Source organism: Bordetella sp. BOR01, from assembly GCF_019218885.1.
Taxonomy (GTDB): Bacteria; Pseudomonadota; Gammaproteobacteria; order Burkholderiales; family Burkholderiaceae_B; genus Bordetella_A.
In genome coordinates this window covers 112,693-226,869 of record NZ_JAHUWT010000002.1, presented here as the reverse complement: position 1 = coordinate 226,869, position 114,177 = coordinate 112,693, and the positions used below count along the sequence as shown (strand labels likewise).

The window sequence follows — 114,177 nt, the reverse complement described above, 5'->3', positions numbered from 1 at the left end:
ACCCCGAACTCTGTCTTGAGCGTGTTCTTGAGGTACTGGATTTCTGGAAGCACTCCACCTTGATAGTAGTCGTAGACCTTCTGGAATAGAGATATATTTCTGAAAGCGGTATTCAATGCTTCCGATTGCATAGCAGGGGATTTCGGGTAGGCCAGATTGCGACCAAGATCAGTCAACTCAATTTTCGCCGTATCGCGTGTTCCCACAGTTAGGCCGTAGTCGCGGCAAGCTGCTGTCAGATAGAAGTACTTGTTGCCCATTCCAACGCCAAGCACCTTCGCGATCTCCCCCGGTGCCCAAGGATTGCCTGCGTTGAATTCTTTGATGGCGTTGACGAGCTTCACACACTCTTCAAGATCTGACTGCGGAAAGCTTCGTTTGGCCTTCGCTACAGCGGGCGCCTTTTTGGGTTTAGCGCTTTTCGTTACCGCTTTTTTAGTCGCAGCAGACTTTGCCTTAGGCTTCTTAGCCGCTGCTGTCTTGGTCGCAGCTCCCTTCTTCGGCGTGGTCACAGAAGCAGAAGTCGCCCGCGCCTTTCCTAGATCGATATCGGAAACATTTGCTTGGGACTCAGAAAGTATCTTCTCTTCTTGCATATGTCATCTCCTGCCACTAATTTGCAGAAATTATACTAGATGTGTCTAAAGTTTAGGCTGAGGGATTGGTGCATGAGCAAGTTGCAGGTTCCATGCAACGGCGCTGAGTTCGCGGCACGCCGCAGGAGAGGCGTCTTTCTAAAGATGCGAATCGGCTGGGAATTGAGGCTCTAGTGCCGGCCAGCGCCTCGGAGTAGGTACCCAGATAACATCCGGGCGCCGTCAGCCTTCAACATTCCGGGACTGAGCGATCCTCCTTCCTCGAGAGCCGGCATTTGAAGCTGCTGCTGCAAGGTGCTATTGACCGTGGAGGCCATTGGCCGAGACAATATGCTACCAAAGAAATATTTAAAAACTGATATCTCTAGCAATATGTTAACTTTTAGTTACTTCGGGAAGAAACCATGGGTGCGCGATCATGGGTTACCGGAATAAAACATACGTCATTTTTGACGGCGACAAGGACATGTGGGCGTACGGCTTCATGCTCGGCTGGAACAAGAACGAGCACATGGAGTTCAGCTTCTATAACGCGCACGACCTGAGGCCGATGGAAGGCACCGCTAGCGAAGCGTACGTTAAAAGCGTCCTCAGGCAACGCCTTCAAAACACCAAGCAGGCCATCGTCATAGTTGGAGACAGCACCAGATATCTGTACAGGTTCGTGCGGTGGGAAATCGAGACGTGCATCGCGATGGGCATCCCGATTGTCGTCGTGAACCTGAACGGCTTGAAGGCAATAGACATGGATTTGTGCCCTCCAATCCTACACGGTACATGCACGATTCACGTGCCGTTCAAGGCAAAGGCTATCCTGTTCGCGCTGGACGACTTCTGCGATGGATTCGCCAGCTACAAGACGCAGGGCCTTACCGACTTGTATCTGAAGCCTCACGTCTATTCGTCGCTTGGCCTATGACGGAGAATGATTTTCCCCCGCTGTATCAGGCGGCTGATGACGCCTCGAAGAAGGCACAGACGAAGTTTCTCTGGGCGTTGGGTGGAAACCTGACGCTCCTTGTGGTCGCCGCCACAATGTCTGTGGCGAACGTCCAAACGAGTTATTTTGCGCTCCTCCAAATGGGTCCCCTTGTCGGAACGCTACTGCTGATCTTGTACCTTGCCGTCATGCGACCGCAGCGCATTTGGTATGGCACGCGTGCGTTAGCGGAATCGGTGAAGACAGTCTCGTGGAGATACATGATGCGCGCTGAGCCATTCAACCGGGATGAGGCTTCTGACCGCGACCACTTCAAGGACTCGCTCACCGACATCTTCACTACGAACACCAACATCTCCGCTCACGCCGTGACAATGGCATCTGGCTCGCAAATTACGCAAGAGATGACGCGCGTTCGGAATCTGCCACTTCAGAAACGCATCGACTTGTACGAAGCGGAAAGGGTTGAAGATCAGCAAGGTTGGTACAGCCGTAAAGCGAGACTCAATCAACGGTCATCTACGCTATGGTTCGGCGGTTTGATCCTGATGAACCTGCTGGCACTGGGGTTCGCCGCAGCAAAGATCGCTCACCCGACCGTCAACTATTGGCCGACAGACATTCTCGTAGCCTTCTCGGCTTCTGTCATGGCGTGGATACAGACGAAACGCTATCAAGAGCTGGCAGCCTCATACACGCTTACGGCACACGAGATCGGGTTACTGCGGATAGCTTTGCCAAATCCACCGACGGCTGACAAGTTCTCCAAGTACGTGGGCGATGCTGAGAATGCCTTCTCACGAGAGCATACCCAGTGGCAGGCGCGACGGGATGTTGACTAGTGGCGTGCCTTCCGGGCCCGTCAGCCTGCTGACGGTGCAGAACCCTCCGATTAGGACCAGTTGTGCCCTATTACGAGCATGTAATTTCCGACGCCTCAGTCTTGTAACATTTGAGAAAATCGTCAGCCAACACAATCGACAGCGGCAAGGAGATTGGTTTGTTTAATCTATTGGTACAGTTCAACCCTTGGGGCGCAGGGCGCGACACAGTTCCGATTGGTCGGTTGTTTGAATACACCAACGACGACGTCGCTGCATCCTTTCGCAACGGTGATCGGATCGCCCTCGACCGCCTTATCCGCCTGCCGTGCATTTTCATGCAAGAAGGTACAGGCGATCAGTTGGCCCGGGTCGGGACAATTACGCACGCTCGGCTTTCCGGGCGGGAAATTGCCATCGAATACACCTTCGATATGGATATCCCGCCCCTCCTGAATAGCGCGATTTTCGCGAACAGGATCGATTTCGATATGCCTCATGACTTCGAGTTCTCTCGGAGCCATTGGGCCGTAAAGGAGGTCGACCTTTACAGGGTTCTTATCCGAAATACGCAATCACGCCGGCAGCGTCCTACCGTATTCAATATCACGGAGCACGAACGGATCGAACCCACGTTGCTTTCGGCCATGATGCCGTTTGATGCACCCTTCACGCCCGTTTTTGAAACCCTCCGACAGACTGCAGAAAACATTGGGCTTCGTTGCCGTCGCGCTGACGATATCTGGGAAAATCCCGCGATCATTCAAGATATCGTCTCCCTAATCGACCGCTCGCGCGTAGTCATCTGCGATTGCACAAACCGCAATCCGAACGTCTTCTATGAAATCGGCATAGCCCATACTTTGGGCCGCGAAGTAATTCTCATCACTCAGAACACCAACGACATACCGTTTGATCTCCGCCACCTTCGCTATGTCCCGTACCTAAATAATGCAGAAGGTCGCCAGGTCTTAGGCCAAGCGCTCCAACGACGCTTCGAGGCCATCATTGAGGGCTAGTAAACGCCTCACGTCTTCGAAGACGCGCTCTTGGTCTGTTGGTCCTGTTCTTCCAGTCAAAAGGTGAAATAGCTGCGCGCGATGTTGCAGTAAAGAGGTGCCTCGTGTGGCTGAATCTGCCGAATTCCGCATGAGACCCAGCAGTGCCCGGCTGCTAACCTCTGGTCAATGACCGCCTCCGAGGAACAACGCTCGACTGAACGTCCAAATTTCATTGCGTCCGGATGACCGTTGATGGCCGAAAGCCGTCTTTCTCGGCCAGCAGTTTACCGCCCGCAACATGCACAACAACAGCCCCGCGAAACCAACCACCCAACAACGACATAGCACCTACCTCCTCCGAAGAAATAATGCCCCCGGGCTCTTGTGGGCGTGGAACCGGGTCATTGTCTCGACCGCCGAATAGACATACGCAGTAGCCGCTTGTTGCTCCGATCCAGAAGGCGGCCCCTTTGCCGATGAAGATACGGGTCAGCGACGATGCGCCACTGAACAAGAGAAAGCCCTCCTCCTCTGAATCTCACACCATAGTGCCCGTGTTAGAGTCAACCATCTCTTCCATCGCGCACGCTTTATGCAGCAGATTCCAACGCTCATTCCAGCGCAAACCGCTCTGCTGGTCATGCACTACCAGACCGACATCATGGGGCTATTTCCCTCCGCAGCCCCCACGTTGCTCGCAAAAACCCGCAAGCTGTGCGACGCTGCGCGGCAAAAAGGCGTCGGCATTTATTTCGCCAAGATCCAGTTCAGCCCCGGCTATCCTGAAGTCAGCGCATTCAACAAGAACGGGCAAGGGATCAAGCAACTTGGTCTTTTCGTCGACGACAGTATCTCGCCGGAACTCGGCCGGCAAGCTGACGAACCCCTCATCGTCGCGCATCGTGCCAGCGTATTCTTCGGCACCGACCTGCAGGCACGGCTTTCCGCGCGCGGCGTCGATACGCTGCTGATGGTGGGCATAGCGTCAACCGGTGTCGTCCTGTCGTCGGTTGCGTATGCAAGCGACGCGGACTTCCGCCTGTTTACAGTCAAGGATTGCTGCTATGACCCGGATCAGGTCGTGCACGATCATCTTTTTTCGACAGCGTTCGAGTCACGCACCACGGTGCTCGCTCTGGCCGACGCCTTGTCGTTGCTTGCCTAGACTACGAACGCCGGGAACCTATCCGGCAGGCTACGCCGAGTTGCGAAGCACTGATGCGCGCCGCGCGTAGCGGTACGCCATATAAAGCGCCACCGCCGCCACCGCCGCGATCAACGCCTGCCAGCCCATGGCGGACAGCGCAGCCAGCAGGTCCTGGACTTGGGCCGCGAATGTTGCGCCCAGGGCCAGCCCCACCGAGGCCCATAGCGCCACTCCCGCGCAGTCGTGCCAGATGACGGACCGCAGCCGGACCCCCATCGCACCGCAAAGCGGCACGGCAACCAGCGACAGGCCGGGCACGAACCGCGCCACGATCAGCAAGCGAACTCCCCAGCGCTCGAAGAACTTCTCGGTCTTGCTGACGCATGCCTCGCGCGACAGCGTCAGGCTGCATACCTTGTTCAACGTACGGGGGCCATAGCGCATGCCGCCCACGAACCAGACAAGATCTGCCATCACGCCCGCCAGCACGGCCGCGCCCAGTATGAAGGAAAGCGACAAGGCGATCGTCCAGGAATCGGTCGTGCCCAGGGCGTGGCAAGCCCCCACGGCAATCAGCGTCGGCATGACGGGCAACGGAAGGCCCAGCGATGAGCCCAGCACGTTAAGGAAGACCAGCAGCACGCCGTACTGCGCGATCCATTCATGCGGCGGCATGGGAAGCCCTGGTCCAGGTTTCGCAATTATCTTTCTTCACGATTCTTCGCCCGTCAGGTGATGTGTGGATTGAGACGCGCCGCGACAGGCTGGCTGTCGCTGTATGCGGCATGCGCCGTCGGAACAAATGCTAGAGATGCCGCCTGAAGGGCGGTAGGGGCAGGAAAGGACGCACGGTGTTGTACGGACGGCACCAATCCCTATGGACGCCCCCAACGAGGTGCGGACACTCACCGTGCCGAAGCGCGACTCGGGCCTGCCGGGGCGTTGTAGCGACATGCCACTGAACGCGATTGCGCACGGATGCGTATTGGTGCGTGCCGGACAACAGCGCGCTTCCCGACGAGGATCTACCGCCCTCCCTAGGCCAGACCTACGATGCGTTCGTCATCACTTCCTGACACGGAGACCTTCATGAACGATTCGCACAACCCGACCCGCCGCACCCTACTTGCGGGTAGCGCTGTCTTGGCGACCGGTACCTTCGCCATTCGCGCAGAAGCAGGCACGCAACGCAATTCCCAACCCATCCGGAGCACACCCATGACCAACAACACCATCACTACCAAGGACGGCACGCAGATCTATTACAAGGATTGGGGCGACGGCCCGGTCGTCACCTTCTCGCATGGCTGGCCGCTTAACTCGGACGCCTGGGACGGACAAATGCACTTCCTGGCGCGTAACGGTTTTCGCGTTATCGCGCACGACCGCCGCGGACACGGCCGTTCGTCGCAGCCCTCGTCCGGCAATGACATGAACGGCTACGCCGATGACCTGGCGCAGCTGATCGAAGCGCTCGACTTGAAGAACATCGCGATGGTCGGCCACTCCACTGGCGGCGGCGAAGTGGCACGCTACATCGGCCGCCACGGTACCAAGCGCGTGGCCAAGGCGGTGCTTATCGGCGCGGTGCCGCCGGTGATGCTCAAGTCGGCCAGCAACCCCGAAGGCCTGCCGATCGAGGTCTTCGACAGCATTCGCGACGGCGTGGCCGGCGATCGTTCGCAGTTCTACAAAGAGCTGGCCATCCCCTTCTATGGCGCCAACCGCGACGGCGCCAAGGTCTCGCAGGGCCTGCTGGACCAGTTCTGGCTGTGGAGCATGCAAAGCGGCCAGAAGAACGCGTATGAATGCGTCAAGGCCTTTTCCGAGACTGACTTCACAGCAGACCTGAAGAAGATCGACGTGCCGACACTGTTCATGCACGGAGAGGACGACCAGATCGTGCCGGTGCACGATTCGGCGAAGAAAGCCGCACGGCTGGTGAAGAACGCCAAGGAAATCTACTACCCCGGCGCGCCGCACGGCCTTACCGCCACCATGCAGGACCGCGTCAACGCCGATCTGCTCGCCTTCCTGCGCGCCTGATTGCTTCAGCGTTGAACTGGAACAGCAATTTGCTGCCAGTCGCCTGGCAGATTCCTGGCTGGCCAGTCCGGCCACCTTTTAGCCTTTAGGAGATTCGATATGTTTACCGCCGACAATGCCTTGCACCCCAGCAGTCACAGCCCCGTCGATCTGGTTCCGTCCCGCTACGCGCTACGAGTGGGCGAGATCGAGGCGATGGTGGTCAGCGACGGCGTACTGCCGCTGCCCACCGCAACCATGGCCACCAATGTCGACTCGGCAGACCTGGCGGGTTGGCTGGACCACATGTTCATGCCGCCGGACGCGTTCGATTGGCCGTTGAACGTGATGGTGGCCCGCAGCGGAAACCAGACCATCCTTATCGATGCCGGGCTGGGAGGACAGTTTCCGGGCTTCCCGCGCGCCGGGCAGTTTCCCCAGCGGCTGGAGTCCGCCGGCATCGCGCTGGAGTCCGTGACGGATGTGATCATTACCCATATGCACATGGACCACGTGGGCGGACTACTCGTCGACGAGGTGAAGCAGCGTTTGCGCCCGGACGTGCGCATCCACGTGTCCGCGCCCGAGGTCGAGTTCTGGACTTCTCCTGATTTCTCCCACACCGTCATGCCCAAGCCGGTTCCCGCTGTGCTTCGCACAACCGCCACGAGCTTCTACAACGAATACCGCGACCGGCTGCAGATTTTCGAAGACACGCATGAAGTTGCGCCGGGGGTGATCGTCCGTGTCACCGGCGGCCATACGCCAGGGCACAGCGTGGTCGACCTGGTGTCGGGTGGCGAACGCTTGACCTTTGCCGGCGACGCCATGTTTCCGGTCGGGTTCGACCACCCAGACTGGCACAACGGCTTCGAACATGACCCCGAAGAGTCGGTCCGTGTTCGTGTCGGCCTGTTCCAGGAACTGGCGCAGAACGGCGGACTGCTGGTGGCCGCTCACTTGCCGTTCCCATCCCTTGGCCGGGTAGCGGTCGACGGCAACGCCTTTCGTTGGGTTCCGGTCATCTGGGATTACTGATGGCTGTGCGGCCTGCATGGCCGCGGGGTGCTGAAGAACGCGGCATCGCCCGGGATGCATGGCCCCTGGATGCCGCGTCCGACTATCCATGCCAATCAAGGAACGCACATGAAAAAACTTTCAGGAAAGACCGCCGTGATCACTGGCGGCAACAGCGGCATCGGCTTCGCCGCGGCCCAGGCCTTTGTTGCCGAGGGTGCGCGCGTCGCGATCCTGGGCAGGCGGCAGCAGGCCGTCGATGATGCGGTGGCGCAACTCGGCACATCTGCTTTCGGCGTGGTGGGCGACGTGGGCGATCTGTCGACTCACGATCGCATGATGGCGGAAGTCCATGAACGGTTCGGCGCCATCGACATCTACATGGCCAACGCCGGCATGAATAACATCGAGCCTTCATCGGCCGTAAGCGTCGACAGCTACGACATCCAGTTCGACACCAACACGCGTGCCGTGTTCTTCGGCGTTACCAAGGCCTTGCCGCTGATGCGCGACGGTGGCTCCATCATCCTTACCAGCTCCATCGCCAGCACGAAGGTGCTGGAAAATCACGCGGTCTACGCGGGCTCCAAGGCGGCCGTGGAAGCCTTTGCGCGTGCCTGGGCGCTGGAGTTCAAAGCCAGGAAGATCCGGGTCAATGTACTGAGCCCCGGCCCGACGGACACCCCCATCCTGGAAAAGCTGGGCGTGGCCGAATCGGACCGGGCGGCGTTCGAACAGAGCATGGCCCTGGCGATTCCGCTCGGACGGCTGGCGCAACCGGGGGAGCTCGCCCGCGCCGCATTGTTCCTGGCCTCGGACGAAAGCACGTTCATTACCGGCGTGGTCCTGCGTGTCGATGGCGGCATGGCGCTGACTTGAAAGGGCTGGCCGGCGCCTTACCCAGACTTGCGCTTAAACGGCGGTTCTCCAGCAGCCACACTTCAGCTTGTCTCAGATCAACTCGACAGACTTATAGTTTTTAGAAGGGCTACCGCCTGTTGGAAACTACCGAGTCCTGTTCAACTGGGATGGCGCAATCAGGGTTGTAGAGATCGAAGAAGTGAGGAAACGCGATGAACGCACCTACTAACATCCAAATCATCAACGGGCCGGGCGGCCAGCCCGCCTTTGTGGTGATCCCCTACGCCGATTACGTTGCCTCGCAAGGCAAGGAACGCGGCCTTATTCCCCATGACGTGATCAGCCGCACCGTCGATGGCGCTACCCCTGTTCGGGCTTGGCGCGAACACCTGGGATTCACTCAGGCGGAAATTGCTACCCGCCTGGGGATCACCCAGCCCGCCTATGCCCAGCAAGAAAGCAGCGAACGCTTGCGCAAATTGTCACGTGACAAGATCGCGGCCGTCCTGGGCATCAAGTCCGAACAATTGGACTTCTAACGCGCTCGAGACCAGCAAGTACTGGACCGCGATCTTAAGTGCTTGAATCCGTACCGGTCGATAGCCGCCAGACTCCCCTTTACCTAACCCCCCAAAACCACCCCTGCCCCCGACGCCGACCTGGTCCCTTCCACCGCCCGACAGCTCTGCGGGTGATACGTATGCACCAGCGAAAACTTCACCCGATCCGTGCCATTCTGCCGTGCCGCATGCAGCGTCCGGCAATGAAAAAACACCACATCCCCAGGTTCTAACTCAGGGCAGACCGCCTTCTCGATCCAGGCCTGGTTTTCTGCCAGATCCTCTCGGAAGAATTTCTTCTGATCAAACTGCGACGCCGCGAACGACGCCGCATGCGAACCGGGAATGAAGAACAGCCCGCCGTTCTCGGCGGTTTCAGGCCCCAGCGCCAGCCAGGTCGACACCAGATCGGTATCGGTGAACGACCAATAGCGGATGTCCTGGTGCCAGCCGGTCAGGCTGCCATAGGCGGGATGCTTGGTCATCACGCAGTTGTGGTGCACGGTGGACAGCACCGGCGTTGCGCCGAAGTAGGTTCGCAGCCATTCGCCCACCGCCGGCAAGGTGGACCAGGCCTGGAACAACGGCCCGCGCCCGTAGGCACCCAGCAGCCGCCGCGCCGTCGAGCCGCCCTGCGCCTGGCGCGATGGTGGCGCGCCGGGGTACTGCAGGTCGGCCTCGTATTCGATCGGCCCGACTTCCTGGGCCAGTTGGCGTTCAGCCTGGTCGCGCAGCGCGGCCACGGTTTCCGGCGTGGCGAACTGCCGGGCCACCACGAAGCCCTGCTGGCGCAATGTGGCCACTTGCTCGGCCACGGATGATGCAGACATTCTCAACCTCGGGAAAATGAAAGCCTGTAAGTAGTAGTGAAACCATCCGCGAGCCCTAATCGCCGCGCGGTTCGGCGGCGGCCTTCAGCCGCGACACATCGCGTTCGCGTTCGACGTTGCGTACCCATTCGCGCCACACGGCCACCAACAGGGCCATCAACACCGGGCCGACGAACAGGCCCACGATGCCCATGGTCTTGACGCCGCCGATCAGGCCGAAGAAGGTCGGCAGGAACGGCAGCTTGACCGGGCCGCCCACCAGGCGCGGGCGCAAGGTCTTGTCGACGATGAACAATTCTATGGTGCCCCAGGCAAACAGCGCGATGCCCGCCACCATGTGGCCCGACCCCACCAGGTACAGCGACACCAGGGTGAACGACAGCGGCGCGCCGCCCGGGATCAGCGCCATGAAGCCGGTGACCACGCCCAGCAGCACCGGCGAAGGCACGCCGGCCAGCCAGTACGCCAGGCCCAGCACGACCCCTTCGCCCACGGCGATCAGGCTCATGCCCGTGACGGTAGAGCCCACCGTGGCCGGCACCACGCGCGAAAAGCGCTGCCAGCGCGTGGGCAGGATCCGTTCGCCCAGCACGTCAAGCTGGGCAATCATGCGGTCGCCGTCTTTATAGACAAAGAACAGCGTGATCAGCATGAACACCACGTTCAGCACCAGCTGGAAAGCGTTGCCGGTGGCCGAGAGCACCATGCGGTAGATGTTGCCCAGGTGCTCGCCGCTGACCATCTCGACCATCGCGCCCAGGGCATGAGGCTCGCCCAGGTAGGTTTCCCAGTACACAGACAGGCGCTGCCCGACGACCGGCAGCGAGGAAATCCAGCCCGGCACCGCCACGCCGTGGCGGTTGGCAGCCAGGGCCCAGGCGAAAAAGTTGCTGGCCTCTTGCACCGCATACGTCAGCGCCAGCGTCAGCGGCACGATCAATACCAGGATGACGCCGACCAGGGCCAGGGTGGCGGCGGGGATGGTGCGGCCGCCGCACCAGTCGACGATGCGCCGGAACACCGGCCAGGTGGCCAGGCCGATGATCAGTGCCGCCAGGGCGGGCACCAGGAATCCACTAAGGAAATACGCGCCCGCCAGCAACACCAGCAGAAGTAGCCAGCGGGCGATCAGGTACGCAGGTAGGACGGGCTGCTGCATAGGGCAAGGCACGGGTGCATAAAGGCGAGGCCCAAATATACAGTACGAGAATCCCCGCCCAGCCCGGCGGCAAGCCGGGCCGGCGCCCCCACCGCCGTACTACAGCACGTATTCGGCCTCGACGGCAACGCCGCGCCGGGTGGCGCGTTCGGCCGCGGGAGTGAGTTCGGCCTTGCCGACGTCGTGGCAGTTCTCGGAGCCGTCGCCGCCGCTAAGCAGCGGGCAGCGCGCGAACAGTTCGGCCACCCAGTCGGAAAACACCCGCACTTTGGGCGACAGTTGCCGGCTTTGCGGGTACAGCAGCGAAATCGGCACCGGGCGCGGCTTCCATTGCGGCAGCACCTCGATCAGCTCGCCGGCCTGCAGGTGCGGCAGCGCCATGAAGCGGGCGGTTTGCACCAGGCCGAAGCCTTGCAGGGCGCAGGCCAGGTGCGCGCTCCAGTCATTGACCGATACGCAGCCCGGCACGTCGACTTCGCGGGTCTTGCCGTCGATGACGAAATCCCAGTTGCAGTTGCGCCCCGAGCGGCTGGAAAAGTAGTGCACGGCGTGGTGGCTGTTCAGGTCTTCCAGCGTGTGCGGCATGCCCTGGCGTTCCAGGTACGACGGCGCCGCGCAGGTCAGGCTCTGGAACGTGCCGATACGGCGCGCCACCAGGCTGGAATCTTCCAGCTCGCCGCCGCGAATGACGCAATCGACGGCTTCCTGCACCATGTCGACCCGCCGGTCGCCCATGCCGATCACCAGCTCGACATCGGGGTAGCGCGTGTGGAACTCGCACAACGACGGAATCAGGATCAGGCGGCCGATGCTGGCCGGCACGTCGATGCGCAGCTTGCCCTTGGGCCGCAGCGCCGCTTCCTGGAAGCAGGCTTCGGTTTCCTCGACTTCGGAAAGGATGCGCGTGCTGTGTTCGTAATAAGCGGCGCCGTCGGGGGTCAGGCTGATGCGCCGCGTGGTGCGATTGAGCAGGCGCACGCCCAGGCGGCGCTCAAGGCTCTGGACGGCGGTGGTGACGGTGGTGCGGGGTAACGCGAGGCTGTCGGCAGCCCGGGTGAAGCTGTTGGCGTCGACAACGCGCACGAAGACCTGCATAGCTTGAAAGCGGTCCATGGTCGTGTCCTGGATGGCAATGAATAAACGAAGTGTGCTCAGCATAACGCGGTTTGAGCCGCCATTGTTCATCGAGATCGAACAGTGTTGACGACCTAACCGTGTTTATCCCCTGACGCAAAACATTCAAAATGCAATCGTCCTGAATCGACCGATAGCCTTAGACCACCGCGCTGCGGTGGTCCCAGCCCCCGCGGGATGCCTGCTTCCCCGCTGCCTTCGGTCATTCGTCCCCATATATGTTCAAGGAAACACCATGACTGTTTCGCGCCAACGCATTGTATTGCTGGCGGTTTTCGCGGCCCTGATCGCCGCCGGCGGCGGCTATACCCTGCTGCGCGGCCCGGCCGGTACGGGCACGGCCCAGGCCCAGGCGGCTCCCGCCGCCGCGGCCGTGGACGTGGCCCCGGCCCTGGGCAAGACCATCGTCGACTGGCAGGATTATTCCGGCCGGCTGGAAGCCATAGACCGGGTCGATATCCGCCCGCTGGTGTCGGGCACCCTGACCGCCGTGCATTTCCAGGACGGCAGCCTGGTCAACAAGGGCGATCCGCTGTTCACCATCGACCCCCGCCCGTACAAGGCCGAAGTCGACCGCGCGGCCGCCCAATTGGCGGCCGCCCGCGCCCGGGTGGGCTTCACGGCCTCGGAACTGGCGCGCGGCAAGCGCCTGCTGGCCGAGAACGCCATCGCCCGGCGCGACTTCGAATCCAAGCGCAATGACGCGCGCGAAGCCGCCGCCAACCTGCAGGCGGCCGAGGCCGCCCTGGACACCGCCAAGCTGAACCTGGGCTACACGGAAATCCTGGCCCCGGTGGCCGGCCGCGTGTCGCGCGCCGAGGTCACCGAGGGCAATGTGGTCGCCGCCGGCGCCGGATCGGTGGCGCTGACCACCCTGGTCTCGGTGTCGCAGATGTACGCGTCGTTCGACGTGGACGAGCAGGCCTACCTGAAGTATGTCAGCCCGGCACGCGTGGCGGGCGCTTCGGTGCCGGTGCAACTGGGCCTGGCCAACGAGACGGGCTATTCGCGCGAAGGCGCGGTGCGTTCGGTGGACAACCGCATCGACACCTCGTCGGGCACGATCCGCGTGCGCGCCATGTTCAACAACCCCGACGGCCTGCTGGTGCCGGGCATGTATGCCCGCATCCGGCTGGGCGGCACCGAGCCGCGCCCGGCGGTGCTGGTAGAAGAACGCGCCATCGGCACCGACCAGGACAAGCGCTTCGTGCTGGTGGTCGACGACGCGAACAAGACCGTCTATCGCCAGGTATCGCTGGGTGCCAGCCAGGGCAACCTGCGCATCATCACCGCCGGCCTGAAGCCGGGCGAGCGCATTGTCGTCAACGGCCTGCAGCGCGTGCGGCCGGGCGACACCGTGGCCCCCAACCTGGTGTCGATGGATACGCCGCCGGCCGGTGGACAAACCGCCACGGCCAGCCTGAACTAAGCCATCGGAAGCAACATGAATATCTCTAAATTCTTCATCGATCGGCCGATCTTCGCGGGCGTGCTGTCGGTGATAGTGCTGCTGGCGGGCCTGTTGGCCATGTTCCAGCTGCCTATCTCCGAGTACCCCGAAGTGGTGCCGCCTTCGGTGGTGGTGCGGGCGCAGTATCCCGGCGCCAACCCCAAGGTCATTGCCGCCACGGTCGCCTCGCCGCTGGAAGAGTCCATCAACGGCGTGGAAGACATGCTGTACATGCAGTCGCAGGCCAACAGCGACGGCAACCTGACGACGACGGTGTACTTCAAGCTGGGCGTGGACCCCGACAAGGCGCAGCAACTGGTGCAGAACCGCGTGTCACAGGCCTTGCCGCGCCTGCCGCCCGACGTGCAGCGCCTGGGCGTGACCACCACCAAGAGCTCGCCCACCCTGACGCTGGTGGTGCACCTGATCTCGCCCGACGACCGCTACGACATCACCTACCTGCGCAACTATGCGGTGCTGAACATCAAGGACCGCCTGTCGCGCATCAGCGGCGTGGGCGAAGTGCAGATCTGGGGCTCGGGCAGCTACTCGATGCGCGTGTGGCTGGATCCGCAGAAAGTGGCCCAGCGCGGCCTGACCGCCACCGACGTGGTCAACGCCATCCGCGAGCAGAACGTGCAGGTGGCGGCGGGCGTGATCGGCGCCTCGCCGACGCAGGGCGACGTGCCCATGCAGTTCTCGGTGAACGCGCAGGGCCGCCTGCAGGACGAGACCGAGTTCGGCAACATCATCCTGAAGTCTTCGTCCGACGGCGCCGTGACGCGGCTGTCGGACGTGGCGCGCATCGAGCTGGGCGCGCAGGAATACGGCCTGCGCTCGCTGCTGAACAACAAGCCGGCCATCGGCATGGGCATCATGCAGTCGCCCGGGGCCAATGCGCTGGACGTGTCGTCCCAGGTGCGCGAAACCATGGAGGAACTGTCGGCCGATTTTCCGCCTGGGGTGGAATACCGCATTGAATACGACCCCACGCAGTTCGTGCGGTCGAGCATCAAGGCGGTGATCACGACGTTGCTGGAAGCCATCGCGCTGGTGGTGCTGGTGGTGATCGTGTTCCTGCAGACCTGGCGCGCGTCCATCATTCCGCTGCTGGCGGTGCCGGTGTCCATCGTGGGCACGTTCTCGCTGCTGCTGATGTTCGGCTATTCGATCAACGCGCTGTCGCTGTTCGGCATGGTGCTGGCCATCGGCATCGTGGTGGACGATGCCATCGTGGTGGTGGAAAACGTCGAACGCAACATCGCGGCCGGGCTGACGCCGCGCGACGCCACCTACCGTGCCATGCGCGAAGTCAGCGGGCCCATCATCGCCATTGCCCTGACGCTGTGCGCGGTGTTCGTGCCGCTGGCCTTCATGACGGGGCTGTCGGGCCAGTTCTACAAGCAGTTCGCCATGACCATCGCCATCTCGACGGTGATCTCGGCCTTCAATTCGCTGACCTTGTCGCCGGCGCTGTCGGCCCTGCTGCTCAAGGGCCATCACGACAAGCCCGACTGGCTGACGCGCGGCATGAACCGGGTGTTCGGCGGGTTCTTCAACTGGTTCAACCGCTTCTTCGGGCGGGCCTCCGATTCGTACGCCACCGGCGTTACCGGCGTGATCCGCCGCAAGGGCGGCGCGATGGCCGTGTACGCGGTGCTGCTGGCGGCCACCGTGGGTATCTCGTACATCGTGCCCGGCGGCTTCGTGCCGGCGCAGGACAAGCAATACCTGATCGGTTTTGCCCAACTGCCCAACGGCGCCTCGCTGGACCGCACCGAAGACGTGATCCGCCGCATGTCGGACATCGCCCTGAAAGAACCGGGCGTGGAAAGCGCCATCGCCTTCCCCGGCCTGTCGATCAACGGGTTCACCAATAGTTCCAGCGCCGGCATCGTGTTCGTGACGCTCAAGCCGTTCAACGAGCGCCATGACGCGGCCCTGTCGGGCGATGCGATCACGGGCAACCTGAACGCCAAGTTCGCCGGCATCAAGGACGCCTTCATTGCGGTGTTCCCGCCGCCGCCGGTGATGGGGCTGGGCACCATGGGCGGCTTCAAGCTGCAGATCGAAGACCGTACGGCCATGGGCTATGCCGAGCTGGACAAGGCCACGCAGGCCTTCCTGGCCAAGGCGCGCCAAACGCCCGAACTGGGCCCCACCTTCTCGAACTACCAGATCAACGTGCCGCAGCTGGACGTCGACCTGGACCGGGTCAAGGCCAAGCAGCTGGGCGTGCCGGTTACCGACGTCTTCGACACCCTGCAGATCTACCTGGGCTCGATGTACGTGAACGACTTCAACCGTTTCGGCCGCGTGTTCCAGGTGCGGGCCCAGGCCGACGCACCGTTCCGCGCGCGCCCCGACGACATCCTGCAACTGAAGACCCGCAGCGATACGGGCCAGATGGTGCCGCTGTCGGCGCTGGTGGACGTGAAGCAGACCTTCGGGCCGGAAATGGTGGTTCGCTACAACGGCTTCACCTCGGCCGACATCAACGGCGGCCCGGCGCCGGGCTATTCGTCGGACCAGGCGCAGGACGCGGCCGAGCGTATCGCCGCCGAGACGCTGCCGCGCGGCATCAAGTTCGAATGGACCGACCTGACCTACCAGCAGATTCTGGCGGGCAACGCCGGCGTCTGGGTGTTTCCCATCAGCGTGCTGCTGGTGTTCCTGGTGCTGGCCGCGCTGTACGAAAGCCTGACGCTGCCGCTGGCGGTGATCCTGATCGTGCCGATGAGCATCCTGGCGGCGCTGACCGGCGTTTGGCTGACGGGCGGCGACAACAACATCTTCACGCAGATCGGCTTGATGGTGCTGGTGGGCTTGTCGGCCAAGAACGCGATCTTGATCGTGGAGTTCGCACGCGAGCTGGAAATCCAGGGCAGCACACCGCTGTCGGCGGCCATCGAAGCCAGCCGGCTGCGCCTGCGCCCGATCCTGATGACCTCGATCGCATTCATCATGGGGGTGGTGCCGCTGGTGCTGTCCTCGGGCGCCGGTTCTGAAATGCGGCATGCCATGGGCGTGGCGGTGTTCTTCGGCATGCTGGGCGTGACGTTGTTCGGCCTGTTCCTGACGCCGGTGTTCTACGTACTGCTGCGGTCCCTGGGCGCGCGCAAGCTGCATTCGGCTGCGCCGCACCAGGCCCCGGTCACCGCGCCGCATACCGGCCATTGAAGAGAAGCATTGATCATGAAGCACTTATTGACACGTGCCCCCGCCCTGCTGGCTGCGCTACTGGTGCTGGCCGGCTGCGCGGTGGGCCCCGAATACCAGCGGCCCGAAGTGACCACGCCGGCGGCCTTCAAGGAAGCCTTGCCCGCGCACGAAGCCGGCAACTGGCAAACGGCCCAGCCCGCCGAGCAGGCGCTGCGCGGCGAATGGTGGAAGCTGTTCGGCGACGACACGCTCAACGCGCTGGAAGACGAGGCGCAGCAAGCCAACCACAACCTGCAGGCCGCCGCGGCCCGCCTGAAGCAGGCGCGCGCGCTGCTGGGCAACGCGCGCTCGGAACGGTTTCCCACCGTGGATGCCGGCTTCGGCCCCACGCGCCAGCGCCCTTCGCCGGCCTCGCAAGGCTTGTCGGCCGGGGACTCGACCGACCCCTCGACGCTCTGGCGCGCCCAGGTGGGCGTGGCCTACGAGGTCGACCTGTTCGGCCGCGTGGCCTCGACCGTGGACGCCGCCACCGCCGACGCGCAGCAAAGCGAGGCCTTGTACCGCTCGGTGCTGCTGGCCCTGCAGGCCGACGTGGCGCAAGCCTACTTCCAGGTGCGCGAACTGGATTCGGGACTGCAACTGTATCGGCGAACGGTCGACCTGCGTGCCGAGACCCTGCAGTTGATCCAGCGCCGCTACGACGCGGGCGACATCAGCGAACTGGATCTGGCGCGCGCCCGATCGGAACTGGAATCGGCGCGTTCCGAGGCCCTGGGCTTCGAACGCCGCCGTGCCAATGCCGAACACGCGCTGGCCGTGCTGCTGGGCAAGGCGCCGTCGGACTTCAGCCTGCCTTCGCTGCCGTTGACGCGCGTCTCGGTCAATGTACCGGCCGGCCTGCCGTCCACCTTGCTGGAGCGTCGCCCCGACATCGCCGCGGCCGAACGCGCCATGGCTGCGGCCAATGCGCGCATCGGCGTGGCGAAATCGGCTTTCTTTCCCAGCCTGAACATCACGGGCGCGGCGGGCGTCGAATCCGCGGAACTGGGTGACCTGTTCGAATGGTCCAGCCGCACTTTCCTGCTGGGGCCGCTGGTGGGGGCCGCGCTGTCGCTGCCGATTTTCGACGGCGGCCGCCGGCAGTCCGGCCTGGATCGCGCCCGCGCGGTCTATGAAGAAGACGTGGCCAATTACCGGCAAACGGTATTGACGGCCTTCCGCGAAGTGGAAGACAACCTGGCCAACCTGCGCATCCTGTCCACCCAGACCACGGTGCACGATGCGGCGCTGCAGTCTTCGCAGCGCGCGGCGCACATTTCGCTGACGCAATACCGCGAAGGCTCGATCAGCTACCTGGACGTGATCGAAGCCGATCGCACGGTGCTGGCGCAGCAGCGCGTGGCGGTACAGCTGGACGGCGAACGCGCGCGTTCGGCCGTGAACCTGGTGCGGGCATTGGGCGGCGGTTGGGACACGCCTCTGCCGGCATCGCTGGCACAGCGCTGATGCGCAACCGGGCGGGGCCGCGAGGCCCTGGCCTGCTATTACTGGAGTGGGCCATAATGTGGCGTCATGCCCGCCTCTTCCCGTTCCGCTGCGCCTGTCGCTGCGGGCGCCCCGGTCCGCGCCAGGCTGTTCTTCGCGTTATGGCCTGGGCCCGCACTGGCCGCCACGCTGGCAAACTGGGCCGCACAAGCCCAGGCCGCCTGCGGCGGGCGCGTCATGCAACCCGCCACCTTGCACCTGACTTTGGCATTTTTGGGCGCCGTCGACACTGAACGGGTGGCCGCGCTGGTGGCGGCCACCGCCCGGCAGCGCGCCGCGCCGGGCGGCATCACCCTGGACCGCTACGGCGTGTTCGAGCGCCAGGGCATCGTCTGGGCCGGCCCGGCCCAGGCGGCGCCGGCGCTGCAACAAACGCACGACGAACTCTGGAACTGGCTGGAACCGCTGGGCTGGCAACGGCCCCCGCAAGCGTTCACGCCGCATGTCACCCTGCTGCGGCGGGCCGCCCGCCTGGACAACCAGCCGCCCGCGCCCGCGCCCGAACAGTGGCGCTACAACCGCTATGTGCTGGTGCAGTCGCGCCCCCAGGACGGTACCGCCCGCTATCAGGTACTGGCCCGTTCAGGCGGCTGACCGCGCACGGTGCGCCACGTGCCGTCCGCGTGGCACAATCGGGGCCCGCCCCTGCCCTGTGCACATCATGGTGATCCTGCTCGATCAAGACGGTGTCCTGGCCGACTTCGAACACGCGTTCCTGCAAGCATGGCGGGCACGGCACCCCGACATCGCCCCGGTGCCTTACGAAAGCCGCCGCTCATTCCGCATTCTGGACGACTACCCGCCCGAACTGCGCGCCCGCGCCGAAGCCATCTATACCGCCCCCGGTTTCATCCGCGACCTGCCGCCGGTGGCGGGCGCGGTCGAGGCGTACCAGGAACTGCTGGCGCTGGGCCTGGACGTACGCATCTGCACGTCGCCCCTGCTGCAATTCGAAAACTGCGTGGCCGAGAAGTACCTGTGGGTCGAACGCCACCTGGGCCGCGCGGCCACCGAGCGGCTGGTGCTGACCCGCGACAAGACCCTGGTGCGCGGCGAGCTGCTCATCGACGACAAGCCGCATATCCAGGGCGCGGTGCGGCCCAGTTGGCGCCACATCGTCTACGACGCCCCCTATAACCGCCAGGCCACCGATCGGCCGCGGCTGACCTGGGCGAACTGGCGCGGCGTGCTGGCGGGCGAGCTGTACACGGCAGACCGCTAGCAGGTCAGCGGCATTGCGGCACTGCAGCGTGACACCGCCGTGGATTTCTGTATTCTGAATACAGAAATCCACGGACGCCCGCCATGCTTAAACCCTTGCCCGCCGCCAGCGACCTGGCCCACACCGTTTACGCGCAATTGCGGGAAGCCGTCATCGGGGGGCAACTGGCACCCGGCTTGAGGCTGGGCCAGGAAGAGCTGGCCGCGCGCTTCGGGATTTCGCGCCAGCCGGTGCTGCAGGCCCTGGCCCACCTGGAGCGCGATGGGCTTGCCATCCGCGCCGACGGGCGCGGCACGCTGCAGGTGGCGCCGCTCGATCCGCAACTGGTGGCCGAGTTCTATCAGTTACGCGCCGAGGTCGATGCGCTGGCGGCCCGGCTTGCCGCCCGGCGCGTGGCTGCCGGCACCACCCCGCCGCTGCCCGCCGCGCTGATCGAGCGTGGGTTGGCGGCCCTGCGGCGCGGCCGCATGCCGGCCCTGATCGCCGCCGATACGCAACTGCACCATGCCATCTACGACGCGTCGGCCAACCGGCTGCTGGCTTCGGTAATGACACCGCAATGGGGCCACCTGGAACGCGTGATGTGCGCCGTATCCGCGCCTGCCGGGGTCCGGGCGGGCCTGTGGGACGAACACATTGCGATCGTGGCCGCGATCAATGCCGGCGACGACGAGCGCGCGGCCACGTTGTCCCGCGAACACGCCGAACGGGCTGCGGCGGGGCTTATTCCCCGCCTTCAGGCAACCCAGCGCGCCTGAACCGCGCGACTTTCCACCACACCGGCGCGCGACGCCGGAACCACCAGAGCCGGCCCCAGCCGGCCCCTACCCGGAGACGACGATGCAACTTACCCAAGCGCAACGCCAGCAATTCGACCGGAACGGGTATCTGTTCTTTCCCGCCCTGTTTTCCCCGCAGGAAATCGCCAGGCTCACCGACGAGGTGCCGCACCTGTATGCGCAGGACCGGCCCGAGAACGTGCGCGAAAAGCATGGCGGCGCGGTGCGGACCAATTTCGCGGCCCACTTGTACAGCGCGCCGTTCGCGCGGCTGGCGCGGCACCCCCGCATGGTGAGCCCCGTCGAGCAGTTGTTCGATGAACCGGTGTACATGCACCAGTTCAAGATCAACGGCAAGAACGCCTTCGACGGCGACGTGTGGCAGTGGCACCAGGACTACGGCACCTGGCTCAACGACGACCTGATGCCCACCCCGCGGGCCATGAACGTGGCCATCTTCCTGGACGAGGTCAACGAGCACAACGGTCCGCTGATGTTCATTCCGGGCAGCCACCGCCTGGGCGTACTCGAGGCGGGGCACGACCTTACGACCACCAGCTACCCGCTATGGACCATCAACAACGACAACATCCGCACCATGGTGGAAAAGGCCGGTGGCCGCGACGGCGGCATCGTCGCGCCGAAAGGGCCGGCCGGATCGATGCTGTTGTTCCATTCGTGCCTGGTGCATGCGTCATCGTCCAACCTCAGCCCCTGGAACCGCGTCAGCGTCTACCTGAGCCTATGCGCCGTGTCGAACCATATCCGGCGCTTCAAGCGCGTGGAATGGATCGCGCACAGGAACTTCGCCCCCATCGAATGCCTGCCCGACGACTGCCTGCAAAAGGACTATGCTGTAGAACTGCCATGGAAAAATGGCACGCCGGCCGAGGCGGCACGGACCTCGCTCGAGCGCCTTGAGGAGACTGCCCAATGAATCTGCACCGCATGCTCAAGCAGCGCGACGTGGACGGCAAGCCGCTGCGCGTGGCGCTGATCGGCGCCGGCAAGTTCGGTTCGATGTTCCTCAGCCAGGCCCGGCGCACGCCGGGCATCCAGCTGGTGGCCGTGGCCGACCTGCAGCCCGACCGGGCGCGCGCCGCCCTGACCCGCGTGGGTTGGCCGGCCGATGCACTGCGGGCCGACAGCCCGCAAGACGCGGCGCGTTCGGGCCGGGTGTATTTCAGCGACGATGCGGCAGCGGTCATTGCCAGCCCCGAGATCGAGATCGTGATCGACGCCACCGGCCAGGCGGCGGCGGGCATCGCGCATGTGCTGGCCTGCTGCGAGCATGGCAAGCATATCGTCATGGTCAACGTCGAGGCCGATGCCCTGGCCGGACCCTTGCTGGCGCGGCGGGCGCGCGAAGCCGGCATTGTCTATTCGCTGGCCTACGGCGACCAGCCCGCGCTGATCTGCGAAATGGTCGACTGGGCCCGCGCCAGCGGCTTCGAAGTCATTGCCGCCGGCAAGGGCACCAAGTACCTGCCCGAGTTCCACACATCGACGCCGGACACCGTATGGCCCTATTACGGCTTCACCGATGAAATGGTGGCCGCGGGCGACTTCAACGCGCAGATGTTCAACAGTTTCCTGGACGGCACCAAGAGCGCCATCGAGATGGCGGCGGTGGCCAATGCCACTGGCCTGCTGCCGGCGCCGTCGGGACTGCATTTCCCGCCCTGCGGCGTCGACGACCTGGCCCGCGTGCTGCGCCCGCGTGAAGATGGCGGCATGCTGCACCATCGCGGCCAGGTCGAAGTGATTTCATCGCTGGAACGCGACGGGCGGCCGGTGTTCCGCGACTTGCGCTGGGGCGTCTACGTGACGCTGGCGGCCGACAGCGACTACGTGCGGCGCTGCTTCAAGGAATATGGCCTGATCACCGACCCCAGCGGCAACTACGCCGCCATGTACAAGCCCTATCACCTGATTGGCCTGGAACTGGGCATCAGCGTGGCCAGCGTGGGCCTGCGGCACGAACCTACCGGCTCGGCCTCGGGCTGGCACGGCGATGTGGTGGCCACCGCCAAGCGCGACCTGCCGGCGGGGCAGGAACTCGACGGCGAAGGCGGCTACACCGTATACGGCAAGCTGATGCCGGCGCGCGAATCAGTGGCCGACGGTTATCTGCCGCTGGGCCTGGCCCACAAAGTGAAGCTGAAGAACGCGGTGCGACAGTCGCAGGCCATACGCTGGCACGACGTCGAATTCGACGAGCGGGCACCCGCCGTGCAGTTCCGCCGCGAGATGGAGCAGTCGTTCGCGTGAGTGCCTGATCGGCGGGCGCCAGGCCCGCCGAAGGCGTCCGGCAGCGCCGGGCACCCAAGAAGTTCAAATGGTGAAACTCCCCTGCCGCACGCTATGGGCAGGGCGCAGGCGCGCCGATATGCTGGTCTCGGAGACAACCGGCCCGCGTTCGATACGAAAAACACAAAGAACGCTTTTCTGCCGGCCCCACCCAAAGGAGACCAAGATGAAACGCATCTATACGCTTGCCGTCTGTCTGGGCGCGGCATTGCTGGCCGGGCTTGTGCCCGCGGCGGCGCGGGCCGGCGGCTATCCCGACCGTCCGCTGAAGATCGTAGTGGCCTACCCCCCGGGCCAGAGCACCGATATCGCCACCCGCTATTTCGCCAACAAGCTGTCTATTGCGCTGGGCCAGCCAGTGGTCGTCGAGAACCGTGCCGGGGCCTTCGGCAACATCGGCACCACCTACGTCGCGCGGGCTGAACCGGACGGCTATACCTTGATCATGGGCGCCTCTGGTACGCACGCGCTGAATCCCGCGCTATACGACAACCTGGGCTACGACCCCGAGAAGGACTTCGATCCCATTGCCGCCACCGCGCTGATCCCCATGGTGATCTCGGTCAACCCCCAGTTGGGCGTGAATTCACTGGCCGAACTGATCAAGCAGGCGCGCGCCCGGCCGGACAAGATCGACGTGGCCCTGCCCAGCGTCACCGCGCAACTGGTGTTCGAAATGCTGAAGCTGCGCGATGTGCCGCTGTATCCCATCAAGTACAAGGGTTCGGGCGAAGCGATGGCCGCGCTGATCGGCAACCAGGTGCCGGTATCGATCGACACCGTTGCGGCCTCGCGCGCGCAGTTCGGCAAGATTCGCCCGCTGGCGGTGACCTCGCAGCGCGCCATGAGTGCCCTGCCCGACCTGCGGCCGGTAGCCGAGCAGGGCATCGAAGGCTTCGATGTCGTGGCCTGGAACGCCTTGATGGCGCCGCACGGCACCCCCGTGGCGGTGCGCGAGCGCCTGGCCCGCGAAATGCACAAGATACTGGCGCTGCCCGAAACCGCCAAGACGCTGCACGACCTGGGCTTCGAGCCCGCGCCCGAAATGAACCACGACCAACTGCTGGCCTGGTTGCACAAAGAACGCCAGTCCAACGCCGAAGTCGTGCGCACCGCCGGCATGAAGCCGGAATAGGCACGGCCTTCGGCATTTCCGTATCCTGATCAGGAAGAACCCCGCCATGGCACACACTGGTATCAGCCTGGGCCACCAGGTATTGCACGACGGTTTCGTCGTGCAAGTGCACGAGAAGATCGAGAAACTGTTGGAAGATGCCGCCGCCATCGAGCAGCTGCGCCTGCTGTGGCAGCAGGCGCCCGTGATGGTATTCCGGCGCCAGTCGATCGAAGAACACGAGCAGGTGCAATTCAGCCAGCAATTCGGCCCCTGCGAAGTCATCAGCCGCAAAGACATCTTGTCGCCCTACCAGGACGAGATCATTTACTTCAGCACGCTGCGCTATGCCGACGGCAAGGGCGTGGGCGGCTTCGCGGGCGGCGATGATGTGGCCTGGCATTCCGACCAGACCTTCATGCGCCAACCGGCCACCGGCGCCATGCTGTACGGCGTGGAAGTGCCCAAGGGCGGCGGCGATATCTATTGGGCCAACCAGTACGGCGCGTGGAACAGCCTGCCGGCCGAGATCCAATCACTGATCGATGGCCGCACCGGCACCTATCGCTACGCCAAGCGCATGGCCATCATGAACCCGCTGGAACTCAAGCAGGACACGACCCAGGCCAAGGCCATGCTGAGCCTGCCCGATGCCACGCATCCGCTGGTGCTGACGCACCCCGTCACCGGACGCAAGGCGCTGTACGCCGACCCGACCACGCTGGTGGCGATCGACGGGCTGAGCCAGGCCGACAACGAGCGCGTATTGCCCCTGCTGTTCGAGGCGGGCAGCCGCCCCGAACTGGTGTACCGTCACAAAGTGCACAACGGCGACCTGGTCATGTGGGACAACGGCTGCACCATGCACCGGCGCGACGAGATGCGGCTGGACCAGCCGCGCCTGATGAAGCGCACCACCTTCCGGCTGCCGCCCCAGGCCTATTGCGTTCCGCACTGACCCCCGCCGCCCCGACAGGAAAGCAAGCCATGAATCGATCCCTGGTCTACCTGCGCGTGAACCGCGTCGATGCCGCCGTCTGCGCCCAGGCGCAAGAGACAACCGTATCCGACCTGCACGAAGCCGAGTTCGCCGCGGGCCGGCGCGGCCTGATGTCCAGCCGCATGCGCCCCGTGGTGGAAGGCAAGCGCATCGCCGGGCCGGCGGTCACGGCCTATTGCGCCCCCGGCGACAACCTGATGATGCACCGGGCCCTTTACCTGGCGCAGCCGGGCGACGTGCTGGTGGTGGTGTGCGAGCCCGCCATCTCGGGCGCGCAATGGGGCGACATGGCGGCCCGCTACGCGCTGAAGAAAGGCCTGGCCGGCGTCGTGGTGCAGGGCTGCGTGCGCGACACGGATATGCTGCGCGACCTGGGTAGCCCTGCCTGGGCCACCCACGTGCTGTCGTCGCACCCCGATAAGTCGGGGCATGGCCGCGTCAACGCACCGCTGGTCTGCGACGGCGTATCGGTATCGCCGGGCGACCTGATCGTGGCCGACGGCGACGGCGTCATCTGCGTGCCGCGCAAGCAGGCGGCGCAATCGGTAGAACGCGCATTGGCCCGCATGCGGGCCGAAGACGCCATGGCGATAGAAGTGGCCAAGGGCGGCGCGGTCTGGGACTTGAGCGGGGCGGCGGCGCGCTACGCCGAGATGGATATCGAGGAAATCGACGCGGCCTTCGACGACGCCGCGCGCTGACAGCGCGCCTGGCGCGCCGCGCTAGATCCGCTCGGCGAAGAAATCCAGGAAGCACGCGATGCGTCGCGCCAGTTGCGTATTGCGGTAGTACACCGCATGCATGGGCTGCAGGTAATCGGTGTACGCGTCTTCCAGCAGCTTCACCAGCCGCCCCGCCGCCAGGTCGTCTTTCAGCATGAATTCCGACAGGCAGGCGATGCCCACGCCATCGATCGCCAGCAGCCGCTGGGTTTCCCCGCTGGAGGTCGCCAGCGTGGGCACGACAGCGAATTCCGTGCCGCCCGCATGGTGCAGCGGCCATACGTTCAGGGTCTCGGGCAGCGTGAAGCCCAGCACCTCGTGCTGGCGCAAGGCCTCGGCCGTGGCTGGCGCGCCGCGGCGCGCCAGGTAAGCCGGGCTGGCCACCACCAAGCGCCGCGACGGCCGCAATGCCCGCGCGTGCAGGCTGGAATCCGATAGCGGCCCGGCACGCAGCGCGATGTCGGTGCGATGCTCGACCAGGTCGACGATACGGTCATTGCTGGTCAGTTCCAGCGAAATCTCGGGGTAGCTGGCCCGGAACGCGGCAATATGCGGCACCACGCAATGCAGCATCACGGGCGCCGAAGCATCCACCCGCAGCTTGCCGGCGGGCTGCTGGCGGCGGATGCGCATGCATTCTTCGGCATCGTCCAGCTTGCCCACGATGTCGCGCGCACGCGACAGAAACAACTGCCCTTCTTCGGTCAGCTCCATGCGCCGCGTGGTGCGCGTCAACAGGGTCACGCCCAACTGCGTTTCCAGCCGCGACAGGCTGCGGCTGACGCCCGAGGCGGTCTGCCCCAGGAATTCGGCCGCCGCGCTCATGCTGCCCGTATCGACCACCGCCAGGAAGACGCGCAACGCATCGGAACTCAGGGCCATTTTTGATTCCTACGCACAAGTCTAGTGATTGTAGGCCTATTTTTCTCACAGATAGCGGGGCGCACAATGCCACACCTAGGGTAAACCCCGTTATTTCAGGAGAGATTGAAATGCCTATCGCGCTATGGGCGCTGGCCGTGGGAGCCTTCGGCATCGGCACCACGGAATTCGTCATCATGGGCCTGCTGCCCGAAGTGGGTGCGGACCTGGGGGTCTCGCTGTCCAGCGCCGGGCTGCTGGTCACCGGCTACGCCCTGGGCGTGGTGGTCGGCGCCCCCCCGGTCGCCATCCTGACCACCCGGCTGCCGCGCAAGACATTGCTGCTGGGCCTGATGCTGGTTTTCACGCTGGGCAACCTGGCCTGTGCCCTGGCGCCCGGCTATGGCACGCTGATGGCCGCGCGGGTGCTGACCTCGCTGGCCCACGGCGCGTTCTTTGGCGTGGGCTCGGTGGTGGCCACCAGCCTGGTCAAACCCGAAAAGCAAGCCTCGGCCATCGCCCTGATGTTCACCGGCCTGACGCTGGCCAACGTGCTGGGCGTGCCGTTCGGCACTTGGCTGGGCCAGGCCTGGGGCTGGCGCGCCACATTCTGGGCCGTGACCGGCGTGGGCCTCGTGGCCATGCTGGCCATCGCCACCTGGGTGCCGCGCAGCCGCGGCGACCACGGCAGCGACCTGATGGGCGAACTGCGCGCATTGAGCCGCCCGCAAGTGCTGCTGGGTTTTGCGATGACGGTGCTGGGTTTCGGTGGCGTGTTCACGGCGTTCACCTACATTGCCCCGCTGCTGACCGAGCTGGCCGGCTTCAGCCCGGGCGCGGTATCGCCCATTCTGCTGCTGTTCGGCGTGGGCCTGGTGGCCGGCAACATGTATGGCGGCAAGCTGGCCGATCGCCGGCTGATGCCTACCCTGGTGGGCAGCCTGGCCTTGCTGGCCGTGGTGCTGGCGGTGTTCAGCCTGACGGTGCATGGCAAGTTCGCCGCCGTCGCGACGGTGGCCGTGCTGGGCGGCCTGACCATCGACCACGGCCCCGGACTGGCCGCCACCCCGCTGGTGGCGGCGGCGCTTACCGCCAGCGGCCTGGCGGTTGCCCTGTACAGCTGGAAGCTGGACCGCCGGCCGCGCACGCTGGCACCGGCCTGAACGCCGGGCCGGGCAGGACAGGAGTTGATGGAGTATCGTTGACCGCTCTCGTCCTCTCGGAGCGCAAGGTGAATCTGAAACTGAATGGCAAGGTGACAGTGGTAACGGGCGGCAGCAAGGGCATCGGCCTTGCGGTGGCGAATGCCTTTGCTGCCGAAGGCGCATATGTGGCCATCATCGCGCGCAACCCCGAAGGGCTGGAGCAGGCGCGCGCCCAGTTGCAGGCCAGCGGCCACAACGTGGCGGTCTTCTCGGCCGACCTGTCCGACCCGCAGGCGGCCGCGCAAGTGATCGAACGCATCGAAGCCGAGGTCGGCCCCATCGACATCCTGGTCAACAGCGCGGGCGCGGCTCGCCGCCATCAGGCCGAAGACCTGGATGCCGCCAAGTGGCACGCCGCCATGGACGCGAAGTTCTTCCCCTATATCCACGTACAGGACGCCGTGCTGCCGCGCATGCGCGCCCGGGCGGCCACGCGGCCGGCAGGCGCCACCAATGGCATCGTGGTGAATATCATCGGCAACGGCGGCAAGCGCCCGACCAGCACCCACCTGGCGGGCGGATCGGCCAATGCGGCGCTGATGCTGTCCACCATCGGCCTGGCGGCGCATTATGCCCAGTACGGCATACGCATCAATGGCATCAACCCGGGGCCCACGTTTACGCAGCGGGTGGAACAGTCGCTGGACCTGGACGCCCAGCGGCGCGGCATCACGCGCGAGGAAGCCCTGGCGGCAAACCAGGCCAGCATCCCCATGGGTCGCTACGGCAAGGCCGAAGAAGTGGCCGACGTGGCGCTGTTCCTGGCCAGCGCGCGCGCATCGTATGTGGTGGGCGCGATCATTCCCATGGATGGCGGCGCGTCCGTGGTGATGTAGGCCACCCCCGAAGCGCTCGCGCGCTTCCCCCTGCTGATTCAGGTGCCTGACTCCCGCCCCATCCGGCAGTAGCGCTGCGGCCTAGCGCTTGAGCTGCGAGACGTCGCGCACCGCACCGCGGTCGGCCGAGGTGGCCAGGGCGGCATAAGCCAGCAAGGCCTGCGAGACCACGCGCTGGCGATCCACCGGCTTCCAGGCCTGCTCGCCGCGGGCTTGCATGGCGGCACGCCGCGTGGCCAGTTCTTCGTCGGACACGGCCAGGTTGATCTTGCGGTTGGGGATGTCGATCTCGATGGTATCGCCATCTTCGACCAGGCCCACGTTGCCGCCCTCGGCCGCTTCCGGCGAGGCATGGCCGATCACCAGGCCCGACGAGCCGCCCGAGAAGCGCCCGTCGGTGAACAGCGCGCAGGTCTTGCCCAGGCCCTTGGACTTCAGGTACGAGGTGGGATACAGCATTTCCTGCATGCCCGGCCCGCCCTTCGGACCTTCGTAGCGAATGACGACCACGTCGCCCGCCACCACCTTGTCGCCCAGGATTCCCTCGACGGCGTCATCCTGGCTTTCGAACACGCGCGCGCGGCCGGTAAAGAGCCATTGCGATTCGTCCACGCCCGCCGTCTTCACGATGCAGCCCTTGGGTGCCAGGTTGCCGTACAGCACGGCCAGGCCGCCGTCTTTGGAGTACGCATGCTCCTTGCTGCGGATGCAGCCGCCCTGGCGGTCGAGATCCAGCGTCAGGAAGGTGGCGTCCTGGCTGAAGGCCACGGTGGTGGGAATGCCGCCGGGCGCCGCGCGGAAGAATTTCTGCGCGGCGTCGCCCGCACCGCCGTTGATGTCCCACTGCTCGATAGCCGAGCCCAGCGTGCCGCTGTGCACGTTGCCGCAGCTCAGGTCCAGCAGGTCGGCACGCGCCAGTTCGCCCAGGATGCCCAGGATGCCGCCCGCGCGGTGCACGTCTTCGATGTGGTACTTGTCGGTGGCGGGCGCGGCCTTGCACAGGCAAGGCACCCCGCGCGAAATGCGGTCGATGTCGGACATGGTGAAATCCACGCCCGCTTCTTGCGCCGCGGCCAGCAAGTGCAGCACGGTATTGGTGGAACCGCCCATGGCCACATCCAGCGTCATGGCATTCTGGAACGCGCTCTTGGTGGCGATATTGCGCGGCAGTACCGACGCGTCGTCTTGTTCGTAGTAGCGGCGGCACAGGTCGACGACCAGGCGGCCGGCCTGCTCGAACAAGCCCTTGCGCCAGGCGTGCGTGGCCACGATGGTGCCGTTGCCCGGCAGCGCCAGGCCGATGGCCTCGGTCAGGCAATTCATGGAATTGGCCGTGAACATGCCCGAGCAAGAGCCGCAGGTGGGACAGGCGCTGCGCTCGAACTGCTCGGCCTCGGCGTCGGTGATGTTGGGGTCGGCGGCCTTGATCATGGCGTCGATCAGGTCGATCTTGGCAATGACCTTGCCGTCGGTGGGCGACTTGATCTTGCCGGCTTCCATGGGGCCGCCCGAGACGAACACCACGGGAATGTTCAGCCGCATCGCGGCCATCAGCATGCCCGGGGTGATCTTGTCGCAGTTCGAGATGCACACCATGGCGTCGGCGCAGTGCGCATTGACCATGTATTCGACCGAATCGGCGATCAGTTCGCGCGACGGCAGCGAATACAGCATGCCGCCGTGGCCCATGGCAATGCCGTCGTCGACGGCGATGGTGTTGAATTCCTTGGCCACGCCGCCGGCGGCTTCGATTTCGCTGGCCACCAGGGCGCCCAGGTCGCGCAGGTGCACATGGCCCGGCACGAATTGCGTGAACGAGTTGACGACCGCGATGATGGGCTTGCCGAAATCGCCGTCCTGCATGCCGGTGGCACGCCACAGGGCGCGGGCACCGGCCATGTTGCGGCCGTGGGTGGACGTGCGGGAACGGTAATGCGGCATGGTCTTTCTCGGGCGGGTAGGGTTCGCAAAGTGCTAAATAATACGCCGGATTGCCAAGGGTCGCCCCCGGGCCGGCCGGGCGCGTCAGGCCGGGGGGCCGCCCAGGGCCAGCAGGGCCGCATGCAATTGGCCCAGCCCGCGGTGCAGCGGCTTGTCGCCGCGCAGCACCACCGCCAGGCTGCGCGACAGGCGCGGAGCCAGCGGCATGACGCGCAGGCCGTGCCGGCCGCGGCCCGCCGGTACTGCCATACTCGGCAAGATGGCGCAGCCCAGGCCGGCCGCCACGATCTCTTTCATGGCTTCGGTGCTGCCCAGTTCCATGGCGGGCCGCGGGCGCAACCCGGCCGCCTCGAACCATAGTTCCACCAGTTCGCGGGTACGCGCCCCCGGCTCGAACAGCACCAGGGGCCGCTCGGCCAGCGCCTGCGGCGTGACGCGAGCCGGCAGCTTGCCGCTGGCGGGAAAGATGGCCACGAACTCATCGTCGAGCACCGGGCTTACCTGGAACATGCGGCCGGGCGCAGGCAAGGTGACCAGGCCGATGTCCAGGGTGTTGGCCTCGATGCCGCGCAGCACGTCGGCGGTGTTGCCGGTGCTGGCCACGATCTCCAGGGCGGGAAAGCGCCGCCGCAGGTCGGCCAGCAAGGGCGGCAGCAAATAAGTGCAGGCGGTGGCGCCGGTGCCCAGGCGCACCCTGCCCACCACTTGGGCGGTGTGCGCCTGCATGCTGCGTTCGGCTTGTTCGACCGCGGCGTCGATGGCCCGGATGTGCGCCAGCAGGTCGGTGCCGGCAGCCGTGGCGGCCACCCGGCGCCCCACCCGTTCGGCCAGGCGCAGGCCATAGCGGCGTTCCAGTTGGCGCACCTGCAGGCTGACCGCCGGTTGGGTCAGGCCATGCTTGTCGGCCGCGGCCGAGAAGCTGCCCAGTTCGATCACATCCAGGAAGATGCGCAAGTGATCCAGATTGAGGCCGCGCATGGGGGTCGCCATAACCAAAGAATTTCTTATACATCGCATAATAAACCAAAGCTTTATTAATACAGAGGCTGGGTGCACACTGCGGATAGCGGTGGGCCACCCCCACCTTCCCCCTGTCCGGCCAGCCACTTCCATGCCCTTATCCGCTTCTGCTTCGTTGATCGTGCGCGACAGCACCGCCGCCGATATGCCAGCCATCCAGGCCATCTACGCCCATCACGTCCTGCATGGCACCGCCTCGTTCGAACTCGACCCGCCATCGCCCGACGACATGCGCGCGCGGCGCGAAGCCGTACTGGCGCAGCACATGCCCTACCTGGTGGCCGAGCTGGACGGCGAACTGGTCGGCTATGCCTACTGCACACCGTACCGGCCACGGCCGGCCTATCGCCATACAGTGGAAGACTCGGTGTACGTGAAGCCGGGCAAGGCCGGCCACGGCATCGGCGGGCGCCTGCTGGCGGCGCTGATCGAACGCTGTACCGCCGGCGGCTGGCGACAGATGCTGGCCGTGGTGGGCGACAGCCGCAACGCGGCCTCGCTGGCCTTGCATGCCAGCCAGGGCTTCCATCCCGCCGGCACGCTGCGTTCAGTGGGCTACAAGTTCGGCCAATGGCGCGACACCGTGTTGATGCAGCGCGCGCTGGGCGACGGCGACCACTGCCCGCCCAACGAGCGCCGCTGAGCTTCCTGCGTGCCTGCCGTCATTCCCGCGCGCGCGGTCGTTTGCCTGGGCATCACCCAGCTCGTGAGCTGGGGCGTGTCGTTCTACCTGATCAGCAATTTCGGGCCCGCCATGCAGGCCGAGCTGGGCTGGAGCGTGGCGCAGATCTACGGCGGTTTCTCGCTGGCCATCGTGGTGATGGCCGTGGTCTCGCCGATGGCGGGCCGCGCCATCGACCAATGGGGCGGCCAGCGCGTCATGCCGGCCGGATCGGTACTGGTGGCCCTGGGCTGCGCGCTGCTGGCCGCCGCGCACGCAACAGTACCGTACTACGCAGCCTGGGTAGTGCTGGGCATCGGCATGCGGCTGACGCTGTACGACGCCGCCTTCGCCACGCTGGCCCGCATCGGCGGCCCCCAGGCACGACGCGCCATGTCGCAGATCACCTTGTTCGGCGGGCTGGCATCGACGGTGATGTGGCCGGTGGGGCAATTGCTGGCGCAATGGCTGGGCTGGCGCGGCGCGGTGCTGGCGTATGCCGTGCTATCGCTGCTGACCCTGCCCCTGTACCTGGCGTTGCCGCGCGCTCGTTATGCGGCCAGCACGCACCAGGCCGCCGCAGGCCCGGGGCTGGCCCGCACCCCGACCGACCAGCGGCTGGCGCAAGGCCTGTACGCGCTGATCGCCATGCTGACCAACTTCCTGACCGCGGCCAACGCCACGCATTTGATCGCCATGCTGACCGGCCTGGGCCTGGTGGCCTCGACCGCGGTGGGCATCTCGGCGCTGTGGGGTATCGGGCAGGTCAGCGCGCGCTTGCTGGAACTGCTGTTCGGCGCACGCTTGCATCCGCTGATGCTGAACCTGGCCGCCACCGCGGTGATGCCGCTGTGTTTCCTGGCTGGCGCGCTGGCCGGCCACCCCGTCGCGGCCGCGCTGTATGCCTGCCTGTATGGCGCCTGCAACGGCCTGCTGACCATCACCCGCGGCACGCTGCCGCTGACGCTGTTCGACTATCGAGTCTATGGCGCGCTGGTGGGCCGCCTGCTGGTGCCGGGCTTTCTGCTGACGGCGGCCGCGCCGGTGGCTTATGCGGAATTGATTGCGTGGCAGGGGCCGCGCGCGGCGATGGTGACATCGATGATTCTGGCGGCAGTGATCCTGGCAGCCTCGGCGTGGCTTTATGTCCGGTTCGGGCGTCCGGGGCATGCCGCGACGCGCGAAGCTTGAGGTCAGGGCAGGTGCCAACGTTCCCAACCCGCCTTGCGCAAGGCGCAGGCGGGACACTGCCCGCACCCGTATCCCCAATCATTCCGCGCCCCGCGCTCGCCCAGGTAGCAGGTGTGGCTGTGCTCGACCACGATATCGACCAAAGCCTGGCCCCCCAGTTGCTGCGCCAGCGCCCAGGTGTCGGCCTTGTCGATCCACATCAGCGGCGTCTCGATCGTGACGCGCGCCCCCAGCCCCAGGCCCAGCGCCACCTGCTGGGCCTTGATGGTGTCGTCGCGGCAATCGGGGTAGCCCGAGAAATCGGTTTCGCACATGCCGCCCACCAGCACGTCGAGCTGGCGACGGTAGCCCAGGGCTGCCGCCAGGGTCAGGAACAGCAGGTTGCGGCCCGGCACGAAAGTATTGGGCAGGCCGTTGGCCTGCATCTCGATGGCGCGGTCGCTGGTCATGGCGGTATCGCCCACCTGGCCCAGCACCCGCAGGTCGAGCAGGTGGTCTTCGCCCAGCCGCGCGGCCCATTGCGGAAAGCCGGCGCGCAGCTCGCGCAGCACGTTCAGGCGCGCGTCGAGTTCGATGCGATGGCGCTGGCCGTAATCGAATGCCACGGTCTCGACATGGGCATAGCGGTCGAGCGCCCAGGCCAGGCAAGTGGTGGAATCCTGGCCGCCTGAAAACAGGACCAGCGCGCGGCGGGAATGATTCTGCATGAACGTACTCGGGCAAGAAAGCAGGCAAGGCGCCATGACGAAACTGTACCCCAAGGGCGGCCGTAAGAATGCCTGCGTAAAATGACCCGCGTCGCTGTATTCGCCGTTTTCCGTATCGCCCACCATCCCCTTCCAACACTTCTTCCGACGGATTCCTTACCCGATGAAAGCCATCCGCCCGCAGTCCGCGACTGCCGAACCTTTGCGTCACGATATCCGGCTGCTGGGCCGGTTATTGGGGGAAGTCATCCAGGCCTGCGAAGGCGAACGGGTATTCGACACCATCGAGACACTACGCCGCACCGCGGTACGCTTCCGGCGCGAGGGCAATGAAGCCGACGGCAAGCTGCTGGAACAGCGCGTCAAGCGCCTGCGCGACAACGACCCGAATTCGGTAGCGCGCGCGTTCAGCTACTTTCTGCACCTGTCGAACATCGCCGAAGACCGCGACCAGAATCGCGCCCAGCGCACCCGCGCCCGGGCCGACGACACGCCGGCGCGCGGCAGCCTGCGCGAAGCCTTTGCCCTGCTCAAAGAACAGGGCGTGGGCGCTGCGCGCATCCGCCGCCTGCTGGCCGAGGCCCGCGTCGTGCCGGTGCTGACCGCGCACCCCACCGAAGTGCAGCGCAAGAGCACGCTGGACGTGCACCGCGAAATCGCCGCCGTGCTGCTGCAACGCGAAGGCCCCCTGACCGCCGAGGAAATCGCCGACCTGGACCTGGCCTTGCTGGGCCGCGTCGCCACGCTGTGGCAGACGCGCATGCTGCGCTACACGCGCCTGACGGTGGCCGACGAAATCGAGAACGCGCTGTCCTATTACCGCAGCACGTTTCTTAACGTCATCCCGCGCGTCTACGCAGAACTGTCGCGCCTGCTGGGGCGCGATTCCGCCAAGCCCTTTGCCGCGCCGCCCGCGCCGCTGGAACCTTTCCTGCGCATGGGCAGCTGGATCGGCGGCGACCGCGATGGCAATCCCAATGTCGATACCGGCACGCTGGAACTGGCCCTGCTGCGCCAGGCCACGGTACTGTTCGAGCATTACCTGCAAGAAGTGCACGCCCTGGGTGCCGAACTGTCGATCACGACCCTGCTGATCGATGCCGACCCGGCCCTGCAGGCATTGGCCGATGCGGGCGGCGACGAGTCCCCGCACCGGCGCGACGAGCCCTACCGCCGCGCGCTGGTCGGCATCTACGCGCGCCTGGCCGCCACCGCGCAGCAACTGACCGGCCGCGACCTGGCGCGCCGCGTCACCCATCCTGCACCCGCCTATGGCGCGCCACGCGAATTGGCTGACGACCTGGCCATCATCGCCGCGTCGCTGTCCGCGCACCACGCCGCGCCCATCGCGCGGCTGCGCCTGTCGGGCCTGCAGCAGGCCATAGAAGTATTCGGCTTTCACCTGGCCACGGTCGACCTGCGGCAAAGTTCCGACGTGCATGAGCGCGTGCTGGGCGAACTGTTCACGCGCGCGGGCGCGCAGATCGGCGGCAAGCCGGTGGTCTACGCCCGGCTCGACGAAGACGCGCGCGTGGCCTTGCTGCGCGCCGAGTTGGCGCTGGCGCGCCCGCTGGCCTCGCCCTGGATCACCTACAGCGAAGAAACCACGCGCGAACTGGCCGTGCTGCGCGCCGCGGCCGCGGGCCGCGCCCGCTACGGCAAATTGGCCGTGCAGCAAACCGTCGTGTCGCACACCGAAACCCTGAGCGACTTGCTCGAGGTGCTGGTACTGCAAAAAGAAACCGGCCTGATCGTCGATCCCGACCCCGGCACCGACATCGCCAGCGGGGACGGCTTGATGGTGGTGCCCCTGTTCGAGACCATTCCCGACTTGCAGCGGGGCCCGGAAATCATGGCCGCCTGGCTTGATCTTCCCGAGGTGCGCCAACGCGTCAAGCTGGCCCAGGACGGCACCCAGGAAGTCATGCTGGGCTATTCCGACAGCAACAAAGACGGCGGCTTCCTCACGTCGAACTGGTCGCTGTACCAGGCCGAACGCGCACTGGTGGATGTGTTCAGCGCGCGGGGGGTACGCCTGCGCCTGTTCCATGGCCGCGGCGGCTCGGTGGGCCGCGGCGGCGGTTCCAGCTTCGACGCCATCCTGGCGCAGCCGCCGGGCACCGTGGCCGGGCAGTTGCGCCTGACCGAGCAAGGCGAAGTCATCCAGAGCAAGTACAAAGACGCCGAGGTCGGCCGCTGGCACCTGGAACTGCTGGTGGCGGCCACGCTGGAATCGACCCTGGCGCCGCGCGCGGCAGCCACCAGCGCCGAAGACGCGCACATGGCGCATTACGGCCCGGCCATGTCGTTCATGTCCGACACCGCGCAGCGCTGCTATCGCGGCTTGGTGTACGACACGCCCGGCTTTGCCGAGTACTTCTTCGCCGCCACGCCCATTACCGAAATCGCCGGCCTGAACATCGGCTCGCGCCCGGCCTCGCGCAAGCAGGGCCAGCACATCGACGACCTGCGCGCGATCCCATGGGGGTTCTCGTGGGCGCAGTGCCGCCTGATGCTGACCGGCTGGTACGGCGTGGGCTCGGCCATCGAAGCCTACCTGGAAACCGGCGCCCCCGACGCCCCTCGCTCGCGCCGCGCACGCCTGGCCCAGTTGCGTGAAATGGCACGCGAATGGCCCGCCTTCCGCACGCTGCTGTCCAATATGGAAATGGTGCTGGCCAAGTCCGACCTGGCCATCGCCGCACGCTACGCGCAACTGGTGCCCAACCGCGCCCTGCGCAACCGCATCTTCGGCCAGATCAGCGCCGAACACGGCCGCACCGTTGCCATGCTGCGCCTGCTGACGCAGCGCGAACTGCTGGCCGACAACCCCACCCTGATGGCCTCGCTGCGCGAACGCTTCGCCTACATCGACCCGCTGAATTACCTGCAGATCGAACTGATCCGCCGCTTCCGGGCCGAACAGCGCGACGGCGCCGAGCCGGACAAACGGATACGTAGCGCGATTCACCTGACTATCAACGGGATTGCGGCCGGGCTTCGCAATTCGGGCTGAGTCATCCACGCTGCTCGCCAGAGCGCGGCCATGTTGCCAACAGGCAGTCAGGCCGGCTCTGCGTGCAAGCGTGTACCCCTGGCACGAATGTCACGCAAACCGATAAGCCAGGAAGATCAAACCTGGGCGGCACGAACGCCGAAAATCCTGCCCTGCATTCCCCGACATTTGGCGCTCACCCCCATTTCTTAGTACTATCAATAAATTCTATATACGCACAAATGTTCGTATATAGAACACAATAATTCCCGGCCCGCGCACGCGAAGGCACCCCAGGATGAAACGCACCCTGCCGCGCCCGACCGCCCAGCGCGAGCATATCGAGAGCGTATCGACATGGATCTTCCTATCCAGAGCCTGGCCGTCGTCGGCGCGGGCGCCATGGGCAGCGGCATCGCGGCCCTGTTTGCCGCGCAAGGCCTAGACGTGGTCTTGATCGACCCGGTGCCTGGCGCGCTGGAACGCGCCGCCGGCGTCATCGACCGGCAGCTTGGGGTGTATGCCCCCGATGCCGTGGCCGAGACGCGGCGACGCATCCGCATGGAAGCCGGCCTGGAAGCAGCCTGCTCGTGCGACCTGGTCATCGAGGCCATCCCCGAAAAGCTGGAACTCAAGCGCGACATCTTCGCGCGGCTGGATACGCTGTGCCGGCCCGAAACCATCTTCGCCACCAACACCTCGGGCCTGTCCATCAACGCCATCGCCCAGGCCGTGACGCGTCGCGATCGCTTCGTGGGTACGCACTTCTTCACCCCGGCCGACGTGATCCCGCTGGTGGAAGTGGTGCGCAATGACGATACCTCGCCCGCCACCGTCGAACGCGTGATGGCCGCCCTGCGCGGCGTGGGCAAGCGCCCCGTGCTGGTCAACCGCGACATCCCCGGCTTCATCGCCAACCGCATCCAGCATGCGCTGGCGCGCGAGGCGATCTCGCTGCTGGAACAAGGCATCGCCAGCGCCGAAGACATCGACGAAGTGGTCAAGTGGAGCCTGGGCATCCGCCTGGCGCTGACAGGCCCGCTGGAACAGCGCGACATGAACGGCATCGACGTGCACCACGCCATTGCCACCTATCTGTATCCCGACCTGGAAAACCGCACCACGCCCTCGCCCCTGCTGGCCGAGAAAGTCGCCAACGGCCATATCGGCGCCAAGGCCGGCCAGGGCTTCTATGCCTGGCCCGCCGAGCGCCGCGAGCAAGTCCTGCGCGACAAGAGCGCGGCATTGGGCGATCTGGTGGCGTGGCTGAACAGCCGCCAGACCGGCTGAAATCCCTTTTATCCGAACCGGCGGCGTGCCCGCCCGGACACCCGTGTGCGCGGCTGCCCGGCACGGCGCAGCCTGGAACAAGACCAATCGTAGCGAGCTGGAAGCAGCATGAACAAATTAACCTCTTTCTTTACCGAGCTGATGCGCAAGTATCTGCCCGATCCCTTCGTGTTCGCCATTGCGCTGACGCTGCTGACCGTGCTGATGGCCATGGGCATCGAAGGCCAGGGCCTTGGCCAGATCACCCGCGAATGGGGCAAGGGCTTCTGGAGCCTGCTGGCCTTCACCACGCAGATGGCGGTGATCCTGGCCATGGGCTACGTGCTGGCGACCGCACCCCTGACCGACCGCCTGCTCAACCGCATCGTCGGCCTGGTACACCAGCCGCGCACGGCCATCATCGTGGCCACGCTGGTGGGCGGCGTCGGCAGCTACCTGAACTGGGGCTTCGGCCTGGTGATAGGCGGCATCGTGGCCAAGAAACTGGCGCTGAAAGTCAAGGGCGTGCATTACCCGTTGATCATCGCTGCGGCCTACAGCGGCTTCACCATGTACGGCCTGGGCCTGTCGGCCAGCATTCCGGTGCTGATCGCCACCCCGGGGCATCCCATGGCCGACCAGATGGGCGTGGTGCCGCTGTCGGAAACAATTTTCTCGCTGCCCATGCTGCTGACCAGCCTGGCCATCATCGTGACGCTGCCGCTGCTCAACGCCTGGCTGCATCCCCGCCAGGGCGACCAGGTCACGGAAGTGGACCCGGCCATCGACAAGCCGACCGAAGCCCCCGCCGCCGGCGAGCTGGCCGAACAACACACCATCGCCTCGAAGCTGAACAACAGCCGCATCCTCAGCCTGCTGATCGGCCTGCTGGGCGTGGCCTACGTGGCCTTCCACTTCGTGGATGGCGGCTCGCTGGACCTGAACCTGATCAATTTCATCATCCTGTTCCTGGGCATCATTCTGCTGGGCACGCCGGCCGCCTACGTGGCCAAGCTCAACGACGGCATCAAGACCATCTCGGGCATCATCCTGCAGTATCCCTTCTACGCGGGCATCATGGCCATCATGGCCGGCTCGGGGCTGGTGAACACCATCTCGCACGTGTTCGTCGACGTCGCCACGCCGGGCACGCTGCCCTTCTGGGGGCTGATCAGCTCGTTCTTCATCAACTTCTTCGCCCCCTCGGGCGGCGGCCACTGGGTGATCCAGGGCCCGTTCATGATCGACGCCGCCAAGGAAATCGGCAGCGCCATCAACCAGACCTCGATGGCCGTGATGCTGGGCAACGCCTGGAACGACCTGGTGCAGCCATTCTGGATCCTGCCCGCGCTGGCGCTGTCGAAACTGAAACTGCGCGACGTGATGGGCTACACCGTCATCATGATGCTGTGGGTGGGTGTCATCCACATCGTTGCCGTGCTTTCGTGGGGCATGCTGACCCACTGAAAAGAAAAGCCCACGCCCGAAGCGCTGCGCGGGTGCCGAGGCACGGCATGGACTATCTGACCCCCAGAGGCAATCGATATGAATAAACCCAAGGCTTACCTGGTTACCGGCGGCAGCGCCGGCATTGGCGCCGCCATCGTGCGCGCGCTGCTCGACGCGGGCCATCGTGTCGTCAACATCGACTACCGCCTGCCGGACAATGCGCCCGAAGGGCTGGTGTCGATCCAGGCCGACCTGACCGACGAGGCGCAGACCAAGGCCGCGGCCGCCCAGGCCACCCGCGACCATGCCATCGTCGGGCTGGTGAACAATGCCGGCGCCACCAGGCCCGGCACCGCCGATACCGCCACCCTTGCCGACCTGGATCATGTCGTGGCGCTGCACCTGCGCACCGCGCTGATCCTGGTGCAGGCCGCGTTGCCCGACATGCGCGCCGCCGGCTTCGGCCGCATCGTCAACATGTCTTCGCGCGCGGCGCTGGGCAAGCCCGACCGTGTCGTGTATTCGGCCACCAAGGCCGGCCTGGTGGGCATGACCCGCACGCTGGCCATGGAACTGGGCGGCGACGGCATCACCGTCAACGCCATCGGCCCCGGCCCCATCGCCACCGACCTGTTCCGCAACAGCAACCCCGATGGCGCGCCGCAAACGCAGCGCATCATCGACAGCATCGTCGTCAAGCGGCTGGGCACGCCCGAAGATGTGGCGCGCGCCGCCATGTTCTTCCTGTCGCCGGACAACGGCTTCGTGACCGGGCAGATGCTGTATGTATGCGGCGGCACCACGCTGGGCGTGGCGCCGGTCTGAATGAACAGGCGCGCCGCCTCTGCCCTGGCTTGCTGGACGTCAGCGGCGCCGCAGCGCCTGGTCGATCTGTTCGGCCGCGCGGCGCAGCGGCGGCAAGAACGCGTCCAGCATGGCGTCGCGCGAAAAACGGTTGGCATGCCCGCTGACATTCATGGCGCCTATCACGCGCCCGGCCCGATCGACGACGGGCACCGCCACCGACTGCAGGCCGGGTTCCAGTTCCTGCACGACGCAGGCATAACCGTCGGTACGCACCTGCGCCAGGATGCGCTTGAGCTTGGCCAGGTCGGTCACGGTGTGCGGCGTCAGGGCACGGATATCGCTGGCGGCCAGCACGCGGTCTTGATCGGCCGGCGGCAGTCCGGCCAGCAGCACGCGGCCCATGGACGTCACCCAGGCCGGCAGCCGGCTGCCCACCGACAGATTGATGCTCATGACCTTGTGGGTGGACAGGCGCAAGATGTACACCACGTCGGTGCCATCCAGCACCGACACCGAACACGATTCGCGCGTGGTCTCGGCCACTTCTTCCATATAGGGCAGGGCCAGATCCCACAGCGGCGTGGCCGACAAGTACGAGTAGCCCAGCTCGAGAATGCGCGGGGTCAGCGCGAACTTGCGGTCGTCCATCGCCACGTAGCCCAGGTGCGCCAGGGTCAGCAGGATGCGGCGCGCGCCGGCGCGCGTCAGGCCGCAGGCGGCCGCCACCTCGGACAGCGTCATCTGCGGGCGCTGCGGGCCGAATGCCCGTATCACCGACAACCCGCGCGCGAACGACTGCACGTAGGTATCGCTGGGTTGCTGGGTTTCCTGTGTATCGATAGCCATGCGCGCGGCAGCCCTGATCACCACCCGGGAAATTGCCAGGCGCAGCCGCCTTGACACTCCCAGGTCACCATGAAACGATGTTCTTTCAAAGAACGAAAGTTCGAGTAAAGAACAAATTATGACACGCCCTTTTTATCGCGGACACCCATGATCTCAAAGCTCGTTGCAAACGCGGCAGCCGCCCTGGCGGACGTACCCGACGGCGCCACCGTCCTGATTGGCGGTTTCGGCACGGCCGGCCAGCCGATGGAACTGATCGACGCCCTGCTGGAACAGGGCGCCAAGGACCTGACCATCGTCAACAACAATGCCGGCAACGGCACGACCGGCCTGGCTGCGTTGCTGGGCGCGGGCCGGGTGCGCAAGATCATCTGCTCGTTCCCGCGCCAGGTCGACTCGCAGATCTTCGATGATCTGTATCGCAGCGGCAAGATCGAGCTCGAACTGGTGCCGCAGGGCAACCTGGCCGAGCGTATACGCGCCGCCGGCGCCGGCATCGGCGCCTTCTTCACGCCCACCGGCTACGGCACGCCGCTGGCCGACGGCAAGGAAGTCCGCGAGATCAACGGCCGCCATTATGTTCTTGAATACCCCCTGCATGCCGACTACGCACTGATCAAGGCCGAACGCGGCGACCGCTGGGGCAACCTGGTATACCGCAAGACGGCGCGCAACTTCGGCCCCATCATGGCCAGCGCGGCGCGCGTGGCGGTTGCCCAGGTTCGCGAGATCGTCGAACTGGGCGAACTCGACCCCGAATCCGTCGTTACCCCCGGCATCTTCGTCAAGCGCGTCGTGCAGATCGACGCCGCCCCGGCCGCCAAGGAGCAGCAATGAGCAGCAAACTGACCCGCGACCAGATCGCCGCCCGCGTCGCGCAAGACATTCCCGAAGGCGCCTACGTCAACCTGGGCATCGGCCTGCCCACGCTGGTGGCCAACCACCTGCCGGCCGACCGTGAAGTCATCCTGCACACCGAGAACGGCATGCTGGGCATGGGCCCCGCCCCCGCCAAGGGCCAGGAAGACTATGACCTGATCAACGCCGGCAAGCAGCCCGTTACCGAACTGCCCGGCTGCTCGTTCTTTCATCACGCCGATTCGTTCGCCATGATGCGCGGCGGCCACCTGGACATCTGCGTGCTGGGCGCCTTCCAGGTGTCGCAGCACGGCGACCTGGCCAACTGGCATACCGGCGCGCCCGACGCCATCCCGGCGGTAGGCGGCGCAATGGACCTGGCCATCGGCGCCAAAGACGTGTTCGTGATGATGGAACTGCTGACCCGCGAAGGCCTGAGCAAGCTGGTGGCCGAATGCAGCTACCCGCTGACCGGCGTGCGCTGCGTGTCGCGCGTGTACACCGACCTGGCCGTGTTCGACATCGGCGCCGACAGCGTCACCGTTACCGACCTGTTCGGCGACATGACCGCCGACGAGCTGCTGCGCCTGACCGGCCTGCCGCTGAAATTTTCCCGCTGAATACGATTGGAGACCCCCTCATGCTTTTCATGGTTCAGATGCAGGTGAACCTGCCCGTGGACATGCCGGCCGAGCGTGCCGATAAACTCAAGGCCGATGAAAAGGCCCTGGCGCAGCAACTGCAGCGCGACGGCAAGTGGCAGCACCTGTGGCGCGTGGCGGGCCGCTATGCCAACGTCAGCATCTTCGACGTGGACAACAACGACGAACTGCACCAGTTGCTGTCGTCGCTGCCGCTGTTTCCGTACATGGATATCCAGGTAACGGCGCTGGCGCGCCACCCCTCGGCCATCTGACCGCCGGAGCCCGTCATGCCCTACGTCATCGAAACCTTCGACAAGCCCGACCACCAGGCCGTGCGCCAACAGCATCGCCCCGCCCACCTCGACTTCCTGGAAACCAACAAGCCGTTGCTGCTGGCCTGCGGCGCCAAGCTGCACGATGACGGCAAGGATGCCGGCGGCGGGCTCTACGTGATTGACGTGGATACGCGCGAAGCCGCCGAAGCCTTCATCGCCGCCGACCCGTTCAGCCAGGCCGGCCTGTTCGAGCGCGTGGCGATCACGCGCTGGCGCAAGGCCTACTTCAACGGCCAGTGCCAGCTGTAGCGCGGGCTTCCATCCCCACAGGAATCTACTTATGCCATACGCCGACCTGGGCCAGGTACGCTTGTACTATGTGATCGACGGCCCCGCCGATGCCCCCGTGCTGGTCCTGTCCAATTCGCTGGGCACTTGCGCCGACATGTGGGCGCGCCAGGTGCCGGCGCTGTCGCAGCGCTTTCGCGTGCTGCGCTACGACACGCGCGGCCACGGCAAGTCATCGGTACCTGCGGGCGAATACAGCTTCGCGCAACTGGCGGGCGACGTCGCCGCACTGCTCGACCACCTGGACATTGCCCAGGCCGATTTCTGCGGCCTGTCGATGGGCGGCCCTACCGGGCTGCACCTGGCGCTGGACCACCCGCAACGCGTGCGCAAACTGGTGCTGTGCAATACGGCGGCGCGCATCGGCAGCGTCGACAGCTGGTCGACGCGTATCGCGGCGGTGGCGCAAGACGGCCTGGAAAACATGGCGCCCGCGCTGGTCGAGCGCTGGCTGTCGCCCGGCTACCGCACCGCCGAGCCAGGCCTGACCCAGGTGTTGGTCGATATGCTGCGCCGTACGTCGAACGAAGGCTACAGCAGCAACTGCGCCGCGCTGCGCGATGCCGACTTGCGCGGCCGGCTGGGCGAGATCAAGGCGCCCACGCTGGTCATCGCCGGCACGCAAGACCCGGCAACCACCCCGCAAGACGGCCGCGACCTGGCCGCGGGCATCGCGGGCGCCCGCTACCTGGAACTGGATACCTCGCACATTTCCAACTGGGAACAACCGGAAGCCTACACCCGCGCGGTGCTCGACTTCCTGACGGAGTAAGGCCATGCAACGCTGGAAGCAACGCCCCGAAGGCTCGAACTGGGGAGACTACGGCCCCGACGATCAACTGGGCCGGCTCAACCTGCTGACCGAAGCCCAGGTGCTCAAGGGCGCGCGCGAGATCCGCGCCGGCAAGACCTTCTGCCTGTCGCTGCCGCTGGACCTGCCGGGCGGCAACGTGCTGAATCCGCGCCGCCATCCGCCCCAGCTAAGCCCCACGCGCCTGCAGGACACGCCGTACTTGAATTTCCCGTTGCGCAACCTGAACCCCGATGCGGTCGACGTGCTCAGCGACGACCAGGTGCTGCTGTCGATGCAGTATTCCACCCAATGGGACTCGCTGGCCCATGTGGGCGCGCTGTTCGACGCCGATGGCGACGGGCGCGCCGAGCTTTGCTACTACAACGGTTATCGCGCCGGCATCGACGTCATCGGGCCGGCCGACGGCGACCATGTCGGCTGCGGCTGCAATAGCGGCGGCCCCTCGGCCGCGCTGAAACTGGGTATCGAGAACCTGGCCTCGCAAGGCATGCAGGGGCGCGGCGTGCTGGTAGACCTGGCGCGCCACTTCGGCACCGGACGTACCGTGGTCGGCCATGCCGAACTGATGCAAGTCCTGCAGGCCGACGGCATCACCGTCGAATCCGGCGACATGCTGGTGCTGCGCACCGGGTTCGCGGAAAAAATCGTCGAGATGGCCGGGCAGCCCGACCCCGATGTGCTGCACGCCTACGGCGCGGCCCTGGACGGCACCGATGCCGCCTTGCTGCAGTGGATCACCGACAGCGGCATCGTGGCCATTTGCGCCGACAACTACGCGGTCGAGGCCTATCCGGCACGCGAGCGCCAGGGACCGCGCGCCATGCTGCCGCTGCACCACCACTGCCTGTTCAAGCTGGGCCTGCCGCTGGCCGAGCTGTGGTACCTGAAAGACCTGGCCGAATGGCTGCGCGCCAACAACCGGCACCATTTCATGCTGACCGCGCCGCCGCTGCGCCTGCCGCACGCCGTCGGCTCGCCGGTAACGCCCGTGGCAACGGTGTAACTATTGCGCCGCCGGTCGCCGCGTTCTATGGTGAACACCGGGCCACGTACAGGCCCCAGGAGACCGCCATGAAAAAGACCCTAGCCTGCCTGCTGCTGGCCACGGCATCGGCCATGGCCGCCGCCCAGAGCCTGCCCTACGGCGTATCCCTCGGCGACCTGGCCGCCACCCGCCAGGCCGACGGCACGTCCATCATCACCGGCACCCTGTCCAACCACGGCGACAAGCCCGTGCAAGGCCTGTCGGTCACCTTCGTGCTGTACGACGCCCAGGGCAACGAGGTCGGCCGCACCACGGGCCGGCGCGACACGGCGCTGGAGCCCGGTGCAAGCTGGCAGGTGCAAGCCGCCACCCCGCATGCTTTCACCCGCTTCACCGCCATGGATATCAAGGCGCAATAGCGTCCGTTGCGAGGGCGCGGCGGGCCACCCAGGGGCCTGTAAGGGGGCTGTGGGAAAATAATGCCCCGCCTTCGCCAGAACAACAAAAGGATATCTCCATGTTCCCTAAACGACTTGCCGACGGCTACCAGGCTTTCCTGGACGGCCGCTTCCACAACGAGCGCAGCCGCTACGAAAATCTGGGCGAATCCGGACAGAACCCCGAAATTCTGCTGATCGGCTGCTGTGACTCGCGCGTGTCGCCCGAGGTCATCTTCGACGCCGGCCCCGGCGAGATGTTCGTCATCCGCAACGTGGCCAACCTGGTGCCGCCCTATGAAGGCGAGGCCAAATCCTCGTCCCTGCACGGCACCAGCGCGGCCATCGAATTCGCGGTCAGCGCGCTCAATGTGAAACATGTGGTGGTGCTGGGGCATGCGTCGTGCGGTGGCGTGCGCGCCGTGTTCGACGATGCCAAGCCATTGACCGACATCGACTTCATCGGCAAATGGATGTCGCAGGTCACCTCTTTGGCCGAAACCACGCCGCGCACCGGCGACCGCGCCACCGACATCCAGCGGCTGGAATGGGCGGTGGTCGAGCATAGCCTGAAAAACCTGATGACCTTCCCGTCGATCCGCAGCCGGGTCGAACAAGGCCAGATGGAACTGCACGGCGCCTATTTCGGCGTGGCCACCGGCTTGCTGTTCCTGCGCGACCCCGTCAGCGGCAAATTCTCGCCCTGCCAGCCGCAGCCGGCCGCGTAAGCCCGCCGATCGGGGTTTCCGGCATGGGCTGGCATTGCGCAAGGCCTGGCATTACTCTTTTGCTGGTCGCCACCCGGGCGCCTGGCCGGCTGGCTCGCAGCGCCCCCACACAAGGAACCCCATGAAGATCTATTTTTCCCCGTCCTCGCCGTTCGTCCGCAAATGCATGGCCGTCGCGCACGAAACCGGCCTGGCCAGCCGGATCCAGACCCTGCCCAGCGCGGCGCACCCGGTGAACCGCGACCGCAACATCATCCCCAGCAACCCGCTGGGCCAGGTTCCCACCCTGATCACCGACGACGGCCAGGCGCTGTACGACAGCCGCGTCATCTGCGAATACCTGGACGACCTGGGCGGCGGCAAGCTGTTCCCGGCAGCCGGTCCGGCGCGCTGGCAGGCCCTGGCCGACCAGGCGCTGGCCGACGGCATCCTGGGCGCGGCGTTGCTGGCCCGCTACGAAATCACGGTACGCCCCGAATCCAGCCGCTGGAGCGACTGGATCGACGGCCAGATGAGCAAGGTGGCCGACGCCCTGGCGCAGTTCGAGCAGCGCGCGGCCGCGTTCGGCGACCGGGTCGACATCGGCACGCTGACCCTGGGCTGCGCGCTGGGCTACCTGGACTTCCGCTACGCCGACTACGACTGGCGCAGCAGCCACCCGGCCCTGGCGGCCTGGTACGCCGGTTTCGGCGAACGCCCGTCGCTGCGCGACACGGCTCCGCAAGCCCCGCCCGCCTGAGTGCCGGCGCCGGTGCCGCGGCGCTTCTATCCTTATTACCAGAATGACTTAGACATCCCGATCTATCGGCTGTTACGGTTATGAGCATAGAACCCTGCGGCGCCGGGCGGCGGCGCGTTTCCGCGTCCACCGTAGATGGTGGCCCGCTGCAAGCCGCAGGCTGTTCCCTTGCGCCCCAGGGCGCTTCAAAATGGGCAACCTGCCATGTATGTGTACGATCCCGTCGATCAACAACTTGTGGAACAGCGCGTTGCGCAGTTCACCGACCAGACCAAGCGCTTTCTTGACGGCCAGCTGACCGAAGACGACTTCCGCACGCTGCGCCTGCAAAACGGCCTATATATACAGCGCCACGCGCCGATGCTGCGCATCGCCATCCCCTATGGCCTGCTGGCCGCGCGCCAACTGCGCACGCTGGCGCATATCGCGCGCACATGGGACCGCGGTTACGGCCACTTCAGCACCCGTCAGAACATGCAGTTCAACTGGCCCAAGCTGGAAGACGTGCCCACCATCCTGGCCGAGCTGGCCAAGGTGCAGATGCACTCCATCCAGACCAGCGGCAACTGTATCCGCAACACCACGTCCGACCATTTTGCCGGCATCGCGCCCGACGAACTCGTCAACCCCCTGGTGTGGTGCGAGATCATTCGCCAATGGTCGACGCTGCACCCTGAATTCGCATTCCTGCCGCGCAAGTTCAAGATCGCTGTCAGCGGCGCCGAAGAAGACCGTGCCGCCGTGGGCGTGCACGATATCGGCCTGCAGGCAGTCGAGCGCGACGGCGTGCTGGGCTTTCGCGTGTGGGTGGGCGGCGGCCTGGGACGCACCCCCATGGTGGGCCACCTGATCAACCCGTTCGTAGAATGGCAGCATCTGCTTACCTATCTGCAGGCCGCGCTGCGCGTCTACAACATGCACGGCCGGCGCGACAACAAGTTCAAGGCGCGCATCAAGATCCTGGTCAAGGACCTGACCCCCGAAGCCTATGCCCAGCAGGTCGACGAGCAGTGGCAGTTGATCAAGGGCGGCCCCGACACGCTGACGCAAGACTACGTGGACACCATCGCCAGCCGCTTCACCTGGCCCGAGTACGATGCGGGCACCGCCGGCGAGCCCGATCCCACCGAGATGCACACCGCGGCGCATCCCGCCTTCGCGCGCTGGCTGCGCAAGAACGTGCATGGCCACAAGGTGCCGGGCTATGCGGCCGTCACCTTGTCGCTCAAACCCACGGGCGTCCCGCCGGGCGACATCACGGCCGACCAGATGGAAGCCGTGGCCGACCTGTCCGAACGCTATGGCTACGGCGAAGTGCGCGTCTCGCACGAACAGAACCTGGTGCTGGCCGACGTGCGCCGCGCCCAGCTTTTCGAGCTCTGGCAAGAGCTGCGCGCGCTGAACATGGCCACGCCCAACATCGGCCTGCTGACCAACATCATCTCGTGCCCCGGCGGCGATTTCTGCGCGCTGGCCAATGCCGTGTCGATTCCCGTAGCCGAGGCCATCCAGCACCGTTTCGACGACCTGGACTACTTGTTCGAAGTGGGCGAGCTCGACTTGAACATCTCGGGCTGCATCAATGCCTGTGGCCACCACCACGTGGGCCATATCGGCATCCTGGGCGTGGATAAGAACGGCGAAGAGTGGTACCAGGTCACCATCGGCGGGCGCCAGAATGGCGCCGCCAAGCCGCTGCCCGACCTGCAATCGCTGCGCGGGGGCGGCGCCGCCATCGGCCGCATCATCGGCCCCTCGTTCGCGCGCGAACAGGTGCCCGATGTGGTCGAGCAATTGGTGCGCACGTACCTGCGCCTGCGCGACAGCGACGCCGAACGCTTTATCGACGTGGTCGACCGCGTCGGTATCGCTCCTTTCAAAGAAGATGTCTATGCCGATCCGGCGGTGGCCAAGGCCGCACCGGCGCGCGTCCGCGAGGTTGCCCATGCCTGATGCCGTTGCCACCAACGAAACCGCGGCACACTTGATCCGCCACGGCCGCCTGCAGGCCAACGACTGGCGCGTGTTCGCGCCCGAGGCCGACACCGAGGCCGGCGCGCAATTGCCGGCCGACGAGCCAGGCTGGATCGTGCCCCTGCCGGTATGGGTGGCTGCGCGCGACACGCTGCGCCAGCGCCAGCACCCGGTGGCCGTCCTGCTGGCACCGGCCACCAAGCTGAACGACCTGGTGGGCGAAGACGGCCAGGTCGACCCCACCGGCATCGCTTTCATCGCCATCGACTTTCCCATCTATACCGACGGGCGCGGCTATTCCCTGGCGCAATTGCTGCGCACCCGGCACGGCTGGCAGGGCGAACTGCGGGCGCTGGGCGACGTCATGATCGACACCATCCATTACCAGGCGCGCGTCGGCTTCGACAGTTTCCTGGTGAAAGAAGGCCACGACCCGCACAAGGCGCTGGCCGCGCTCAAGACGTTTACCGTGCACTACCAGAAGACATATCCCAAGCCCAAGGCGCCGGAGTTGCTGGCGGCGTAAACCGCCCCGGCTGCATTGAAGGACAGCCTGGTGCCTGGCTCCCGCCGGGGTGCCAGGCACCGTTGTGGTGGGATGACCTGGGCACACCCCGGTGTCAGACACCAGCCGTCGGGTCCCGTTTTTCTTCCCCTTTTCCCCCCTTTCTCCGCCCCTCCCGCCGGGGGCGACATCACCATGCCCAGGCTCTCTGCGGGTTAGTCCGGAGTGTCTGCGGCAGCTATTGTATTATTATCCGTACATTCCATCATTAAAGATTTTCTCCCACTCACCCCCCTTTACGGAAAGACCGCCATGGACACCAACGAGGTAAAGGAAATCGTCGACCGCTGGATGATTCCCACCGCCAAGGGCGCCTATATGGCCGGGCTGGAAAGCCGCCCGGTCATCTCGCACGCCTGCGGCATCGAGGTTTACGATACACAGGGCCGGCGCTACCTGGACTTCGGCTCCGGCCAGATGGCCGCGGCGCTGGGCCACAACCACCCGCTGTATGTCCAGGCGGTCAAGCGCAACCTGGAAACCATCAGCCACTCGACCAAGACGTTCCTCAACGTCGACCGCCTGACGCTGCATCGCCGCCTGGGCGAGATCCTCACGCCACCGCTGCAGAAGTCCCTGTTCCTGGTCAGCGGCAGCGACGCGGTCGAAGCCGCCGTCGACATGGCGCGCAAGGTCACCGGCGGCACCGACGTGCTGGGCATGAACATGGGCCTGCACGGTTCCACCTCGTTCATCACGCGCTCGCTGTCGTTCGGCTGGAACCGCAGCAAACACGGCCTGGCCGCCCAGGCGACGTTCTCGATGATGGCGCCTTACGCCTACCGCTGCCCGTTCGCCGACTGCGCCTGCGTCACCGGCAGCGGCGATTTCCTGTGCATGAAAACGAGCTTCGACCTGGCCGTCAGTAACTTCACCGGCAAGCCGGCCGCCTTCATCATGGAACCGATCCTCAGCGCCGGCGGCATCATCGTCCCGCCCCCGGGCTATGTGAAGGCGCTGCGCGAACTCTGCAGCCAGTACGGCATGCTGTTCATCATGGACGAATCGCAGACCGGCCTGGGCAAGACCGGCCAAATGTGGGGCCACCAGCACGAAGGCGTCGTGCCCGACATCATCACGGTGTCCAAGCACTTCGGCGCGGGCCTGCCGGTCAGCGCGGTGTGCACCAGCGCCGAGATCGCCGACCGGGCGGCCGCCAACGGCTACTTCGCCACGCGTTCACACGCCTGCGACCCCATCACCTGCGCGGCCGGCGTGGCCAGCATCGACATCATCGAGCAGGACGGCCTGGTCGAACGCGCCGCCGCGATCGACGCGCAACTGCGCGAACGCCTGTCGGCCATGGCGCGGCAGATCGAGATGATCGGCGACATCCGCGGCCGCGGCGTCCTGTACGGCGTCGAGCTGGTCACCAGCCGCAAGACCCGCGAACCCGCCAACGACGCCGCCAAGGCTGTGGTACAGGCCTGCCAGGAGCAGGGCCTGATCGTGCAGGCGCGCGGCAGCCACGGTCGCATGAACGTCATCCGGCTGGTGCCGCCCATGGTGTCGACCGACGCCGAGATCCAGGAAGGCATGGACATCCTGGAAAAAGTGCTCAAGCAAGTGGCGCAATCCGGCGTCATGAACAAAGCGGCCGCCTGACCCCGGCCATGCCGTGACGCGCGGGTGACAGGCGCGCCATCGGTCGATTCGGATCCAGGTATCCGCGCCCAAGCCGGACAGCATCGCAGCAGATCCGGCGCGCACAACCCGGCCGCCATGAGGGCGGCCGGGCAGTCTGCAACTCAGGGGAATTACCATGCATCGATACGTTTCAAGAATCGCCCGTTGTGCCCTGGCCCTGTCGTGCTTCGCGGCGGTGGCGTCCCATGCCCAAACCTACCCCGACCGGCCCATCAAGCTGGTGGTGCCTTTCCCGCCCGGCGGGGGGTCCGACGCGGTAGGCCGCCTGATCGCCAAGACCCTCAGCGACGACCTTGGGCAACAAGTCGTGGTGGACAACCGCGGCGGCGCGGGAGGGTCCATTGGCACCGGCTCGGTAGCACGCGCCGCGCCCGACGGCTACACGCTGGTGCTGGCCTCGACTTCCGAGATCGCCATCAATCCCAGCCTGTATCCCTCGCTGGGCTACAGCACCATCGATGACCTGACGCCGGTGGCGATGGTGGCAACCACGCCGATGGCGATCGCCGTCAATCCCAATGTGAAGGCGAAGACACTGCAAGAACTGGCGGCGCTGGTCAAGCGGCAGCCGGGCAAGATCAATGTCGCGTCGGCCGGCACTGGCACCATCACTCACCTGTCCGGCGAGATGTATCGCGCGATGAACCAGCTGAACTGGGTCCACGTACCGTACAAAGGCACCGCGCCGGCCTTGGCCGATCTTGTCAGCGGCCAGGTGCAGATCATGTTCGTGCCGCCGCCGCCGGTGCTGGGCCTGGCGCAGTCGGGCCGCGTACGGCTGGTAGCCGTGTCGGGCAAGACCCGCGCGGCCAGCATGCCCGAGGTTCCGACCGTGACGGAAAGCGGCACGCCCGGCTACGCGGTGGACAATTGGTACGGCGTATTCGCGCCGCACGGCACGCCCATGGCCATCGTCGACAAACTGGCGGCCGCGGTCGCCCAGGGGCTCAGGCAGAAAGACGTGATCGACGCGCTGGCCATGCAGGGGGCCGCGCCCGCCACGCTGACCCGGCCGCAGTTCACCGACTACGTCAAGAGCGAAGCCGCCAAGTGGGGCGAGGTAGTACGCAGCTCCAGCGCCAAGGTGGAATAAAGCGCCATGGGTGCCGGCTATGATCTCGGGGCGGTGCGCGCGGCGCTGGCGTTATTCAATACCAAGCAAGAAATCGACCAGTTGGCCGGCCTGATCCGCCAGCGGCCGGAAGATTGACGCAGCGCAGACGGTAGTGCCGGTGCAACCGGCGCGAACCTGGGAGGCGCCGGCCGCTCACCAGGCTACGGCCGGCCGGACGGCCGCGCCAGGTTCAGCGTGTAGTAGTAGCGATCGGCGCGATAGTACGAGCGGAACATCACCATCCCGCTGCCGTCGGACAAGCGGTGCAGGCGGCCCACCAGCAACACCGGCGCGCCCACCGGAATGTCCAGCAACTGCGCCAGCCGCGTGTCGGCGATCATCGCCTCGATCTGCTGGCGCTCTTCGATGCAGGTGAGCTCGAGCTTTTGCTCGATGAGACCCTGGATCGAGGCATTGCCCAGGTCCCAGGTCATCAGGCGCTCGCCCAGCAGCACCGGCAGGAAGGCCTCGTGCACCACCAGCGGCCGGTCTTCGAAATAGCGCAGCCGCTCGATCAGGAACAGGTCTTCGGTGGGCGCGTACAGCAGCTTGGCCTCGTCGGCGGCCTTTACCACACCGGCCGACAGCACCTTGGCGTAGGTGTCCAGGTGCAGCGCGGTGAAATCCTCGACCATGCCGGTCAGGCGCTGGTTGACCGGCGTGTCGGGCCGGCGCACGAAGAACGTGCCCTTGGCGCGGTGGCGCTGGATGATGCCTTCTTGCTCCAGGCCGCGCAAGGCTTCGCGCACCGTCTCGCGCGATACGCCGAACTCTTCGCACAGGGCCTGTTCGGTGGGGATGCGATCGCCGATCTCGTACCCGGAATACAGCCGGCGCTCGATGATGTGCCGCACCTGCAGGTACTTCGGGAATGGATTGAAGAACAACGTAGAAGAGGGCGGGCTTTTCTTGGGCGTGATCATGGGGTCAAGCGCCGCGCATGCCTTCCCAGTGGGGCCCAGGCACGTGGATGTCGAACAGTTCCAGCACCCGCGCCACGGTATGGTCGACCATCTGCTCGATGGACGCGGGGCGATGGTAGAACGCCGGCAGCGGCGGGAATACGATGCCGCCCATCTCGGTAACGGCAGTCATGTTGCGCAGGTGCGCCAGGTTGAACGGTGTTTCGCGCACCATCAGCACCAGGCGGCGGCGCTCTTTCAGCGTAACGTCGGCCGCCCGCGTGATCAGGTTGTCGGACAGGCCGTGCGCCACGGCCGCCAGCGTGCGCATCGAACATGGCACGATCACCATGCCGGCCGTCTGGAACGCGCCGCTGGCCAGGGTGGCCCCCACGTCGCGCACGCTGTGCACATGGTCGGCCAGCGCCTGGACATCGTGGCGGGTGACATCCAGTTCGTGCTTGATGTTCAGCACGCCCGAGGCGGACACCACCAAATGCGACTCGACGTCATCCACCCCGCGCAGGGCCTGCAACAGGCGCACCGCGTACAGGGCGCCGGTGGCGCCCGTGATACCGACGACCAGCCGCCGGGCAGAGGTCATGCGTCGGTGGCGCCCGAGGTTTCCAGCAGCGTCTTCAGTTCGCCGTTTTCGTTCATCTGGCCCATGATGTCCGAACCGCCGACGAATTCGCCGCTGACGTAAAGCTGCGGAATGGTGGGCCAGCTGGAGAATTCCTTGATGGCCTGGCGCACTTCTTCGTCTTCGAGCACGTTGACGGTAACCAGCTTCTTGACGCCACAGTCCTTCAGGATCTGGATGGCGCGGCCCGAGAACCCGCACTGGGGGAACTGGGCGGTGCCTTTCATGAACAGCACGACGGGGTGCTGGGTGACGGTTTCGCGGATGAATTCTTGCACGTCGCTCATGGTGGTCTCACAAACAGGAAAAGCAGTATTAGCGGAATGAACCCATTATAGGGACCCGCCGGAAATCCGCTCGATTCCGGACAGATCGCGCTGGCTGGTTACGTGATCGAACCCCGCCCCGGCCAGCAACTGCCGTACCGCGGCCGCCTGGTCCCAGCCGTGCTCGAGCCACAGCGCGCCGCCCGGGCGCAGCCGCCCGGCCGCCCCGGCGATGATGGCAGCCAGGCTGCGCAATCCATCGGCTCCGTCGGTCAGGGCGCTGCGCGGCTCGAAGCGCAGGTCGCCGCGCCCCAGGTGCTGGTCGTCGTTGGCGATATACGGTGGGTTGGACACAATCAGGTCATAGCGTGCGCGCGAAGGCAGCGCGTCGTACCAGCTACCCTGCGCGAAATCGGCCCGGGCACCCAGCCGCGCGGCATTGCGCACCGCCACTTGCAGCGCCGCCGCGCTGGCATCGGTAGCGGTTACCGCCGCCTGCGGCGCGCCCAGGGCGATCGACACGGCAATCACGCCGCTGCCGGTGCCCAGGTCCAGCACGGCCGCCTCGGGATGGCCGGCCAGCCACGCCAGCGCCGTCTCGACCAGCAGTTCGGTTTCGGGCCGGGGAATCAAGACATCGGGCGTCACCGCGAAGTCATGCCCCATGAATTCGCGATGCCCCAACAGGTAGGCCATGGGCTCGCCAGCCAGCCGGCGGGTCGCCAGCACCTGGTATTGCTGCGCCTGCCAGGGCTCGATGGGGTCCGTCTCGTGTGCCAGCATCCAGGCACGCGGCTTCTGCAATACGTGCTCGAGCAACATGCGCGCCTCCAGGCGCGGCAGGCGCGCGTCCCGCAAGAAGGCCTGCAGGATGGGGCGGTCCACGTTACAGGTCATCCCCCAGCGCCGCCAACTGCTCGGCCTGGTGTTCGGCGATCAGCGCGCCGGTCAGTTCTTCAAGATCGCCTTCCATGATCTGCTGCAGCTTGTACAGCGTCAGGTTGATACGATGGTCGGTTACGCGCCCCTGGGGGAAATTGTAGGTGCGGATGCGTTCCGACCGGTCGCCCGACCCCACCAGGCTCTTGCGCTCGGCGGCTTCCTTGCTTTGGCGCTCACGCAGTTCACGGTCTTTCAGGCGCGCGGCCAGCACCTGCATGGCCTTGTCTTTATTGCGGTGCTGCGAACGGTCGTCCTGGCATTCCACCACCAGCCCGGTGGGCAAGTGGGTGATGCGCACGGCCGAATCGGTCTTGTTGATGTGCTGCCCGCCCGCGCCGCTGGCGCGGAACGTATCGATGCGCAGGTCGCCCGGGTTGATGACGATCTCGTTCATGGCATCGGCCTCGGGCATCACCGCCACCGTGCAGGCCGAGGTATGGATGCGGCCCTGCGCCTCGGTGGCGGGCACGCGCTGCACGCGATGCGCGCCCGATTCGAATTTCAGGCGCCCATAGGCGCCGTCGCCGTCGATACGGGCGATCACTTCTTTATAGCCGCCCAGTTCCGACGGGCTTTCGGACATCAGCTCGACGCGCCAGCCGCGCTGCTCGGCATAGCGCGAATACATGCGCAGCAAGTCGCCCGAGAACAGCGCGCTTTCGTCGCCGCCGGTGCCCGCGCGAATTTCCAGAAACAGGCTGCGGCCGTCGTTGGGATCGCGCGGCAGCAGCAGCAATTGCAGGTCGGCTTCCAGTATTTCCAGGCGCTCGCGGCCGGTCTTGATCTCGTCTTCGGCCATCGCCTTCAGGTCGGGATCGTCCAGCATTTCCTGCGCCGTGGCCAGGTCTTCTTCAGTGCGCACGAACTGCCCGAAGGCCACCACCACCGGTTCCAGCTCGGCCCGCTCGCGCGACAGCTTGCGAAAGCGTTCCATGTCGGCAGCGGCGTCGGGGTCGGCCAGCAGGGCGTCGACCTCGATCAAGCGGTGGGACAGCTGTTCCAGCCGGCTGCGCATGGAAGATTTCATATGGGATACCAGGAAGACGTATTGCGTATTAGCGAAAGCGGGCGCCCGGAAAACGAACGCCCGCCATGACGGCGGGCATTGTGGCAGCAGCGCTAACGGCGCGAATCGCGGCCCGGGAACAGGCGCGGCATCCAGGCGAGCAGTTGCTTGCGCTCGTCGCCTTCGCTGCGGTTCAGTGCCGCCAGCGGGCCGTGCAGGTACTTCTGGGTAAGCCCGTGCGCCAGTTGCTCGAGCACGGCTTCGGGTGACTCGCCGCGCGCCAGCAAGCGGCGGGCGCGTTCGAGTTCGGCGGCGCGCACGTCTTCGGCGGCCTGGTGCAGGTCGCGGATGACGGGCACCACTTCGCGCGACTGCATCCAGTGCATGAAGCCCTGGACACGCGTTTCGATGATGGCTTCGGCCTGCACCACCGCCGCGCGGCGCGCGTCGGTGCCGCTTTGCACCAGGCGGCCCAGGTCGTCGACCGAATACAGGTAGACGTCGTCCAGGCGGCCGACTTCGGGTTCGATATCGCGCGGCACGGCCAGGTCGATCATGACCATGGGGCGATGGCGGCGCTGGCGCGTGGCGCGCTCGACCAGCCCCAAGCCCAGGATGGGCAGGGAACTTGCCGTACAGGACACGATGACGTCGAATTCGGCCAGGCGCTCGGGCAGGTCGGCCAGCTTCATGGTAGATGCCGAGAAACGCCCCGCCAGCGACTCGGCGCGTTCGGCGGTACGGTTGGCCACCACCATGCTGCGGGGACGCTGCGCGGCAAAATGGGTGGCACAGAGTTCGATCATTTCGCCGGCACCGATGAACAGCGTGCGGGCCTGGTCCAGGTTGCCGAACACGCGCTCGGCCAGCCGCACGGCGGCGGCCGCCATGGATACCGAGTGCGCGCCAATGGCGGTTTGCGAACGGACTTCTTTCGCTACCGAGAATGTGCGCTGGAACAGTTGGTGCAGCAGCGTGCCCAGCGAACCGGCTTCGCCGGCGGCACGCACCGCATCTTTCATCTGGCCCAGGATCTGCGGTTCGCCCAGCACCATGGAATCGAGCCCGCTGGCCACGCGAAACGCATGGCGCACGGCGTCGTCTTGCTGGTGGCGATACAGGTGCGGGTGCAGCGCGACGGCTTCGATGCGGTTGTGATCGGCCAGCCATGCCGGCAGTTGCTCGACCACCTGCGCTTCGGCCGCGCAATAGACTTCGGTGCGATTACAGGTGGACAGGATGGCCGCTTCGCGGACCGCGCCGCCAAAGGCCGAGCGCAAGCCTTCCAGCGCCGGGCGCACCAGGTCGACAGGCATGGATACGCGCTCGCGCACCGACACGGGCGCGGACGTGTGATTCAGACCGAAGGCGAGAACAGCAACGGACATGGAAGACGAGCCAAGCGCCGCCGGACGAAGGGCGGCGCATTTGTAACATTGAGTCGATGAAAATTATACCTCTCCGGGTAATCCCGAGGGTAGGGGTTTGTGACTAAGGTGCCTGCAAGGATCAAGAAATTTGTGTATAGTTGCGGACTTCGTTGGCCTGGTAGCTCAGTTGGTAGAGCAGCGGATTGAAAATCCGCGTGTCGGTGGTTCGATTCCGCCCCAGGCCACCATCCCCTTCCCTAGTACCTCCCAAGACATCTCAAACGCTGGTGAATCAGCGATTTAGGCGAGAAATCTCTCCTGAGGCGTCTCAGCTCGTCCCGTTACATCCCACGTTTGGTTGTACCCCCACTTGTACCCCAGAATGATTTCGTGAAAAGCGGCCTCTGGCGGGTACAAGTCACGTGGCGTGATCGACGGCAGCATGGCTGCCCGCGCCACCGTCACGTCGGCGTCGGCCGCGGCCGGTTGCCCTTTCTGCTTGAGGCTGAAACAGCACGTTTGATGCCGCGCAGGGTCATTCGGCCGGGACAGCCGCAGGCGCACGCAGCGGCGCGGCCGTGTCGGCCTTTCGGATGGACCAGATGCTATCGGCGGGGCCGTTCCTGATCCGGCGGGTGGTAGCGACCGCCATCCATGCGAAGCAGAGCGCGCCGATGAACGCGACGACATCCACGCCGATGGTCGCGGCGCTGCCGTGCGCCCACATGCCCAGCGGCGGGAACAGCAGCGCGGCCAGCGTGGTCAGCGGGATCGCCATCGTCGCGGCGGCGGACAACCACAGCAGATGCACGGCCGAGCGCGCCGCGCCCCAGGCGAACGCCCAGGCGACCGAGGCGAGGAACGCGATGTAATAGATATATTCATGCCAATGATTGAGATCGGCGACGCGGCCATGCAGCCACTTGGCGGCAACGATGGTAAGCGAAAGGCCAGCCACGCAGCCGAGGCAAACACCTACCGTTGCGCTGCCCAACAGGCGCGTCGAGCGCGACTGCTCGGCTTCGCCGCCCTCGCGAGCCTTCTTGCGGCGTGTCTCGATCCAGAGCAAATTGCCGCTATAAAACAGCCACGCGCCGGAAAGGCCCAGGAAGAAGTATGCCCACGTGATCGTCGCCCCTTCATACTGCCCCGCGTGCAGGCCGTAGAACGTCTCTGACGCTCGACGATCCGGATCCTGGCGCGATGGACGTGTGCGGTCTTTGAGCAATTCGCCGGTTACGGCGCTCAGCATGACGCCACCAAGATGGTAATCGCCGACATAGCCACGCTCGGCTCCAGGAACTCTCACCGACGCGGCCTTGTCTCCAAAATTCTTGAAGATCATGACGCGGGGCTCGAAACCGGGCACCTGTACTTTGAGTTGTTGAAGCAATTGTGCGGGGGCCATCATTGCACCGGCCTCGCCGATCGGCTTTGGCGGCCTGAATGGCTCGTTATCGAGTTCGTTCAGGATCTCTTGCTTGCCGCCGAAGATTACGCTCTCTTGCGCGGACCAGAGCGGGCCGCTCAGGCTCAATGCGGTCGCGGTTATCGCCATCGCAATATGAAATGGCAGTGCGGTAATTCCGACGACATTGTGGGCGTCCAGCCACATGCGCTTGAGGTTCTTGCCGATACGCAGCGCGAAAAAATCCTTGACGAGCGACGGCAACAGCACGATCACGCCGGCGATCAGCGCCACACCGTAGAGCAGCGAGACCACCCCCATGAAATACGATCCCCACGGCCGGGCAATCCCGACGTGCATATGGATGTCATTGATGAACTCCGCCAGTTCGGACGGCTCCTCCTCTCTGGCCAGCAGCGTGCCGTCAGGCTTGAGCGTCGCCCACCAATGGACGTGCCCGTGCGGCTGGCCTTCTTGATGCGGCGCATCTTCTTCCCACGTCACCCGCGCAGGCTCGTTCTCGTTTCCCCGCAGATGCAGCATGATGCCGTGCTCGCGCGCTTCGGGATGCGCGGCGGCGACTAATTCGAGTAAACGGGGCGCATCGTCCAAAGGAACCGCTGCCACACCCACGGCAGGCGGCGATGCCCAGCGTGCTATGGGCTCCTGGAACATGGTGAGCGCGCCCGCATAGAAGGCGATGAACAGCGCAAAGCCACAGGTAATGCCGGTCCATGTGTGGACGGTCTTGTAGATTTTGATGATGTCGGCGCGGATCATGCTGCCCTCATGCGAAGAAATAGAAACGGCAGGCAAACAGCGCCGCGAAGGCAATCAGGTTCGCTGCGCCTAGCCACGCCCAGGCCGCGCGACCGCTGCGAAACAGGAAACAGAAGCCGAACACCACGATCCAGACCAACGCTTCCAGATAGCGCATCAGCGAGTAGCGCCCGCCCGGCGCATCTATGCCCCCCGGCCCCAGATAGGCGTAAAGGCCGACCAGCGAGAGCGCCAGGCCTAGCCCGAGGATGGCGCCGGCACTGGCCTTTCCCCACCAGTCGGGACGGATTCTTTCAGCCATGCCGGGTTCTCCAGATGCCGCAGAGCACGGCGATGTATGGGAAGGCGAACAGGCATGCCATCGCGACATGCAGGGTTATGAAGAAGCCGGATACTGGCCGCAATGCCGCGATCCATGCAGCAAGGCCGCTCGCCAGTAACAGACTGCCAGCGCCCAAAAACGGCGTTCGCGGGAAAGGCCGTAAATGCCATTTTTGATTCGGGCTCGCGAGGTAAAGACACGCACAACCGAGAATGGTCAGCGTCAGCGCGAGAATTTTGATCATGGCTCAGAAGGCGAATGTCGCCGAAAGGCGAAAGGTGCGCGGCTGACCTCGGTACACGAAGCCAGACGCATAAGTACCGGCCCAGTAGTCTTTGTCGAAGACATTATCGACATTGAAACGGACGGTGATAGGTTTCTTGTTCCACGGAGAATTGAAGGCATAGCGTGCACCAAGGTCCACCGTTGTCCATGAAGGAATAGTGACGCCGGAGGTGGTTGAGACAACCGCATCACCAGTATGGGTCAGCCGACCCGTGAGCGTCAGTCCTTCCACGAAGGGTGTGTCCCATTCCGCGCCAATCACCGCGCGGACTTTCGGAGCGGTATCGTTCCTCTTGCCGTCGAGCGTACCGCCTTCGGTCTTGGTCAGGCGGGCGTCGAGCAGGGTAAGCCCGCCCATCAACCGAACGCCGCGCATGAGTTCGCCATAGGCGTTCAGCTCGATACCGCGAGTGCGCTCTTCACCGTCCTGCGTCAATGTTGAGGCCCCGCTCGCGGGATCGTCTACCGCAATTGAACTGGGCTTGGTGATCTGGAACACCGCCAACGTCGTCATCACCTGACCCCAGTCAGCCTTGACACCGGCCTCGTACTGCTTGGTGGTGTATGGCGGGAATACCTCGCCAGCATTCGCGTACGTCGTGCCGACGATGGTTCCTGCTCTCAGATCCTCGATATAGTTGGCATAGAGCGAGACGTTTTGCCAGGGCTTGACGACCAGCCCAAACGCTGGAGTCCAGGCATTGGAGTCGTATTTCGAGGATAGCAATCCTGTTTTAGTATCGAAGTTCTTGATACCCGCTTCCTGATAGCGAATTCCGGCCATAAATTGGATACGCTCATCCAATATGGATAAGGTGTCTGCAAAGCCAATGCTGGACGCCGTCGTCTGGGAACTCTTCACGGGGTCGCCGGGATCAGCAACGGAGGGCAAGGACGGAAATACAGGGTTATAGATGGAATCTATGATTGAAGAGGCTCCTTCAGACTCCGCGCGTTTGTATGTAAGTTCTGACCGAGATAGGTTAAGGCTCAAAGCGTGATCCACTGGGCCGGTATTCACCGTAGCCCGAATGCCGCCTTGCATAGATAGGATGTCCCGCGAATAGTGTTGTATTTCTCGCGCGATACTGTATCGGCCGGTGCTGTCGAGCAACCGGACCTTTTCGTAGCCATTCAAGTCGGCCTCTGAGCTCTGCTTACCTATGGCGGCATAGGCTGTGACATTGTCAAGTATGTCGACTTCGCCTCGTATCAAGCCCATGGTTGATTTGGTTTTATATTCCGAGCCGGAAGGAACGAGACTCACTGTCGAGCTTGGTGCGCGGGGAAAGGATGATAGCGAGTCGGCGACAGATCGAGCCTGGATATATACCCCATTCGGGTCTAGCTTTTGGGACTGATGTGCAAAGTCTGCTGACAGTCGGACACGATCGCCGGCATAGTCCAGGTTGAGCGCCGCGCTACCGATTCTCGAGTGTTGCGTATCGATTGGCGTATGACCTCCGTCGATAGATCCGTTGAATCGGATACCGAACTCATTGCTTGCTCCGAAACGACGGCCGACGTCAAGGTGTGTACCAATTTGGGATTTCGACACATAGCGTGCAGTCAGCTCCGTGATCGGTTCCTCCGTTGCGCGCTTCGTAACTAGATTGACCGAGCCACCAAGAGCGCCGGTGACCGCTGCGGACGCAAGCGTCATACCGTTCAGGAGTGCGCTTGGACCTTTGAGAATCTCCACGCGTTCAATGTAGTCGGCCGATGGGAAAAATAGGGGTGCCATACCGGCTACACCATTGAGGGTACGGGTGCCGTCGATTCCGTAACCGCCAAATCCCCGGATGACCTGGTAATCGTGGGGAGTCCCGCTCGAGGTGCTCGCTACAACAGAGGGATCATTGTTCAATACATCCTGAACAGTTCGCGCCTGTTGATCCTGGATCGTCTTGTTCGTGTAGCTGATCAGGCTGAACGGCGTATCCATTACATCCTTGTTGCCAAGCATCCCGACCTGGCCGCCGCGCGCGATCTGTCCGCCCGCATAAGCCGGCATCGGCGTCATCGTCGAATTCGGATTGATTGCCGTACCTGTCACGGTCACGGGCGCCAGATTGATGGCGCCGCTGTCGTCCGCCGTCATCTGACGCAGTGAATAGCGGCGGGCGCCCATGTCCACCAACTCGTAGCCACTGCCCGCGAGCAGGCGCGCGAAGCCTTCGCGTACGCCGTAACGGCCTTGCAAACCACTGCTGCGCAGGCCGGCCAGGATGTTCGGATCGAATATCAGTTGCACGCCCGATGCAGCGGCGAACTCCGCCAGCACGTCGCTCAGCCGTCCAGCGGAAAGGGCGTATTCCCGGCTGGCCGAGCCGGTAGCAGACTCGGCGGCCAGCACAGGGCTGGGCGCGAGCGCGGCTGCACCAGCCAGGGCGCAGCCGATGACAAATACGAACCCCTTGGCCTTGAACGCCAGTAGAGCGTCGCCGCGTGAACGGATGGTGGAAGAAGAAGCGAGACCCGCCCCGCGGGCCAGTCGCCGAGAGCGAGGACGCCTGAAGACCATGTCAGTACCTTTCGTCGATGTGTTGGTGTTCGTTCTGGCGCGCCGAAAGACGCGCTTTCACCAGACACACCGGACGAGGCGGAAAAAGTGATCACCTCTCGACATACTTTTTGCCTGGGTGTCGCACGTCAGCGCTCAGGCGGCGCCGACGACCAGCGGATCAGAGACGGGGCACGACCGTGACCCAGTAGCGCGTGCGGTACTCGATGCGCAGCGGCAACGTGCTGGACAACAGTGCCAGAGCAGCATCGGTGTCGGTCAACGAGAGGGCGCCGGATGTGAGCATATCGGCCACTGCCGGGTCACAGCGCAGTACGCCGGGGCGGTAGCGGGCCAGTTCGGCGATCACGTCGCCGAGGCGCATATCCTTGGCCAGGAGCATGCCGCGCTTCCACAGGACGGCGTTGTCGTCGGCCGGCTGCACGGCTTGCAGTGCGCCGGCCGTGAACGCCATCTGTTCGCCAGCCTGCACAATGGTCGCCTGGGTGGAGGTGACCGGGCACACTTCGACCGCGCCCTCGAACACGGCGACGCGGGTACTGTCGTTGAGACGGCGCACGTTGAAGCGGGTGCCAAGTGGCCGCAGGCTGCCCTGGACGGTGCGCACGATGAAGGGGCGCCGCGCGGGCGACGGGTCTTGCGCGGTGGTAATGAAGATTTCGCCGGCGACCAGGGCGAGGCGCCGTTCGGTGGCGGTGAAAGCCACATCCACGGCCGTCGCGGTATTGAGCACCAGCCGCGTGCCATCGACCAGGGTGACAGTCTTCTGCTCGCCGGTGCCGGCGCGCAGGTCGGCTGTCCATTCCTGCCAGGGTGTGTGGCGCCAAGCCAGCCAGCCAGCCGGTGCAGCCAGCAACACCAAGCCAAGCAGGCGCAGGGCCCGCCGCCGGTCGTGACGGTGCTCCAGCCTCTTGAGCGCATCCTTGCCGATGTTGGCGGGCATCTGGTTGAATGTACGAAAAACGGCTTGCGCGCGAGCCCAGGCAGCCTCGTGCGCTGGGCTCTGCCGGCGCCAACGGTCGAACGCTTGGCGCTCGGCGTCGGTTGGCGTGTCGTAGTGGAGGGTCACGGCCCAGTCGGCGGCTTCCTTGAGCAAGTCGGTGTCGATAGCGGCAGCGGATGACATCGCGGAATACCCCGATCGTGTCAGGCGACGGCCATGCAGGCCATCAGCGCCTTGCGGATGTGCCGACGCACGGTGATCACTGGAGTGTGCGTGCGCTCGGCGATCTGGTGCAGCGTCAGTCCGTCGAGCTGAGCCAGCAGGAACACTTCGCGCGTACGCGCCGGCAGGCTGGTCAGCATGGCGTCGATGCGCATCAACGCCTCGATGACGAGCAGGCGCGTTTCCGGTGACGGTGCTTCTGGTTCCGGCAAATGGGCCACCGCTTCGAGGTAGGCGCGTTCCACGTCCTGCCGCCGCCAGTGGTCGATGACCAGGCCCTTGGCGATGTGGGTGAGCAACGCACGGGGCTCCTCGCCCAGTTGCGCCGGCAGCCGGCGGGAAACCATGACCCGCACGAAAGTGTCGTGCGCCAGGTCCGCCGCGTCGCAGGCATTGCCGAGCTTGCGGCGCAGCCAGCCGTACAGCCAACCATGATGATTGGTGTACAGGGTGTGAACCTGCTGCGTTGCACTATCGGCCGCCGACACGACGCCCTCCTTAATGCTGGTCGAGCACGTGTGCGGACCGATAACTAATGATAATCATTCGCATTTTATAACGTAACGGACGGATACCGCAAGACCGCGCTGCTTGCCGGACTATCGATTGGTCTTGGCTATGGATTGCCGGCCGTTGACCGAACACACATGCATTGAACCCAAGCACCAGGCTGAGTCGGCGACCGAAACATATTCCAATGACGGAGCAGGCAGGCTCTACTCGGCAATAGCTTGGGCCAGCTTCTGGATAGAGAGCGGCGCGCAGCCCTCGGCATCGTTGCTGACCGTCACATAGGCGGGCTGGCCCGCGCCTGTGATCCCGCGTATCGTGCGCGCAAGCACCGCGCGCGTGTGGGGATCCTCGCTGAGAATGGCATTGAACGGATCATGCTTCTTCTGCGCGTCGGCATAGCCATACGCGCCAAAAATGCGATTCAGGTTCCATCGGCAGACCAGCGGCCCCGGCCATAGCGCACGCAGCATGGGCAGTTGCTCTTCGATCGGCGGCATCTTGCCATGCAGGCCCAGGCAGAAAGTGGCGCCATGCGCCTTGAGCGTGTCAACCAGCGCCTGGCCCAGTAGTTCAGGGTCTCGAACCTCGACCGCGACAATCACAGCGTCATGCGCGGACAAAGCCTGCCGGACAGCCGCCAGCATGCAGCCCAGTTTCTCCAGCATCGATGCCGGGCGGCTCAGCCAGCTCCAGGGCAAAGGGCTCAGCTGGAACACCAGAACCCCGAGCTTGGCGCCCAGGCCCTCGAGCACCGGCTGGACAAAATCTTCGATGGCCTGAGCCGGATCGAGAAAACCCGGATTGGCCTCGCGCGCCTTGCCTTCCTCGCTGCGCACCTGGGCGTCGGTCACACTGGCGGGACATTTGACGACGAAACGGAAGTCATCATCGACCTGCCCCGCATAAGCTGCATACTGGCCGGCCGTCAACGGGCGCCAGAAAGTGCGGTCCACACAAACCGTGCGCAGCAGCGGGTGCTGATGGTAGGCGCCCAGGCCATGCTTGGACAGCGTGCTCGAATCGTATTCCCCATCCCAGACCAGCCCTTCCCAGCCCGGATACGACCAGGTAGAGACTCCGAAACGCAGCTGCGCCGAAAACTGCCGCGCAAGCGCGCGCCAGCCGTCCCCCGCAGGGGCGGGAAGCACCTTGGCCATGCTTCGCAGGGCGGAGAACGCGGGACTCGCATCGGATGCCGCATTGGTCGGAAGGGTCGCCGGGGGTTGGAGAAGCGCGTCTCCGAAAAGATCATCTTGCATGCTGGTAATTGCTCTCTTTGAGAGCAATGTAAAGGAGATCGGTGGCCACAGGCAATGCGCGATGCCTCCCCTCCCATTCGGTTCGCGCTTTCAGGTAATGGGCCGCACCGCGTTGGTGATGCCGCGTGCGCAAGCGAGCAGCGCCGGACCCATGCGGGCTCGCGCGTCGGCGAGCGTCCAGCGGCTGCCCGTAGGCATGTGGATGGGAATGAACTTGGCCGCCACCACGCGCGAGACATAGACCATCTCGGCATCCATGGGCTCGGAGAAATTGACGGTTTCACCGGTGATGTAGTTGTAGCTTAGCTCCAGCGCGCGCAGCGTCAGGCTGCAGCCCCCCGCAGACCGGCTCCGTGACAGATGCGAAATAGAAAGCGTGCACCTGGGAATTCACCCAAGCCGGATGTGCGTTGTTCGCCGCCAGGAAATCATTCAAGCGTTTCGCAAAACCTCTTGGTACGCTCGCAGGCTTCTTTCAATGCGGCGGTTTCTATTGCGTAGGTAATGCGGAAGTTTCCCGGCCTTCCGAAAGCCGTGCCAGGCACGGCCGCTACACCCGTCGCATCGAGCAGCGCGGCGCAGAAGTCCACGTCCGTATCGAGAGGTTTACCGTCGGGGGCATTCCGTCCGAGCAGAGCCTCGCAATTTGGAAATAGATAGAAGGCGCCTTCCGGCCGCGAGCATTCCAGCCCGGGAGCGTTGGCCAGTATGTCGCTGGCCAGCGCTCGCCGTTGAGCATAAACCGCCTGAAACTGGCGGACTTGCTCCAGCGGGCCGGTCAGCGCCGCCACCGCGGCCCACTGCGCAACAGAGCAGGCACCCGACGTCAATTGGCTCTGTACTTTGGCCATGGTCTTGATCAATCCGCTTTCGCCTGCGGCGTACCCGATTCTCCACCCCGTCATGGCATAGGCTTTCGAGACGCCGTTTATCGTGAGAGTGCGGTCTTTCAGGCTTGGCTCGACCTGCGCAAGCGTGGCGAAGACATTATCGTCATAGACCAGGTGCTCGTAGATGTCGTCGGTCATGACGTGCACCTGCGGATGGCGAAGCAGCACCTGTGCAAGCTGCCGCAACTCGGCGGCGCTGTAGGTGGCCCCCGTAGGATTGCAGGGAGAATTCAGGACCAGCCATTTAGTGCGCGGGGTAATTCTCGCTTCCAATTCGGCCGCGCTCAGTTTGAAACCGGGCGCGGATGTCTGGGCATATACGGGCACGCCGCCCAGCAGCGTCACCAGTTCGGGATACGAGACCCAGTAAGGCACAGGAATGATCACTTCGTCGCCGGCATTGACCGTGGCGATCAGTGCATTGGAGATGGCCTGCTTGGCACCATTGCACACAATGACCTGGGCCGGATCGTAGTCGATGCCATTCTCGGCCTTGAATTTCCGGACCACGGCCTCGCGCAATTCATTGACGCCATTCACCGGCGGGTACTTGGTCTTTCCCTCGGCGGCGGCCTTGCGCGCGGCTTCCTGGATGTGCGCGGGTGTGGCGAAATCAGGTTCGCCGGTACTCAATGAAATGATGTCGCGGCCCTGGATCTTGAGATCGCGCGCGCGTTGCGCCACCAGCATGGTGGCCGATGGTTGAATGCGCTGCACAGCGTTGGAATAGAACGTCATGTCTGGCTCTCGCATGCGTGTACGGCCTCAGGGTTCCGAGCGCGAAACGAACGTGCATCCGCCTTTGCGCAGGGCCTCGCCCACCCAGCGACGGTCGTTCGTGCCGGCGTGGATCCGCTCCCACTGCTGTTGTTCGGCCTTCTGCTTGAGCAAGGCAGCCTGGAGCACCTCTTCCGCATCGGCCAGCGCGATCGCCAGCAGGCCATCTTCGTCGCCGACGATGATGTCGCCAGGGTTGACCACCATGCCGCCCACGGAAACGGCAACATTGAGTTCGCCCGGGCCATCCTTATAGGGGCCCCGATGCGTCACGCCGGCGGCATAGACCGGAAAACTGCCCGCGCGTATTGCGCCGACATCGCGGATGGCGCCATCTATGACCACTCCCGCCGCGCCCGCCCGCATGGCGTGCGACACCATGAATTCTCCGACGATGGCATTGGTGGTGTCGCCGCCCGCATCAACGACGATGACTTCGCCGGCCCGCACGATGTCCAGCGCATGGTGCACCATCAGGTTGTCGCCGGGGCGCGTCTTGACAGTCAACGCCTGGCCGCACAGGTAAGTTCTGTCGTGATGCGGCCGCAACCGGTCTCCGCCTGCATTGAGCCGGCCCATGACATCGCTGATGTTGGCGACCGGCAGGTTGCGAAATTGTTCGACCAGGTCGGGTACTGGTTGCCAGCCACGTTCAAAGACTCTAAATCCCATGCTCATCATGCAGATCCTTTAAGTATGTCCTGCGCCAACGGCGCAACTTGTTCGGTTACAGGCTGGGCCGTGGTGCCATACCCGCCCCCGCCAGGGGTGCGCAGCACGATGCGGTCGCCCACCTTCAGTTCATGCGTGGCCCGCACATTGACGGGTTTGCCGTTGATGGTGACTTCTCCGGTATGCCCGTCGGCGCCGCCGAACAATCCGGGGGCGCCATGCCTGAGACGGTCGGCAATCATGTTCAGCGTGTAGTCGCCCGCTTCGGTGACTTCGACTTCCGTCTCGAGACCGTCGCCGCCGCGATGCATGCCGTGGCCACCGGAGTCGACGCGAATTCTCCGGTAATTGATCCGAACCGGTCCCAACCGCTCCATGACCTCTACCGGGGCGCCGGAAATATTGCTGGGCCAGCTGATGACGCTCAGGCCGTCGCGGGCCCGCGAACCTCCCATGCCACCATTGAAGAAGCCTTTGACCATGACCGGCTTTCCGCCAACGGTACGTCCCTTGATGAGAATGCTCCAGATCGGCGCGCCGGCGCTGGCCAGCACACTTTCCGGCATCGCGGGCGCGAGCGCCTGATACACCAGGGAAGGCAGATAATGGCCGACCGTGGCGCGATTTCCGCCCGACAAGGGAAAATCGTGATTGAGCACGCTGCCCTGGGGAGCTGCCACCTTCAATGCGCGGAACGAGCCTTCGTTGTTCGGGCTGCCTGGGTCGAGCAGGCACTTGAGGCCATACACCGTAAAACCATGGGTATAGCAGTAGGCCACGTTGAGCGCCGCCTTGATCTGCGGCGATGTGCCGGCGTAATCCACGGTAAGCGTGTCGCCTTCCACAATAACGGCGGCATTGAGCCGCAGCGGATCGCCCATGCCGTCGGCAAATTGCTCGGCACGGTAAATGCCGTCGGGAATGCGCCGGATGGCTTCGCGAGTGGCTTTGTCTGTGCGCGAGAACGTTTCGCGCGCGAAGTCCCCGAGCGTCTCGAGCTTCCATTCGTGCATGACCGTCTTCAAGCGTCGGTCGATGATGCCAAGCGCGGAAATCTGGCCGAACAGGTCACCCACCACTTGTTCCGGGGCTCGAACGTTCTTGCGCAGCAACTGCAGAATAGACTCGTTGATCGCACCCTTGTCCCGCAGCTTCATGATGGGAATCTGAAAGCCTTCCTGGAACACGTCGGCGATCTGGAACGCGTTGGAGTTGCCGCCGATATCGGCAGCATGTGCGGTGCTGGCAGCAAAAGCCACGAGACGCCCATCGTGGAATATCGGCGCTGCCAGGTTGATATCGGAGAGGTGGCCGGTTCCCATCCAGGCATCGTTGGTAACGTAGACGTCGCCTTCGTGGATATCGTCGATGCCGAAGTGGTCAATAAAGTGCCTGACCGTACGCGGCAAACTGCCGATGAATACCGGAATGCTCTTGGTGCCCTGCGCCAGCAAGCTGCCACCGGCATCTGTCAAGACGACAGAAAAATCGTCCGACTCCCGCACCACGGTGGAGAACGACGAGCGGACCAAGGTGGCCGATGCTTCGTCGACGATGGCAATCAGCCGGCGCCAGAAGATCTCGAGATTGATGCTGTCGAAGGTGCTGCTGCGCGCGGCCGACTGTCCAATGTGGACGACGGCGGTGCCGCCTGCTGCGATACAAAGTACATCTTCGGCTGCCAGGACCAGCGTGGACCCCTGTTGCTCGACAACCACCGGGCCGTTCAAGCGGGTTCCCGCAGGCAGCGACTCCCAACGATAGACTTTGGCCGTTACCTGGGCCGTTGCGCCCGGAAGGAAAATCTGCCGCTCGCCGGAGGGCTGCAACGCCGAAGCGGACGGCTCGTCTTCGGCGAAACGCAGCGGTTTGTCGACCTCGGTGAGGGCCAGCGCAGCCGTGAGGCGAACCATCGTCAGCTCGATCTCTGCCCAGGGCAGCACCTGGCCGAAAATGTCTTGGTACTGCGCCTCGAACGCACCGCGGATGGCCGACAACGGCTCGGCGGCTGACAAGGCGTCGTCCAGCGCCACGGTGATCTCGAACCCCTGGCCGACGTAGCGCATTTCGGCCGCATAAGCGATGTCGGGCCGCGAGGCGCGGCCCACCATGGCATTGACCCGCGCCACGGCGTCGGCACGCAGTTCATCGTAGGCCTGCTGCAACGCAATCAGGTTCTCGGCGCACAGGGTAAGGCCGGCGAAACGGGCCGTATCGACACGTATGGGGGCCAGCACCAGCCCGATTGCCGAGGCAACCCCCGCTGCGGCCGGACAAATCAATGTGGATATGCCCAGCTTGCGTGCAACGCCGCCACCATGAATCGGCCCGCCACCGCCTGTTACCAGCAGGGCAAGCCGGGACGGATCGCGGCCGTGCTCTGCGGCATGGACACGCGCCGCCGCGGCCATGCTTTCATTGGCCAAGTCATGTATGCCCGCCGCGCTGTCGCGCACCTGTACTCGCAGCGCATCGGCCAGGACGCTGACGGCACGGGAAGCCAGTCCGGTGTCCAGCTGGATATCGCCGTTGGCAAAGTAGCCGGGATTCAAGTAGCCCAACAACAAGTTGGCGTCGCTGACCGTGGGATGGATACCGCCGCGGCCATATGCGGCCGGGCCAGGCTCCGAGCCGGCGCTGGTCGGGCCGACCTTCAGCAGGCCCAGTTGGTCGACACGGGCGATACCTCCTCCTCCAGCCCCGATCTCGATCAGATCGACGGTGGGAATGCGGATCGGCAGACCGCTCTCCGGCACGAAGCGCTTTTCGCGCGCGGCCTCGAATACGTGCGAGATAAGCGGGGTTCCACCTTCGATGGCGCACAGTTTCGCCGTGGTACCACCCAGGTCCAGGGCCACGAAGTCTGACACCTCGCAGGCGCGCGCAAAGTAAGCCGCGGCCAGGGTGCCGGCAGCCGGCCCGGACTCGAGCAGATGGATGGGAGTCTGGACCGCCTCTTCGACAGTGGCCAGCCCGCCGTTGGAACGCATTACGAACATGGGGCAAAGAATGCCTAACTCGCGCAGTGCCTGCGCCAGTACGTGCAAGTACTTCTCAGCAAGCGGTTGAATGTAGGCATTGGCGATGGCGGTGGAAAAGCGGTCGTACTCCCGGATCTCGTTGGCCACTTCGTGCGAGATCGACAAAGACAGCGCGGGATGGCGGCGGCCGACGAAGTCGCGGGCCAGGCGCTCGTTGTGCGGGTTGACGTGCGCGTTGAGAAAACCGATAGCCAGGCTCTCGCAGCCTTGCTCCACGGCGCGGTCGACCACGCTGCCGAGTTGCTCCAGGTCCAGCTCGCGCAGCACGTTGCCGGCCGCGTCGACGCGCTCCGCGACCTCGTAGCGCTGTTCGCGGTCACACAGCGGGCGGATGATATCGATTTGCAGGTCATAGATGTCGTACTTGCGCTCGCGACCGATCGCGATGACGTCGCCAAAGCCCTCGGTGGTAATGAAGCCAGCACGGGCCCCGCGCCGCTCGATGAGGGCATTGGTGAACAAGGTCGTGGCATGGACCAGGCGACCGACATCTTTCAGCTGCAGGTTCTCGCGCCGGAACAGCTTGCCCAGGCCCTGCATGACGCCTTTGGCCGGCGCATCGTGCGTTGTCAGCTCTTTATGAGCGCGGACCTCGCGGGAATCTTCATCGAGCACCACGATGTCGGTGAAGGTTCCACCAATGTCCACCCCCACCGAAAGCCGCTTGCCTGCTTGGATCATGCTTTGCCTTTATGCATATCAGAACAATGGCCGCATGATGATGCATGAAAATATTCTAGTCAACGAATTTATTGACTGAAATTCTTCATTCATGGTAAAAATCCGGCAGGGAATGCCGAAATCAGTCAGATTGAAATCTATCTTCCATAAAGATTATTAGATTGAAATTCGTCATTCCAGTGAAGTTCGATCACTATTCAAGGGGTTAGAAATGCAGAAACTCAGACGCATGCTGATCACGGCGATAGCCGCCGTGGCACTGGCGCCGGCTGTATCAGCGGCAGACTCGTTTCCGGACCATCCGATCCAGCTGTATGTGCCGTTCGGAGCCGGCGGTTCATTCGACTTGACCGCGCGCGCCCTGGCCAAGGCCGCGGAAAAAGAACTCGGCAGTCCCGTAGTGGTGGTCAACAAGCCAGGAGCGGGAGGCGCGATAGCGCTCGGAGAAGTCGCGCGCGCACAGCCAGACGGGTACACCATAGGGGTCTTCACTGCGGCAAATGCGGTCATTGCCCCCCAGATCCAGAAGGTTACTTATGACCCGTTGAAAGACTTTTCCCTCATTTCCAACTACGCCACGAGCACCCTGTTCGTTGCCGTCCGCGCCGACTCTCCGTATCAGACCCTGGACGACATGCTGGCCGACATGAAAGCGCGGCCTGGCGATGTCATGGTCGGTGTCAGCACGATCGGCTCCAGCACGCACCTGTCTACGGCGCGCATGATGCTCGAGCGCGGCCTGCAGACCGAATACGTGACCTTTGGCGGCGGCGCACAAGTGCTCACGGCCCTGATGGGCGGCCACATTCCGGTGGCGTCGGTGGCGGGCGAAGCCCTGCCCTATGTAACGTCCGGCAAGATCCGGTTCCTGGCGTCGTTTTCGCGTGCGCCCATTCCGGGACTTCCTGACGTTCCCTGGATCGGCGAGAGCGGCTTTAAATGGGAGGCGGATGCTTTTGTCGGCCTGGCGGCTCCCAAGGAGCTTGCCGAACCGAGAAGGGCATTGCTTGAAAAAGCCTTTCTCCATGCGGCCGAAGACCCGGATTACCTGAGGGTGGTGCAGGACATGGCGATGCTGCCCAACGCTCTGGATGGCAAGACCCTGCAAGAAATTCTGGGCCAGTCCTACCAACAAACGGGTACCCTGGTCAAAGCGGTGGGCCTGGCACAGCAAAAGTAATTCAGGGCAGGACGTTGGCAGGGGCAGGCGCCAGTTTGTTATGCTTGCCGCTGCCAGCACTGTATTTCCCAAGCCATGCTATCCAGCCAGCTTTCCGAACGCATCCGGAAGAACATCGAGAATATGAGCGAAGGGGCTCGCGTAGTTGCCGAGTTTGTCTTGGCGCGGCCTGAAGACGTCGCCATGCTACCTGCAGCCCGGGTAGCCGAGAAACTCGATGTCAGCGAATCGACCGTCATGCGATTTGCGGTACTGCTGGGCTACAAAGGATACGCGGCGTTTCGTCGCGACCTGCAAAGTGATATCCGGCGCCAACTGGCGCCCTTGCAAAGACTGGCGCTGGACAAGCAGGAATCCAAGGACTCCCAGCGTCCTTATGCGCGGATGTTCCATCAAGATATCGAAAATATCTTGCGAACCGAACGCAATCTCACGACCGGCGACATCGATCGCGCCGTAGACCTGATCTGCAATGCGCAGCGGATTTTCGTAGTGGGAGTACGTTCTTCTTATGGCCTTGCGCACACACTGTGCTTTCAACTGCAGCAAATGCTCGGCAACGTGGTGCTGCTGAACACGGTGGGCGGAGACGCGCTGGACGACTTGCGTGGCATCGGGCTGCAAGATCTTCTGATCACCATCAGCTTCCCGCGCCATGCGGCTCTTACTGTGGCGGCCACCCGTTATGCACGCGAGCGCAATGCGCGCATCATTGCCATTACCGATAGTGCGCTATCGCCCACCGCCGTCGACGCCGACATTCTATTTCCCGTCAATACTTCTGTGTTGAGCATCGCCACTTCGCTCACCGGAGCGATGTCGCTCGTCAATGCCATCTCCTCGGAAATCCTCGTCACCAACCGCAGCCGCGTGGCCAAGAATCTGGCTGACGTCGAGGAGATTCTTTCCCACAGCAAGGTCCACTATTCCGACTGAAGGCTGCCACCCCTCCCTTCATGGCGCGCCATCAGCTGCTCGATCTCGTCGTCCTTGGTTTGCCATTGCCGGCCCAGCCAATGGTGGAATTCCGCACGGAAAACCTTGTCCCGGGTATAGTCCGCGTCGCAGAATTCGGGCGGCACCGGCAATTGCCGGATGCGCACGGCCACCGGCCCGACGCGGCCGCATGCCAGGTCCCAGAAGCGGGGTATCCGTTCCGGATAGGCAATGGTGACGTCTATCATCGAGCGAAAGCGCGTACCCATTGCGTTCAACGCCACCGCAAGGCCGCCCGCCTTGGGCTTGAGCAGATGACGGTACGGCGAGGACTGCGCCACGCGCCTGGCCTCGGAAAAGCGAGTGCCTTCCACGAAAACCATCACGCTGGTGGGTACCAGCGAAAACTTCTCGCACGCGCGCCGCGCTGCCTCTTGGTCTTCGCGCCCCAACGCCGGATTGCGGCGTAGTTCGGTCTTGCCGTGGCGCTTCATGAACGGAAAATCCAGCGCCCACCAGGCCAGGCCGATCACCGGCACGTAGATCAGTTGGCGCTTCAGGAAGAACTTCAGCAAGGGGATACGCCGGTTCAGCGCCTGCTGCAGCACGAAGATGTCCACCCACGACTGATGATTGCAGTTGACCAGATACCAGTCGGCATAGCGCAGCCCGACATTGCCCTGGATATCCCACGAGACCCGCTGAATCCGCTCGAACCAGCCGGCGTTGCCGGAGACCCAGGCGGTCGCAATGGCGTTGAGTACCGGATCGAGGCGCCGCCGGGCCGCCGGGAACGGCAGCATGAGCTTGAGCAGCGCCACGGGAAACAGCAGCAGGCACCAGAACAGCGTGCTGGCAACGAGCAGAATGATGCTGGTCATGCCGGTTATCCACGCAAACCGGCCGCGCGGCGCAGGGAATGCGCGGCGTTGCCGCGGGGTTTCGCCAATTCCGTGCGGATTGCCTTTGGCGGCAGCCGCGGCACGGGACGCTTCTGAGAACTGATCTGGAAAAGTCATGGGCGCCAGTGTGCAACCCCCGGGCCCAAAATGACCTGCGCGGGATCAAAGCCGTGCGCGCTGCGACCGGCTGCTCCTGGCCGACATGCGGCCCGGAACTTTCCCCGTCGCGCTTCAAGCACATGAACGGACCCGAGCAGGCCTGATTCGGGCAAAAAACGGGGACGCGGTATCATTTTCCGTACTATCCCGGGAACCCGGTCGCTCGGCGGCAAGTGCCGATTGATTGTGCGGCATCCCCGATTCAGGCTTGTTGACGATCTCTTTCCAAAGGATCACTGCCATGAATACCAACGGTCGATACAGGAGCGTGTCCCAAACCATAGGCTGGGTGGTCCTGCTGCTGATTGCGCTCTATTCGCTGCTGGGCGGCGCCTGGCTGGCGGCGCTGGGGGGCTCGTGGTATTACGCCTTGCTGGGCGTGGCGCTGCTGGCAAGCGCGGGATATCTATGGCGAAACCGTGAGACGGGGCTGTGGCTTTACGCGCTGGCCCTGGCAGCCACGCTGGCCTGGGGTGTGTGGGAGGTCGGCACCGATTTCTGGGCGCTGGCACCGCGCTACGGCCTTCTTTTCCTGCTCGGTCTGTGGCTGTTGCTGCCGCCGGCCACGCGCGGCTTCGATGCGCCGCGCCCCGCCAAAGTCGCCATCGGCGCGGCAATGGCGGGCATGCTGGCGCTGCTGGGCTACGGCATATTCAACGACCCGCAGGAAATCGAAGGCACGCTCGCCCGCGCGCAGCCGGCTCAGGCGCAACCCGTGCCCGGCGTGGCTACCGAAGACTGGCCGTCCTATGGCCGCACCGAAGGCGGCGTGCGCTACTCGCCGCTGGCGCAGATCAACGACAAGAACGTCAAAGACTTGCAAGTGGCATGGACCTATCGCACGGGCGATTTTCGTACCGACAACGATTCCGGCGAGACCACCAACGAAGTCACGCCCATCAAGATCGGCAACAAGCTGTTCCTGTGCACGCCGCACCAGTTCCTGGACGCGCTCGACCCTGCCACCGGCAAGCGCCTGTGGCGCTACGACCCGAAGCTGAAATCCGACAAGACCTTCCAGCACCTGACCTGCCGCGGCGTGGCCTACCACGACGCCGGCAACACCGAGAGGTTTCCGGCCAGCCAGGTCAAGGCCGGCGGCGGCGCATCGTCGATGTGCCCGCGCAAGGTGCTGCTGCCCACCAACGATGGCCGCCTGATCGCGGTGAATGCCGACGACGGCCAGAAATGCAGCGACTTCGGCAACGACGGCGAGATCGACCTGCAGAAAAGCATGCCCCATGCCTATCCCGGCGGCTACAACCCGACTTCGCCGCCGGTGGTGACCGCGACCACCATCGTCATCGGCGGCTCGGTGACGGACAATTTCTCCAACAAAGAGCCATCTGGCGTGATTCGCGGCTACGACGTGCATACCGGCGAACTGAAATGGGTGTTCGACACCGGCGCGGAAGATCCGAACACCATGCCGGGCGAACGCACCCAGTTCGTGCACAACTCGCCCAACGCCTGGGCGCCGCTGGCCTACGATGCGCAGGCCGACGTGGTCTACATCCCGACCGGCGTGGGCACCCCCGACATCTGGGGCGGCGACCGCGAGCCGCTGAAAGAGCGGTACGCCAACGCCATCCTGGCGCTGGACGCCACCACTGGCCGCCTGATCTGGCACTTCCAGACCACCCGCCACGACCTGTGGGACATGGACGTGCCGGCGCAACCCTCGCTCATGGACGTAACGCTGGCAAGCGGCCAGACCGTGCCGGCGATCTATGTGCTTACCAAGACTGGCAACGTATTCGTGCTGGATCGCCGCAACGGCCAGTCCGTCGTGCCGGTGACGGAAAAGGCCGTGCCGCAAGGCGTGGCCCGCGGCCCGCAGACCCGCGGCGAACACTACGCGCCCACGCAGCCGTTCTCGGCCCTGAACCTGGCGCCGCAGGAAAAGCTCACTGACAAGGATATGTGGGGCGCCACGATGCTCGACCAGTTGATGTGCCGCGTGATCTTCAAGCGCCTGAACTACGACGGCATCTACACGCCGCCATCCGAGAACGGCACACTGGTGTTTCCGGGCAACCTGGGCGTGTTCGAGTGGGGCGGCATGTCGGTGAACCAGGATCGCCAGGTGGCGCTGATGAATCCGATCGGCCTGCCCTTCGTCTCCAAGCTCATACCCGAAGACGCGAACCGCCCCATTCGCGAGAAGGGAGCGGGAACGGAAAGCGGCGTGCAGCCGATGTATGGCGTGCCGTACGGCGTGGAGCTGAATCCTTTCCTGTCGCCGCTGGGCCTGCCATGCAAGGCGCCGGCCTGGGGCTACGTGGCCGGCGTGGATCTGCAGAGCCATGAAGTGGTGTGGAAAAAGCGCATCGGCACCATCCGCGACAGCCTGCCGCAACTCTTCCAGCTGCCGCCGCTGAAGATCGGCGTGCCGGGCCTGGGCGGCCCCATCTCGACCGCCGGCAACGTGATGTTCGTGGCGGCCACGCAAGACAACTACCTGCGCGCGTTCGACGTGAGCAACGGCAGGCTGTTGTGGGAAGGGCGCCTGCCCGCCGGCGGCCAGGCCACGCCGATGACCTATGCCGTCGACGGCAAGCAGTATGTAGTGGTCATGGCCGGCGGCCATGGCTCGTTTGGCACCAAGATGGGAGATCACCTGGTGGCCTACGCCTTGCCGGAGTGAAAGTGCGATGGTGTCGACTACCCCTTGCCGGTGCCAGGCAGCCTCACCCCCAGGTGTCAGGCTCCGCAGGTGCCTGGCACCATTGTTTGCCAAGACTGTCTCAATCGTACGGTGTCAAGCACCCTGGCGGGAGCCTGGCACCTGCCTGCCAACAGTCTTCCCGGCCGTCAGCCTGCCGGCTGACGCAGCAGCCGCACGATGGATTGCGCCTCGTCGACGCTATTCACCGGCACGGGGAAAGTGCCGCCTTCGTAGGCGGCGCCGATGTTTGGCACCGCGATGACCTGGCTGCGCACGCTGACGATCAGGTAATTGCCCACCGCTTCGCGTGTCACCTTGGCCAGCTTGGCAGCGCCTTGCCGATTGAAGTCGAAGCGCAAGAAGACCTGGCCGTTCTTGGCCTGTACCGGCACCACCTGCTGCAAGTCCGCCTGCGTGAATACCGGCCGCGGCACGGCATAGAGGTTGGTGGTGGGATTGACGGCCACGCGTGCCAGGCCTTCGGCCGGCCGGGCCTGGGCCAGGTGGAATGCAATGACCGGCGCGGTATTGCTGGCCGCCTGCTGTTGCGGCTGCGGCGTGGATTGGCTGGCCGCGGCGCGCGGGGCCGCGTCGGCGTTGGCACGCCGGGGCGCGGTCTGCTGGCAGGCCGCCAGGGTTGCCAGGCTGGCCGCGACCACGCAACGACGTACCAGGCGCATGCGGATTGCTGTCATCATTGTCGAACGTCCTTGAAATAGATACGGGGCATGCTGGCGAACCAGGCGCGATTAACGCGTGCCGCTGGCCTGGATATCCACGCGGCGGTTGGGTGCCAGGCACGCGATCAGTTCGGCACGGTTGGCCTGGTCGCACTGCACCAGCGGCTGGTGCTTGCCATAGCCCACGGCACGCACGCCATTCGCCGGAATGCCATTGGCGATGAAGGCTTGCCGCACGGCTTCCGCGCGCCGCTGCGACAGCGCGTCATTGGCGGCATCGCTGCCGATACGGTCCGTGTGGCCGGCGATCTCCAACTGCTCGATCGTCTGGGTGCGGCCCAGCTCCGCGGCGATCTCGGCAACGCGCGCCTGGCCCGCGGCGGTCAGCGTGGCGCTGCCGAAGCCGAACGAGACGTCGCTGCCCAGCGTGTATTTCTGCGGCGCAGCCACGGCCGCCTTGGCGCCGGGACGGCAATCCGCGGGGGCCCAGAAGAAACTGCGGGCGATCTTGTCTCCGTCGAACAGCACCTTGAACTGGCAAGTGCGAATGCCGGCCGGCGTGCGGAAGTGGAACAGGTAATCCCATTCACGCACCTGGAAGCCTTCGGCAAAGTGCGGGCGGCCGATCAAGTCATAGATCTGGTCGCGGGTAACGCCTTCCTGCACCTGGGCCAGGCTGTCCAGGTTCGGAAAAGTGCCGGTCGCCAACGACACCTTCTCGGGGTCGGGGAATACCGGCTGGTCGGTCTTGCCTTCGCGGTTCACGTCGCTCAGCGTGCCGCAACCGGCCAGCAGTAAGGCCGTGGCCAGCGGAGCAAGCCAGCGCAGGCGAGATGTAACGGTTTTCATAGATGGTCCTTTGAGTTCGAGAATCTGGCTTACCACTGGTACCCGACGCCCACGGCGCCGCCGTAATCGCCTCGCGAGTTGGTGTTGCCCGAGAGCTTCAGCACCCAACTGCCGTTGTCGGAAACCGTCGAGACACCCAGCGCGAAACCGGATTCACCGTTGTAGGCACCGCCGGCCATCGCCGCCATGCTCTTGCCCGGCAGGTAGGCTTGCGGCAAGCCTGCCGTCGCCATCGCCGCCGCCACACCGGCGCTCAGCTTGTTGTTCAGGCGGCTCAGGTCGCCGCGGACCTGGTTGACCTGGTTCTGCAAGCCGCTGGTGGCCGCTTCCAACTGGCCGACATTGACCGCGTCGGTAGGCGCCGTGCCGGCGCCCAGGTTGACGATCTTCTTGCTATTCATATCGATGCCGTTCTGGTTGATGGTCGGACCGTTTTCGATCACGACTTCCTTGGCCTTGACCGTGTTGGCCTTGACCTCGTTGGCCGTCACGGAATTCACCTTGATGTCCTGCGCCACGCTCACCTTGATGGTGTTGTTGCCATCCGCCGAGGTTTCGCGGGTGATCTGGACGTTGTCGCCATTGGTGAACTCGACCTTGCTGCCTGGAGCAACCTTGCTGGCGCCATCGCCGTTGGCCTCGATCTGCCACCCGGCATTGGCGGTCTGCTCGACCTGATCGATCTTGTTGGTCAGATCGTTGTTGACGCCGTTCAACGCATCGTTGACGTTGTTGTAGGTCTTGTCGCCCACGTTCAGTTCGGTGACCAGCTTGCCGTCGACATATTTCGAGTTGCCGCCCAGTGCGTCGGCGACTTGCGTGCCCTGCTCGTGCAGCTGCGCGCCGTTGACGGCATCGGTGCTGGTGGCGGAAATCTCGCCCTGGGCCAGGTTGGTGATCTTCGTTCCTCCAGTCTTTCCGCCGTCGGTCGACTTGTCGCCTTCGAGCGTAATGGAGTTCTTCGGATCGCCCTTCTTGCCGTCATACTTCACGGCGCGATCGTCCAGGTTGGAGACGTTCTGTTCCACGTCGCGCAGCTGGCTGACGTTCACCGCGTCGGTGGGGTCCGTGCCGGCGGCGACATTGGTGATCTTGAAGCCGCCGGCGTTGATGCCGGTGCTGGCCGAGATGATCACATTACCGGCACGCAGACCGTCGCTGCCGACGAACACGTTGGAACCGACGCCCAGGCCGGAGGCGGTGAGCCGCACGTCGTTGCCGACCTTCACGCCATCTTTGTTCAGCACAGTGTCTCCCGCCGTCACCGAGTCCACATCCAGATCGCGATTCAGGTTCACCTTGACGTCGTTGCCATTCTTGGCAATGACCACGTTGCCGTCGTCATTGGAGAAGTCGACGATGTCGCCCGGCTTGACCTGGCTCTGGTCGGCAGCGTCATTGCCGTTGACCGACAACTGCCATCCGGCGCGGGCCACGGTCTCCACGCTCTTGAGCTGGCTGACGTTGACGGCGTCGGTATCGCTGACCCCAGCCGCCACATTGATAATGCTCTTGCCGCCGGCATTGATGCCGCCGCGGGTCACGCTGGGGCCGCCGACAATGGTCAGGCCGTCGCCAGCCAGCATGGTGTCACCCATCTTGATGCTGCCGTCGGGTCCCAGATCGAGGTTGCGGGCCAGCGAGATCTGCACGCCGTCCGCCGTCGTGGCGGTGGTGATGTTGGCATCCGCGCCGTTGATGGCCACAGCCTCGCCCAGCTTGCGCTCCAGCGTGGGGCCAGCGTCCGCCGTGAAACTCAGCGGCTTGTTTGCCAGTTCGGTCAGTTGGTCGACGTTCACGGCATCGGTGCCCGCCTCGCCCCGAGCGATGTTGGTGATTTTGTTGCCACCCATGTTGACGGCGGTGTTGCCGCCCACCGTGATATCGCCCGGCTTGACCACCAGCGTGTTGTTGCCCAGGTTGGTCGTGCCGCCCACGCTCAGGTTGTTGGTGACCGAGACATTGGAGACGTTGATCTGGTCGGCCAGGGCGAACTTCACGTCGGCATCGGTCGCGCCTTTGGTAATGACGATGTTGCCATCGCTGGAGGCCAGGTCGACGGTGGTGCCCGGCGCCACGTTCGACAGGTTGCCGCCCTCGGCCGTCAGGTTCCAGCCGGCGTTCGCAACGTTTTCCACGCCCTTGAGCTGGTCCACGTTGACCGCGTCGGTGCCGTTGATGCCAGCGGCCACGTTGGTGATGGTCCGGCCGCCGGCGTTGATGCCACCGCTTGTGACGCTCGGGCCATTGTTGATGACCAGGCCGGTGTTGTTGAGCGCCACGTTCGGGCCCACCGCTACGCCGGCGTTGTTCACCAGCGTGTCGCCGGTCTTGACACTGCCGGTCGGGCCCAGGTCCAGGTTCTTGGCCAGCGCGATCTGCACGCCACCCGCCGTGGTTTCGGTGGTGATGTTGCTGTCGGCGCCATTGATACCCACGGTCTGACCCAGCTTGCGCTCGAGCGTGGGCCCCGCATCCGCCGTGAAGCTGAGTGGCTTGTTTGCCAACTCGGTCAGCTGGTCGACGTTCACGGCATCGGTGCCCGCCTCGCCCCGAGCGATGTTGGTGATTTTGTTGCCGCCCATGTTGACGGTGGTGTTGCCGCCCACCGTGATATCGCCCGGTTTGACCACCAGCGTGTTGTTGCCCAGGTTGGTCGTGCCGCCCACGCTCAGGTTGTTGGTGATGGCGACGTTGGCCACGTTCAGGTCATCGGCCAGTTTGATCAGCACCTTGCCCTGATCCACACTGGTGGTGACATTGCTGTCGGCGCCAAGCACTTCCACGGTTTCGCCCAGCGGCTTGCGAGCCTCATTGCCATCCGCGGCCTTCAGGCCGAAACCCTTGCTGATCAGCTCGCCCTCCTTACTGGTCAGCTGGCTGACGTTGACCGCGTCGGTGGCATTGACGCCCGCGGCGACGTTGGTAATGGTCTTGCCGCCGGCGTTGATGCCGCCCAGCGTCAGGCTGGGACCATTGTTGACGACCACGCCATCGTTGCTGACGCGCGTGTCGCCCAGTTGCACGCTGCCGCCAGCGCCCAGGTCCAGGTTCTTGGCCAGCGCAATCTGCACGCCACTGACCGTGGTCTGGGTGGTGATGTTGCTGTCGGCGCCGTTGATGCCGACCTTCTCGCCCAGCTTGCGGTCCAGGTCGGCGCCGCCGTCGGCCGTGAAAGTCAGCGGCTTGTTCGCCACGTCGTTCAACTGCCCCAGGTTCACCACGTCGGTGACGGCCGTGCCGGCCGCGACGTTGTGGATCTGGTTGCCACCCATGTTGACGTTGGTGTTCGGGTTCACCGTCAGGTAGTTGCTGATGCTGGCGCCGCCAGTCAGGTTGGTGTTGCCCGCGACATTGAGCGTGCCGCCCAGCGTGGTGTTGCCGCCCACGCTCAGGTCGTTGGCCACGCTGATGCTGTCGCCCAGCGCGATCTGCACTTGCCCGTTGGCCACCTTGGTGACCACGTTGCTGTCCGCGCCCACCACGTCCACCGCCTCACCCAGCTTCTTCTGCACCGTCTGGCCGTCGCCGGCCTTCAAGCCGAAGCCCTTGTCGGTAAGCTGCTGCTCCTTGCTGGTCAACTGGCTGACGTTGACCGCATCGGTGGCGTTGACGCCCGCGGCCACATTGGTGATGGCCTTGCCGCCGGCATTGATGCCGCCGCCAGTCACGCTGGGACCATTGGCGATGACCAGTCCGGTGTTGTTCAGGGCCACGTCCGGGCCCACCGCCACGCCGGCGTTGTTCACCAGCGTGTCGCCGGTCTTGACGCTGCCGGTCGGGCCCAGGTCCAGGTTCTTCTTGAGCGCATAATCGATGACTGTCGTGCCATTGGACGACGTACGCGTCACGGTCAGGTTGTTCTCGCTGTCGGCCAGGCCGATGTCCACCGTATTGCCTTGCCCGGTGCTGACGTGCGTGGCCGTATCGCCATCGGTGCGGACGTTCCAGCCCGTGGCCTTGAGCTGCGCAACGTTGACAGCGTCGGTATCCGCGGCACCCGCGGCCACGCCGGTGATCTGCCGCCGCACGCCGTTGCCGCCCACCGCCACCGCACCGGTGGTGCTGCGGGTAGCAGCGATCGCGTTGTTCGCCACCCCGCCATTGCCATTGGGCACGTAGCCGGCCACATTGGCGCCGGTGGTCGACGCGCTGCCGGTGCCCAGGGCCACACCGCCCGCCACGGTCACGCTCGCGCCATTGCCCATGACAAAGGCATCGGCCACGCCCACGGTGTTGCCATTGCCGATGACACGGCTGCCCGTGGCGCCGGCGCCCAGCGAGTTGTCGCTGCCGAATACACCCCCGTTATCGGCGGCGACCTGGTTGGCATTGCCAATCACCTGGGCGTTGCTGCCATTGACCGTATTGCCGTTGCCGGTAGCGCTGGAGCCTGCGCCATTGATGGTATTGACGGCTCCCAGGGCCAGGCCTTTTTCCGCCGTCACCGTGTTGCCGGCCCCCAGCGCGCTGCCTTGCCGGCCGCTGACCGCCGACCCATCACCCACGGCCAGTGCCTGTTCCGCGGTGGCATGGGCCAAGCGGCCCAGCGCGCTGGAATTCTTCGCTTCGGCCAAGGCCCCCGTGCCGATCGCCACGGCGTCGACGTTGTTGGCCACGTCGTCGGGCCGCGGATTTGCCTTGCCGGCCTGGGCGCCTTGCCCCATCGCTATGCCGCTGGCGGCATAGCCCCGCGCATCGGTACCCGACGCCATCGCGCTGTCGCCGGACGCGATCGCGCGCGTGCCGCTGGCCATGGCGTTGACGCCCGAGGCCAGCGCATTGCTGCCCATCGCCGTGGCATCGCGCGCCGAGGCTTCCGCGTGGTAGCCCTGGGCGATGCCGCGCACATCGGAAGCCAGCGCACTCTCGCCGACCGCGATTCCATTGTCGGCGGTCGATTCCGCCCGGGTGCCGATCACCACTGAATTGTGCACAGTCTGGGTCGGGTCTTTGGGGTCGGCCTGCGCCTGGGTGCCCATGACGATGGAGTTGTCGCCCTGGCTGCGCGCCGTGTCGCCAATGGCCACGCCGCTCTTGCCGTAGGCAAACGAATGGTTGCCCACGACGGTGGAGTTGGCGCCCAGCGCGTTGGTATTGTGGCCCAAGGCCAGCGCTTCGCCGGATTGCGCGAACGCCTGGTAGCCGACGGCCATCGAGGAATCGCCGGTCGCGCTCGCTTCCGGCCCGATGGCCAGGGCATTGCTGCCCGTGGCGTTCGAGTTGGCGCGGTTGCCCGGCAAGTTGGAGTTCACGCTGTAGTACCGCGCCGCACTGGCGTCGACCGTCTCGTTGAGCTGCTGCAGATTGACCGCTTCGCCGGTTTGCGTCGCCGCCGCGACATTGAGCGTGCCATTGGAGTTGTACTTGGCCGCTTCCGGCGGCAGGACGCTGATTCCACCGCTCGTGACGGCGCCCAGCGCATCCACCACGGTGTTGTACTGGTGCGTGTCACCGTTGGTGTCGACCAGGGCGATGGTGCCGAACTTGCCGTTGGCATCGACGGCGACGCCGCCCCCGACCAGGTTGGCCACCGATTGTTGAGCGCTCTTCAGCTGACCCACGTTGACCGCATCGTGCGTCGCGGAACCATCAGCGACATTGACGATGCGGCGCCGGCTGCCGGTCGACGTATTGCCGACCGACACCACACTGCCGCCGGCAAAGGTGCTGCCGGTCAGATAGCCGACGCCGTTCGCATCGCTGGCCAGAGCGGCGGCATTCGAGCCCAGCGCCACGCCCGCGCCATCCGAAACGGCGTTCTTGCCAATGGCCACGCCCTGGCCGCTGGTCACACGCGCCTGCGTGCCCAGCGCTACCGAGCCTTCGCTGCGCGCCTCGGACAGATAGCCCATGGCTACGGAGTCGCGGCCCGCGTAGGTATTGGCGCCCACCGCCGTCGCGTGATCGGCGAGGCCGGCGTTGCGGTTGGCCTGGTAGCCGATCGCCACGTTCATGTCGCCGTCGACGCCGCTGCCGGCCTGTGAGCCGATGGCGATATTCTGGTCGCCCGTCACTTGCGAACCGGCCTCGAACCCCATGGCAATGGTTTGATTGCCCACCACGCCCTGGCCCGCACGAGTGCCGATGGCGATGTGCGAGGTGCGGTCATTGCCCGCGGTGCCCAGTGTGTTCAACCCGGCTCCGGTGCCCAGGGCGATGTCGTTCGCCGCATTGGCCTGGGCACCATTGCCCAGCGCCAGCGCATTGCTGCCCTGCGCGCCCGCGGCGCCCAGCGCGACAGAGGCCGTACCGCTGGCCGACGCACCGGCGCCCAGGGCCATGGCACCCGCGGCGCTGGCCTCGGAACCCGTCCCGACGGCGAGGGCATTGGTGCTGGTATCACCGCTGACCTTCGCACCCGTGCCCATCGCGATCGCGTCTTCGACGAACTCGGATTCGACGCCGGCGCCGTCACCCAGCACTACCGTTCTGGCGCCGGCAGCAGCGGCGTTCCGGCCCACCGCAATCGCGCCCTCGGCGGTCGTCTGCGTGATGGCGCCATCGCCCATGGCGATGCTCGCGTTCCCTGCGGCCTGGGCCTCGGGCCCGACGGCAACCGCGTCCGTGCCGCTTGCCAGCGCATCATCCTTGGCCGACTTGACGCGGAAATACTTGATGCCCGTGTACTCATCCGCAGCACCGGCCAGGCCCAGGTTCTGCAAACGCTGGTTGACCGTATTGACGCTCTGGTTGGTCACGTGGAGTTGGCCGCCGGTCACCGCCTCTTTGCTGCCGGCCGCCACCGAGCCGTTCTGCAGATTGGTGATCTTGGCGTTGCCCGCCTCGATAGCCGTCTTGCCGGCATTGAACTTCACCGCGCTGGCATCGAGCGTGCTCACCGCCGCCTGGGTGGTCTGCGCCTTCTGGTCCACGGTGTGCAACTGGCCGCCCGTCACGGCCTCTTTGCTGCCGGCGGCCACCGAGCCGTCCTGCAGATTGGCAATCTTGGCGCCCTGGGCATCGATTTCGGTCTTGCCCGCGTTGAACTTCACGGCGCTTTCGTCCAGGCTGGCCACCGCCGCCAGTGCGCTCTGGGCTTTCTGATCCACGGCGTGCACCTGGCGGCCCGTGGCGGCGTCCGTGCTGCTGGCATCCAGCGCGGCGTCATTCAGGCCCGTTACCGTGCCACCCTGGCTGAATACGATGCGGCCGCTGCCATCGCTGAATACGATCTCATCGCCATCCCAGCTGCCCGGATTGCTGGTGTCCCCTATCGTCACCACCGCCTGGGCCACCCCCATGACACCGGCCACCACCACAGCCAACGCTGCGCGTGCCATCAGCCGCGCGCCGGAACTGCGCTTGCCGCGCGCCTTGACATTCTCTGCAACGGCGACGAACGTACGCGTCGACTCGCACCACACTGTGCGGTATGTCTTATTCATGCTGAACTCTGCTCTCAGTAAATATCGAGGAAGCCGGAGGCCGCGCCGCCGACGCTGAAGAAAAATTCGCAAATGCCCGGGCTCGGCGTGATACGGCCCGCCCTGGCTTGCCAAGGCGGCTGACGCTCATGACCTGGATGACTGCGGTGCCGTTTACCTTGCTGACAAGTGCTGGCTGGCCTGCGGGCCAGCCGTGGCAACAGCGTTGTCGTCTCTGGGCCGCGGCGCCGTAATAGTCGCTTTCTTCCTCAGCGATCCCTTAGTGTTTTTGCGTAGAGAAGCAGTAGCAAAACGCAATCAAATACAAGGATTGTTAATTTCTAGTTTCTTTTTGAAAATCGGCACGCAGATCAAGAGGCAACCGGCGCGTTGCTGGTACGCGGCGGGTTGCGGCGCGCCTGGCCTGGGGTCACCCCGAAGAATTCCCGGAACGTCTTGCCGAAGTGCACAGGATCGGAGAACCCGCAGTTCCAGCTGATTTCGGAAATGGTCTGGTGCGCGCAGCCGGGCGCGGTGAGCGCTTCCCGGGCGCGCCGCAAGCGCTGCTCGCGCAGGAAGGACACGAACGTGGCGCCACCCCCATGACTCGCGAAAAGACTCTGTATGTAGCGCGGCGAAATCCCGAAGTGATGGGCGACGTAGTCCGAAGCCATTTCAGGATTGGTGGCATTGGCGGCGACCCAGGCACATATGCGGTCAAACAGCATTTCCCCGCGCGCGCCACGCCGCGCGCTGGCGGACCGGGCGCCGCGGGCGATATAGAGATGATCCTGCGATGCGCGGCGCAACAATGCCATGATTTGTTGCTCCACCAGCGGCCAGCCCGCCTCCTCATTGCCGATCGAGTCGAGTGTCTCTGCGTCGAGACTTTCGATGTAGGCCGTTAACAGGCGCCCCCAGCCATTACGGAAGTTCGCGTGCCGCGCCTGCCGGGCCAGCAGTTGGCGATCGTGAGGCGACATCGATGCCTCGTGCATCAACAGCACCGTGCCCCGAAAATCTGCGAAGCCATCGGCATGGATATCCTCGCTGTACACCACCCTTAACTCGCGTTCGGCCAGGATGCGCAGCCCCCCCGGCAAGCGCAGGGTGATGCGGTGCTGCGCATAGAGCAACAGCCATGCCCCGGGCAGCCCAAGGCGATGGGACGCCACACTCGCATGTGCGGTCTCGGCGCACAAGTAAACCTGAATGGCCCGCTTGCTGGCATAGCGTCCGGCGGCGTCCGCTTCGGTACTGGAGGCCGTCGCCGGGGTAAAGGTCAGCCCGGCGAGTTCGGCAGGCAGCGTGCAAGACATGTTCGATCCTGTAAATCACATCGCGGCGCTGGGACGGGGTTGCGCGCGATGGACGAGGAAGATACCGGTGGCAAGGCGGAAACATGAAGTTAAGTATTGTTAACTCAATTTCGATATAGACGCATTTATTAATAACTTGCCCAATTGTTTCTTGACCCGCGCAGTTTGGATTTTTTTGGTTTGAATCTTGCAAACCGTGGCGCCGAGATATTCGCTTATTTGCGAGTAATTGCCGCGATGTTCGTGGCGCCGAGGCCACGCCGATGACCTATGCCGTCGACGGCAAGCAATATGAGGTGGTCATGGCCGGCGGCCATGGCTCGCTCGGCACCAAGATGAGGATTATCTGGTGGCCTACGTCCCGCCGGATTGAAGTCCTGTCTAGCGTGACGTCTTTTGCGCCTCGGCAAGATTCAGCAGGTTCTGGAGCGTCGGATTAGGATTGTTCGACCTCCAAGCCAAGCCATGCTGCACGCGCTCCGCTCTTAGTCGCAAGGGCTTGAAGACGACGCCCCCAACGGGCTCTTGATGCTGCAATTCACTTGGCACGATCGACACGCCCGTTCCGGCGGCGATCAAGCAGAGAAGTACATGTGACGTCTCAGACTCGCGCACTACGCGCGGCGCGAAACCGGCTCGCAGGCACTCGTCATCCATCGCCTTTCTCAGCAGAAACCCTTTTCCAGCCGAATATCCCACGAACGCGTCGAATGCCAGATCGGCCAAGGCCACCTTCTTCTGCGTCGCAAGCGGATGGGAGGCCGGCATTGCCAGCACGAAGTCGATCATTCCCAGGCTGCGGCTGGTCAACGATGGGGCCTGGAGCGGCAGGAAACAAAGCGCAATGTCGAGCTCCTCTGCCAGGAGCTTCGACTGCAACATTCCCGACGGATGCGGGCCGATCAAGTCCACGACGACGTCCGGGAACCTGGCTCGGAAGGCGAGCAGAAGCTTAGGGAGCAAACGGTGGCCCGCCCGTCCGCTGTAGCCGATTCGAAGCGTTCCTGCCTCTCCGTAGCTCGCACGTCGGCAGGCCGCCACCGCCGCATCCAGGTGCGCCAATGTTTGCCGCACGCCGTCGTAGAACACCTGGCCCGCTGCGGTGAGTTCCACCTTGCGTGTGTTGCGATCGAACAGCCGCACCCCGAGGAGATCCTCCAACTGGCGAATTCGCTGGCTCAGGGGCGGCTGCGCCACGTTCAGCAACGTCGCGGCACGAGTGAAGTTTTGCTCTCGGGCGACAGTTAAGAAGCTGTGCAGATGTCGAAGCTCCAAAATCCGGCTCCAAAGGATTAAGACGCCATAAGTATAAATCGTCCATTGATTAAGTATTGGATCATCTGAGTGGACATGCCTACGATACCCCCCACGAGCTAACGACAACAGTTCGAATCTCTGCGAAAGCGCCCAAGTACACAGGAGATATTTCGATGCAGTTTCAATTTCGCGCGCGCTTGGCCTGCCTCTCGCTATTGGCCGTCTTTCATCTGAGCCCGGTCTACGCGCAAGAGCAGGCATACCCTTCGCGCCCTGTTCGATTGATCGTGCCCTTTCCTCCAGGCGGAGCCGTCGACGCTGGCGCGAGACTGCTGGCCAACAAGCTCGCGGAGCGCTGGTCTCAGCCCGTCGTGGTCGAGAACAAGCCTGGTGGCAACACCATCATTGGTGCGCAAAGCGTGCTGGCCGCGCCGCACGACGGATACACGCTCTTCTACGCTTCTTCGTCGTTTACAACGTTGCCAAGCTTGAACAAGAGCGTTCCGTTCAGCATTGAACGCGATTTCGTGCCCGTGGCAACCTTTAACAGTGGTGGTTGGGCCGTGATGGCGAGCCTGGCATCGGGGGCGAACTCGATCAAAGAGATCGTGGCATATGCGAAGGCCAATCCGCAGAAGTTGGCCTATGCGTCCTCGGGCGGTTCCGTCCAGCTGCTGACGGAGGCCTTCTTACGTTCCGCGCAGATCAATGCGCTACATGTGCCCTACAAGGGTGCAGCGGGAGCCATGACTGCCCTCATCACGAACGACGCCCAACTGTATTTCGGCAATCCTCTGGATGCACTTGCCTCTGCGGAGGGGAAACGCGTGAAGATCATCGCGGTGACCAGCAAGGCACGCATCCCGATCATGAGCACTATTCCCACCGTGGGCGAATCGGGCCTGCCGGGATTCACATCCGAATGGTGGGGAGGTTTGATGGCGCCGGCCGGAACGCCCAAGCCGGTGCTGGACCAACTGTTCATCGACGTCAGCGCGGTGCTGCAGCAACCCGATGTGCAGACGAAGATTCGCCAAATGAGCGGCGAGCCGGGAACCGACAAACCTGGAGATCTGGGCAAGCGCATCGCTGCCGAGCTGCAGCTCTGGTCCGAGACCGCGAAGGCGTCTGGCATCGAGCCGGGGTAGCGCGCCCGCCACCCCGTTCACCTGTTCGGGCGATCCCGTCGCCGATTGCCCTGATGTCTTCAGGGCTCGCAGAGCCGTGCGCCACGGCAGTCAACCAAGGAGCTATAGCAATGACCAGACCCGACCTTGCACATATCGAAGAGTGGGGAAAAGGCATGTGGAATGTCTTCGATCGATTGGCGATGCGTTCCCGCACCGCCGGATTGTCGAAAAGCGACGTATCTATCCTGGATCATGAAGAGGCGGAAGTGCTCGACGTTTTTCGCCGCTACCACTACCTTTACGACGCCGGCAATCTCGATGGTGTGGTCTCGATCTTCTCGGACGACTGTGTGCTTCTCAATCCGCGCGGAACCTACATCGGCTCGGAGGCGATCCGCGAAAACTATGCGTACCTGATGGATCGCACCCGGTTCGTCCTGCACTATGGGACCAACACCTTGGTGCGCTTCGATCGCGGAATGACGCAAGCGTGGCTCGGCGCGTTCTACAGCGCGGCCATTGTGATGCCCGACAAGAGCAGCTATTCGGGCGGGGGTACTTATATGAAGCGCCTGCGGAAGCAGGACGGAGAATGGAAGGTGTTCGAAGCTCGCATCACCGGCAACATGAAATTCGACAACCAGGTCGGCCCCCCAGGAAAGTCCTCGCCGCCCAAGGGCACCCATCCCAGGAAGTCCGGCGAGCTTATCGAAGAAACGGCCAGACTCTAGATGGCGGGCAGAGATGAGCTTTCTCAGAATGGTGAACCGATGACGACAGGTCACGGTGCAAACAGCGCCGTTGGCGCGATGACATACGACCTTATCGTCATCGGCGGAGGGCTCGCGGGGCTCACGGCGGCGGTCCGAGCGTCGGAGCTCGGATTGAAAACGATCGTGCTGGAGCAAGGCAACCAGTCGCAATACCCCTGCAATTCCAGGGAATCAGGCGGGATATTGCACATCGGTTTTCACGATCCTTGCCGAGAACCAGATGAGTTAAAGGAGCTCATCTCACGGCTCACCGAGAACCATGCGCGCCCTGACGTCGCATCTGCGCTGGCAACCAATGCGTCGAGATTCCTTGCGTGGCTCGGCCGCAAGGATGTGCGGTTCATGCGATTCGACCCCAGGGAAATGTATCGCTGGTGCATGGCACCGCCGCGCGCGCTGCGCGGAGGGATCGACTGGGAAGGCCGCGGGCCCGACAGAGCACTTTCCAAGCTGACGGAAGCGTTGGTCAGCCTTGGCGGTACCTTGATGCTGAACAGCCAGGCAACCGATCTCGTGATGGAGAACAAGCACTGCATCGGCGTGCGGGGAAAGGTCGCGGGTAAGGAAACGGTGTGGGGCGCCAGGAATTGCGTGATTGCCGACGGCGGCTTCCAATCGGATCGCGAGTTGGTCGAACGGCACATCGCGCCCGATTTCGACGCGTTGTTCCAGCGCGGCGCTGGAACCAGCAGAGGCGACGGACTGAAGATGGCCGTCGCCGCAGGTGCCAGCCTGACCGACATGAATCGCTTTTATGGCCACCTGCTGTGCGCCGACGCCCGGTTCAATGATGGACTCTGGCCTTTTCCGCAGCTCGATGCCGTCGCAACCGCAGGCATCGTGATAAATGGAGATGGCGCGCGTGTGGCGGACGAAGGACGCAGCGGCGTCTACCTCACGAACGCGCTAGCCTCGGTGCCGGCCGATCGCGGACTGTTCGCGATCTTCGATAGCGCTATCTGGCAAGGACCGGGAAAGTCAGACCGTGTGTCGCCCAACCCGTGGATCGAGAAAGCCGGAGGCACCGTCTATCGGGCCGACACGCTCGAAGCGCTGGCTCAACTGATCGGTGCTCCGCCTGCCGAATTGACGCGCACCGTCGACCAGTATCACCGGGCCATGCACGCAGGCACGCTGCGCGAGTTGCCAGTGCCTCGCTCGGAAAAGATCAAGCCATGCCGGATCGAAGCCGCGCCTTACATGGCCATCTCGCTCATCCCCGGCATCACCTACACGATGGGCGGGATCGCGATCGACGAGGCTGCGCGAGTACTGGGTAAAGATGGAAGACCCATCCCCGGCCTGTTCGCCGCGGGCGCCTCGACGGGCGGCATCGAAGGCGGCAATGCCGCCGGCTACATCGGCGGATTGATCAAAGCAGGGACATTCGGATTGATCGCTGCCGAGCACGCCGCCGAACGCTTGGACAAACGTGCGCCAACCATCGAATCGCAGGGTGCTTCCACTGGTATGAAAATGCATTCCCCATCTACCCTCTCAGCGCCACCGAAACCCCAAGGACTGGACCGGTACCCATTGATTCGAGCAACCCTGCGACATGGCCAAAGGGCGGCGTACGCCATAGGAGCTACCGCATTCGTGTCGTCGGCATCGCTGGCTTGGAACTCTTTAGGGTTCGCCTCCTTGCTGATCGCAACCGCGTGCGCGGTCGCGCTCAGCTTTGCCATCCTCAGTTACACCGAGCTATTGCGCTTCATCACCGAACTGCTCATGCCGGAATGATGCATCGCATCGGCAAAAAGCGCTAACCGAGCGCTGGATCCAATGCGTTGCTTCAGCGATAGAAATTCGACGACTCTATATGACAATATCTGAAAAACTACTGGCCGTGCTAAGTGATCAATCGTTGGTAACTGAGCACGCGTATGTCGGCGGCGAATGGATAGCCGAAAGCGAAAGCGGCAAACGCTTCGATGTCACCAATCCTTCAACCGGGGAAGTGATCGCAGTTCTACCCGACCTTGGCCGAAACGAGGCACGAAATGCTATCGCCGCTGCGTCGGGGGCCCAAAAGAAGTGGGCTGCGAAAACGGGAAAAGAGCGTGCATCGATTTTGCGACGCCTTCACGATCTGATGGTCGCCAATGCCGATGACCTTGCCGCAATACTTACTACAGAGATGGGGAAGCCACTGGCAGAGGCCAAAGGTGAGATTCTCTACGGCGCTTCCTACATCGAGTGGTTCGGTGAAGAGGCCAAGCGCGTCTACGGCGACACCGTTCCAGGCCACCAGGCAGACAAGCGCATCATCGTGGTGAGGCAACCTGTCGGTGTGGTTGCGACGATCACGCCCTGGAACTTCCCGAACGCGATGCTCGCTCGCAAGTTCGCCCCCGCGATCGCCGCTGGTTGCGCGGTAGTTTCGAAGCCCGCGGCAGAAACGCCGCTGTCGGCGCTGTCGCTGGCAGTACTTGCCGAACGTGCCGGGCTGCCCGTGGGCCTTTTCAACGTGATTACGTCGACCGATGCCGCGGCCGTCGGCAAGGAATTCTGCGAGAATGACAAGGTACGCAAGCTGAGCTTCACCGGCTCGACCGAGACCGGGCGAATCCTGATGCGACAAAGCGCTGAACAGTTGCTGAAGCTCAGCTTCGAACTGGGTGGAAACGCACCGTTCATCGTGTTCGACGACGCGGACATCGACTCGGCGGTCGAGGGCGCGATGATCTCCAAGTACCGCAACAATGGGCAAACCTGTGTGTGCGCCAACCGGATCTACGTCCAGGAGCAGGTATACGACGAGTTCGCTTCGAAATTGGCGGCCAAGGTTCGCAACATGAAGGTCGGTGACGGATTCGAGAGCGGCGTGAGTGCGGGGCCGCTGATCGACTTCGACGCACGCACCAAGGTAGAACATCACATTTCCGACGCACTCGCGAAGGGCGCGACAGTTCTGCTGGGTGGAAAGCGGCACGATCGCGGCGGCTTGTTTTTCCAGCCAACCATTCTCACCGGCGCGACCAGCAAGATGAAGATTGCACGCGAAGAGACCTTCGGACCCGTAGCGCCCCTCTTCAAGTTCAAGACCGAAGAAGAAGTCATTGAGTCGGCCAACGATACAGAGTTCGGCTTGGCCTCGTACTTTTACGCCCGCGATCTCGCTAGAGCCTTCCGGGTGGCCGAGGCGCTCGAGTATGGAATGGTGGGCATCAACACCGGGCTGATCTCGACGGAGGTGGCGCCGTTCGGAGGAATCAAGCAGTCTGGGCAGGGTCGCGAGGGCTCCAAGTACGGCCTCGATGACTACACCGAGATGAGGTACTTGTGCCTGTCCATTTGACTGCGCCGTAGGGAGATCCGAACATGAGCACGGAAAATTCGAAGAGCCCGTTCACCGGCAAGGTCGTCATCATCACCGGGGCCGGGTCAGGCCAAGGCGCATGCACAGCCGCGCGCTTTGCCGACGAAGGCGCCATCGTGGTGGTCACGGATGTTGCGAAGGAGGCGGCGGAAAACATGGCAGACCGACTTCGCCGAAGCGGTGGCCGGGCCGAGTCGTACTTGCTGGATGTGGCGTCCCCCGGGCATTGGAAAGCCGTGGTCGGCTCGGTGCGCCAGACGTTCGGCCGATTGGACGCGTTGGTCAGTAACGCAGGAATCAGCGCTCGGAAGACGTGCGCGGACATCTCGCTGGACGAATGGCGGCGTGTCATGGATGTGAACGTGGCGGGTGTAATGTTGGGTCTCCAGGGTTGTGCGCCCCTGATGCGCGACTCGGGTGGCGGAGCAGTCGTAAATGTGTCGTCGGTCACGGGCCTGCTTGGGCATCATGAGCCGAGCTACACGGCAAGCAAATGGGCCGTCAGGGGCTTGACGAAGACGCAGGCATTGGAATACGTGGATTGGGGCATCCGTGTGAACTCCATTCATCCCGGACTGGTGGAGGACACGAGCTTCGCGGCGTCGGCGAAACCGGCCTTCATCGAGATCACGAAGAAGTTCATCCCTATGGGGCGGCTCGGCAAGCTGGAAGAGATGGCAGATCTGGTTCTCTTCTTGTGCAGTCCTCGATCGTCATTCATCACCGGCGCGGAGATCGCGATTGACGGCGGCTACACGGCAGGAGCCATCACCCGACTTCGCAAAAGCATGAGCGCATCTTTCTAGCCCGCCTGTCACGATATGACGAACAAAATCCAAGTTGCAGTCGTCACCGGAGCGCGCCGCGGGATTGGTCGCGCCATCGTCCATGTGTTCGCGAGGTCCGGGTGGCGGGTCGTCGCCATCGATGTCATCGAGGATGATGAATCCCGGGCGGTCGTGGAAGACGCAAAGGCGGCGGGGAGCGACTGCCGGTTCATCCTTGCGGACATTGCCGACACACAAACCTCCGCTTCTGTTTGCGCGGCCGCCTACGCCGCGTTCGGGCAAGTGGATTGCCTCGTGAACAACGCGGGGGTAATGGCGAGGGACCGCACCGCGAACGTGCTCGAGACCAGTGTCGAAAGTTTCGACCGCGTGATGTCCGTCAATCTCCGCGGCACCTACTTTTTTACGCAGGCGTTCGCGCGCGAGATGGTTTTGCGCCGCCGATCGAACAGCGCGGCTTATCAGTCTATCGTCACGGTCTCATCTGTGAATGCGTTGCACGCGCGCACGCGCGCGGCGGAATACAGCCTTTCCAAAGCCGCCATCGCCATGTTCACGAAGATATTGGCGTTGCAGCTGGCTTCTGATGACATCGCCTGCTTCGACATCCAGCCAGGGCTCATCAAGACGGACTTGAACGCGTCGGTGCATGCGTCTTATGGCCCATTGGTTCGGGAAGGTGGCGTGTCTCCGATGGCGCGTTGGGGACTATCTGAGGATGTCGCTACCGCCGTTTTAACCGTCGCTTCGGGCGGACTCAGATTCGCGACGGGTCAGACGCTGCATATCGACGGCGGAGCGCACATTCCGCGTGGCGCCTTCGAAAACCCTATGCTACGGCAGCACCTGGCCTCGATGTCTGGCTGACGCCTGATGGCGAATCTGCGTTCGCCCAAGACAGGACCTTCTGGACAGTCACCCGGTGGCATGCGCCGCCAGCATCAAGTCCAGGTTCTGCACGGCCGCGCCGGACGCGCCTTTACCCAGGTTGTCGAAAACTGCCGACAGCAGCACCTGGCCGCGGTCCGCATTGGCAAAGACGCCCAGCCGCAAATCGTTGGTGCCGTTCAGCGCCTGCGGATCGAGATGCGTCATTGCCTGCGTCTGCGCCAGCGACATCACCTGGACATGGGGGGCGTCCGAATAGTGCTCTGCCAGGCAGGCATGCAAGCGTACGCCGTCGACCCCGGTTGGGAGCAGGCGCAGTTCGATCGGCACGGTAAGAACGATGCCCTGCCGGTATGCTCCATAAGCCGGCACGAAGAGCGGACGCTGCGCAAGCCCCGCATGCCATTGGATTTCCGGCGTGTGCTTGTGCTCCAGCGCCAGGCCATAGACCTGTGACGGCGCCACGCCCGCCGCGTCGCCCGCCTCGTGCGCCTCGATCGCTGCCCTGCCACCCCCTGAATAGCCAGAAATGGCGTGGATCGACACGGGGTAATCGCGCGGCAGCAGGCCGGCCTGCGCCAGCGGCCGCAGCAGGGCGATGGCCCCGGTGGGGTAACAGCCAGGATTGGTGACGCGCCGTGCCTGTGCAATCCGCTGCGCCTGCCCGCCGCTCATCTCGGGAAAACCATAAACCCATTCCAACTGGGTGCGATGCGCCGAACTCGCGTCGATCACGCGAACGCCAGGGTTGCGGATGAAGCCGACCGATTCGCGCGCGGCCGCGTCCGGCAAGCACAGGATCGCGATGTCGCACGCATTGATGGCCTCGGCGCGGCGCTGCGGGTTCTTGCGCTCGGCCGCCGGCAGGGTCGACAGCCGCATGTCGGTGCGATGGCGCAGGCGATCGTGGATCTGCAGCCCGGTGGTGCCCTGGTCGCCGTCGATGAAGACAGTGGGGGAACTCATGATGTCGTGCTCCTGGCATTGGATGAACGGGCGGGAAAGCCGTATCTTGCTCGGCGGGCTAAAATAGGAAAAGTTGAATTTATTGATCGTATCGTTCAGGTTTTCTGACGGAGAGAAGAATGCGCGAGATCAGCCTCGACCGGCTGCGCACGCTGGTGGCAATCGCCGACCACGGGTCTTTCGCGGCGGCGGCGCAACTGCTGCACCTTGCGCCGCCCACCATCAGCCTGCACATCGCCGACCTGGAAAAACGCATCGGTGCGCCGCTGCTGTCGCGCGCGCGAGGCAACGTGCGGCCGTCGGCGGTCGGTGAAATGCTGGTAGAGCGGGCGCGCCGGCTGCTGGCCGAGGTCGAATCGACACTGGACGATGCCAGCCGGCAGGTGCAGGGGCTGGCCGGGCGCGTGCGCCTGGGCGCGTCGACCGGCGCCATCGCGCACCTGTTGCCGCAAGCCATCTCGCGCCTTCGCGAGCGCCACCCCGGCATCGACGTGCAGATTGCGGTGCTTACCTCGCAGGAAACGCTGGCGCGCCTGGCGCAAGGCAAGCTCGACGTGGGACTGGTCGCCCTGCCCCAGGCGCCGGTCGCAGGGCTTGCGATACAGCCCTGGCGCCGCGATCCGGTCATGGCCTTCCTGCCTGCCGACTGGCGCGCGCCAGCCCGCGTCACGCCCGCATGGCTGGCGGCGCAGCCGCTGATTCTCAACGATGCCAGCACACGCCTGTCGCGCCTGACGTCCGAATGGTTTGCGCTTGCAGGCTACCGCCCCGTGCCACGGATCGAGCTCAACTACAACGATGCGATCAAGAGCCTCGTGGCCGCGGGCTACGGCGCGGCGCTCTTGCCGCATGAGGCAGGCGCGCCGCATGCAGACGCGCGCATCGCCATGCGCGCGCTGCGCCCGGTCGTGTGGCGCGAGCTGGGCATCGCCCGCCGATCCAGCCAGGCCGAGCGCGCCACGCAGCACGTGCTCGAGGCGCTATGGGAACTCAAGGCGAAGTAGGTTCATCCAGCCCGGCCGGCCTGTGCCCGGCGCCGCGCCTGGAACAGGGTCAGCGCATGCAGCCCGATCGCCCGGGCGCGCTGGTTCTGCAAGACAATGGCAGCCTGCGCAGCCTCGGGATCGCGTTCGCGGATAGCGCCCAGCAGGCGGTGGAATTCATCCACGCTTTCGGCCGGACGTTCCGGGTGACCCAGCGACGATGCCCACAGAAAACCCAGCCGGGCATTGATCTTCCGGATGAAGTTGGCCAGCACCTCGTTCTGCGCGCCAGCGACGAAGGCTTCGAACAATTGGTGCTTGGCGGCCCGGATGCGCGCCACGTCGCGCGATACCAATGCCTGCTCGAATTCATCGATACGCTGCGAAAAAGCATCCATCTGGCAGGCAGTGCCACGGTTCGCGAAACAGGCGGCGGCCAGCCTCTGCAATGAAACGCGCACTTCGTGCAGCTCGTGAAACTGCGCCTCGTCGACCGACCGTACGGCCGGCCCGCGATGCGGGGCGATCTCGAGCAGGCCCTCGCCGTCGAGTTGCCGGATGGCTTCGCGCACCGACGGCCGGCTTGCCGAAAAGCGCTCGCAGAGCTCTCGCTCGGTCAGCTTGTCGCCCGGAAGGTACACCCCTTCGGTGATGGCATCGCGTATGCGCAGGCTAAGCAGCCTGGGCGATTCGCCCGCCGCGCGCAGAACCCGCAGTTGCGCTTCGGTCTCTTGATTCATGGCCGTACTGCGTGCGTATGTAAACCCATATTGTATGGCCCCACCTCAGTCCCGATGGGTGCCTTCGGCGGTGTGGGACATGCCTGCGGGGTAGCCGGACACGGCTGTGGTCGCCCCGATGATTAGCTAAATTGTAAGACAAAAAATTGGATATCAGTTTTTTATGTGCTAATTTATGGCGATCTTTTTATATTTTGTCTGACATTACTAGTTGACCGCCTCTGGCGCCAAATAACAAGGAGACCGTATGTCCCGCCATTTCTGTACGCTGCTGAAGACGGTGTGCCTGGCCGCACTTACCGCCGCTGCCATGCCGCTGGCGCACAGCGCGCAGCCGTATCCCAGCAAGCCCGTGCGCATCATCCTGCCCCATAGCCCTGGCTCGTCGCCCGACATGGTGGCCCGCCTGGTCGCGGAAAAACTGGGCGAACAACTGGGCCAGCCCTTCGTCATCGAGAACCGCACGGGCGCGGGCGGGTCGATCGGCCTTGGCGCCGCCGCCAAGGCCGCGCCCGACGGCTATACGCTCACGGTGGGACATGTGGGCACGCTCACGATCAACCCCAGCGTGTATGCCAAGCTGCCGTACGACCCGGCCAAGGATTTCACGCCCATCATGCTGTCGGCCCGTACACCGCTGCTGGTGGTCGTGGCCGCGGACTCGCCGTACAAGTCGATCGCAGACGTCATCGCCGCGGCCAAGGCCCAGCCTGGCAAGCTGATGTTCTCGTCGGCAGGCAATGGCACGGCATCGCACATGGCAGCCGAGTACTTCGACGAAGAAACCGGCATCTCGATGGTTCACGTGCCCTTCAAGAGCGCGTCCGAGGCCCTGACCGGCGTGGCCAGCGGGGCCGTCACGCTCACCTTCGGCGGCCAGCCGGCGGCCTGGCCGCTCGTCAAGGCGGGCAAGCTGCGCGCGCTGGCGCTGACCAGCGGGGAACGCGTGGACGAATTCCCCGATACCCCGGTCATTGCAGAGACCGTCAAGGGCTATGAAATGTTCGACTGGAGCGGCTTCATGGCGCCCGCCGGCACTCCGGACGACATCATCGCCCTTCTGCACAAGCATATCGCCGCCATCCTCGCCGAACCCGACATGGTGCGGCGGCTGCGCCAGGCGGGATTGCTGCCGATGCCCAACACCCCTGGGCAATTCGGCGAATTCATCGCCTCCGAGCGCGCCAAGTGGGGGCGCGTGGCCAAAGAGGTGAACATCCATCTCGACTGAAGGACAACCATGTCTTCCGACTCATCGATACTGCAGCCGCTGGTCGACCTGCTGAAATCCGCATCCGCCGCGGCGGCATACGAAGCGATCGGCAAATGCGGCGACCTCGATCCGGCCATCGCCGCGCTGGTTCCCGACGTGCTGTGCGTCGGCCCGGCCTTCACCGTGCGGGCGCACCCGCACTACAGCGCCGGCGTCAGCGCGGCGCTGGACCAGGCCCCCGCCGGTTCGGTCGTGGTGATCGACGTCGGCGGCGATCCGGATACGTGCGTGCTGGGTGGCACCGGGGCGCTGGTGGCGCTGCGCCGCCAACTGGCGGGCTATGTCACCAATGGGCGGATCCGCGATCTTGCCGCGCTGCGCGCCCAGCGCTTCCCTGTATTCGCGCGTGGCGCCACCGTGCGCAGCAGCCGCAAGGAAGGGCCGGCCGACTTCCAGGTGCCCGTGGCCGTGGGCGGCCAGGTCATCCGCCCGGGCGACCTGGTGTGCGCCGACGACGATGGTGTGGTGGTCGTCGCGCAAGAGCGGTTCGGCACGCTGGCCGAACGCCTGGCCGCCCGCCTGGCGTTCGAGCAGCGCGCCGACGCTAGCGTGCAGGCCGGCGTGTCGTATGCCGAGGCAACCAGCCGCCGGCCATGAATCTTCCCGAAAGGCAACATCGATGGGCATGACGCTCGCAGAAAAATTCCTGGCCCGCGCCAGCGGCAAGCCGTCCGTCAAGCCGGGCGACATCGTGCTGCCCGAGCCTGAACTGGTTATCGTGCACGACGGTTACGTGGAAAGCGCGCACAGGCAGCTCGCCGAGATCGGCTATCGCCGGATCACCCGCCCCGAACGGGTTGCGTTCGTCACCGACCACCAGGTCATCTATACCTCGGCGGCGTCGATCGCTCGCGCGCACGCCAATCGCCGCATCGCCAAGGACTGGCGCATCGGGCACTTCTACGACGCCGGCCAGGGCGGGCATGGCCACCTTTTTCCCATGGAAACCGGATTGGTCCGGCCGGGCATGTTCCTGTTCGCCTATGACATGCACTGCACGAACTTCGGCGCCATCGGCGCCTTCGCCATGCGCGCCGGCCCTTCGGTCGTGTCGGTACTGGCGACCGGCACGACCTGGACCGTGGTCCCTCATACCTTGCGCATCCTGCTGCACGGCGAGCCCTCCGGCGGCGTGCATCCGCGCGACGTGGGCTTCTGGCTGGCAGGCCAGCTGTCCGCTGGCCAGTTGGGTGCCGACTTCGACTACCGGGTCGTGGAGTTCGGCGGCCCGTTCTGCGAGCGCCTGAGCCTGGCGGGCCGCGTGGCGCTGTGCAACACCCTGACAGAGATCGGCGTGCTCAACATCCTGTTTCCCCCCTTGTCGCCCACCGGCGCACCCTCCGACGATACCTGGCTCTACAGCGACCCGGACGCCTGCTATGAAGCCACGCTCACGCTGGATCTGTCGCAGCTTGCGCCGCAGGTGGCGCTGCCCGGCTCGCCCGACCGCGCGGTCCCGGTCGCCGATACGGCGGACGTGCGCATCGACCATGCCTACCTGGGGTCTTGCGGTTCCGGCATGTACGAAGACTTCCAGGCCGCTGCCGAGCTGCTGGCGGGAAGCCGCGTTGCCCCGGGCGTGCGTTTCATCGTGGTGCCCGGCACGATCGAGACCGCCAAACGGATGGCCCGCGAAGGACTGGCGCAGCGCTTTCTCGATGCGGGCGCCGTGATGCTGCCTCCGGGCTGCGGGCCCTGTGCGGGCGGCGCCGGCGGGCCGCTGGGGCCGAACGAGGTATCCATATCCACCGCCGCCACCAATGGCGCCGGCCGCATGGGGGCCAAGGACGCGCACTGCTACCTGGGCAGCCCGCTTACCGTTGCCGCCTCGGCCATCGCGGGCCGCATCGTCGACCCGCGCGGCAGCCTGCGGCCCGCGCTTCGCAACACGGTGTCGCCATGAACTGGATCCAGCGCGGCACCGCCCATGTGCTGGGCCACGATGTCCCGCACGATGGCGCCGTCATGGCATTCGACATCGTGCTTTCGCGTACCTCGGATCCCAAGGAACTCATTCCACGTTTGTTCGCCGAACTGGATCCCACCCTGGCCGGGCGGATCCAGCCGGGCGACCTGATCGTGGCCGGACGCAATTTTCTGAGCGGCAAGGCACACAATGCCGGCATCATCGCCATGAAAGCGCTGGGCCTGGGGATACTCTGCGAATCCATGTCCATTCGCGCGTTCCAGGGCGTGGTGGCGCAGGCGGTGCCAGTGCTGGCCGCCTGCGAGGGCATTTCCGGCTTCCTGCAGGATGGCATGCCCATCGAGGTGGATTTCGCCAACGGCCTGGTCACGCGGCTGGACACCGCGGATAGCCGCCACTATGCCGGCATGCCGCCCGAGATCCGCCAGATGGTGCAGAACGGCGGGATGCGCGGGGCGCTCGCGGCCCACCTGCGCGCACACCCCGAGCTGGCGCGGCCTTATCCGGACTGAGCCGGCGGGCCCGCGCACCGGCCATGCCGGTAGTCACTTCTTCAGCCGTACGACCGCCTGGCGCGACGCGTCGGTCTGGGGCAGCGAAGCCAGTTCGCCCAAGGTCAGCGGCTTGGTGGGAAAGCGCAGCCGGTAATAGCCGACCTCGTCAGCGGGCACGCCGCGCTCCTGGGCAATCAGCTCGCTGACCGTCAGCCCGCACAGGCGGCCCTGGCAGGGCCCCATGCCGCAGCGCAGGAATGCCTTCATCTGGTTCGGACCTGAACAACCCAGCGCCACCGTTTCGCGTACCTGCCTGGCGGTGACCTCTTCGCAGCGGCATACGATGGTGTCGCCCGTGGGGCGACGATAGGCCTCGGGCGGCAGGTACAGCGCATCGAAGAAGGCGCGGCCCCGCACCGCCTGCGCCAAGGCCTGGCGCGGCGCCCGGGCATCGCGATCCCGCTGGGCGGTATCGATGCGGCCCAGCATGCAAACTGCCTGCAGGGCGGACAGGCGCCCGCGGTACTCGGCCGCCATGGCCCCCGCAATACCCGCGCCATCGCCTGCGATACCGATGCCGGACACCGACGTGGCCCCCCATTCGTCCACGCGGGGTTGCCAGCACGCCATGGCCTGGTTCCACACGTGCTCGGCTCCGATGGCGCGCGACAGATTCACATTGGGCACGACGCCCTGGTGCAGCATCAAGTGCTCAGCCGGAACCTCGTACGCGCGCCCGCCGGCACGATAGCCCACCGATTCCAGCCTGCCTTGCCCCTGTGCGCGCAGGTCCTGCACGCCGCGCACGATGGGCACGCCACCCCGCACCGCGCGCATCAGCTTCAGCCCCTTGCCCAGGTAGGGCGAGCGCAGGAAGCCCAGGGCATGCGGCAAGGCACGCGCCAGGCGACCCGCGGGCGTCGTCTCCAGCAAGCGGTCGACCTTGACCCCCGCATTCAGGTACTGCCATGCCACCAGGTACAGCAAGGGCCCGCAACCCGCCAGCACGGTACGTTCCCCCGGCACCATCCCGACCGTCTTCAGCAGGATCTGCCCGGCCCCGGCGGTGACCACGCCGGGGAGCGTCCAGCCCGGAATGGGAAACGGCCGCTCCTGGGCGCCGGTAGCCAGCAGGATGTGGCGCGCGTGCAGCACGGCGGCCTGGCCGCCGACCGAATAGGCCACCTCGAAATCGCCTTGCAGCTCGGCGCCGGACGCGCGCGCCACGGCCCAGACCGTGGCACCCGCCAGATAAGCTGCCCCGCTGTCGCGAAATGGCTCGAGCAGGCTGGCACCGTGCCAATAGTCGGGCCCCAGGATGCCGGGGGCCAGCGGCGTAGTCGTGATGGCGCGGTAGATCTGCCCGCCCGGCGCCCCTTGCTCATCCAGCAGCAATGTGTCCACGCCCAGGCGCGCGGCCTGCGTAGCGGCGGCCATGCCGGCGGGCCCGGCGCCCACGACCAACAGTTCGCAGCGGCGTGTCATGAGGATATCTCCCGCGCACCCCGCTGCCGCTGCACGCGCATGCCGTCGTGCACCGGCGTCATGCAGGCCTGGCGATTGGCCTGTCCATCGATAATGACCAGACAGTCGTAGCAAATGCCCATCATGCAGTACGGGCCGCGCGGCACCCCGCCGACCGCGGTGTCGCGGCACGCATCGTGGCCGCTCGCGAGCAGCGCGGCCGCGACCGTGTCGCCGGCCCGGCACTGGACCACCACGCCATTGACATCGATAAGGACCGCCGGGCAGGACGATTGCCCAGGCACTGCCTCAAGCCTCTTGAACATGAAACCTCCGCAGGGAGAAGGGCGCCAGGTCGCCGGCCAGGCCGCCGTCGGCAAGCATGGGCGCCAGAATCAACGCATGCGCGCCGGCCAGCGTGACGCCGCTGTGGCAGGTAGCCACGAACGCGCCTGGGCATGTGTCGGATTGCGCATAGACAGGGAACCCGTCCCTGGACATTACCCGCAGCGCAGACCAGGTACGCACGACGCTGACCTCGCGCAGCGCCGGCAGCGTGCGCACGGCGCGGTCTGCCAATGTGCCGAGTATGGGCAGGCTGACCTCGCGGTCGGCGTATCCAGCCTCTTCCTGCGAGTCGCCGATCAGCCAGCTGCCTTCGTCCATTTGCCGCAGTGTGCTGATCGGCGTATTCAGTACCCGGCGCGTGCGTTCCAGCACGATGATCTGGCCACGCTGGGGCCGTACCGGAATGTCCAGGCCGATCTGCTCGCCCAGCGCCTTGTTGCCCAAGCCGCCGGCCAGGACCAGGCGCTGCGCCCGCAAGGGGCCGCGCGGCGTGTCGACGATGAATATGCCATCGGCCTGGCGCCTGATCGCCTGGGCCGGGCAACGGGGCAGGTAGTCCACGCCATTGCGCTGGAACGTAGTATGAAAAGCGCGCAGCAGCTTGAGAGGATTGGCGACGCCATCCACCGGCGTCCAGCTGGCGCCCCGCACGTCCGGGCCGATTCCCGGGACCATATCGGCCACTTCGCGGCGGTCGAGCAGCTTCCATTCGTAGTCGCTCATACCCGGTTGCGCCAACAGGTTCGTCATGAACCCGACACGCGCCTCGACCTCTTCGTCGGTCAGCAGCACATGCAATCCGCCGTTCTGCTCCAGGTGCACATCGATGCCCGTCTCTTCGAGCAGTTGTGCCGCCAGGTCCGGCCACACCCGCTGCGACGCCATGGTCCAGACGCCGTAGCGCGGCATACCCATGCCCTTGCTCTGTACCCAGACCAGGCCGAAGTTGCCGCGCGAAGCCCGGTAGGCAACGTCGCCTTCATCCAGCACCGCCACGCGGGCCAGGCACCGGCGCAGGCCATAGGCAAGCGCCGAGCCCACCAGGCCTGCGCCCACGACGGCCGCGTCATAGACAACGGACTTTGGCACCGGGTCCGGCGCCGGCGAACGCCCCCCTACTGCTGTCATTGGCATGAATGTCTTCTCCCTACGCGCGAGCCATCAATCTTTGAAGACGGCCTTGACCACCCGATTGGCGTTCTCCCCCAGCACCATCCGGATTTCATCATCCGAGAACTCGCGCTTGGCCAGGTAGGCAATGATGTAATGCAGCGTGCCCGGACCGACATCTTTGGGATGCATGATATCTGTGCGCAGCTTTGGGCCGATGATCGCCACCTCGGGGTGACGGGCATGGAACTCGGCCATTCTGTCGGGACTGTACTTGCGCAAATCGCCCACATCGGTACCGATCCCCACGTGCTCGATGCCGACCAGGTTCGCGATGTAGACGACGTGATCGATCATGTCGTTGATGGTACTGCCGGTGTCCAGGCCGTCTTTTTTCAGGAACCCCGATTTGCCCGCGATGCCGATCACGCCGCCCTTGGCCGCAATTGCCTTGATCTCGTCGTCGGTCTTGTTGCGCGGCGTATCGACAATGCCGCGCGCCGCCGTATGGGTGGCCATGATGGGGCGCTCGGATATAGTGGCGCAATCTATGGTCGTGCCGATGCCGACATGGGACGTATCGATCACGATGCCCAGTTCGTCGAGTTTCTTGATGAACTTGATGCCCAGGTTGCTAAGCCCCGACTGGTATCGTTCGCCGCAGCCGTCGCCAAACAAGTTGCGGTCCTGGTAGGTAGGCTGCACGAAGCGGATGCCGAGGTCGTAGAAGACCTTCATCTTGTCCATGTCGTCCTCCAGGGCGGTAACGTCCTGGAACCCCATGAATATCGCTGTCCGCTGCTCTTGCTGGGCACGCGCGATATCGGCGTACGATTTTGCGATGAACCCGACTTCGGGGTGGGTATCGTACAAGCGCGTCCAATGGGCGATGTTCTTCACGCCTTCCGCGAAATCGACCGAATAGCAAACCGTATGGTTGATGGCGGTTACATTCGACGCCTTGACCTGGTCAAGATAGATTTCGTCGCCGCATTCGCGCGTGGTGGAATCACAGAGGTTCCAGTAGACAAATTCCTTGCGGATGCGCGCCGCCCGTTCGTGTTCGGCTTCGGTAAGCTCGAGTCCAAATTCTTTGATCATCTTGCTAATCCTCTGGTTAGTGGAATGACTTCACGCACAAGGGCGTGACCGCTGCAGATTCATCAGGACAGGACAAGGCTCTCGTCCTCTGGCCAACTGAGATAGATCGTGGCGCCAGGGACCAGGTCGGCTTCGACGCAGGCCGAGGGGCGCAGCACGGTCATGGCCTGATTCCCGGCCAGGCATTCGATCTTGGTGACATGCCCCAGAAAGTGGACATCCGCGATGCGGCATGTCATCGTGGAAATTCCCGGCTGCTGCTGCAGCGTAAGGAACGCCTCGCGGGACAGCGTATAGCCCACCCTGTCATGCTTGACCGTCAAGTAGACGGGCTGCTTAGCGTCGAACCGCAATGCCGCGCGGGCCCTCAGCACTTGGCCGGTTTCGGTAACGCTGACTTCACAGCTCGTGTTGTCGGGCGTCTGGTGCAGCAACGTGGCTGCTATGAAGTTCGTGTTGCCCAGGAACGCGGCGGCGAACGAACTGGCGGGATGATTGTAGATTTCACGCGGTGAGGACACTTGCGCGATCTCTCCGTCTTTCATCAAGACAATGCGGTCGGACAGGAACATTGCCTCTTCCTGGTCGTGTGTGACGAACACCGAAGTGATCGACAATTCCCGCAGAATGCGCTTCAGGTCGCCCCTGATTTCCTGCCTGAGCTTGGCGTCCAGGTTCGACAGCGGCTCGTCAAGAAGCAATACGCGCGGCTCCATGACGATGGTGCGCGCGATGGCAACCCGCTGCTGCTGGCCGCCAGAAAGCTCCTTGGGCTTCCTGTGCGCGAACCGTTCCATTCCGACCAGTTCCAAGGCACGTGCCACCCGTTGCCGGATTTGCTCTTTATCTACCGATTTGATGCGCAACCCATACGAGACATTATTGAAAACCGTCATATGAGGGAACAACGCGTATCCCTGGAACACCATGCCCACGTTGCGGCGGTTGATCGGGACATCGGTCTGGTCCACGCCATCGATGATGATCGATCCCTGCCTGGGCGAAAGCAGGCCCGCGATGGCATGCAGGGTGGTCGTCTTGCCGCAGCCGCTGGGCCCAAGCAGCGATAGAATCTCGCCCCGGCGTATATCCAGGTTCAGCCCCGAGATGATGTCGCGATCGCCGTAGCCCAGCGTCAAGCCCTTGAGCTCAATTGAATAGTCTTCGCGTTCCGTCATTTTCTTGGCCCCATGTTATCCAGGCCGGCAACCCTGCTCATCACCGACACCGCCACGCAGGAAAGCAGGATCAGGATGGTCGACAGCGCAGCGATCGCCGGGTCGAGACTGAACTCGACGTAGTTGTAGATCGTGATAGGCAAGGTCATGGTCGAGGTATCGACCAGGAACAGCGATATGACAGTGTTGTCGAAGCTCGTAAGAAAGGCGAACAAGGCCGCGGCCAATATCGAGCTTTTCATCAGAGGCAGGGTCACCCTGACAATCGTTCCGCTGCGGCTCGCCCCCAGCAAGAGCGAGGCGTTTTCCAGGCTTTCGCTGATGGCCGACACCCCGTTGAACAGCAGCCGTACCGTATAGGGCAGGCAGATCACGGTATGCGCCAGTACAAGGGTAAGCAGGTCGGTGCCGATGTTCATCAGCGTCAGCATCTGCAAGAGCGCCAGGCCTATCACCAGTTCGGGGATGATGAGCGGGGACAGCAACAGGCCGAGAATGGCCTCGCGATACCGGCCGCTGCCTCTGGCAAGGGCGTAAGCTGCCAGCAAGCCAAACACCACCGACAGCGCGGTGGCCAGCAGCGCGATCACCAGGCTATTGGCGGCGGCGTCCAGGAATGCCGGATCTTGCACCACGCGCCCAAACCAGGTCAGTGAAAAGCCATGGGGCGGGAACCTCAGGATTTCCTGCGGCTCGAACGCCGCGCCCACCACGATAAGCAAGGGGCTGCACATGAAAACGATGTACAGGACGCTAAGCGTTCTTTTCATTGCGCCCCTCCGGCCTGCGGCTTCGAATCGAAGCTGATGCGATTCCTGATGACGCCCATCAGCCCGAAGATCAGCATGGTGAAGGTAAACAGGATGACTGCCAAGGCGGCGCCGGCGGGTACATTGCCCGCGATCATCACCTGCTGGTAGATCATCGTTGCGATCATCTTGATGTTGATGGAACCGAGCATCGCGGGAAGCACGAACGTCGCCAGCACATGAAGGAACACCAGCAGCGAACCGACCACGAATCCGGGGGAACAGAGCGGAATGATCACGCGCAGGAACACGTCCCTGCGCCGCGAGCCGAGCACCATCGCTGCATCGATGACACTTTTATCGATGGCCTTCAAACTGGCCAGAAGGGGCAAGACCATGAAGGGAAGCAACAGGTGAGTCAAGGCGATGATGACGGCTGTCTCGGTGTACAGCACCTGGACGGGCGCATCGATCAGCCCTGCCCATTGCAACAGCGCATTCAGCGGCCCTTCCCTGCCAAACACGATGATCCAGCCAAAGCCGCGCACTACCACGCTGACAAACAGCGGCAATATGGTCACGACAGTCAGAACGGTTGCCAGGGTCTTCCCGGATACGGAAATGATGTACGCGACCGGGAATCCTATGATCAGCGTGGCCAGGGTGACGGTGGCGCCGATGCGAAAGGTGTTGACGATGCTTTCCCAATAAACCGGATTACTGAACGCCTCGACATAGTTGGCGAAGCTGGCCAGCGGCGGGCCGCCATACAGGTAATCCTTGTCCATGAAGCTGAGATACAGCAAGTACAGGAACGGTACGAACAAGAGCAGGGTAATGAACAACAATGCCGGAGACAGGAACAGCACGCGTTGCTTCATGGTCGAACACTCCATGGCCGGTTGGCCGGTGCGCGCAGGACGCACGGCGGACGATATTCGTATTGGGAACGGGTGGCGGAATGGCTACGCCGAACGTTGCGGGGCGCCAGCCCGGGCTGCCCCAGGCTGGCCCACGGGCAAGACTGCGCTCAGACCGCGATGCGCTTGTTCCATGCGTCCAGCAGGGCACCCATGTTCTTGATCAGAAGCTCTGTGTCGACCAGTTGGACCGAATCGATGCCTGGTAGACGGTCCTTGAGTTTTTCGCTGTACTGCACTTTGCGGTTCACGGCGCCGTACAGCATGCTTTCGCAGAAGGCCTTCTGTGCTTCTTCACCCAGGGCGTAATTCATGAAGGCCTTGGCCAGGTCTTCCTTGCCGCCCTTCACCACGCCCATCACGGGGCCGCTCGAGACCGCCCCTTCGGCGGGATCCACCCACTTCACCATGCCTTTGGTGGAGTCTTCGGCGATGAACGTGCGGCCATCCCAGCCCGGGCCGATAGCGCCTTCGCCGCTGGTCAACAGCACGACGGGATCATTGAACGCCGTGAAGAACTTGAAGATGTGCGGCTTCATTTTCTCGAGTGTCGCGATGGACGCCTCGATGTCGCCGTATCCGCTGCCGTACACCTTTCCGAACATCGACAGCACTTCTGCGCCACGCACGTTCGAACTCAGGTTGTTGAAGAACACCTGCTTGCCGAAGTCGCCGGCGATGGTCCGCTCGACGAATTCCTTCCAGGATTTGACGCCGCCCTGGATCTTGTCCGGCCGATAGGCTATGCCGACGCTGCTGTAGTCGTACATCGAACCACAGCCTTCCCAGTCGGCCTTGAACTTGTCGGGAACATCGGCCAGGCTGGGGACGCTTTTTTCGTCGACCTGCACAAGTTTCCGGGCCTTGATCAGGCGATACATATCCATGCCACCAAACGCGGCCACATCGTAGGGCGGCGTGCCGCGGCTGGACAGGATCTTCAGCGCATGAGTCGGATTGGTGCCCGGCACCAGGGTCACCTTGACACCTGACTGCTTTGCGAATGGCTCGGCCATGTGCTTGCGAACGTTCTCCATGAACGAACCGCCCGAACTGGTGACGTAGATGTGATCGTCGGCCGCCCGCCCGATCCGTACATAGCTGCCGCCGATGGTCGCCAATCCGAATCCCACCGATTGCTTCAAGAAAGTGCGCCGCGTTGCCGTATCCATGATGTCTGTCCTGTCCAGTTTGCGTCCGGCGCAAACCGCGGGCATAGGCCTCGATCGCCACCGGTAACATATACAGAGTCAACTACCACGTATCACTTCCCGGTTCTTTCTTATCACGAGGCACCGGGTCGCTCGTGTTCTTGCGGTATATGGTGTGGCACGCTCCCGGGAGCGTCAAATCAAAAAATACGCAGTCTCTATACGTTTTTTATATGCTTGCCCGCGCCAGCTAGCCGAACGTGGCGGGTTCGGTTTCTTCGAAGCGGGACTTCAGCACCGCCCCCAGGCAATCTATGAAAGCCGCCACCAGCAGGCTGCGGGGCCTGTGGCTGGACCGCAGCAATGTGATCGGAAAATGGATGGCCGGCTGGAACTCCTTGACCACCAGCCCGTGGCACAGGAAGTCGCCGGCGATGACCGCATTCAGCACGCTGACTCCCAGGCCCTGGGCCACCAGATGGCAGATGGTCGACGCATTCTCGGCCTCTACTTCGATCTTGCGCGTGACCTTGACTTGCTCGAACAAGCTGTCCACATGCTCGCGGCTGCCATTCTGGCGGGCAATCGAGACGAATGCCTCACCCTCCAGGTCGCGCGCGTGAATGACCTCGCGAGCGGCCAGCGGATGATCGCGGTGAAGCAGGCATACGCCCCGGATGCTGGCGATACGCTCGGACTCCAGGCCTGGTTCGGTGACGTGCCCGATGAATGCGGCAAGCCCCAGGTCGCACAACTGCGAATTCACCAGTTGCTCGACCATGTATGAATTACAGGTGCGTATGGACAGCGTGACCCGTGGATGACGCTTGACGAATTCCGCGACCACGTTGGCAAGAAACCCGTGGCTCAATGCCGGAGCGGTGGCGATGTGCAATCTTCCGCCGCCGAGCTGCTTGATTGTCCTGGCCGCATCCTTCAGCGCCGATAATCCGGCGTAGTGCTGCTCGACCTCTTTGAAGAAGGCGACCCCTTCGTCGGTCACGTGCAGCTTGTTGCCTTCGCGGGCGAACAGTTTCAAGGCAAGCTCGGCTTCCAGTATGGAAACCAGGCGGCTGATATTGGGCTGGGTGGTATGGATGATGCGTGCGGCAGCGGTCATGGACCCCGTCCGCATGACCGCACGGAAAGCCTCGAGTGCCCGGACGTTCATCGGCCCCTTGTCAGCGCCCATGAGTCATTCCCCTGATCTTTTATAGGGCGCTGGCCCGAAGACCGGATACTAGCGCCGTACTTCGCTTGCCGGGATCCAGCCCGCGAGAACGCGGGTACGCCACGGAAGTCGAGTCGCGCTTAGCTTACTGACATCACCTGGGCCGGTCAATGCAGCAATCTCGCCAGGGGCTGCCCACGCTACCCCTTCAGTTCGGGGTGGTCGCGCCGATACAGTTCCCATTCTTCGATCTCTTCGCCATTGGGCAGTACACACATACCGACCTGCCCATCCTGGGTGTTCACAATGCGCAGTTGCCCGCCTTGCTCTTGGCAGTAGACCGAAGCGGGATTCGGCATGCCGACCGTGCGGTCGGTGGATTGCGCGCAACCGGCCAGCACGGCCAATGAAACAACCATTCCTGTTTTCAGCATCACCTGGCTCCTGCAAAGCGTCCCGGCCTAGTTTAGCGAGATACGCCCCCCTGTGCCATGCTCTGCCCGCCAGGTCTCAGTACGGCTCAAGCGTGAAGACGCGGCCCAGATCCCGGTAAGCGTCCTGTTCGTGCCGTGGCGCAGGCTTGCAGTAAACGCCAATCCGCCTCGACGGCTGCACCCCGGCCTTGCGCAAGCCCGCCAGCATCTCGGCTGTCTTGACCGCCGTGGCCACGGTGTCCAGTACCAGGGCGCCATCGATATCCGTGACGCCCGCGCGATAAGCCAGTGTCGACAGAAAGGCAGGTGCCGGGATGATGACCGACGCGCCGTCGGCAACTGCCCGCGCCGCTGTCTGGCGGAATTTCTCGAGCAACGGCCCCGGCTGGATAAGCGAGGTGGCGATTTCCTCTTCGCTAGCCGGCACGATGTAGGGGCCGCGCAGATAGCGGCCGGCCACGCCGTAGCGCTCGACCTGTTCGCCATAGACCTCGGTAAAAGCTGAAGAGCTGGTCACCACGGCGTATAGCCGCCCCATGGTCATGGCCATGCGATAGGCAGCCTCGCTGATGCCGACCACCGGGATATCGAGCATGCTCTTGCCTTCGTGCAGGCATACGTCAAGCGTGCAACCGATCACGAACGCATCGTAGCCCTCGGCTTCGGCCCGGCGCATGTTCGCCAGCACCTGGGCATTCTGGTAGTACTGCAGCGACCGCCAGTTCTCGACGTCGCGCAGCATCACGGGAATGCCGGCCACCCGCAGCTCGACATCCGGGGCCAGTACGTTACGGCACTGCGATTCCAGCGTTTTGCCGTATTCATCCCAGACGGGCTCGTAACCATAGCTGCTGGCGCTTTGATACCAAATTTTCATCGCCGCCTCCTTGAACAAATGGGCCGGCACCGCGCCAGCCCTTTCCCCGCTAGCCGGCCAGCCTGTCGATGCCGTAGAACCGCAGCACTTCCCGAACGCGCTCGCGCGGCGGCGCTGCGCCGAAGAAACCATGACGAGTCTGCGCCAGGCCGGTCGTGCGGCGCAGGTCGGCCAGCATCTCGGCTGTCTTGATCGTGACGGCCAGGCCGTCGATGATGGGCACGCCATCGACTTCGCTCACGCCGTTGACCGCCAGCAGCACATTGAGCGGCATTTCTCCCGGTACGATGACATCGGCGCCGCGCGCGATCATGCCGCGCGCGGCATCGCGGAAGCGATCGATCAGGGAGCCCGGATTCTCGAACGCGGGCAACACATCCTGGAACGTGAAGCCGACACCGTCCACACCCGCGCAACGGCCGGCCAGGCCGTATTGCGAAATCTGCTCCAGCAGCAGCGGCCCCATCGATTCTATGAACAACAGCACGCCGAACCGACGCCCCATCTGGCACGCCAGGTGGCAACTGGCCTCGCCGTAACCGACTACCGGAATGTCGACCAGCGTGCGGATCTCGCGGATCATGGGGTTGGGGATGGTGCACATGGCAAAGGCGTCGTAGCCCTGCTCTTGCGCCTGAAGCGCCTGGACGACCCACTGCAGGCCGTGGATGCCGAACAATGCCGCATGGCGCAAGTCGGTGCCGGGATAATTGCTGCTGTAGGTGCCGGGAAGCTGGCCATGCATGTCCACCTGGGTGTCGGCATGCACGATCTTGCGGATGTGGCCTTCCATGGCGCCGGCATATGCAGGCAAGTCTTCAAGAACAGTAAAACTCTGGTGCCAGATCTTCATACCCTGCTCCGTAAAAGCGCCGCTACGCGCGCGGCGCTGTGGATGTAATGGCTACTTGCCGCGGGGCTCGGCCACATCGGCGTTCTTGACCAGTTCGCGCAGGGTGCCAGTCTCGCTGGCGATATAGGCGGCATACTCGTCTGGCGTGTTGCCGCCGGGCAGCACGCCCATGTCGCGTATACGCTTGGCCACCGCGGGGTCTTTCAGGGATGCCGCCATGGCCTGCTGCAGTTTGTCGATAATCGCCCGGGGCGTACCCGCCGGGGCCATCAGCCCCACCCAGGCACCCGATTCGTAGCCCGGCACGCCGGATTCGTTGATGGTGGGCAGATCGGGGCTGAGTGGACTGCGCTCCTTCGAGGTCACGGCCAGCGCGCGCAAAGCCCCCGACTTCATATGGGGCACGATGGCGGGAAAATACTCGATCTCGAAATCGAGCCGGCCGGCGATCAGGTCGAGCAGC

General features: G+C 64.4%; 102 protein-coding genes, 1 tRNA gene and 1 pseudogene (2 of these 104 cut by a window edge). 56 read left to right on the top strand and 48 right to left on the bottom strand.

Translation table 11 applies throughout. The annotated features are described in order from the left end of the window. Positions 1 to 596 carry the 5' end (the start) of a hypothetical protein gene (locus KW845_RS08845; RefSeq protein WP_218368864.1) on the bottom strand. The gene continues 640 nt to the left of window position 1, outside the view, so 596 of the gene's 1,236 nt are visible here — the first part of the coding sequence; its start codon is at positions 594 to 596; the stop codon falls past the left edge of the window. Between the two features lie 418 nt (positions 597 to 1,014). Between KW845_RS08845 and KW845_RS08840 the strand changes: the two genes are divergently transcribed. The 4 genes from KW845_RS08840 to KW845_RS08825 all read left to right on the top strand — a co-directional run bounded on the left by KW845_RS08840 (position 1,015) and on the right by KW845_RS08825 (position 4,523). Beyond that, a complete protein-coding gene (locus tag KW845_RS08840) occupies positions 1,015 to 1,515 on the top strand; it encodes a TIR domain-containing protein (RefSeq protein ID WP_218368863.1) in 501 nt (166 codons plus the stop codon). Further along, positions 1,512 to 2,378, top strand: coding sequence for a DUF4231 domain-containing protein (locus tag KW845_RS08835; protein WP_218368862.1), 867 nt, complete (start codon positions 1,512 to 1,514; stop codon positions 2,376 to 2,378). The genes KW845_RS08840 and KW845_RS08835 overlap by 4 nt, the downstream gene beginning before the upstream one ends. Positions 2,379 to 2,488: 110 nt before the next feature. Beyond that, positions 2,489 to 3,376, top strand: a complete 888-nt coding sequence (locus KW845_RS08830) for a hypothetical protein (protein WP_218368861.1) — start codon at positions 2,489 to 2,491, stop codon at positions 3,374 to 3,376. A gap of 574 nt (positions 3,377 to 3,950) precedes the next feature. Next, positions 3,951 to 4,523 carry an isochorismatase family cysteine hydrolase gene (locus tag KW845_RS08825; RefSeq protein ID WP_218368860.1) on the top strand — a complete coding sequence of 191 codons (573 nt, stop codon included), beginning with the start codon at positions 3,951 to 3,953 and terminating at the stop codon, positions 4,521 to 4,523. 30 nt (positions 4,524 to 4,553) lie between these two features. On the opposite strand, the gene KW845_RS08820 is transcribed toward KW845_RS08825, so the two are convergent. Next, on the bottom strand, positions 4,554 to 5,180 hold the full coding sequence (locus KW845_RS08820; RefSeq protein WP_218368859.1) for a DedA family protein: 627 nt from the start codon (positions 5,178 to 5,180) through the stop codon (positions 4,554 to 4,556). 543 nt (positions 5,181 to 5,723) lie between these two features. Between KW845_RS08820 and KW845_RS08815 the strand changes: the two genes are divergently transcribed. The 5 genes and pseudogenes from KW845_RS08815 (at position 5,724) to KW845_RS08800 (ending at position 8,947) form a co-directional block, all read left to right on the top strand. Next, positions 5,724 to 6,551 (top strand): alpha/beta fold hydrolase, encoded by an 828-nt coding sequence (locus KW845_RS08815; protein WP_370628194.1) that lies wholly within the window; start codon positions 5,724 to 5,726, stop codon positions 6,549 to 6,551. Between the two features lie 99 nt (positions 6,552 to 6,650). Beyond that, a complete protein-coding gene (locus KW845_RS08810; RefSeq protein WP_218368857.1) occupies positions 6,651 to 7,568 on the top strand; it encodes an MBL fold metallo-hydrolase in 918 nt (305 codons plus the stop codon). A gap of 108 nt (positions 7,569 to 7,676) precedes the next feature. Then, positions 7,677 to 8,426 (top strand): SDR family NAD(P)-dependent oxidoreductase, encoded by a 750-nt coding sequence (locus KW845_RS08805; RefSeq protein WP_218368856.1) that lies wholly within the window; start codon positions 7,677 to 7,679, stop codon positions 8,424 to 8,426. Positions 8,427 to 8,544: 118 nt separating this feature from the next. Continuing rightward, positions 8,545 to 8,637: pseudogene (locus tag KW845_RS29455) on the top strand (type II toxin-antitoxin system RelE/ParE family toxin); the annotation flags it as partial. Further along, positions 8,621 to 8,947, top strand: a complete 327-nt coding sequence (locus KW845_RS08800) for a helix-turn-helix domain-containing protein (protein ID WP_218368855.1) — start codon at positions 8,621 to 8,623, stop codon at positions 8,945 to 8,947. The pseudogene KW845_RS29455 and the gene KW845_RS08800, both read left to right, overlap by 17 nt. 83 nt (positions 8,948 to 9,030) lie before the next feature. On the opposite strand, the gene KW845_RS08795 is transcribed toward KW845_RS08800, so the two are convergent. The 3 genes from KW845_RS08795 to KW845_RS08785 form a co-directional block, all read right to left on the bottom strand. Then, positions 9,031 to 9,798: a phytanoyl-CoA dioxygenase family protein gene (locus tag KW845_RS08795; protein WP_218368854.1), complete on the bottom strand. Its 768-nt coding sequence runs from the start codon at positions 9,796 to 9,798 to the stop codon at positions 9,031 to 9,033. Between the two features lie 55 nt (positions 9,799 to 9,853). After that, a complete protein-coding gene (locus KW845_RS08790) occupies positions 9,854 to 10,957 on the bottom strand; it encodes an AI-2E family transporter (protein WP_218368853.1) in 1,104 nt (367 codons plus the stop codon). A 99-nt stretch (positions 10,958 to 11,056) separates the two neighbouring features. Beyond that, a complete protein-coding gene (locus KW845_RS08785) occupies positions 11,057 to 12,070 on the bottom strand; it encodes a LysR family transcriptional regulator (RefSeq protein ID WP_218368852.1) in 1,014 nt (337 codons plus the stop codon). 256 nt (positions 12,071 to 12,326) lie between these two features. On the opposite strand from KW845_RS08785, the gene KW845_RS08780 reads away from it, so the two are divergent. The 11 genes from KW845_RS08780 (at position 12,327) to KW845_RS08730 (ending at position 25,374) form a co-directional block, all read left to right on the top strand. Further along, a complete protein-coding gene (locus KW845_RS08780) occupies positions 12,327 to 13,520 on the top strand; it encodes an efflux RND transporter periplasmic adaptor subunit (RefSeq protein WP_218368851.1) in 1,194 nt (397 codons plus the stop codon). A 15-nt stretch (positions 13,521 to 13,535) separates the two neighbouring features. Then, positions 13,536 to 16,721 (top strand): efflux RND transporter permease subunit, encoded by a 3,186-nt coding sequence (locus KW845_RS08775; protein WP_218368850.1) that lies wholly within the window; start codon positions 13,536 to 13,538, stop codon positions 16,719 to 16,721. A gap of 15 nt (positions 16,722 to 16,736) precedes the next feature. Beyond that, on the top strand, positions 16,737 to 18,209 hold the full coding sequence (locus tag KW845_RS08770; RefSeq protein ID WP_218368849.1) for an efflux transporter outer membrane subunit: 1,473 nt from the start codon (positions 16,737 to 16,739) through the stop codon (positions 18,207 to 18,209). A gap of 66 nt (positions 18,210 to 18,275) precedes the next feature. Next, entirely contained in the window at positions 18,276 to 18,842 is a 567-nt protein-coding gene (gene thpR / locus KW845_RS08765) for an RNA 2',3'-cyclic phosphodiesterase (RefSeq protein ID WP_218368848.1), read from the top strand. A 67-nt stretch (positions 18,843 to 18,909) separates the two neighbouring features. Beyond that, on the top strand, positions 18,910 to 19,470 hold the full coding sequence (locus KW845_RS08760; protein WP_218368847.1) for a 5'-3'-deoxyribonucleotidase: 561 nt from the start codon (positions 18,910 to 18,912) through the stop codon (positions 19,468 to 19,470). 83 nt (positions 19,471 to 19,553) lie between these two features. Further along, entirely contained in the window at positions 19,554 to 20,228 is a 675-nt protein-coding gene (locus tag KW845_RS08755) for a GntR family transcriptional regulator (protein ID WP_218368846.1), read from the top strand. Positions 20,229 to 20,310: 82 nt separating this feature from the next. Then, positions 20,311 to 21,186, top strand: a complete 876-nt coding sequence (locus KW845_RS08750; protein WP_218368845.1) for a phytanoyl-CoA dioxygenase family protein — start codon at positions 20,311 to 20,313, stop codon at positions 21,184 to 21,186. Next, on the top strand, positions 21,183 to 22,520 hold the full coding sequence (locus tag KW845_RS08745; protein WP_218368844.1) for an NAD(P)H-dependent oxidoreductase: 1,338 nt from the start codon (positions 21,183 to 21,185) through the stop codon (positions 22,518 to 22,520). The genes KW845_RS08750 and KW845_RS08745 overlap by 4 nt, the downstream gene beginning before the upstream one ends. 205 nt (positions 22,521 to 22,725) lie before the next feature. Beyond that, on the top strand, positions 22,726 to 23,694 hold the full coding sequence (locus tag KW845_RS08740) for a tripartite tricarboxylate transporter substrate binding protein (protein ID WP_218368843.1): 969 nt from the start codon (positions 22,726 to 22,728) through the stop codon (positions 23,692 to 23,694). 46 nt (positions 23,695 to 23,740) lie between these two features. Then, positions 23,741 to 24,631 (top strand): TauD/TfdA family dioxygenase, encoded by an 891-nt coding sequence (locus KW845_RS08735; protein ID WP_218368842.1) that lies wholly within the window; start codon positions 23,741 to 23,743, stop codon positions 24,629 to 24,631. A 29-nt stretch (positions 24,632 to 24,660) separates the two neighbouring features. Continuing rightward, positions 24,661 to 25,374: an RraA family protein gene (locus KW845_RS08730; RefSeq protein ID WP_218368841.1), complete on the top strand. Its 714-nt coding sequence runs from the start codon at positions 24,661 to 24,663 to the stop codon at positions 25,372 to 25,374. Between the two features lie 21 nt (positions 25,375 to 25,395). Here the strand turns inward: KW845_RS08730 and KW845_RS08725 are convergent, their stop codons facing one another. Beyond that, positions 25,396 to 26,277, bottom strand: coding sequence for a LysR family transcriptional regulator (locus KW845_RS08725; RefSeq protein ID WP_218368840.1), 882 nt, complete (start codon positions 26,275 to 26,277; stop codon positions 25,396 to 25,398). A gap of 110 nt (positions 26,278 to 26,387) precedes the next feature. Here KW845_RS08725 and KW845_RS08720 point away from each other — a divergent pair, with 110 nt between their 5' ends. Both KW845_RS08720 and KW845_RS08715 read left to right on the top strand, forming a co-directional pair. Next, positions 26,388 to 27,419, top strand: a complete 1,032-nt coding sequence (locus KW845_RS08720; RefSeq protein WP_218368839.1) for an MFS transporter — start codon at positions 26,388 to 26,390, stop codon at positions 27,417 to 27,419. A 68-nt stretch (positions 27,420 to 27,487) separates the two neighbouring features. Next, positions 27,488 to 28,297 (top strand): SDR family oxidoreductase, encoded by an 810-nt coding sequence (locus KW845_RS08715; protein WP_218368838.1) that lies wholly within the window; start codon positions 27,488 to 27,490, stop codon positions 28,295 to 28,297. A gap of 81 nt (positions 28,298 to 28,378) precedes the next feature. Here KW845_RS08715 and ilvD read toward each other — a convergent pair whose 3' ends face one another. Further along, positions 28,379 to 30,238: a dihydroxy-acid dehydratase gene (ilvD, locus tag KW845_RS08710; RefSeq protein WP_218368837.1), complete on the bottom strand. Its 1,860-nt coding sequence runs from the start codon at positions 30,236 to 30,238 to the stop codon at positions 28,379 to 28,381. 84 nt (positions 30,239 to 30,322) lie between these two features. Beyond that, positions 30,323 to 31,216, bottom strand: coding sequence for a LysR family transcriptional regulator (locus KW845_RS08705; protein WP_218368836.1), 894 nt, complete (start codon positions 31,214 to 31,216; stop codon positions 30,323 to 30,325). A gap of 133 nt (positions 31,217 to 31,349) precedes the next feature. Between KW845_RS08705 and KW845_RS08700 the strand changes: the two genes are divergently transcribed. Beyond that, positions 31,350 to 31,901 (top strand): GNAT family N-acetyltransferase, encoded by a 552-nt coding sequence (locus KW845_RS08700; RefSeq protein ID WP_218368835.1) that lies wholly within the window; start codon positions 31,350 to 31,352, stop codon positions 31,899 to 31,901. Positions 31,902 to 31,910: 9 nt separating this feature from the next. Next, positions 31,911 to 33,110 carry an MFS transporter gene (locus KW845_RS08695; RefSeq protein ID WP_218368834.1) on the top strand — a complete coding sequence of 400 codons (1,200 nt, stop codon included), beginning with the start codon at positions 31,911 to 31,913 and terminating at the stop codon, positions 33,108 to 33,110. 2 nt (positions 33,111 to 33,112) lie between these two features. Here the strand turns inward: KW845_RS08695 and queC are convergent, their stop codons facing one another. Continuing rightward, positions 33,113 to 33,817 (bottom strand): 7-cyano-7-deazaguanine synthase QueC, encoded by a 705-nt coding sequence (queC, locus tag KW845_RS08690; RefSeq protein WP_218368833.1) that lies wholly within the window; start codon positions 33,815 to 33,817, stop codon positions 33,113 to 33,115. 163 nt (positions 33,818 to 33,980) lie between these two features. Between queC and ppc the strand changes: the two genes are divergently transcribed. The 4 genes from ppc (at position 33,981) to KW845_RS08670 (ending at position 40,355) form a co-directional block, all read left to right on the top strand. After that, positions 33,981 to 36,833: a phosphoenolpyruvate carboxylase gene (gene ppc, locus KW845_RS08685; RefSeq protein WP_218368832.1), complete on the top strand. Its 2,853-nt coding sequence runs from the start codon at positions 33,981 to 33,983 to the stop codon at positions 36,831 to 36,833. A 336-nt stretch (positions 36,834 to 37,169) separates the two neighbouring features. Then, positions 37,170 to 38,102 carry a 3-hydroxyacyl-CoA dehydrogenase family protein gene (locus tag KW845_RS08680; RefSeq protein ID WP_218368831.1) on the top strand — a complete coding sequence of 311 codons (933 nt, stop codon included), beginning with the start codon at positions 37,170 to 37,172 and terminating at the stop codon, positions 38,100 to 38,102. A gap of 108 nt (positions 38,103 to 38,210) precedes the next feature. Then, complete coding sequence (locus KW845_RS08675; RefSeq protein ID WP_218368830.1) at positions 38,211 to 39,548, top strand: short-chain fatty acid transporter; 1,338 nt, start codon at positions 38,211 to 38,213, stop codon at positions 39,546 to 39,548. 78 nt (positions 39,549 to 39,626) lie between these two features. After that, positions 39,627 to 40,355, top strand: coding sequence for an SDR family NAD(P)-dependent oxidoreductase (locus KW845_RS08670; RefSeq protein WP_218368829.1), 729 nt, complete (start codon positions 39,627 to 39,629; stop codon positions 40,353 to 40,355). Between the two features lie 39 nt (positions 40,356 to 40,394). On the opposite strand, the gene KW845_RS08665 is transcribed toward KW845_RS08670, so the two are convergent. After that, the gene (locus KW845_RS08665) at positions 40,395 to 41,183 is read right to left on the bottom strand and encodes an IclR family transcriptional regulator (protein WP_255592510.1); all 789 of its coding nucleotides are present in this window, start codon (positions 41,181 to 41,183) and stop codon (positions 40,395 to 40,397) included. Positions 41,184 to 41,330: 147 nt separating this feature from the next. Between KW845_RS08665 and KW845_RS08660 the strand changes: the two genes are divergently transcribed. The 13 genes from KW845_RS08660 to KW845_RS08600 all read left to right on the top strand — a co-directional run bounded on the left by KW845_RS08660 (position 41,331) and on the right by KW845_RS08600 (position 52,290). Then, entirely contained in the window at positions 41,331 to 42,020 is a 690-nt protein-coding gene (locus KW845_RS08660) for a 3-oxoacid CoA-transferase subunit A (RefSeq protein ID WP_218368828.1), read from the top strand. After that, on the top strand, positions 42,017 to 42,661 hold the full coding sequence (locus KW845_RS08655; protein ID WP_218368827.1) for a 3-oxoacid CoA-transferase subunit B: 645 nt from the start codon (positions 42,017 to 42,019) through the stop codon (positions 42,659 to 42,661). Before KW845_RS08660 ends, KW845_RS08655 begins: the two co-directional genes overlap by 4 nt. A 20-nt stretch (positions 42,662 to 42,681) precedes the next feature. Continuing rightward, positions 42,682 to 42,957 carry a muconolactone Delta-isomerase gene (catC, locus tag KW845_RS08650; RefSeq protein ID WP_218368826.1) on the top strand — a complete coding sequence of 92 codons (276 nt, stop codon included), beginning with the start codon at positions 42,682 to 42,684 and terminating at the stop codon, positions 42,955 to 42,957. Between the two features lie 15 nt (positions 42,958 to 42,972). Next, a complete protein-coding gene (locus KW845_RS08645) occupies positions 42,973 to 43,269 on the top strand; it encodes a YciI family protein (protein ID WP_218368825.1) in 297 nt (98 codons plus the stop codon). 31 nt (positions 43,270 to 43,300) lie between these two features. Beyond that, the gene (pcaD, locus tag KW845_RS08640) at positions 43,301 to 44,080 is read left to right on the top strand and encodes a 3-oxoadipate enol-lactonase (RefSeq protein ID WP_218368824.1); all 780 of its coding nucleotides are present in this window, start codon (positions 43,301 to 43,303) and stop codon (positions 44,078 to 44,080) included. Between the two features lie 4 nt (positions 44,081 to 44,084). Further along, complete coding sequence (locus KW845_RS08635) at positions 44,085 to 45,125, top strand: cyclase family protein (protein WP_218368823.1); 1,041 nt, start codon at positions 44,085 to 44,087, stop codon at positions 45,123 to 45,125. Positions 45,126 to 45,193: 68 nt separating this feature from the next. Further along, on the top strand, positions 45,194 to 45,526 hold the full coding sequence (locus tag KW845_RS08630) for an FxLYD domain-containing protein (RefSeq protein WP_218368822.1): 333 nt from the start codon (positions 45,194 to 45,196) through the stop codon (positions 45,524 to 45,526). A gap of 98 nt (positions 45,527 to 45,624) precedes the next feature. After that, positions 45,625 to 46,272: a carbonic anhydrase gene (locus tag KW845_RS08625; protein ID WP_218368821.1), complete on the top strand. Its 648-nt coding sequence runs from the start codon at positions 45,625 to 45,627 to the stop codon at positions 46,270 to 46,272. Between the two features lie 121 nt (positions 46,273 to 46,393). Further along, the gene (locus KW845_RS08620; protein ID WP_218368820.1) at positions 46,394 to 47,011 is read left to right on the top strand and encodes a glutathione S-transferase; all 618 of its coding nucleotides are present in this window, start codon (positions 46,394 to 46,396) and stop codon (positions 47,009 to 47,011) included. Positions 47,012 to 47,215: 204 nt separating this feature from the next. Beyond that, complete coding sequence (locus KW845_RS08615; RefSeq protein ID WP_218368819.1) at positions 47,216 to 48,964, top strand: nitrite/sulfite reductase; 1,749 nt, start codon at positions 47,216 to 47,218, stop codon at positions 48,962 to 48,964. Next, positions 48,957 to 49,511: a DUF934 domain-containing protein gene (locus KW845_RS08610; RefSeq protein ID WP_218368818.1), complete on the top strand. Its 555-nt coding sequence runs from the start codon at positions 48,957 to 48,959 to the stop codon at positions 49,509 to 49,511. Before KW845_RS08615 ends, KW845_RS08610 begins: the two co-directional genes overlap by 8 nt. 291 nt (positions 49,512 to 49,802) lie before the next feature. After that, entirely contained in the window at positions 49,803 to 51,155 is a 1,353-nt protein-coding gene (locus tag KW845_RS08605; RefSeq protein ID WP_218368817.1) for an aspartate aminotransferase family protein, read from the top strand. Between the two features lie 157 nt (positions 51,156 to 51,312). Next, positions 51,313 to 52,290, top strand: a complete 978-nt coding sequence (locus tag KW845_RS08600) for a tripartite tricarboxylate transporter substrate binding protein (RefSeq protein ID WP_218368816.1) — start codon at positions 51,313 to 51,315, stop codon at positions 52,288 to 52,290. A 182-nt stretch (positions 52,291 to 52,472) separates the two neighbouring features. Here the strand turns inward: KW845_RS08600 and KW845_RS08595 are convergent, their stop codons facing one another. The 6 genes from KW845_RS08595 to hemA all read right to left on the bottom strand — a co-directional run bounded on the left by KW845_RS08595 (position 52,473) and on the right by hemA (position 57,458). Beyond that, positions 52,473 to 53,234, bottom strand: coding sequence for a GntR family transcriptional regulator (locus KW845_RS08595; RefSeq protein ID WP_218368815.1), 762 nt, complete (start codon positions 53,232 to 53,234; stop codon positions 52,473 to 52,475). Positions 53,235 to 53,238: 4 nt separating this feature from the next. Further along, positions 53,239 to 53,817 carry a UbiX family flavin prenyltransferase gene (locus KW845_RS08590; RefSeq protein WP_218368814.1) on the bottom strand — a complete coding sequence of 193 codons (579 nt, stop codon included), beginning with the start codon at positions 53,815 to 53,817 and terminating at the stop codon, positions 53,239 to 53,241. Next, positions 53,814 to 54,143 (bottom strand): Grx4 family monothiol glutaredoxin, encoded by a 330-nt coding sequence (grxD, locus tag KW845_RS08585; RefSeq protein WP_218368813.1) that lies wholly within the window; start codon positions 54,141 to 54,143, stop codon positions 53,814 to 53,816. The genes KW845_RS08590 and grxD overlap by 4 nt, the downstream gene beginning before the upstream one ends. A gap of 45 nt (positions 54,144 to 54,188) precedes the next feature. Next, complete coding sequence (gene prmC, locus KW845_RS08580; protein WP_218368812.1) at positions 54,189 to 55,019, bottom strand: peptide chain release factor N(5)-glutamine methyltransferase; 831 nt, start codon at positions 55,017 to 55,019, stop codon at positions 54,189 to 54,191. Then, entirely contained in the window at positions 55,009 to 56,091 is a 1,083-nt protein-coding gene (gene prfA, locus KW845_RS08575; RefSeq protein ID WP_218368811.1) for a peptide chain release factor 1, read from the bottom strand. Before prfA ends, prmC begins: the two co-directional genes overlap by 11 nt. Before the next feature lie 92 nt (positions 56,092 to 56,183). After that, positions 56,184 to 57,458 (bottom strand): glutamyl-tRNA reductase, encoded by a 1,275-nt coding sequence (hemA, locus tag KW845_RS08570; RefSeq protein ID WP_218368810.1) that lies wholly within the window; start codon positions 57,456 to 57,458, stop codon positions 56,184 to 56,186. A gap of 154 nt (positions 57,459 to 57,612) precedes the next feature. Here hemA and KW845_RS08565 point away from each other — a divergent pair. After that, positions 57,613 to 57,688: transfer RNA gene (locus KW845_RS08565), tRNA-Phe, on the top strand. Positions 57,689 to 57,975: 287 nt separating this feature from the next. Here the strand turns inward: KW845_RS08565 and KW845_RS08560 are convergent. The 11 genes from KW845_RS08560 to KW845_RS08510 all read right to left on the bottom strand — a co-directional run bounded on the left by KW845_RS08560 (position 57,976) and on the right by KW845_RS08510 (position 71,757). Beyond that, a complete protein-coding gene (locus KW845_RS08560) occupies positions 57,976 to 59,628 on the bottom strand; it encodes a PepSY domain-containing protein (protein WP_255592509.1) in 1,653 nt (550 codons plus the stop codon). 7 nt (positions 59,629 to 59,635) lie between these two features. Continuing rightward, the gene (locus KW845_RS08555; RefSeq protein WP_218368809.1) at positions 59,636 to 59,929 is read right to left on the bottom strand and encodes a hypothetical protein; all 294 of its coding nucleotides are present in this window, start codon (positions 59,927 to 59,929) and stop codon (positions 59,636 to 59,638) included. Continuing rightward, positions 59,922 to 60,194 carry a hypothetical protein gene (locus tag KW845_RS08550; RefSeq protein WP_218368808.1) on the bottom strand — a complete coding sequence of 91 codons (273 nt, stop codon included), beginning with the start codon at positions 60,192 to 60,194 and terminating at the stop codon, positions 59,922 to 59,924. Before KW845_RS08550 ends, KW845_RS08555 begins: the two co-directional genes overlap by 8 nt. Positions 60,195 to 60,197: 3 nt before the next feature. Continuing rightward, complete coding sequence (locus KW845_RS08545) at positions 60,198 to 62,759, bottom strand: TonB-dependent receptor (RefSeq protein ID WP_218368807.1); 2,562 nt, start codon at positions 62,757 to 62,759, stop codon at positions 60,198 to 60,200. A 160-nt stretch (positions 62,760 to 62,919) separates the two neighbouring features. After that, a complete protein-coding gene (locus tag KW845_RS08540) occupies positions 62,920 to 63,885 on the bottom strand; it encodes a FecR domain-containing protein (protein WP_218368806.1) in 966 nt (321 codons plus the stop codon). Between the two features lie 20 nt (positions 63,886 to 63,905). After that, the gene (locus KW845_RS08535; RefSeq protein WP_218368805.1) at positions 63,906 to 64,412 is read right to left on the bottom strand and encodes a sigma-70 family RNA polymerase sigma factor; all 507 of its coding nucleotides are present in this window, start codon (positions 64,410 to 64,412) and stop codon (positions 63,906 to 63,908) included. Positions 64,413 to 64,640: 228 nt separating this feature from the next. Continuing rightward, a complete protein-coding gene (locus KW845_RS08530; protein WP_218368804.1) occupies positions 64,641 to 65,696 on the bottom strand; it encodes a DUF72 domain-containing protein in 1,056 nt (351 codons plus the stop codon). Between the two features lie 90 nt (positions 65,697 to 65,786). After that, positions 65,787 to 65,954 (bottom strand): hypothetical protein, encoded by a 168-nt coding sequence (locus KW845_RS08525; protein WP_255592508.1) that lies wholly within the window; start codon positions 65,952 to 65,954, stop codon positions 65,787 to 65,789. Between the two features lie 170 nt (positions 65,955 to 66,124). After that, complete coding sequence (locus tag KW845_RS08520) at positions 66,125 to 67,324, bottom strand: pyridoxal phosphate-dependent aminotransferase (RefSeq protein ID WP_218368803.1); 1,200 nt, start codon at positions 67,322 to 67,324, stop codon at positions 66,125 to 66,127. 27 nt (positions 67,325 to 67,351) lie between these two features. Further along, on the bottom strand, positions 67,352 to 68,041 hold the full coding sequence (locus KW845_RS08515) for an RraA family protein (RefSeq protein WP_218369963.1): 690 nt from the start codon (positions 68,039 to 68,041) through the stop codon (positions 67,352 to 67,354). Further along, positions 68,041 to 71,757, bottom strand: a complete 3,717-nt coding sequence (locus KW845_RS08510) for a hydantoinase B/oxoprolinase family protein (RefSeq protein ID WP_218368802.1) — start codon at positions 71,755 to 71,757, stop codon at positions 68,041 to 68,043. Before KW845_RS08510 ends, KW845_RS08515 begins: the two co-directional genes overlap by 1 nt. Before the next feature lie 229 nt (positions 71,758 to 71,986). Between KW845_RS08510 and KW845_RS08505 the strand changes: the two genes are divergently transcribed. Together KW845_RS08505 and KW845_RS08500 are read left to right on the top strand one after the other, a co-directional pair. Then, on the top strand, positions 71,987 to 72,937 hold the full coding sequence (locus KW845_RS08505; protein WP_218368801.1) for a tripartite tricarboxylate transporter substrate binding protein: 951 nt from the start codon (positions 71,987 to 71,989) through the stop codon (positions 72,935 to 72,937). Positions 72,938 to 73,012: 75 nt separating this feature from the next. Then, positions 73,013 to 73,873: a MurR/RpiR family transcriptional regulator gene (locus KW845_RS08500; protein ID WP_218368800.1), complete on the top strand. Its 861-nt coding sequence runs from the start codon at positions 73,013 to 73,015 to the stop codon at positions 73,871 to 73,873. On the opposite strand, the gene KW845_RS08495 is transcribed toward KW845_RS08500, so the two are convergent. Next, complete coding sequence (locus KW845_RS08495) at positions 73,861 to 74,892, bottom strand: acyltransferase (RefSeq protein WP_218368799.1); 1,032 nt, start codon at positions 74,890 to 74,892, stop codon at positions 73,861 to 73,863. The two genes, KW845_RS08500 and KW845_RS08495, sit on opposite strands and share 13 nt — an antisense overlap. A gap of 283 nt (positions 74,893 to 75,175) precedes the next feature. Between KW845_RS08495 and KW845_RS08490 the strand changes: the two genes are divergently transcribed. Beyond that, the gene (locus tag KW845_RS08490; RefSeq protein ID WP_218368798.1) at positions 75,176 to 77,581 is read left to right on the top strand and encodes a glucose/quinate/shikimate family membrane-bound PQQ-dependent dehydrogenase; all 2,406 of its coding nucleotides are present in this window, start codon (positions 75,176 to 75,178) and stop codon (positions 77,579 to 77,581) included. A gap of 167 nt (positions 77,582 to 77,748) precedes the next feature. Here KW845_RS08490 and KW845_RS08485 read toward each other — a convergent pair whose 3' ends face one another. The 5 genes from KW845_RS08485 to KW845_RS08465 form a co-directional block, all read right to left on the bottom strand. Next, positions 77,749 to 78,300 (bottom strand): hypothetical protein, encoded by a 552-nt coding sequence (locus tag KW845_RS08485; RefSeq protein ID WP_218368797.1) that lies wholly within the window; start codon positions 78,298 to 78,300, stop codon positions 77,749 to 77,751. A gap of 51 nt (positions 78,301 to 78,351) precedes the next feature. Further along, positions 78,352 to 79,131 carry an OmpA family protein gene (locus KW845_RS08480; protein ID WP_218368796.1) on the bottom strand — a complete coding sequence of 260 codons (780 nt, stop codon included), beginning with the start codon at positions 79,129 to 79,131 and terminating at the stop codon, positions 78,352 to 78,354. Between the two features lie 29 nt (positions 79,132 to 79,160). Next, complete coding sequence (locus KW845_RS08475; RefSeq protein ID WP_218368795.1) at positions 79,161 to 86,519, bottom strand: YadA-like family protein; 7,359 nt, start codon at positions 86,517 to 86,519, stop codon at positions 79,161 to 79,163. Positions 86,520 to 86,869: 350 nt separating this feature from the next. Beyond that, complete coding sequence (locus KW845_RS08470) at positions 86,870 to 87,817, bottom strand: AraC family transcriptional regulator (protein WP_218368794.1); 948 nt, start codon at positions 87,815 to 87,817, stop codon at positions 86,870 to 86,872. A gap of 381 nt (positions 87,818 to 88,198) precedes the next feature. Further along, a complete protein-coding gene (locus KW845_RS08465) occupies positions 88,199 to 89,092 on the bottom strand; it encodes a LysR family transcriptional regulator (RefSeq protein ID WP_218368793.1) in 894 nt (297 codons plus the stop codon). Between the two features lie 155 nt (positions 89,093 to 89,247). Between KW845_RS08465 and KW845_RS08460 the strand changes: the two genes are divergently transcribed. From KW845_RS08460 to KW845_RS08435, 6 genes are all read left to right on the top strand, one after another. Next, complete coding sequence (locus tag KW845_RS08460; protein WP_218368792.1) at positions 89,248 to 90,222, top strand: tripartite tricarboxylate transporter substrate binding protein; 975 nt, start codon at positions 89,248 to 89,250, stop codon at positions 90,220 to 90,222. Positions 90,223 to 90,332: 110 nt separating this feature from the next. After that, positions 90,333 to 90,935: a nuclear transport factor 2 family protein gene (locus KW845_RS08455; protein ID WP_218368791.1), complete on the top strand. Its 603-nt coding sequence runs from the start codon at positions 90,333 to 90,335 to the stop codon at positions 90,933 to 90,935. 39 nt (positions 90,936 to 90,974) lie between these two features. Continuing rightward, complete coding sequence (locus KW845_RS08450; RefSeq protein WP_218368790.1) at positions 90,975 to 92,720, top strand: FAD-dependent oxidoreductase; 1,746 nt, start codon at positions 90,975 to 90,977, stop codon at positions 92,718 to 92,720. Between the two features lie 79 nt (positions 92,721 to 92,799). Beyond that, a complete protein-coding gene (locus KW845_RS08445; protein ID WP_218368789.1) occupies positions 92,800 to 94,278 on the top strand; it encodes an NAD-dependent succinate-semialdehyde dehydrogenase in 1,479 nt (492 codons plus the stop codon). 23 nt (positions 94,279 to 94,301) lie between these two features. Next, positions 94,302 to 95,105 carry an SDR family NAD(P)-dependent oxidoreductase gene (locus KW845_RS08440; RefSeq protein ID WP_218368788.1) on the top strand — a complete coding sequence of 268 codons (804 nt, stop codon included), beginning with the start codon at positions 94,302 to 94,304 and terminating at the stop codon, positions 95,103 to 95,105. A gap of 15 nt (positions 95,106 to 95,120) precedes the next feature. Further along, positions 95,121 to 95,954 carry a 3-ketoacyl-ACP reductase gene (locus tag KW845_RS08435; RefSeq protein ID WP_218368787.1) on the top strand — a complete coding sequence of 278 codons (834 nt, stop codon included), beginning with the start codon at positions 95,121 to 95,123 and terminating at the stop codon, positions 95,952 to 95,954. A 48-nt stretch (positions 95,955 to 96,002) separates the two neighbouring features. On the opposite strand, the gene argC is transcribed toward KW845_RS08435, so the two are convergent. Further along, entirely contained in the window at positions 96,003 to 96,941 is a 939-nt protein-coding gene (gene argC, locus KW845_RS08430) for an N-acetyl-gamma-glutamyl-phosphate reductase (protein ID WP_218368786.1), read from the bottom strand. Positions 96,942 to 97,060: 119 nt separating this feature from the next. Between argC and KW845_RS08425 the strand changes: the two genes are divergently transcribed. Beyond that, on the top strand, positions 97,061 to 97,945 hold the full coding sequence (locus KW845_RS08425) for a LysR family transcriptional regulator (RefSeq protein ID WP_218368785.1): 885 nt from the start codon (positions 97,061 to 97,063) through the stop codon (positions 97,943 to 97,945). Between the two features lie 2 nt (positions 97,946 to 97,947). On the opposite strand, the gene KW845_RS08420 is transcribed toward KW845_RS08425, so the two are convergent. Further along, on the bottom strand, positions 97,948 to 98,664 hold the full coding sequence (locus KW845_RS08420) for a GntR family transcriptional regulator (RefSeq protein WP_218368784.1): 717 nt from the start codon (positions 98,662 to 98,664) through the stop codon (positions 97,948 to 97,950). Between the two features lie 247 nt (positions 98,665 to 98,911). On the opposite strand from KW845_RS08420, the gene KW845_RS08415 reads away from it, so the two are divergent. The 4 genes from KW845_RS08415 to KW845_RS08400 are packed head-to-tail and all read left to right on the top strand — an operon-like array spanning position 98,912 to position 102,376. Further along, the gene (locus KW845_RS08415; protein ID WP_218368783.1) at positions 98,912 to 99,895 is read left to right on the top strand and encodes a tripartite tricarboxylate transporter substrate binding protein; all 984 of its coding nucleotides are present in this window, start codon (positions 98,912 to 98,914) and stop codon (positions 99,893 to 99,895) included. 9 nt (positions 99,896 to 99,904) lie between these two features. Further along, complete coding sequence (locus tag KW845_RS08410) at positions 99,905 to 100,534, top strand: RraA family protein (RefSeq protein WP_218368782.1); 630 nt, start codon at positions 99,905 to 99,907, stop codon at positions 100,532 to 100,534. Positions 100,535 to 100,562: 28 nt separating this feature from the next. Continuing rightward, on the top strand, positions 100,563 to 101,840 hold the full coding sequence (locus KW845_RS08405) for an aconitase family protein (protein WP_218368781.1): 1,278 nt from the start codon (positions 100,563 to 100,565) through the stop codon (positions 101,838 to 101,840). Further along, positions 101,837 to 102,376 (top strand): hypothetical protein, encoded by a 540-nt coding sequence (locus KW845_RS08400; protein ID WP_218368780.1) that lies wholly within the window; start codon positions 101,837 to 101,839, stop codon positions 102,374 to 102,376. The genes KW845_RS08405 and KW845_RS08400 overlap by 4 nt, the downstream gene beginning before the upstream one ends. Positions 102,377 to 102,409: 33 nt before the next feature. Here the strand turns inward: KW845_RS08400 and KW845_RS08395 are convergent, their stop codons facing one another. The 13 genes from KW845_RS08395 to KW845_RS08335 all read right to left on the bottom strand — a co-directional run. Continuing rightward, positions 102,410 to 103,843: an NAD(P)/FAD-dependent oxidoreductase gene (locus KW845_RS08395; RefSeq protein WP_218368779.1), complete on the bottom strand. Its 1,434-nt coding sequence runs from the start codon at positions 103,841 to 103,843 to the stop codon at positions 102,410 to 102,412. Continuing rightward, a complete protein-coding gene (locus tag KW845_RS08390) occupies positions 103,840 to 104,148 on the bottom strand; it encodes a (2Fe-2S)-binding protein (RefSeq protein ID WP_218368778.1) in 309 nt (102 codons plus the stop codon). Before KW845_RS08390 ends, KW845_RS08395 begins: the two co-directional genes overlap by 4 nt. Continuing rightward, a complete protein-coding gene (locus tag KW845_RS08385) occupies positions 104,132 to 105,298 on the bottom strand; it encodes an FAD-dependent oxidoreductase (RefSeq protein WP_218369962.1) in 1,167 nt (388 codons plus the stop codon). Before KW845_RS08385 ends, KW845_RS08390 begins: the two co-directional genes overlap by 17 nt. Positions 105,299 to 105,331: 33 nt before the next feature. Beyond that, entirely contained in the window at positions 105,332 to 106,381 is a 1,050-nt protein-coding gene (locus tag KW845_RS08380; RefSeq protein ID WP_218368777.1) for a dipeptidase, read from the bottom strand. A gap of 62 nt (positions 106,382 to 106,443) precedes the next feature. Then, on the bottom strand, positions 106,444 to 107,559 hold the full coding sequence (locus KW845_RS08375; RefSeq protein WP_218368776.1) for an ABC transporter ATP-binding protein: 1,116 nt from the start codon (positions 107,557 to 107,559) through the stop codon (positions 106,444 to 106,446). Further along, positions 107,556 to 108,329, bottom strand: coding sequence for an ABC transporter permease (locus tag KW845_RS08370; protein WP_218368775.1), 774 nt, complete (start codon positions 108,327 to 108,329; stop codon positions 107,556 to 107,558). The genes KW845_RS08375 and KW845_RS08370 overlap by 4 nt, the downstream gene beginning before the upstream one ends. Beyond that, entirely contained in the window at positions 108,326 to 109,189 is an 864-nt protein-coding gene (locus tag KW845_RS08365; RefSeq protein WP_218368774.1) for an ABC transporter permease, read from the bottom strand. Before KW845_RS08365 ends, KW845_RS08370 begins: the two co-directional genes overlap by 4 nt. Positions 109,190 to 109,338: 149 nt before the next feature. Next, positions 109,339 to 110,400 carry an ABC transporter substrate-binding protein gene (locus tag KW845_RS08360; RefSeq protein ID WP_218368773.1) on the bottom strand — a complete coding sequence of 354 codons (1,062 nt, stop codon included), beginning with the start codon at positions 110,398 to 110,400 and terminating at the stop codon, positions 109,339 to 109,341. 229 nt (positions 110,401 to 110,629) lie between these two features. After that, complete coding sequence (locus KW845_RS08355; RefSeq protein WP_255592506.1) at positions 110,630 to 111,571, bottom strand: LysR substrate-binding domain-containing protein; 942 nt, start codon at positions 111,569 to 111,571, stop codon at positions 110,630 to 110,632. A gap of 179 nt (positions 111,572 to 111,750) precedes the next feature. Beyond that, a complete protein-coding gene (locus KW845_RS08350; protein ID WP_218368772.1) occupies positions 111,751 to 111,984 on the bottom strand; it encodes a DUF333 domain-containing protein in 234 nt (77 codons plus the stop codon). Positions 111,985 to 112,060: 76 nt separating this feature from the next. After that, complete coding sequence (locus tag KW845_RS08345; RefSeq protein WP_218368771.1) at positions 112,061 to 112,861, bottom strand: aspartate/glutamate racemase family protein; 801 nt, start codon at positions 112,859 to 112,861, stop codon at positions 112,061 to 112,063. Positions 112,862 to 112,910: 49 nt separating this feature from the next. Beyond that, positions 112,911 to 113,714 (bottom strand): aspartate/glutamate racemase family protein, encoded by an 804-nt coding sequence (locus KW845_RS08340; RefSeq protein ID WP_218368770.1) that lies wholly within the window; start codon positions 113,712 to 113,714, stop codon positions 112,911 to 112,913. A 51-nt stretch (positions 113,715 to 113,765) separates the two neighbouring features. Further along, a protein-coding gene (locus KW845_RS08335) for a tripartite tricarboxylate transporter substrate binding protein (protein ID WP_218368769.1) crosses the window boundary here: on the bottom strand, positions 113,766 to 114,177 show its end. Its footprint extends 587 nt past the window's final position; only the last 412 of its 999 coding nucleotides appear in the window; the start codon falls outside the window, past its right edge; the stop codon is at positions 113,766 to 113,768.

What these genes read in the sequence shown, in the direction of transcription:
- KW845_RS08840 (WP_218368863.1), top strand. Translation starts at nt 1,015, where the DNA reads ATGGGTTACCGGAATAAAACATACGTCATTTTTGACGGCGACAAGGAC.
- KW845_RS08835 (WP_218368862.1), top strand. Translation starts at nt 1,512, where the DNA reads ATGACGGAGAATGATTTTCCCCCGCTGTATCAGGCGGCTGATGACGCC.
- KW845_RS08825 (WP_218368860.1), top strand. Translation starts at nt 3,951, where the DNA reads ATGCAGCAGATTCCAACGCTCATTCCAGCGCAAACCGCTCTGCTGGTC.
- KW845_RS08820 (WP_218368859.1), bottom strand. Translation starts at nt 5,180, where the DNA reads ATGCCGCCGCATGAATGGATCGCGCAGTACGGCGTGCTGCTGGTCTTC.
- KW845_RS08815 (WP_370628194.1), top strand. Translation starts at nt 5,724, where the DNA reads ATGACCAACAACACCATCACTACCAAGGACGGCACGCAGATCTATTAC.
- KW845_RS08810 (WP_218368857.1), top strand. Translation starts at nt 6,651, where the DNA reads ATGTTTACCGCCGACAATGCCTTGCACCCCAGCAGTCACAGCCCCGTC.
- KW845_RS08805 (WP_218368856.1), top strand. Translation starts at nt 7,677, where the DNA reads ATGAAAAAACTTTCAGGAAAGACCGCCGTGATCACTGGCGGCAACAGC.
- KW845_RS08800 (WP_218368855.1), top strand. Translation starts at nt 8,621, where the DNA reads ATGAACGCACCTACTAACATCCAAATCATCAACGGGCCGGGCGGCCAG.
- KW845_RS08795 (WP_218368854.1), bottom strand. Translation starts at nt 9,798, where the DNA reads ATGTCTGCATCATCCGTGGCCGAGCAAGTGGCCACATTGCGCCAGCAG.
- KW845_RS08790 (WP_218368853.1), bottom strand. Translation starts at nt 10,957, where the DNA reads ATGCAGCAGCCCGTCCTACCTGCGTACCTGATCGCCCGCTGGCTACTT.
- KW845_RS08785 (WP_218368852.1), bottom strand. Translation starts at nt 12,070, where the DNA reads ATGGACCGCTTTCAAGCTATGCAGGTCTTCGTGCGCGTTGTCGACGCC.
- KW845_RS08780 (WP_218368851.1), top strand. Translation starts at nt 12,327, where the DNA reads ATGACTGTTTCGCGCCAACGCATTGTATTGCTGGCGGTTTTCGCGGCC.
- KW845_RS08775 (WP_218368850.1), top strand. Translation starts at nt 13,536, where the DNA reads ATGAATATCTCTAAATTCTTCATCGATCGGCCGATCTTCGCGGGCGTG.
- KW845_RS08770 (WP_218368849.1), top strand. Translation starts at nt 16,737, where the DNA reads ATGAAGCACTTATTGACACGTGCCCCCGCCCTGCTGGCTGCGCTACTG.
- thpR (WP_218368848.1), top strand. Translation starts at nt 18,276, where the DNA reads ATGCCCGCCTCTTCCCGTTCCGCTGCGCCTGTCGCTGCGGGCGCCCCG.
- KW845_RS08760 (WP_218368847.1), top strand. Translation starts at nt 18,910, where the DNA reads ATGGTGATCCTGCTCGATCAAGACGGTGTCCTGGCCGACTTCGAACAC.
- KW845_RS08755 (WP_218368846.1), top strand. Translation starts at nt 19,554, where the DNA reads ATGCTTAAACCCTTGCCCGCCGCCAGCGACCTGGCCCACACCGTTTAC.
- KW845_RS08750 (WP_218368845.1), top strand. Translation starts at nt 20,311, where the DNA reads ATGCAACTTACCCAAGCGCAACGCCAGCAATTCGACCGGAACGGGTAT.
- KW845_RS08745 (WP_218368844.1), top strand. Translation starts at nt 21,183, where the DNA reads ATGAATCTGCACCGCATGCTCAAGCAGCGCGACGTGGACGGCAAGCCG.
- KW845_RS08740 (WP_218368843.1), top strand. Translation starts at nt 22,726, where the DNA reads ATGAAACGCATCTATACGCTTGCCGTCTGTCTGGGCGCGGCATTGCTG.
- KW845_RS08735 (WP_218368842.1), top strand. Translation starts at nt 23,741, where the DNA reads ATGGCACACACTGGTATCAGCCTGGGCCACCAGGTATTGCACGACGGT.
- KW845_RS08730 (WP_218368841.1), top strand. Translation starts at nt 24,661, where the DNA reads ATGAATCGATCCCTGGTCTACCTGCGCGTGAACCGCGTCGATGCCGCC.
- KW845_RS08725 (WP_218368840.1), bottom strand. Translation starts at nt 26,277, where the DNA reads ATGGCCCTGAGTTCCGATGCGTTGCGCGTCTTCCTGGCGGTGGTCGAT.
- KW845_RS08720 (WP_218368839.1), top strand. Translation starts at nt 26,388, where the DNA reads ATGCCTATCGCGCTATGGGCGCTGGCCGTGGGAGCCTTCGGCATCGGC.
- ilvD (WP_218368837.1), bottom strand. Translation starts at nt 30,238, where the DNA reads ATGCCGCATTACCGTTCCCGCACGTCCACCCACGGCCGCAACATGGCC.
- KW845_RS08705 (WP_218368836.1), bottom strand. Translation starts at nt 31,216, where the DNA reads ATGCGCGGCCTCAATCTGGATCACTTGCGCATCTTCCTGGATGTGATC.
- KW845_RS08700 (WP_218368835.1), top strand. Translation starts at nt 31,350, where the DNA reads ATGCCCTTATCCGCTTCTGCTTCGTTGATCGTGCGCGACAGCACCGCC.
- queC (WP_218368833.1), bottom strand. Translation starts at nt 33,817, where the DNA reads ATGCAGAATCATTCCCGCCGCGCGCTGGTCCTGTTTTCAGGCGGCCAG.
- ppc (WP_218368832.1), top strand. Translation starts at nt 33,981, where the DNA reads ATGAAAGCCATCCGCCCGCAGTCCGCGACTGCCGAACCTTTGCGTCAC.
- KW845_RS08680 (WP_218368831.1), top strand. Translation starts at nt 37,170, where the DNA reads ATGGATCTTCCTATCCAGAGCCTGGCCGTCGTCGGCGCGGGCGCCATG.
- KW845_RS08675 (WP_218368830.1), top strand. Translation starts at nt 38,211, where the DNA reads ATGAACAAATTAACCTCTTTCTTTACCGAGCTGATGCGCAAGTATCTG.
- KW845_RS08670 (WP_218368829.1), top strand. Translation starts at nt 39,627, where the DNA reads ATGAATAAACCCAAGGCTTACCTGGTTACCGGCGGCAGCGCCGGCATT.
- KW845_RS08665 (WP_255592510.1), bottom strand. Translation starts at nt 41,183, where the DNA reads ATGGCTATCGATACACAGGAAACCCAGCAACCCAGCGATACCTACGTG.
- KW845_RS08660 (WP_218368828.1), top strand. Translation starts at nt 41,331, where the DNA reads ATGATCTCAAAGCTCGTTGCAAACGCGGCAGCCGCCCTGGCGGACGTA.
- KW845_RS08655 (WP_218368827.1), top strand. Translation starts at nt 42,017, where the DNA reads ATGAGCAGCAAACTGACCCGCGACCAGATCGCCGCCCGCGTCGCGCAA.
- catC (WP_218368826.1), top strand. Translation starts at nt 42,682, where the DNA reads ATGCTTTTCATGGTTCAGATGCAGGTGAACCTGCCCGTGGACATGCCG.
- KW845_RS08645 (WP_218368825.1), top strand. Translation starts at nt 42,973, where the DNA reads ATGCCCTACGTCATCGAAACCTTCGACAAGCCCGACCACCAGGCCGTG.
- pcaD (WP_218368824.1), top strand. Translation starts at nt 43,301, where the DNA reads ATGCCATACGCCGACCTGGGCCAGGTACGCTTGTACTATGTGATCGAC.
- KW845_RS08635 (WP_218368823.1), top strand. Translation starts at nt 44,085, where the DNA reads ATGCAACGCTGGAAGCAACGCCCCGAAGGCTCGAACTGGGGAGACTAC.
- KW845_RS08630 (WP_218368822.1), top strand. Translation starts at nt 45,194, where the DNA reads ATGAAAAAGACCCTAGCCTGCCTGCTGCTGGCCACGGCATCGGCCATG.
- KW845_RS08625 (WP_218368821.1), top strand. Translation starts at nt 45,625, where the DNA reads ATGTTCCCTAAACGACTTGCCGACGGCTACCAGGCTTTCCTGGACGGC.
- KW845_RS08620 (WP_218368820.1), top strand. Translation starts at nt 46,394, where the DNA reads ATGAAGATCTATTTTTCCCCGTCCTCGCCGTTCGTCCGCAAATGCATG.
- KW845_RS08615 (WP_218368819.1), top strand. Translation starts at nt 47,216, where the DNA reads ATGTATGTGTACGATCCCGTCGATCAACAACTTGTGGAACAGCGCGTT.
- KW845_RS08610 (WP_218368818.1), top strand. Translation starts at nt 48,957, where the DNA reads ATGCCTGATGCCGTTGCCACCAACGAAACCGCGGCACACTTGATCCGC.
- KW845_RS08605 (WP_218368817.1), top strand. Translation starts at nt 49,803, where the DNA reads ATGGACACCAACGAGGTAAAGGAAATCGTCGACCGCTGGATGATTCCC.
- KW845_RS08600 (WP_218368816.1), top strand. Translation starts at nt 51,313, where the DNA reads ATGCATCGATACGTTTCAAGAATCGCCCGTTGTGCCCTGGCCCTGTCG.
- KW845_RS08595 (WP_218368815.1), bottom strand. Translation starts at nt 53,234, where the DNA reads ATGATCACGCCCAAGAAAAGCCCGCCCTCTTCTACGTTGTTCTTCAAT.
- KW845_RS08590 (WP_218368814.1), bottom strand. Translation starts at nt 53,817, where the DNA reads ATGACCTCTGCCCGGCGGCTGGTCGTCGGTATCACGGGCGCCACCGGC.
- grxD (WP_218368813.1), bottom strand. Translation starts at nt 54,143, where the DNA reads ATGAGCGACGTGCAAGAATTCATCCGCGAAACCGTCACCCAGCACCCC.
- prmC (WP_218368812.1), bottom strand. Translation starts at nt 55,019, where the DNA reads ATGACCTGTAACGTGGACCGCCCCATCCTGCAGGCCTTCTTGCGGGAC.
- prfA (WP_218368811.1), bottom strand. Translation starts at nt 56,091, where the DNA reads ATGAAATCTTCCATGCGCAGCCGGCTGGAACAGCTGTCCCACCGCTTG.
- hemA (WP_218368810.1), bottom strand. Translation starts at nt 57,458, where the DNA reads ATGTCCGTTGCTGTTCTCGCCTTCGGTCTGAATCACACGTCCGCGCCC.
- KW845_RS08560 (WP_255592509.1), bottom strand. Translation starts at nt 59,628, where the DNA reads ATGATCCGCGCCGACATCATCAAAATCTACAAGACCGTCCACACATGG.
- KW845_RS08555 (WP_218368809.1), bottom strand. Translation starts at nt 59,929, where the DNA reads ATGGCTGAAAGAATCCGTCCCGACTGGTGGGGAAAGGCCAGTGCCGGC.
- KW845_RS08550 (WP_218368808.1), bottom strand. Translation starts at nt 60,194, where the DNA reads ATGATCAAAATTCTCGCGCTGACGCTGACCATTCTCGGTTGTGCGTGT.
- KW845_RS08545 (WP_218368807.1), bottom strand. Translation starts at nt 62,759, where the DNA reads ATGGTCTTCAGGCGTCCTCGCTCTCGGCGACTGGCCCGCGGGGCGGGT.
- KW845_RS08540 (WP_218368806.1), bottom strand. Translation starts at nt 63,885, where the DNA reads ATGTCATCCGCTGCCGCTATCGACACCGACTTGCTCAAGGAAGCCGCC.
- KW845_RS08530 (WP_218368804.1), bottom strand. Translation starts at nt 65,696, where the DNA reads ATGCAAGATGATCTTTTCGGAGACGCGCTTCTCCAACCCCCGGCGACC.
- KW845_RS08525 (WP_255592508.1), bottom strand. Translation starts at nt 65,954, where the DNA reads ATGGATGCCGAGATGGTCTATGTCTCGCGCGTGGTGGCGGCCAAGTTC.
- KW845_RS08520 (WP_218368803.1), bottom strand. Translation starts at nt 67,324, where the DNA reads ATGACGTTCTATTCCAACGCTGTGCAGCGCATTCAACCATCGGCCACC.
- KW845_RS08515 (WP_218369963.1), bottom strand. Translation starts at nt 68,041, where the DNA reads ATGAGCATGGGATTTAGAGTCTTTGAACGTGGCTGGCAACCAGTACCC.
- KW845_RS08510 (WP_218368802.1), bottom strand. Translation starts at nt 71,757, where the DNA reads ATGATCCAAGCAGGCAAGCGGCTTTCGGTGGGGGTGGACATTGGTGGA.
- KW845_RS08505 (WP_218368801.1), top strand. Translation starts at nt 71,987, where the DNA reads ATGCTGATCACGGCGATAGCCGCCGTGGCACTGGCGCCGGCTGTATCA.
- KW845_RS08500 (WP_218368800.1), top strand. Translation starts at nt 73,013, where the DNA reads ATGCTATCCAGCCAGCTTTCCGAACGCATCCGGAAGAACATCGAGAAT.
- KW845_RS08495 (WP_218368799.1), bottom strand. Translation starts at nt 74,892, where the DNA reads ATGACTTTTCCAGATCAGTTCTCAGAAGCGTCCCGTGCCGCGGCTGCC.
- KW845_RS08490 (WP_218368798.1), top strand. Translation starts at nt 75,176, where the DNA reads ATGAATACCAACGGTCGATACAGGAGCGTGTCCCAAACCATAGGCTGG.
- KW845_RS08485 (WP_218368797.1), bottom strand. Translation starts at nt 78,300, where the DNA reads ATGATGACAGCAATCCGCATGCGCCTGGTACGTCGTTGCGTGGTCGCG.
- KW845_RS08480 (WP_218368796.1), bottom strand. Translation starts at nt 79,131, where the DNA reads ATGAAAACCGTTACATCTCGCCTGCGCTGGCTTGCTCCGCTGGCCACG.
- KW845_RS08475 (WP_218368795.1), bottom strand. Translation starts at nt 86,519, where the DNA reads ATGAATAAGACATACCGCACAGTGTGGTGCGAGTCGACGCGTACGTTC.
- KW845_RS08470 (WP_218368794.1), bottom strand. Translation starts at nt 87,817, where the DNA reads ATGTCTTGCACGCTGCCTGCCGAACTCGCCGGGCTGACCTTTACCCCG.
- KW845_RS08460 (WP_218368792.1), top strand. Translation starts at nt 89,248, where the DNA reads ATGCAGTTTCAATTTCGCGCGCGCTTGGCCTGCCTCTCGCTATTGGCC.
- KW845_RS08455 (WP_218368791.1), top strand. Translation starts at nt 90,333, where the DNA reads ATGACCAGACCCGACCTTGCACATATCGAAGAGTGGGGAAAAGGCATG.
- KW845_RS08450 (WP_218368790.1), top strand. Translation starts at nt 90,975, where the DNA reads ATGACGACAGGTCACGGTGCAAACAGCGCCGTTGGCGCGATGACATAC.
- KW845_RS08445 (WP_218368789.1), top strand. Translation starts at nt 92,800, where the DNA reads ATGACAATATCTGAAAAACTACTGGCCGTGCTAAGTGATCAATCGTTG.
- KW845_RS08440 (WP_218368788.1), top strand. Translation starts at nt 94,302, where the DNA reads ATGAGCACGGAAAATTCGAAGAGCCCGTTCACCGGCAAGGTCGTCATC.
- KW845_RS08435 (WP_218368787.1), top strand. Translation starts at nt 95,121, where the DNA reads ATGACGAACAAAATCCAAGTTGCAGTCGTCACCGGAGCGCGCCGCGGG.
- argC (WP_218368786.1), bottom strand. Translation starts at nt 96,941, where the DNA reads ATGAGTTCCCCCACTGTCTTCATCGACGGCGACCAGGGCACCACCGGG.
- KW845_RS08425 (WP_218368785.1), top strand. Translation starts at nt 97,061, where the DNA reads ATGCGCGAGATCAGCCTCGACCGGCTGCGCACGCTGGTGGCAATCGCC.
- KW845_RS08420 (WP_218368784.1), bottom strand. Translation starts at nt 98,664, where the DNA reads ATGAATCAAGAGACCGAAGCGCAACTGCGGGTTCTGCGCGCGGCGGGC.
- KW845_RS08415 (WP_218368783.1), top strand. Translation starts at nt 98,912, where the DNA reads ATGTCCCGCCATTTCTGTACGCTGCTGAAGACGGTGTGCCTGGCCGCA.
- KW845_RS08410 (WP_218368782.1), top strand. Translation starts at nt 99,905, where the DNA reads ATGTCTTCCGACTCATCGATACTGCAGCCGCTGGTCGACCTGCTGAAA.
- KW845_RS08405 (WP_218368781.1), top strand. Translation starts at nt 100,563, where the DNA reads ATGACGCTCGCAGAAAAATTCCTGGCCCGCGCCAGCGGCAAGCCGTCC.
- KW845_RS08400 (WP_218368780.1), top strand. Translation starts at nt 101,837, where the DNA reads ATGAACTGGATCCAGCGCGGCACCGCCCATGTGCTGGGCCACGATGTC.
- KW845_RS08395 (WP_218368779.1), bottom strand. Translation starts at nt 103,843, where the DNA reads ATGACACGCCGCTGCGAACTGTTGGTCGTGGGCGCCGGGCCCGCCGGC.
- KW845_RS08390 (WP_218368778.1), bottom strand. Translation starts at nt 104,148, where the DNA reads ATGTTCAAGAGGCTTGAGGCAGTGCCTGGGCAATCGTCCTGCCCGGCG.
- KW845_RS08385 (WP_218369962.1), bottom strand. Translation starts at nt 105,298, where the DNA reads ATGACAGCAGTAGGGGGGCGTTCGCCGGCGCCGGACCCGGTGCCAAAG.
- KW845_RS08380 (WP_218368777.1), bottom strand. Translation starts at nt 106,381, where the DNA reads ATGATCAAAGAATTTGGACTCGAGCTTACCGAAGCCGAACACGAACGG.
- KW845_RS08375 (WP_218368776.1), bottom strand. Translation starts at nt 107,559, where the DNA reads ATGACGGAACGCGAAGACTATTCAATTGAGCTCAAGGGCTTGACGCTG.
- KW845_RS08370 (WP_218368775.1), bottom strand. Translation starts at nt 108,329, where the DNA reads ATGAAAAGAACGCTTAGCGTCCTGTACATCGTTTTCATGTGCAGCCCC.
- KW845_RS08365 (WP_218368774.1), bottom strand. Translation starts at nt 109,189, where the DNA reads ATGAAGCAACGCGTGCTGTTCCTGTCTCCGGCATTGTTGTTCATTACC.
- KW845_RS08360 (WP_218368773.1), bottom strand. Translation starts at nt 110,400, where the DNA reads ATGGATACGGCAACGCGGCGCACTTTCTTGAAGCAATCGGTGGGATTC.
- KW845_RS08355 (WP_255592506.1), bottom strand. Translation starts at nt 111,571, where the DNA reads ATGGGCGCTGACAAGGGGCCGATGAACGTCCGGGCACTCGAGGCTTTC.
- KW845_RS08350 (WP_218368772.1), bottom strand. Translation starts at nt 111,984, where the DNA reads ATGCTGAAAACAGGAATGGTTGTTTCATTGGCCGTGCTGGCCGGTTGC.
- KW845_RS08345 (WP_218368771.1), bottom strand. Translation starts at nt 112,861, where the DNA reads ATGAAAATTTGGTATCAAAGCGCCAGCAGCTATGGTTACGAGCCCGTC.
- KW845_RS08340 (WP_218368770.1), bottom strand. Translation starts at nt 113,714, where the DNA reads ATGAAGATCTGGCACCAGAGTTTTACTGTTCTTGAAGACTTGCCTGCA.